This is a genomic window from Escherichia sp. E2562 (genome assembly GCF_005781075.1).
In the GTDB taxonomy this organism is placed as follows: domain Bacteria; phylum Pseudomonadota; class Gammaproteobacteria; order Enterobacterales; family Enterobacteriaceae; genus Escherichia.
Map to the genome: position 1 here is coordinate 115,344 of NZ_VATM01000001.1, position 115,343 is coordinate 230,686.

The window sequence follows — 115,343 nt, forward strand, 5'->3', positions numbered from 1 at the left end:
TTGCGCGACACGCTCATCCGCCTGCTTCTTGGCAGAAGCGGCATCCTTCGCCGTCACGTTAACTTCAATAGCAAGAATAGCGATATCTGGCACCGCATCAACGCTTGCCGTTCCTGAAGTGACAATGTGCGGACCATCCGGTAGTTCATTGGCCTGCACAGCCATCCCGCTGAAACCCATCAATGCCGCCAGGGCGATAACTTTGAACTTCACGTTAGTCTCTCCGTGTTAATTGACTTGCCCAAAACTCAGGACCTCTGGAGGCAAGCTTAGCGTCTCTGTTTAATTTTTCCATCAGATAGCGCCTAACTGAACAAGGCTTGTGCATGAGCAACACCCTCTTTCGCCAGTTGTAGGGCGATAATCCACATAACGCAGCCCACCACGAGATTGATAATGCGCTGCGCTTTGGCGGTACGCAAACGCGGCGCCAGCCAGGCGGCTAATAACGCCAGACCAAAAAACCACAGGAAAGAGGCACTGATCGTCCCGAGCGCAAACCAGCGTTTTGGTTCGACATCAAGCTGTCCGCCCAGGCTGCCTAATACCACAAAGGTATCCAGGTAAACATGTGGATTCAGCCAGGTTACTGCCAGCATAGTGGCAATAATTTTCCAACGTCCCTGCTTCATCACTTCAGCACTAACCAGCTCAATATTGCTGCTCATCGCCGTTTTAAAAGCACCAAAGCCATACCACAGCAAGAAGGCCACACCGCCCCAGGTCACCAGCGCCAGCAACCACGGTGACTGCATCAATAACGCGCTACCACCAAAAATCCCGGCGCAAATCAGGACCAAATCGCTTATCGCGCAGAGCAAAGCAATCATAATGTGGTACTGACGACGAATGCCCTGATTCATCACAAAAGCATTTTGCGGACCAAGCGGCAGAATCATAGCAGCACCAAGAGCAAGCCCTTGAAAATAATAAGAAAACACGTTGAACATTCCGAACTAATTATCTGATAAAGAGACTATAGCGCGGGATTGTTATTAGATAAAATTTATAATGCTAATAGCATATAAATAATTTTAATAAAAAAATAAATAATTCTATTCGGTAACTGATTTTAGGATAAAGATCTCATCATTCCCCATAACATAAACGGCGTTATGGCTCTCTTTCCTGCTAGCGTTGTAAAGGACTAACACTATGCAAGCCTATGATCTCACTCTTCTCCCCTACCCTATCCACGAAAATATACCGCGCCAACAAGGTTGGTGCTTTGGCCTACCGCCAGGCATAACGCCCGAACAGTGGCCGCTGGATCCAAATAATGGTTTCCCATTGAATCATGGATTTACCCTGCTGTTGCCGGAAGATTATCGGATTTATGGGCCAGAGATTGTCGCGTTATCTTTCTTTGCTGTTGCGCCCGAGCACAACGATGGCGGAACACCATGTACAGAAGAAATATTGGATGTGTTTGAGAATTTTGAATCCTGCCCCCCACCTGAAGATCCAGATCTTTATGTTTTCTGGCAGGCAGAAAAGCAACGACATCCACGGCTATTTCGGATGGAAGATATATTAGGCTGTTCTTATGCGGTGATTTTACTCACCCAGCACGAGTTCAACGGCCCATTTTGTGAGCCGCCTGAACTTATACCTAACCACTATCGCGACCAGCAAGATACGCCAGAATGGCTGACTATTGGCAGTGCGTTTAGTTATTTTCAGGCTAACGTCAGGCCAAAAGATACGCCTGAAAGCAATTTTGTATACCGTAAAATGGGCACCATTCCTGAGCAGTCGCTGGCTTTCAATCTGGCGATTTCATGCGAGCCGCGCGCTTTTGATCCTAATGCGGGAATTAGCCCCACAGAAAGAAATAATACGGAATATCAGTCCATTCGATATTTTTCTAAAGATGCAGAGGGAAAAAGTAAATGTGAAACTCACCAGTGGCATAGTGCACATCTGCCCAATCATCTCGGTGGTTCAATGGCGCTCGTGCAGTCTATACCAAACGGAATGTCGCCTTATTATATTGAGTTTGAAGAGTATTTCGGTGGGTATAATTTCGGTGCAGGTAATGCCTGGCTGGACTTTAAAAATATGAAATTTGATTTTAGTTGTTAAAAAACGAGGGCTTATCACCTTGATAAGCCCTCATTACATAATTAACTATTGCTCTCTTTCACCCGCTTGAAGTTCACATCCATTTGCGGATACGGGAAGCTGATGCCAGCAGCATCAAATTCACGTTTAATACGTTCCAGCACATCCCAGTACACGTTTTGCAGATCGCCACTGTTGCTCCAGGCGCGAACGATGAAATTAATCGACGATGCGCCCAGTTCGTTCAGGCGTACTGTAATTTCACGATCTTTTAAAATACGATCTTCGGACTGAATAATATCGGTCAGGATCTGCTTAACCTGATCGATATCAGAATCATACGCTACGCCAATAATAAATTCGTTACGGCGCGCCGGCTCACGAGAGAAGTTAATAATATTACCGGCAATAATTTTACCGTTCGGAATAACAATCATTTTACCGTCTGCGGTACGCATGGTGGTGGAGAAAATCTGCACACTCTGAACAGTACCGGCAACGCCGCCGAGGTCAACATATTCTCCTGCACGGAACGGGCGGAACATAACCAGCAAAACGCCAGCAGCCAGGTTAGATAGTGACCCCTGCAAGGCCAGACCTACAGCTAAACCTGCGGCACCGAGTACGGCAATGACCGATGCGGTTTGTACGCCCACGCGGCCCAGTGCTGCAATTAACGTAAAGGCGATAATTGCGTAACGGATTAATGCAGAAAGAAAATCAGCAACGGTGGCATCGATTTTACGGGAGATCATCAGGCGATTCACCGCGTTGGAAATCATCCGCGCGATAATCAAACCAACGATGATGATCGCGAGTGCCGCCACGATGTTTACAGCATAACTCAGCAACAGCGCCTGGTTGTTTACCAACCAGGATCCTGCGCCGTTTATGCTATCGACAACTTTCAAATCTTCCATTCAATATTCCTTTTCAACTGACTTAAATTGGAGAAACATACTCCGCCGCCTCACGACGGGCAGTCTGACAAGGGTAAACAATAAAGCATAATTTTGCCAAATGGATCACAGATTTCTTAAGTACATCACCTTGCTTTTGGCGAAAAAAAGGTCCGCAGAGCGGGCCTCAGACAGATGACAACGTGCGCTTTGTCATGCCGGATGCGGCGTGAACGCCTTATCCGACCTACAAAAACCTGCAAATTCAATATATTGCAGGACACTTGTAGGCCTGATAAGCGTAGCGCATCAGGCAATTTTGCTTTTGGCGAAAAAAAGACCCGCAGAGCGGGCCTCAGACAGATGACAAAGAGCGCTTTGTCATGCCGGATGCGGCGTGAACGCCTTATCCGACCTACAAAAACCTGCAAATTCAATATATTGCAGGATACGTGTGGGCCTGATAAGCGTAGCGCATCAGGCAATTTTGCTTTTGGCGAAAAAAAGACCCGCAGAGCGGGCCTTGAGATAAGCAGAGAGGAATATCTTACAGAACGTCGATCGCGTTCAGTTCCTGGAATGCTTTTTCCAGACGAGCGATCATCGAAGTCTGACCGGCACGCAGCCATACGCGCGGATCGTAGTATTTCTTGTTCGGCTGATCTTCGCCTTTAGGGTTGCCCAGCTGGCCCTGCAGGTAAGCTTCGTTCGCTTTGTAGTAGTTCAGTACACCTTCCCAGGTCGCCCATTGGGTGTCGGTATCGATGTTCATTTTAACTACACCGTAGCTTACGGAGTCTTTGATTTCCTGAGCAGTAGAACCGGAACCGCCGTGGAATACGAAGTTCAGGCTGTTGTGCGGCAGGTTGTGTTTCTTAGAAACATATTCCTGGGAGTCGCGCAGGATGGTCGGAGTCAGAACAACGTTACCCGGCTTGTAAACACCGTGTACGTTACCGAAGGAAGCTGCGATGGTGAAGCGCGGGCTGATTTTGCTCAGCTCGGTGTATGCGTAATCAACGTCTTCCGGCTGGGTGTACAGTGCAGAAGCGTCCATGTGGCTGTTGTCCACGCCGTCTTCTTCACCACCGGTGCAACCCAGTTCGATTTCCAGAGTCATGCCGATTTTGGACATGCGCTCCAGGTATTTAGAGCAGATTTCGATGTTCTCTTGCAGAGATTCTTCAGACAGGTCGATCATGTGAGAAGAGAACAGCGGCTTACCGGTAGCAGCGAAGTGTTTTTCACCCGCGTCCAGCAGACCGTCGATCCACGGCAGCAGTTTCTTCGCGCAGTGGTCGGTATGCAGGATAACCGGAACACCATAGTGTTCAGCCATCTGATGAACGTGATGCGCACCAGAGATCGCACCCAGGATAGCAGCGCCCTGCGGAACGTCAGATTTCACGCCTTTACCAGCGATAAAGGAAGCACCACCGTTGGAGAACTGAACGATAACCGGCGCTTTAACTTTAGCAGCGGTTTCCAGTACGGCGTTGATGGAGTCAGTACCGACGCAGTTTACTGCTGGCAGTGCGAAGTTGTTTTCTTTTGCTACCTGGAAAACTTTCTGTACGTCATCACCAGTGATTACGCCAGGTTTTACGAAATCAAAAATCTTAGACATGTCTCTTGTCCTGTATCGTCGGGCCTTATACTCGCCATACCTCAAGTTGCTGTGCTGCAACTCGAATTATTTAGAGTATGAAAAAGTGCGTGCTTTAAAAGCGCGCTGCAACAAGGGCAGGTTTCCCTGCCCTGTGATTTTTTACTTCTTAGCGCGCTCTTCGAGCATCGCTACTGCAGGCAGTACTTTACCTTCCACGAATTCGAGGAATGCGCCGCCGCCAGTGGAGATGTAGGAGATTTTGTCAGCAATGCCGAACAGGTCGATTGCTGCCAGAGTGTCGCCGCCGCCAGCGATGGAGAACGCTTCGCTGTCTGCGATAGCGTTAGCCACGATTTCAGTACCTTTGCGGAAGTTCGGGAATTCGAACACGCCAACCGGACCGTTCCACAGAATGGTTTTCGCATTCTTCAGGATTTCAGCCAGTTCCTGAGCGGAAGCATCACCGATATCCAGGATCTGCTCGTCAGCTTTCACATCGTTAACAGATTTCAGAGTAGCCGGAGCGGTTTCAGAGAACTCAGTCGCTACGCGAACATCGGACGGAACCGGGATGTTGCAGGTGGTCAGCAGACGTTTTGCTTCGTCAACCAGGTCAGCTTCGTACAGAGATTTACCCACATCGTGGCCTTGTGCCGCGATAAAGGTGTTAGCGATACCACCACCAACAATCAGCTGGTCAGCGATTTTAGACAGGGAGTCCAGAACGGTCAGTTTGGTAGATACTTTAGAACCACCAACGATAGCCACCATCGGGCGAGCAGGTTCTTTCAGTGCTTTACCCAGCGCGTCCAGTTCAGCTGCCAGCAGCGGGCCTGCGCACGCAACGTCAGCGAATTTACCGATACCGTGAGTAGAAGCCTGCGCGCGGTGAGCAGTACCGAATGCGTCCATTACGAACACGTCACACAGTGCAGCGTATTTTTTGGACAGGGTTTCGTCGTCTTTCTTCTCACCTTTGTTGAAGCGAACGTTTTCCAGAACAACCAGTTCACCTTCAGCAACGTCAACGCCGTCGAGGTAATCTTTAACCAGACGAACCGGGTTAGCCAGTTTGTCTTTCAGGTAGTTAACAACCGGCAGCAGAGAGAATTCTTCGTTGTACTCGCCTTCGGTAGGACGACCCAGGTGGGAAGTTACCATCACTTTCGCGCCTTGTTTCAGGGCCAGTTCGATGGTCGGCAGAGAAGCACGGATACGCGCGTCGCTGGTTACTTTCCCGTCTTTTACTGGTACGTTCAGATCCGCACGGATAAATACACGTTTCCCAGCAAGATCCAGATCGGTCATCTTAATTACAGACATGGTGAATCCTCTCGTTGATTCTAAAAGTTTTGCAGACGCTGCTTGCGTCTTACCTGAAAGCAACAGTAGCCATAGCTAACGTCGTGTCGAGCATTCGGTTAGCAAAGCCCCATTCGTTATCGCACCAGACCAACGTTTTGATCAGGTGTGCGCCACTGACCCGGGTTTGGGTGCCATCGACAATGGCACTGTGCGGATCGTGGTTAAAATCTACAGAGACCAACGGTAATTCCGTATAGTCAACTATACCATGAAATGCACCTTGTGCTGCTTTTTGCAGCAACAGGTTGACTTCATTGGCTTTTACAGGTTTCTTCACCGTCACGCTTAAATCGATTGCCGTCACATTTATGGTTGGCACACGTACCGCAATCGCTTCAAAGCGATCGTTAAATTGCGGAAAAAATCGTGTGATACCGGCGGCCAGTTTGGTATCGACCGGAATGATCGACTGGCTGGCTGCCCGGGTGCGGCGCAGGTCAGGATGGTATGCATCAATAACCTGTTGATCGTGCATGGCGGAGTGAATTGTAGTCACAGTGCCGGACTCAATACCGTACGCATCATCCAACAATTTGATGACAGGAATTATGCAATTCGTGGTACAGGAAGCGTTAGAAACGATGCGGTGTTCCGCACGAAGTTGATCCTGATTGACGCCGTAAACAACGGTCGCGTCGAGATCGTTACTGCCAGGATGTGAAAAGAGCACTTTTTTGGCCCCGGCGGCAATGTGCGCTTCGCCATGCTCGCGGGTGCCATATACGCCGGTGCAGTCGAGAACCACATCAACGCCTAGTTCACGCCAGGGAAGCGATTGCAGTGAACGTTCATGCAATACGCGGATGACATCATCACCAACAAAAAGTTGATCACGTTCCTCACGGACTTCCCATGCAAAACGGCCATGACTGGTGTCATATTTCAACAAATGCGCCATGCCCGCAGCATCCGCCAGTTCGTTGATTGCCACCACGGTAATTTCCGCCCGGCGTCCTGATTCATACAAAGCACGAACCACATTACGCCCGATGCGACCGAAGCCATTTATCGCTACGCGTACGGTCATAGATCTCCTGCAAGGCTTTCCCTGAGCAAATTTGCCAGACAGAGTAATCCAGCAAATCGTTCGGGGAAACCTTACCTGTCGCAAACTGCGACTGATTGGTTAATTGTCGAACATTTAATCGACTGAAACGCTTCAGCTAGGATAAGCGAAACATGGAATAAAAGGAATGATTGTCCAGTCAAAGAAGACAATTATCTGACTTGCGTCACGTTTTCCGGCCTGATGCGTTGGAATTTATTCCACTTTGCAGAATCACGAATAAGCGTAGCAAAATCTTTTCGTTGTGCCGTCATAAACCCTGACTTATATCAGAATATGACTGATGCAGCGTCGATATTCACCCGTAGCTGTCATCATTAAGGTCAAATTTGCAGGCAGACTCTCTTCAAGCACCCGGCGAACATTCGGACCGTCGGTACGTTCATAAAAGGCTTCTGCATCTGCCAGCGATAACCCCCCCGCCAGCTTGCGCCCCACCAGCCGTTCACGCAATGCAGCTGCGGGCGCGTTGATAAAGATCGAAAAATCACAAAATTGCGCAAGCTGGCGCCACTTCTCATCATCCAGCAACAACCAGTTTCCTTCGACGATGATTATTGGTGCGGTAACGTGCAACGCATCTTCTACCGGATCATGTTTTTGTCGATCGTACTGCGGCCACGTACAATCCCCTTCCACGACCTGGCGCAGATTTTCCGCCAGTTTCGCAACGTCGAATGTCTCTGGTGCACCTTTGAAGGGGCGTAATTGATGCGCATCCAGCCAGCTATTGTAATGGTGAAAACCATCCATCGGCAGCGTCTGAATAGCGGGCAGTTCCGGGTCTTGTTGCGCGAGATATTCCCAGAAGGTAGTTAATGTAGATTTACCCGTCCCCGGCGGAGCGCAAAGAAAAACCACCGTACGTCGCTGCGGATTTACCGCCTGTAAGGCCGCCAGCATACGCAGTAGCGGTTTATGTACATTCTCAATTTCATCATCAGAGTACTGCGCCTGTACCTTTAGTCCATTCACCGTCAGTTCGATTTTCACGGCGTTAATTCCTTTAAAGTTGTCGTTACTGCCAGCGTCAGCGCCGTTTTGACCATCCCGCTAAAACGCGCCTCTGACCAGACGGCGAAATCGGCGAACTTCATCGCTTTTAACGCATCGTAGAGCGTCGCATTGCGGGTTATGCTATTGACGTTGCTGATAAAATCCCAGGTTATATCATCGGTAAATCCGGGCGTTTCATCCTGTTCGTTCAGGTAATGCCAGAACTGGGAAAAGTGCGTGATATCGGCATACAGCCATTTATCCATTTTCCCCAGCGCATAAATCAAACGCAGCGCAACATCAATATCGTCAAGCGGGCCGCTTTGGGCGAGTAACGGCTTCACTGCATATTCGACGATCTCTTCATCGTTATCGACAAACAGCGACGGCAGAAACTGGCGTATCCCCAGGAGCAAAATAGAATGCGCAGTTTTCATAAATGACAATAAATTGTCCTGTGCGTCCAGTTGCTCAAGCACATCATCTTCTGTCAGCGTCGCCATTCGTCTTCCGATAGATCACCATCAATGCAGGGAGTCTATTATATTACACGTTTGGTCCGCGCCGCCGATCAGTAATGTCTGCGTCCGCACCCAATTCGCCGTCTGTTGGATACCGTTCACCAGCTCGCCGCTCGTCACGCCCGTAGCGCTAAAGAGGATATCGTTCCCCTCACCAGTTCATCGAGTGAGTACACACGGTTGACTTCAACCCCCATCTCCTTACAACGCTTACGCTCCTGTTCTGCGATTTGCCGATTTTCGGTGTAGTCACCTTTGGCCTGGCAAAAATCGATTAATTCCGCCTGCATATCCCCACCCAACGCTTTAACAGCACAGGCAGAAATAACGCCTTCCGGTGCGCCACCGATGGTGTACATCACATCGTAAGGATTATCCTGCCAGCAGGTCAGCACGCTGGCGGCGACATCGCCATCCGGCAGGGCAAAAACCTTCACGCCCAGCTGTGTTGCTTCCTCAATTGCGGCTCTCAGGCGCGGTTTATCCAGCGTAACCATGCGCAGCTTGTCCAGCGGTTTGCCTAACGCTTTCGCCACGTTGCGCAGGTTGTCCGCCAGGGGCAAAGACAGATCAATCACCCCGGCAGCCAGTCGATTAACAACCAGCTTTTTCATATACATATCGGGCGCATGTAACAGGCTATCTCGAGGGGCGAAAGCCATGACCGCCAGCGCATTGCTCTGCCCCATCGCCACCATCCGCGTGCCTTCAATGGGATCAACCGCGATATCGACTTCTGGCCCATCGCCTTTGCCCACCTCTTCGCCAATCCACAGCATCGGCGCATGGTCAATTTCTCCCTCGTCGATAACCACTCGCCCACGAAAAGCGACGTCGTTCAACGCCTGGCGCATCGCGGTGACCGCCAGGCCATCAATTTTATTTTTGTCGCCACAGCCGGTTTGCGGCCAGGCAGCCAACGCTGCCTGTTCCGTAACGCGAAATAATGGCCACGCCAGGGACATCATTGCGCGGCCTCCCCAATATCAACGCCAAATTGCGCCAGCAGATATTTCTCGGCCTGTTCATTCCAGATGCCGTGCGTTTCCTCAACCAGCCGCGCCAGCTCTTTAAACAGCGGATCGGTTTTGCCTTTTTCGGCAAAATCGGCAATGGCAGTGAGCGGCATGGTCACGCCGTTATAAATGAGTTTTTTACCGCCAGGGATATCCGGCAGATTGAGCACGGTTTCTGGCACCGCATCCAGCCCACCGATATGGGTCACCATAAACGACGGCTGCAACTGCCCCGTGGCGCTAAGGGCAATAGCCTCTTTCATGTCATCCGTTGAACCACCGGATGTACCGACGACGTGCGTGCTGTTGTAATGGACGTTGTAGAAATTAAACGGCACTTTGAAGTTTTTATCCGTCGGACCGGCGAAGAAGTTCAGGCAGCCATCTTCCGCCAGTAATTCATCCGCCATTTCAACAACAGCAGGCACCGCCGCATAAACAAAAATGTCATCGAACCCGGCATCATCCGTCAGCGCCCGTAGCATCTGGACAGGATCGCTCATCCCTTTGGTATTCACATACACCAGCTCAATGCCTTTACTGGCCGCCAGCTCCACTGGCAGCAACTTCTGCACCTGCGCCAGACGTTTGTCGTCGATATCGACCACCACCACCCGCGACGGTTGTATGCCGCCGTTAATGGCATAATCGATAGCGCCAATTCCCATCGGACCTGCACACGCCAGCAGTGCAATATTGCCGCCAGGTTTGACGCCCATGCGATGCTCATAAACATATTGCGTGGTGTGATAATTGGCATGATAAGCGCCAATAATGCAGCACATAGGCTCTGCCAGCGACGCCGCAGCAAAATAAGAGCCGTGATACGGTAATACGCAGCCCAAATTAATGGCTACCTCTGGAATAATCATATAGGTGGCGTTACCGCCAAAATATTCGTAGCTGTAGCCCGCTGAATATCCGCTTGGTAACCCCATCGCCGGTTGCAATACAAAACGCTGACCTTTTTTATATTTGTCGGTGAGATTTTTACCCACTTCGACAATAACCCCGGCACATTCATGCCCGGTAATGACCGGATGATTTTCTAAATCGTCGGGTACGCGTTTATGTTCACTACCGAGTAACGCCGCTTTCCAGGTCGATAAACAGACGCTGTCAGAAATTACACTCACTAACAGTTCATTATCGGTAATTTCTGGCAATTCAAATTCGCGCAGACGGACATCCCGCTTGCCATAAATAGCAGCAACTTTGGTTTTCATTTTTACCTCTGCAATCAGTTTTTATGTTCGGCGGTTAATTGATTAAATAAAGTGTCGAGTTTTGGATCGCCAATATAGTTATTAATCAATATCAGCGTTTTATCCGTCACACGTTTCACGCGCCCTTCCAGACTGGCATGAGTAACGACGATATCCGCATCCGCAGGCACGTTTTCTATGGCGTAATGTTTTACTTCAATTGCCAGCCCTGCTTTTTCCAGGCGTTTACGGAAGGTGGTTGCGCCCATCGCGCTGGAGCCCATCCCTGCATCGCAAACAAAGGCAATACGCTTAACACGGCTTAACGAGAATGCGCCTTCCTGCTTCATTGCTTTAACCGCATTGGCTGACTCGGTAAATTCATCTTCGCTCTCAGTCTCCACTGTTTTTTCCATCTTCAGTATCAGGGAAGTGATGACAAAGGACACCAGCGTGCCTACCGTAACTCCGGCAATTGTCGCCAGGAACGAGCCTTTCGGCGTCAGCGCCAGGTAAGCAAAGATAGAACCTGGGCTTGGGCCTGCAACCAGACCACCGTCCAGCAAATTAAACATCCAGGTGCCAGACATACCGCCCGCAATCATGGCGATAATGGTCAACGGCTTCATCAGCACATACGGGAAATACAGTTCGTGGATCCCACCGAGGAAGTGAATAATCATCGCACCAGGTGCAGAGCGCTTACTCATCCCTTTACCAAACAGAGTGAATGCCAGCAGCAGTCCTAAGCCGGGCCCAGGGTTGGATGCCACCATAAAGAAGATGGATTTGCCATTAACTGATGCCTGTTGCATCCCCAGCGGATAATAGACGCCCTGATCTATCGCGTTATTGAGGAAAAGCACTTTCGCCGGTTCATTGATGACTGACAGCAAAGGCAGATAGCCTGCATGTACCAGTGCTTCAATACACTCTTTGACGAAAGTATTGGCAATTAACACCGCCGGGCCGATGACTTCAAAACCCAGCAAACAGAGAATCATCCCAGCGATACCTAATGAGAAGTTATTGATAACCATCTCAAAACCAGCAGGTATGCGTTTTTCCAGTGCTTTATCAATATATTTTATGACCAGCCCACCTAACGGTCCCATGATCATTGAGCCAAGGAACATCGGAATTTCAGCACCGACAATAACGCCAATCGTCCCTATTCCGCCCATGACCGCACCGCGTTTACCACCGACCAGATGACCACCTGTAGAACCAATCATCACGGGCAATAAATAGGTAATCATCGGGCCGACAATTTTGGCGAAATGTTCGTTAGGCAGCCAACCAGTAGGAATAAATAATGCAGTAATAAAACCCCAGGCAATAAAAGCACCAATATTGGGGATGACCATTGCTGTCAAAAAGCCCCCAAAAGCCTGGACCTTTGCACGAGCAGACTTGTTTTCCATAATATTATCCTGTAGAGGAGAGAGTAATTATCCGCGGTTGATTATGTCCGCTAATTGTTTTTCTGATGTTGCTGTTAAGAGTTGTTCGAGTATTTCTTCTTCGCACAGTAATTCACTTAACGCCTGAATAGCGCCAATGTGCGAATCAGCATCGGCAGCCGAAAGCCCGATGAGTAATTTAATCGGTTCGTCATTCCCCGGGAAATACACTGGTCGTTCGAGTAATGTCAGTGACATCCCGGTTTTAAGCGCCCCACATTCCGGTCGCGCATGAGGCATCGCCACGCCTGGTGCGAGAATATAATAAGGACCATTGCTAATGGTGGAATCTTTAATAGCCTGAATGTAATTCTCGCTGATATAGTTTTTATCCAGCAATGATGCCATCGAGAAATCGATAGCTTCCTGCCAGTCTTTTGCTGAATGTATAACTGAGATTGATGACTCTGGAAAATAATCAATAAGCCGCACAAATCATCCTTATTTTATTTTTACGGTACCGTCCGGCGGTAAAAATAAAATACTCGTGCGGTTTAATGAAAGCAATTGGGTACGCGAGAAGAAAACCCCCATAAACCAAAATAATAAAACCTTAAATAACAACAATATGAAATTGATATTTTTAAAGTTAACTTTGTATTTGTTATGTTTGTCACAAAATCAATATTTTGTTTGTTATTGTATTTGTGATGCATATCTCTATTTGTTTATTGAATGTTCGAAAACATACTTTTCTAATGCAATGTTTTTTCGCTATACCCCTTTATAGATTCTGAATTCTCACCTGTCGGCTGTTTTCTCCTCCCCTCATGTGACATATTCCCACACTTTACTCAAGGAAGATTGTCATGAAAGCACCTGTTTCAATAACCTCATTCCGCCCACAAAAATCTATTGCTATCGCCATTGGCGTGCTTGCCGTGGTTGTGCTGCCATTTCTCTCGTATTACACCGTTAATGAAGGTGAACGCGGCATTTTGCTGCGCTACGGAAAAATCGTAAAAGTTGCCGAGCCGGGTCTGGGTTTTAAGATCCCTTTTATGGAAAGCGTGGAGAAAATTTCCACGCGTAATCAGGCTGTGGTCTATCAGGGATTACAGGCCTACAGCCGCGACCAGCAACCGGCACAAATGACAGTATCAGTCAGCTTCCACATAAAACCTTCAGAAGCAGGCGCGGTTTATACCACCTACAACACCATTGAAGCATTAAAAGATCGTCTGATTGTCCGTCAGTTGCCAACTCAACTGGAGAACGTTTTCGGCCAATATACCGCCATCAGCGCCGTACAGGATCGTACAAAACTGGTTCAGGATCTGCAAAATGCCATGCGCAAAGCCGTTGTTGGGCCAGTGGTAATTGACGGGGTCCAGATTGAAAACATCGATTTTTCTGACGCTTATGAAAAGTCGATTGAAGACCGAATGAAAGCAGAAGTCGCCATTGCCACGCGTAAGCAAAATCTGGAAACAGAGAAAATCCAGGCGCAAATTGCGGTAACTCAGGCCCAGGCAGAAGCAGACAGTAAACTGGCGGCAGCCAAAGCAGAAGCAGAGACTATTCGCGTAAGAGGCGCGGCCGAAGCTGAAACTATTCGTTTAAAAAGTGCGGCTGAAGCAGAAGCTATCCGCCTGCGCGGGGAAGCCCTGCGAGATAATCCCGGACTTGTTGCCCTCACCACTGCTGAGCGCTGGGACGGTAAGCTGCCCGATACCATGATTCCAGGTAGCACAGTTCCGTTTATCTCTACTAAGTAAAAAAAGGGCCGCTTTCGCGGCCCTTCTCACAAAGCATCTTACCGATTACAGCAACGCTTTTGCTTTCGCAACAACGTTGTCAACGGTGAAGCCGAACTCTTCAAACAGCAGTTCAGCCGGAGCAGATTCACCGAAGGTGGTCATACCGACGATAGCGCCATTCAGGCCAACATACTTGTACCAGTAGTCAGCAATGCCTGCTTCTACTGCAACACGAGCAGTAACCGCTTTCGGCAGTACAGACTCACGGTAAGCCGCATCCTGCTTGTCGAACGCATCGGTAGACGGCATGGAAACCACGCGCGCTTTCACGCCTTCGGCAGTCAGTTTTTCGTAGGCAGCAACCGCCAGTTCAACTTCAGAACCGGTCGCGATGAAAATCAGTTCCGGCTGACCAGCACAGTCTTTCAGCACATAACCACCGCGCGCGATGTTTGCCAGCTGCTCTTCAGTACGTTCCTGCTGCGCCAGGTTCTGACGGGAGAGGATCAGCGCGGTCGGGCCGTCCTGACGCTCAACGCCGTATTTCCACGCGACCGCGGATTCAACCTGGTCACACGGACGCCATGTAGACATGTTCGGGGTCACGCGCAGAGAGGCGACCTGCTCTACCGGCTGGTGAGTCGGGCCATCTTCGCCCAGACCGATGGAGTCGTGGGTGTAAACCATCACCTGGCGCTGTTTCATCAGCGCAGCCATACGTACGGCATTACGTGCGTATTCCACGAACATCAGGAAGGTGGAGGTGTACGGCAGGAAACCACCGTGCAGGGAGATACCGTTAGCAATCGCGGTCATACCGAACTCGCGAACACCGTAGTGGATGTAGTTACCCGCAGCATCTTCGTTGATTGCTTTAGAACCAGACCACAGGGTCAGGTTAGACGGTGCCAGGTCAGCGGAGCCGCCGAGGAATTCCGGCAACAGCGGACCGAACGCTTCGATAGCATTCTGAGACGCTTTACGGCTGGCGATTTTCGCCGGATTAGCTTGCAGTTTAGCAATGAACTCTTTCGCTTTCGCGTCGAAGTCAGACGGCATTTCGCCTTTCATACGGCGGGTAAATTCAGCGGCTTCCTGCGGATAAGCTTTCGCGTAAGCAGCGAATTTCTCGTTCCATGCGGATTCTTTCGCCTGGCCTGCTTCTTTCGCATCCCACTGAGCATAGATTTCAGACGGGATTTCGAACGGCGCATATTTCCAGCCCAGCTGTTCGCGGGTCAGGGCAATTTCAGCGTCGCCCAGCGGCGCACCGTGGGAGTCGTGCGTACCGGCTTTGTTCGGGGAACCGAAACCGATGATGGTTTTGCACATCAGCAGGGACGGTTTGTCGGTCACTGCGCGCGCTTCTTCTACTGCGCGTTTGATGGATGCTGCGTCATGACCGTCGATGTCGCGAATAACGTGCCAGCCGTAGGCTTCGAAACGCATTGCGGTGTCGTCGGTAAACCAGCCTTCAACGTGACCATCGATAGAAATACCGTTGTCATCGTAGAACGCAATCAGTTTACCCAGCTTCAGCGTACCCGCCAGAGAGCAAACTTCGTGGGAGATGCCTTCCATCATGCAGCCGTCGCCCATGAAGGCGTAGGTGTAGTGGTCGACAATGTCGTGACCCGGACGGTTAAACTGCGCCGCCAGCGTTTTTTCTGCAATCGCCATACCGACTGCGTTGGCAATACCCTGACCCAGCGGACCAGTGGTGGTTTCCACACCAGCGGTGTAACCCACTTCCGGGTGACCCGGAGTTTTGGAGTGCAGCTGACGGAAGTTTTTCAGTTCTTCCATCGGCAGATCGTAACCGGTGAGGTGCAGCAAGCTGTAGATCAGCATGGAGCCGTGGCCGTTGGACAGCACGAAGCGGTCACGGTCAGCCCAGGACGGATTCTGCGGGTTGTGTTTCAGGAAATCACGCCACAGGACTTCGGCAATGTCAGCCATACCCATCGGGGCGCCCGGGTGACCGGATTTGGCTTTCTGTACTGCGTCCATGCTCAGCGCACGAATAGCATTGGCAAGCTCTTTACGTGAGGACATTTTGACTCCAGATCGGATGATGAAGGGCACGCCCTTAACGACTTGACGACAGCGCGTTTTGGGCTACGCCGGAAAATTTGCCAACAATTTACCGCAAGCCGCGCGTCATGTACATGGAACATCCTTTTGCCGTTTCAGAAATCTCTGGATCATGCTCGCATGTTGCGCAATCTGCTCGCCCGTCCGCTGCGCTTTTTCTTATACTTAGGACGAGCGTCGATTCACCTGCAAACGGCGCATTTTTAGAATAATCCTGACCTTGTGCGGAAGAGAAAACATGAAAATTCGCGCCTTATTGGTAGCAATGAGCATGGCAACGGTACTGACCGGTTGCCAGAATATGGACTCCAGTGGACTGCTCTCATCAGGAGCGGAAGCTTTTCAGGCTTACAGTTTGAGCGATGCGCAGGTAAAAGCCCTGAGCGATCAGGCGTGCCAGGAGATGGACAGCAAGGCGACGATTGCGCCAGACGGTAGTGAATACGCTAAACGTCTGACCACTATTGCTAATGCGCTGGGAAATAACATCAACGGCCAGCCGGTAAATTACAAAGTGTATATGGCGAAGGATGTGAATGCCTTTGCGATGGCAAACGGCTGTATCCGCGTCTATAGCGGCCTGATGGATATGATGACCGATAACGAAGTCGAAGCGGTGATCGGTCATGAAATGGGCCATGTGGCGTTAGGCCATGTGAAGAAAGGGATGCAGGTAGCACTTGGTACAAATGCCGTGCGAGTAGCTGCGGCCTCTGCGGGCGGGATTGTCGGCAGTTTATCGCAATCACAACTCGGTGACTTGGGCGAAAAATTAGTCAATTCGCAATTCTCCCAGCGCCAGGAAGCAGAGGCGGATGATTATTCCTACGATATGCTGCGTCAACGCGGCATCAGCCCGGCAGGCCTTGCCACCAGCTTTGAAAAACTGGCGAAACTGGAAGAAGGCCGCCAAAGTTCAATGTTTGACGACCATCCAGCATCCGCCGAACGCGCCCAGCATATTCGCGATCGTATGAGCGCGGATGGGATAAAGTGATTTCATATTTCTCCGACAGGAATGTCGGAGAAATTTTCATTCAGGGCCGGCCACAGTCATTAAACAAGCTCAATCATTTGGGGCATCAATTCGCTTCGTAGATTGCTTTCTCTGGTGTATCCAATCGCACCTCTACTACATCGGCAGTGCTTACGCCACAAGCCCAGGCAAAAGCCGTCTCTGTTCCTTCAGGTAATGGAGTATCCCAGGGTAAAGTACGCCACGGACTCCCCTGCTCTTTTAATAAAGATGTAATGGCTTTCTTAAAAAGAATATGGGTAATCAGGTGCCGTTTATCCGTTGCTTTCCAGTACCAACGGGCCAGCAAAAAATGTCCGGCCAATTCGCGCCAGCTTCTATAATGTTGCTGCACGCGTCTGGCTGCCAGCATCGAAAAATCGACCATTTCACGCTGGGTAATGTATCCCACTTGCGCCCCGCTATTACATAGCATGACAAAACGCACCATATCCCAGGCACAAAAATCTATGTCGCATATTTTACGTCGATTTTTTCTGACCATCTGTAGCTGCCACAAACGCTCTTTCGCTTCGCTACTTGATTTCGCGTTCTGAGCTAATTGCTGAGCGAACGCGCGATACTCAGCATCCGGCATTTCGCTATCGTGTTTGATCTGTTCTTCATAAACTGAACGATGCCCTGCTACAAACAAAGCTAAGAGTTGCTCAAGTAACGAATCCCGATCAAAGACGCCCCACATGTCAGCAAGTGACTCAACTTCACTTTTGCAATCATTCTCTGCTTCCACGGAATCATCATTAACGACTCGTCGCGCCCAGTGATTGTTACCCGCAATGGCATAAGGCGCGCCGACTGCCATCGCCCAACGTTCAGCCGCAGGAATTTTTTGAATTGAGGGATCTTTACAGGATGCTTTGAAAAGGCGATGTCCGGCGAACACCAGGCCATAACCAATCCACAAAACAGCCACAAATGCGAGAATAAGTATTATCGCTACCAGATAAAGGGCATATTTTCCTATTGTCAGTAAGACACCCAGCCAGGAAGAGTCTTGCTCCGTAACTGTTTGCTCCACCGATGTCAAAGGGGACTCACTGACCCGGTCTGGCGCGGTCCTCGTCAACACAGGGGAATCCATATGTTGCTTGAATGAGCGTTTTTTTAGCAAATCTATTTTTTTCTGCATCTCATCAGTAACCCGACCGTTTTTTTCAAACTCGTGTAACGATGCAATATCAATCGCAGCAATCTTCCATTTACCATCCCCTTCCCGGATTAATTCCATTGGAATATCAATATCAGATTGGTGACCAAAAAAAGCACCAATCTGCGCCTTGTCGCCTTCGACGAAGGTCGCTAAAGGATCGCTATAACTGGGGAAACGTCGTTTACACGTTTTGGGTGACTCTTGCCAGTATTTCAGTACAGGCTCCATTAAAGCAGGCGTAAATACTTGCTGCATTTCCGCAAGGCGATCGTGCGAATCTGTGCTGGTGACAAACTCAGGGCCACATAATGCGTGATAACTCTTTTTGACGACAGAGGAAATGGCCTCTTTATCTTGTTGCAGCTGTGCGGCAATTTTCTGTTTTTCTGCTCTATCGCAGCCAGTTGATAAAAGAAATAACAAACAAAGAAGAGGCTTCCAGGGAAGAGTGCGTTTCATCTATTTATTCCATTAAAAACGCGATAATAACAATCCATTAAAAAACAGCAGTCAGGGTAAAGATGACTTAATTAACAGGATAGGTTTTAAATGATAAGTCCCTTGTGCCAGACAAGGGACTGTGCAAAAAATTCAACCTGGCAGATTACTTACTCGCCCTTTTTCGCCGCCTGAATATACAGCATCTCCAGCGCCAGCGTCGCCGCAGCCAGAGCGGTGATTTCAGACTGATCGTATGCCGGAGCCACTTCCACTACGTCCATCCCAACGATGTTGAGATCTTTCAGGCCGCGTACCAGTTTAATGGCGCGATCGGAGGTCAGGCCGCCAATTACCGGCGTACCGGTTCCCGGCGCGAAAGCAGGATCCAGGCAGTCGATATCAAAGGTCAGGTAAACCGGCATATCACCCACAATCTGTTTCACCTGGGCGATAACGTCATCCACGCTGCGATCGTTCACCTGGCAGGCGTCCAGCACGGTAAAGCCGTTGTCTTTATCAAACTCGGTACGAATACCAATCTGCACGGAATGATTCGGGTCGATCAGACCTTCTTTCGGCGCAGTATAGAACATGGTGCCGTGGTCAAATTCACAACCGTTCGCGTAGGTATCGGTGTGGGCGTCAAAGTGTACCAGCGCCATTTTGCCGAAATGCTTCGCATGAGCGCGCAGCAGCGGCAGCGTCACAAAATGGTCACCACCGAAGGAGAGCATACGCTTACCGGCAGCCAGCAGCTTCTCGGCGTGTGCCTGCAGTTTCTCGCTCATCTCACGGGCATCGCCGAAGGCATATACCAGATCACCGCAGTCCACCACGTTCAGACGCTCACGCATGTCGAAATTCCACGGGAAGCGGTTGTGTTCCCAGGCCAGATTTGTCGAAACCTGACGGATAGCTGCCGGACCGTGGCGACCACCCGCACGACCAGAAGTGGCCATATCGAACGGCACGCCAGTAATCACCCAGTCAGCATCGCTGTCATATGGCTGGAAGTTCATCGGCAGGCGTAAAAAACCAAAGGCGTTGGAAACCAGTGAGTTATCGTATTGATGACCTAAGGTGCTCATGGATGGACTCCTATTACAAAGTCGATATAAAAAAACCCTTCCGCGTCGTTAGGCCCGACGAGGAAGGGTTGGATTTGCGAAACACAAGTTTGTGCTAATTATCGCCTTAAATGGGCGAGGCATCAAGCGAGGTTGCTATTTACGGCACGGCGGCGGCGCATAGCCATTGTTGTCTGCCGGAAAGGCTTGTCCAGAGCACGGCGGCAGCGCGTTTTGCGCCGGGCCTTGTAATTCAAAGGCGGCAAAGCCGATTACACCGGTATTACGCACATCGCCTTGCGCCGAATTGGCTGCGTAGGAATCAGCAACGTTGGCGAACTGAAAAGCCGCTTCGGTATGTTTATCTTTGCGGAATCCTTTAATCGCTAACGAATCTCCGGCATTCACAATATAACCGTTGTTATTCAGCGAACCTTGTTTACCGTTCAGAACATCCAGGCCATCAACCGTAGCAACGATCTCGTAGTTGGTGTTACGACTGTAATTGCGGACATATAATTGATAATTCATTCCTACTCTGGCATGGACAATATAGCGTGGTTCATTATTTGATGAATCATAAACCCGCGTAATAGGTAGTGAATTAAAATTAGCATCGCGAATAGCATATTCCAGTTCGTTAATACGAATGCTATAAACGCGGTCGTAGCCGGAAGGAACATTAGCTGAATAACTAATAACGATCATCTCCGCCGGATCGCGCCAGGCTCACTCAGCAGATACGCCCTGAACCGTTGAGTGCACATCCCCACCCCAGGCAGTGCCGACATCGCCAGATGCACTGCTATTATACTGCGCGTTACTGGAACAACCTGCCAACAACACGACTAATGCGACCAGCGCGCCACGTACTTTCCATTTTTTCATAACCGTTCCCTCTGCATTTAATTAATGCAGCGATTGTAGGGAGATTATTTAATAAGAAAAGTAGCTAAATTATTTTTAAGAATATATAAAAAGAAAGCGGGCCAATTTACGTAAATAAATCGACCCGCCAGCGGAATAATCTTAATTATTCATCTTCAAGATAGGTATAACCGTATAAACCTGCCTCGAACTCTTCCAGGAACTGTTGTTGCAGTTCAGCATCAAGATCGGTTTTCTTCACTTGATCACGGAACTGAGTTAACAGCGTTTTCGGATCGAGCTGTACATATTGCAGCATGTCCGCCACGGTATCGCCTTCGTCAGACAGTTCCACTTCTACGCTGCCGTCAGGGAAGACGAACACGTCAACCGCTTCGGTATCACCGAACAGGTTGTGCATGTTGCCGAGGATCTCCTGATATGCGCCGACCATAAAGAAACCGAGCATCGGCGGATTCTCCGGATCGTACTCCGGCATTGGCATTGTCGTGGCAATACCGTCACCATCGATATAGTGGTCGATAGCACCGTCAGAGTCACAGGTAATATCCAGCAGCACAGCGCGGCGTTCCGGCACTTGATCCAGCCCTTCCAGCGGCAGTACCGGGAACAACTGGTCGATCCCCCATGCGTCCGGCATCGACTGGAACAGCGAGAAGTTGACGTACATTTTGTCCGCCATACGTTCCTGCAGCTCGTCGATAATCGGACGATGAGCACGGTTTTGCGGATCCAGTTGCTTTTGCACTTCATGGCACATGCTCAAATAAAGCTGCTCAGCCCATGCGCGTTCTTGCAGGCTAAAGGTGCCAGAAGAGTAGCCGATATGAATATCGTGCAGATCCATCTGGCTGTCGTGCAACCATTCACGCAGAGAACGGCGAGTTCCCGGTTCGTGCATTTCCTGCCAGGTTTCCCACATGCTTTGCAGTGCGCGCGGCGCATCTTCTGCGGGCGCGGTCGGCACCGTGTATTCGTTACGTTCCACGCCGATGATATTCGACACCAGCACGGTGTGATGCGCAGTCACCGCACGACCCGATTCGGTGATTACCGTCGGATGCGGCAGACCATTTTCTTCACACGCATCACCAATCGCCCAGATGATATTGTTGGCGTATTCATTGAGGCCGTAGTTCACCGAGCAGTCAGACTGCGAACGGGTACCTTCATAGTCCACGCCCAGACCGCCGCCGACGTCGAAGCACTGAATATTGACGCCCAGCTTGTGCAGTTCCACATAGAAACGTGCGGATTCACGAACGCCCGTGGCGATATCGCGAATATTCGCCATCTGCGAACCAAGGTGGAAGTGCAGCAATTGCAGGCTGTCGAGACGCCCGGCTTCACGCAGCGTTTCAACCAATTGCAGTACCTGAGTCGCTGCCAGGCCGAACTTCGATTTTTCCCCGCCGGAAGATTGCCATTTACCCGAACCCTGTGAGGCCAGACGTGCACGCACGCCCAGACGAGGAACGACATTCAGACGTTCTGCTTCATCCAGCACAATGGCGATTTCTGACATCTTCTCAATGACCAGATAGACCTTGTGGCCCATCTTCTCGCCAATTAATGCCAAGCGGATATATTCGCGGTCTTTATAACCGTTGCAGACGATGACGCTGCGGGTCATGCCAGCATGCGCCAGAACGGCCATCAACTCTGCTTTCGAGCCTGCTTCCAGTCCCAACGGTTCGCCAGAATGAATCAGGGACTCAATCACGCGGCGATGCTGGTTAACTTTGATCGGATAAACGAGGAAGTAGTCACCGTTATAACCGTAGGATTCACGCGCACGTTTAAACGCGGCGTTTATGGAACGCAAACGGTGCTGCAGGATCTGCGGGAAACAGAACAGTGCAGGCAGACGCTGGCCCTGTGCTTCGCGGGTTTTCACCAACTGCGCGAGATCGACGCGAGCTTCCGGTACGTCCGGGTCCGGGCACACGCTGATGTGGCCCAGCTCGTTAACGTCATAGTAGTTATTGCCCCACCAGGCAATATTGTAAGTACGCAGCATCTTGCTGGCTTCCTGGGAGCTCATTGCAACCTCCTGCATGGAGCGTAGTACACCGTGTTCGCCCGCTGACGAAGGCAAACTCATAGACATGTCGTCAGACATAGCGAACCTCAAATTATTTTATTAAGTGTAAAACAGTTAACCACTATCGCAGCCTGAAACTGCGATAACAACCCATAAGCACATGGATTTTCCAGCAGTGTATGCTGACGCTCCGACTGCGCAACCGGTTTCTTTTTCATAACATTATTAAGCACATAACCGAACGTAAGTGTGACAGTTCGGCGAAACCACGAGAAAACTCTTGTTTTTACAAGAGCGCCCTTGTTCAGTCCTCAGTAACTGTAACCAGCTCTTGAATCCTGAGAAGCGCCGAGATGGGTATAACATCGGCAGGTATGCAAAGCAGAGATGCAGAGTGCGGGGAACGAATCTTCACCAGAACGGTGAGACAGGTTAAGCAGCAGACAACGGTTCATTATTTCGTATCACCTCCACGGTCGCCCGTTAAGACGAACCCACAAGCCAAAACTCTGATTTCAACCCGGCTGGAAGTGGCAACACGAAAGAAACGTCGTGTGCTTTTTATTTAAGCCGCGCGTCGCGTTTTATACCCCACAATGGCAGAAAATTGCAAAAGATAAATACAAAGAATGCCAGCATTGTCAGGAAAAATTTCCAGCCACGTTTTTAACAGAATGAGACACGATTCAAAAAAAAGTGGAAATCGGGTGAAGGATTGACCTAAAATAGCCATCCAGATGTTAATCCATCCATACTGATTAACACTCAGACTGCCAGTGTTTTTAACCTGTCGAGTCGTGGTAGGATCCGCTCCCACAGAAAATCCACACAACAGTTTGAGCTAACCAAATTCTCTTTAGGTGATATTAAATATGGCAAAACACCTTTTTACGTCCGAGTCCGTCTCTGAAGGGCATCCTGACAAAATTGCTGACCAAATCTCTGATGCCGTTTTAGACGCGATCCTCGAACAGGATCCGAAAGCACGCGTTGCTTGCGAAACCTACGTAAAAACCGGCATGGTTTTAGTTGGCGGTGAAATCACCACCAGCGCCTGGGTAGACATCGAAGAGATCACCCGTAACACCGTTCGCGAAATTGGCTATGTACATTCCGACATGGGCTTTGACGCTAACTCCTGTGCGGTCCTGAGCGCCATCGGCAAACAATCTCCTGACATCAACCAGGGCGTTGACCGTGCCGATCCGCTGGAACAGGGCGCGGGCGACCAGGGTCTGATGTTTGGCTACGCAACCAACGAAACCGACGTGCTGATGCCAGCACCTATCACCTATGCACACCGTCTGGTACAGCGTCAGGCTGAAGTGCGTAAAAACGGCACTCTGCCGTGGTTGCGCCCGGACGCGAAAAGCCAGGTGACTTTCCAGTATGACGACGGCAAAATCGTCGGCATCGATGCTGTTGTGCTTTCCACTCAGCACTCTGAAGATATCGACCAGAAATCGCTGCAAGAAGCGGTAATGGAAGAGATCATCAAGCCGATTCTGCCGGCTGAATGGCTGACTTCAGCAACCAAATTCTTCATCAACCCGACCGGACGTTTTGTTATCGGCGGCCCGATGGGTGACTGCGGTCTGACTGGTCGTAAAATTATCGTAGATACCTACGGCGGCATGGCACGTCACGGTGGCGGCGCGTTCTCTGGTAAAGATCCGTCAAAAGTGGACCGTTCTGCAGCGTACGCAGCACGTTATGTCGCGAAAAACATCGTTGCTGCTGGCCTGGCCGATCGTTGTGAAATTCAGGTTTCCTACGCAATTGGCGTGGCTGAACCGACCTCCATCATGGTGGAAACTTTCGGTACCGAGAAAGTGCCTTCTGAACAGCTGACCCTGCTGGTACGTGAGTTCTTCGACCTGCGTCCATACGGTCTGATTCAGATGCTGGATCTGCTGCACCCGATCTACAAAGAAACCGCAGCATACGGTCACTTTGGTCGCGAACATTTCCCGTGGGAAAAAACCGACAAAGCGCAACTGCTGCGTGAAGCTGCCGGTCTGAAGTAATCTTTCTTCACCTGCTTTCAAAGGCCAGCCTCGCGCTGGCCTTTTCTTTTACCTCACCGCGGTGGATAGGCGTTCACGCCGCATCCGGCAAAAAGCCGCCCGCGCAATGACATCATTCTTCCTGAACACGTTTTACCCGCAAATCATCATCACGATTGAAACCGATTACACCAGCAACACAGAGCAAATATTCACAATATTTTCATCGTATGATTCATTTTTTATAATCGTTACATTTCTTTTCAGTTAAGTCTTAAATGCAGATAACTGTGTTTAACCTATGATTATATAACTCAATTATTTTCATACACTTAAATTATAATCATAATGAATGTTAGTGTAAGCGATTACACTGATGTGATTTGCTTCACATCTTTTTACGTCGTACTCACCTATCTTAATTCACAATAAAAAATAACCATATTGGAGGGCATCATGCCTGACGCTAAAAAACAGGGGCGGTCAAACAAGGCAATGACGTTTTTCGTCTGCTTCCTTGCTGCTCTGGCGGGATTACTCTTTGGCCTGGATATCGGTGTAATTGCTGGCGCACTGCCGTTTATTGCAGATGAATTCCAGATTACTTCGCACACGCAAGAATGGGTCGTAAGCTCCATGATGTTTGGTGCCGCAGTCGGTGCGGTGGGTAGCGGCTGGCTCTCCTTTAAACTCGGGCGCAAAAAGAGCCTGATGATCGGCGCAATCCTGTTTGTTGCCGGTTCGCTGTTCTCTGCCGCTGCACCGAACGTTGAAGTGCTGATTCTTTCCCGCGTGCTGCTGGGACTGGCGGTAGGTGTGGCCTCCTATACCGCGCCGCTGTACCTCTCCGAAATTGCGCCAGAGAAAATCCGCGGCAGTATGATCTCGATGTATCAGTTGATGATCACTATCGGGATCCTCGGTGCTTATCTTTCTGATACCGCCTTCAGCTACACCGGTGCATGGCGCTGGATGCTGGGTGTGATTATCATCCCGGCAATTCTGCTACTGATTGGCGTCTTCTTCCTGCCAGACAGCCCACGTTGGTTTGCTGCCAAACGCCGCTTTGTTGATGCCGAACGCGTGCTACTGCGCCTGCGCGACACCAGCGCGGAAGCCAAACGTGAACTGGATGAAATCCGTGAAAGTTTGCAGGTTAAACAAAGCGGTTGGGCGCTGTTTAAAGAGAACAGTAACTTCCGTCGCGCGGTGTTCCTGGGTGTACTGTTGCAGGTGATGCAGCAATTCACCGGGATGAACGTCATCATGTATTACGCGCCAAAAATCTTCGAACTGGCGGGATATACCAACACGACGGAACAAATGTGGGGGACCGTGATTGTCGGCCTGACCAACGTACTTGCCACCTTTATCGCAATCGGTCTTGTTGACCGTTGGGGACGTAAACCAACGTTGACGCTGGGCTTCATGGTGATGGCTGTGGGCATGGGCGTACTGGGTACAATGATGCATATCGGTATTCACTCACCGTCGGCGCAATATTTCGCCATCGCCATGCTGCTGATGTTTATTGTCGGTTTTGCCATGAGCGCGGGTCCGTTGATTTGGGTACTGTGTTCTGAAATCCAGCCGCTGAAAGGCCGCGACTTCGGTATCACCTGCTCCACCGCTACCAACTGGATTGCCAACATGATTGTCGGCGCAACCTTCCTGACCATGCTCAACACGCTGGGCAACGCCAATACCTTCTGGGTTTACGCAGGTCTGAATGTGCTGTTTATCCTGCTGACACTGTGGCTGGTGCCGGAAACCAAACACGTTTCGCTGGAACACATTGAACGTAATCTGATGAAAGGTCGTAAACTGCGCGAAATCGGCGCTCACGATTAATCTCCTCAGGCTTCCTCCCGTCGCGGAGGAAGCCACCTCTTGCAGTCATCTTTTCTTCGCTCTATCCTCTGCCGCTATGAAAACATCCCGTCTCCCTATCGCCATCCAACAGGCTGTTATGCGTCGCCTGCGGGAAAAACTCGCCCAGGCCAACCTGAAGCTGGGGCGTAACTATCCGGAGCCAAAACTCTCTTATACCCAGCGTGGCACATCCGCCGGAACGGCCTGGCTGGAAAGCTATGAAATTCGCCTCAATCCCGTTTTGCTGTTGGAAAACAGTGAAGCCTTTATTGAAGAAGTGGTGCCACACGAACTGGCGCATCTGCTGGTGTGGAAGCACTTCGGTCGCGTAGCGCCACATGGCAAAGAGTGGAAGTGGATGATGGAAAGCGTGCTGGGCGTTCCCGCCCGCCGTACGCATCAGTTTGAACTGCAATCCGTGCGCCGTAACACTTTCCCCTACCGTTGCAAATGCCAGGAGCATCAGCTTACCGTACGTCGTCATAACCGCGTGGTACGAGGCGAAGCCGTCTATCGCTGCGTTCACTGCGGCGAACAACTGGTTGCTCAATAACCAGCAGAACTATCAGGAATTTTACTGATCTGGCTGATTGCATACCAAAACAACTTTCGCTACGTTGCTCGCTCGTTTTAACACGGAGTAAGTGATGTACCGTAATTTGTCTGTGGCTGCGGTGGTACTGAGCGCAGCATTATCCGGCACGGCGTTAGCCGAAGGCATCAATAGTTTTTCCCAGGCGAAAACAGCAGCGGTAAAAGTCTACGCTGATGTGCCGGGAACATTTTACTGCGGATGTAAAATCAACTGGCAGGGTAAAAAAGGCATCGTGGATCTGGAGTCGTGCGGGTATCAGGTGCGCAAAAATGAAAACCGCGCCAGCCGCGTAGAGTGGGAACATGTTGTTCCCGCCTGGCAGTTCGGCCACCAGCGTCAGTGCTGGCAGGAAGGCGGTCGTAAAAACTGCGCTAAAGATCCGGTTTATCGCCAAATGGAAAGCGATATGCATAACCTGCAGCCCGCGATAGGTGAAGTGAACGGCGATCGCGGCAACTTTATGTACAGCCAGTGGAATGGCGGCGAGGGCCAGTATGGGCAGTGCGCCATGAAGATTGATTTCAAAGAAAAAGTTGCTGAACCGCCAGCTCATGCCCGTGGTTCCATTGCGCGGATTTACTTCTACATGCGTGACCAGTACAACCTGACACTCTCACGCCAGCAAACGCAGCTGTTTAACGCCTGGAACAAAATGTATCCGGTCACCGACTGGGAGTGTGAGCGTGACGAACGCATCGCGAAGGTGCAAGGCAATCACAACCCGTATGTGCAACGCGCTTGCCAGGCGCGAAAGAGCTAACCTACACTAGCGAAATTCTTTTTGTTAACCCTGCCCCACGCGCGCAACCGCGTGGGGAGACGACGCGGATATTTAACCATGCGTATCCCCCGCATTTATCATCCTGAACCACTCACCAGCAATTCGCAGATCGCGCTTTGTGAAGATGCCGCTAACCATATCGGGCGCGTCCTGCGTATGGGGCCAGGTCAGGCATTACAGTTATTTGACGGCAGCAACCAGGTCTTTGACGCAGAAATCACCAGCGCCAGCAAAAAAAGCGTGGAAGTTAAAGTGCTGGAAGGCCAGGTAGACGATCGTGAATCTCCCTTGCATATTCACCTCGGTCAGGTGATGTCGCGCGGAGAAAAAATGGAATTCACTATCCAAAAATCGATAGAACTTGGCGTAAGCCTCATTACGCCACTTTTTTCTGAACGCTGCGGCGTTAAACTGGATAGTGAACGTTTGAACAAGAAGCTCCAGCAGTGGCAGAAAATTGCAATTGCCGCCTGCGAGCAGTGTGGTCGTAATCGGGTACCAGAAATCCGTCCGGCGATGGATCTGGAAGCCTGGTGTGCAGAGCAAGATGAAGGCTTGAAACTCAATCTTCACCCGCGCGCCAGTAACAGCATCAACACGCTGCCGTTACCAGTCGAACGCGTCCGCCTGCTGATTGGCCCGGAAGGCGGTTTGTCGGCAGATGAAATTGCCATGACTGCCCGCTATCAATTTACTGATATCCTGTTGGGACCTCGCGTTCTGCGTACTGAGACAACTGCGCTCACCGCCATTACCGCGCTACAAGTGCGTTTTGGCGATCTGGGCTAACGGAGAAGAATAATGATCAAGCTCGGCATCGTGATGGACCCCATCGCAAGCATCAACATCAAGAAAGATTCCAGTTTCGTTATGTTGCTGGAAGCACAGCGTCGTGGTTACGAACTTCACTATATGGAGATGGCCGATCTCTATTTGATCAATGGTGAGGCTCGCGCTCGTACCCGTACTTTGAGCGTCGAACAGAACTACGATAAATGGTACGAGTTCACGGGTGAGCAGGATCTGCAACTGGCCGATCTCGACGTGATTCTGATGCGTAAAGATCCGCCGTTTGATACCGAGTTTATCTACGCGACCTATATTCTGGAACGCGCCGAAGAGAAAGGAACGCTGATTGTTAACAAGCCGCAGAGCCTGCGCGACTGTAACGAGAAACTGTTTACCGCATGGTTCTCTGACTTAACGCCAGAAACGCTGGTCACGCGCAATAAAGCGCAGTTGAAAGCGTTCTGGGAAAAACACAGCGACATCATTCTTAAGCCGCTGGACGGTATGGGTGGCGCGTCGATTTTCCGCGTGAAAGAAGGCGATCCGAACCTTGGTGTGATTGCCGAAACCTTGACTGAGCACGGCACTCGCTACTGCATGGCACAAAATTATCTGCCAGCGATTAAAGATGGTGACAAGCGCGTGCTGGTGGTGGATGGCGAACCAGTACCGTACTGTCTGGCGCGTATTCCACAGGGCGGCGAAACCCGTGGTAATCTGGCTGCCGGTGGTCGTGGCGAACCTCGTCCGCTAACGGAAAGCGACTGGAAAATCGCCCGTCAGGTAGGACCAACGCTGAAAGAAAAAGGGCTGATTTTTGTTGGTCTGGATATTATCGGTGACCGCCTGACTGAAATTAACGTCACCAGCCCAACCTGTATTCGTGAGATTGAAGCAGAGTTTCCGGTGTCTATCACCGGAATGTTAATGGATGCTATTGAAGCACGATTACAGCAGCAGTAACCCTGTTTAGCGAGAGGGATCTCGTTGAGACTATGAGTGACAGCGCCATACTTTCCACGCATACTGGGCGCTGTTGCTTTTTTGAACCAGGAAACAGAACCTCTGACAATGAATTTACAGCATCACTTTCTTATTGCCATGCCTGCTCTCCAGGATCCGATTTTCCGTCGTTCCGTGGTCTACATTTGCGAACATAATACCAATGGAGCAATGGGGATCATCATTAACAAGCCACTGGAAAATCTCAAAATTGAAGGGATTCTGGAAAAGCTGAAGATCACGCCAGAGCCGCGTGATGAATCTGTCCGTCTGGACAAACCGGTTATGCTTGGCGGTCCGCTGGCTGAAGATCGCGGGTTTATTTTGCATACCCCTCCATCCAATTTTGCATCCAGCATTCGCATTTCAGATAACACGGTGATGACCACTTCCCGCGATGTGCTGGAAACACTCGGCACCGATAAACAACCTGCTGACGTGATGGTAGCCCTTGGTTACTCCTCCTGGGATAAAGGCCAACTGGAACAAGAAATTCTCGATAACGCGTGGTTAACCGCCCCGGCAGATCTGAATATTCTGTTCAAAACACCGATAGCCGACCGCTGGCGCGATGCGGCAAGGCTGATTGGTGTTGATATTCTCACCATGCCTGGTGTGGCAGGGCATGCCTGATGAGCGGAACATTACTCGCCTTCGACTTCGGCACCAAAAGCATTGGCGTAGCGGTCGGCCAACGCATTACCGGCACCGCTCGCCCGCTGCCCGCAATTAAAGCACAGGACGGTACGCCGGACTGGAACATCCTCGAGCGTTTACTGAAAGAGTGGCAGCCAGACGAAATCATCGTCGGTTTGCCGCTGAATATGGACGGCACCGAGCAACCATTGACTGCCAGAGCACGTAAATTTGCCAACCGTATTCATGGCCGTTTCGGTGTTGAAGTAAAGCTTCATGACGAGCGTCTTAGCACCGTGGAAGCGCGTTCCGGTCTGTTTGAACAGGGCGGCTATCGGGCGCTCAACAAAGGCAAAGTCGACTCTGCCTCTGCGGTTATTATTCTCGAAAGTTATTTCGAGCAGGGATATTAAGGCGATTTAAAAGCCTGGCGGATAGTCGTTACCGTCATCCCGCCATCTTGCCGGATGCGGCGTGAACGCCTTATCCAGCCCACATGTGGCAGCGGTCGTAGGTCTGATAAGACGCATCAGCGTCGCATCAGACGTTCATTGCCGGATGCGGTGTGAATGACTACGTTTGTAGGCCCGATAAGCTTGCGCATCGGGCATGTTTACAATTCGTATCAGGCACAGCAACGTCACAAACGCCCTTCCCCCACCCGCTGTTGATAACTCCGCTGAAACGTTATCATCCCCACCTGCTGCCCGGTTTGAATAACATGCGGTAACTGGTGGGTTTTCCCTTCGCGAATCAAATTCCCCACCGCAGGTGTGTTAATCAGTAATTCAAACAGCGCCACGCGTCCTTCCTGTTTATCCACTTCCAGCTTTTGTGACAACACCGCCCGTAAACTACCTGCCAGTTGATTACGCACGGGATCTTTTTCCTGCGCCGGAAACGAATCCACCAGTCGCTCAACTGCCTGCGCTGCGCCGCGAGTGTGTAATGTCGCCAGCACCAGGTGCCCGGTTTCTGCCGCCGTTAGCGCCAGACGGATTGTCTCGCTGTCACGCAGCTCTCCGAGCAAAATCACATCAGGATCCTCCCGCAATGCGGCCCGCAATCCCGATGCGAACGTCATACAGTGCAAACCAATTTCCCGCTGCTGGATCAAACATCGCTGGCTGGCATAGAGATATTCCACAGGATCTTCCAGCGTCAGAATATGCGCATCGGCATGTTGATTGAGATAGCCAACCATTGCCGCCAGCGTGGTGGATTTACCACTCCCCGTCGCCCCCGTCACCAGAATCAGTCCATTCTCGCTCTTGAGTAATTCCGGCAATACCGGTGGTGCGCCAAGCTGTTCGAGCTGCGGGCAGTGCGAAGGTAACAGCCGTAACGCCAGAGATATGCCTTGCCGCTGCGCGAACGCACTGCCGCGCAATCGCTGGTTTTCCGCCAGCGACACGGCAAAATCCAGCTGACCATTCTCCAGCAATATTGCCCGCTGATCGTCATCCAGCCACTCCCGCAGTAGCTCTTCGACGTCCGGCGCATCAAACGGCGCAGCTTCCATTCTGCCGCGAATGCGCCATCGTGCGGGCCAGGTGCTGCACAGGTGTAGATCAGAGACGTTATGCTTTACACTAAGGGCCACAATTTCTTCCATATTCATACTAAGATCCTCGGAAAATGAACGATATTGCGCATAACCTGGCACAGGTCCGGGACAAAATCTCAGCGGCTGCAACGCGTTGCGGCCGTTCTCCAGAAGAAATTACGCTGCTTGCAGTCAGTAAAACAAAACCTGCGAGCGCCATCGCAGAAGCCATTGATGCCGGGCAGCGTCAATTTGGTGAAAACTACGTTCAGGAAGGGGTAGATAAAATTCGCCACTTTCAGGAGCTGGGCGTAACAGGATTAGAATGGCATTTTATTGGCCCGTTGCAGTCTAATAAAAGCCGCCTGGTGGCAGAGCATTTCGACTGGTGTCATACCATCGACCGTTTGCGTATCGCCACACGCCTGAACGACCAGCGACCGGCAGAACTTCCCCCTCTTAACGTGCTGATTCAAATTAATATTAGTGATGAAAACAGCAAGTCAGGGATTCAACTGGCGGAACTGGACGAGCTGGCAGCTGCGGTCGCTGAACTACCGCGTTTACGTCTACGCGGGCTGATGGCAATCCCGGCGCCTGAGTCAGAATATGTAAGGCAGTTTGAAGTTGCACGCCAAATGGCTGTAGCATTTGCCGGACTGAAAACGCGCTACCCGCATATCGACACGCTCTCTCTGGGAATGTCGGACGATATGGAAGCCGCCATTGCGGCAGGTAGCACAATGGTTCGTATCGGCACTGCCATCTTTGGTGCACGTGATTACTCTAAAAAATAAGGAATCTTAAGAACGCCATGAATACGTTGACTTTCCTGCTTTCAACGGTCATTGAGCTGTATACCATGGTGCTGTTATTACGCATCTGGATGCAGTGGGCTCATTGTGATTTTTATAACCCTTTCTCACAGTTTGTGGTGAAGGTGACACAACCGATTATCGGGCCACTGCGCCGCGTTATTCCGGCAATGGGGCCAATTGATAGCGCCTCGCTGCTGGTTGCCTATATTCTCAGTTTCATCAAAGCCATCGTGCTGTTTAAAGTGGTGACCTTCCTGCCGATCATCTGGATTGCCGGTTTATTGATTCTGCTGAAAACCATCGGCCTGCTGATTTTCTGGGTCCTGCTGGTGATGGCGATTATGAGCTGGGTAAGCCAGGGTCGTAGCCCAATTGAATACGTGCTGATTCAGCTTGCCGATCCGCTGCTGCGCCCGATTCGACGCCTGCTACCGGCAATGGGTGGGATTGATTTCTCGCCGATGATCCTCGTTCTGCTACTGTATGTCATTAATATGGGTGTCGCAGAAGTGCTGCAGGCGACCGGAAACATGCTGCTGCCGGGGCTGTGGATGGCGTTATGAGTGCCGTAACAGTTAATGATGACGGTCTGGTTTTACGGCTCTATATTCAGCCGAAAGCCAGCCGTGATTCTATTGTCGGTTTACATGGCGACGAGGTAAAAGTCGCCATTACCGCGCCGCCAGTTGACGGTCAGGCCAACAGCCATCTGGTGAAGTTTCTCGGTAAGCAATTCCGGGTTGCCAAAAGCCAGGTGGTGATTGAGAAAGGCGAACTTGGCCGCCACAAACAAATTAAAATCATTAATCCGCAACAAATCCCGCCAGAAATCGCGGCGTTAATTAATTAGGTATCCTATGCAAAAAGTTGTCCTCGCAACCGGCAATGCCGGTAAAGTGCGTGAGCTGGCGTCGCTGCTTAGCGACTTCGGTCTTGATATCGTGGCCCAAACAGACCTCGGCGTAGATTCCGCTGAAGAAACCGGCCTGACATTTATCGAAAACGCGATTCTGAAAGCGCGCCATGCGGCAAAAGTGACCGGTTTACCGGCAATTGCCGACGACTCCGGTCTGGCGGTAGATGCGCTGGGTGGCGCGCCGGGTATTTACTCCGCGCGTTATTCCGGTGAAGACGCGACCGATCAAAAGAATCTGCAAAAACTGCTGGAAACACTGAAAGACGTACCGGACGACCAACGTCAGGCGCGTTTCCACTGCGTGCTGGTATATCTGCGTCACGCGGAAGATCCCACTCCGCTGGTGTGCCACGGCAGCTGGCCGGGCGTGATTACTCGTGAACCAGCGGGTACTGGCGGCTTTGGTTATGATCCAATCTTCTTCGTGCCTTCCGAAGGGAAAACCGCTGCCGAACTGACCCGCGAAGAAAAGAGCGCCATTTCTCACCGTGGTCGGGCATTGAAACTGCTGCTGGACGCTTTACGTAATGGTTAAATTACCGCCGCTGAGTCTCTACATTCACATCCCGTGGTGCGTGCAGAAATGCCCGTACTGCGATTTCAACTCTCACGCGTTGAAAGGGGAAGTGCCGCACGACGATTACGTTCAGCATCTGCTTTGCGATCTGGACAATGATGTGGCTTACGCACAGGACCGTGAAGTAAAGACAATCTTTATTGGCGGCGGTACGCCGAGCCTGCTTTCCGGCCCGGCGATGCAAACGCTGCTGGACGGCGTGCGTGCGCGTTTGCCGCTGGCAGCGGATGCAGAAATTACTATGGAAGCGAACCCTGGTACGGTTGAAGCCGATCGCTTTGTTGATTATCAGCGTGCTGGTGTGAACCGCATCTCTATTGGCGTACAGAGTTTTAGCGAAGAAAAGCTGAAACGACTTGGGCGCATTCATGGCCCGCAAGAAGCGAAACGTGCAGCAAAACTGGCAAGCGGACTGGGGCTGCGTAGCTTTAATCTCGATTTGATGCACGGGCTGCCGGATCAATCACTGGAAGAGGCGCTAGGCGATCTGCGCCAGGCCATTGAACTGAATCCGCCGCATCTTTCCTGGTATCAACTGACCATCGAACCCAATACGCTGTTTGGCTCGCGCCCTCCCGTACTGCCGGACGAGGATGCGTTATGGGATATTTTCGAACAGGGGCATCAGTTGTTAACCGCGGCAGGTTATCAGCAATATGAAACTTCCGCTTACGCCAAGCCCGGTTATCAGTGCCAGCACAATCTCAACTACTGGCGATTTGGCGACTACATCGGTATTGGCTGCGGCGCGCACGGCAAAGTGACCTTCCCGGATGGGCGCATTCTGCGTACCACCAAAACGCGGCATCCGCGCGGTTTTATGCAGGGGCGGTATCTGGAAAGCCAGCGTGATGTCGAAGCCGCAGATAAGCCGTTTGAGTTCTTTATGAATCGCTTCCGTCTGCTGGAGGCCGCGCCGCGCGTGGAGTTTAGCCAGTATACTGGCCTTTCTGAAGAAGTTATTCGCCCTCAGTTAGACGAGGCTATCGCTCAGGGCTATCTCACAGAATGTGCGGATTACTGGCAGATAACGGAACATGGGAAGTTGTTTTTAAATTCGCTGCTGGAGCTTTTTCTGGCTGAGTAAATTTGTATTGCCGGATGCGGCGAGCGTGTACGCAGCATCCGGCTACAACTCATGCGTCATCGCAACAATTACTTAATCACCCCATTGCGCCGCAATTGTTCGGTATCTTTTTTCCAGCGTTCATTAGCCTGGTTGATATCGTCAATTTTCATCAAAATCGCGACTTTTTTACTGTTTATTTCTGAAACCTTCATCGTTAATGGATATTGCCCTTTCTCGAGCGTTATCCAGTCATCCTGCAATTTACGGCTAAGTTTTTGTGATTGCAGAAAAGTCTGTCGCCGTTGTTCGTTGATATCAAAATCTCGCTTCTGCTGAATCGGCACTTCATAACACTCTTCACTCTGTTTATGACATGCCGCAATCGCCGGTTGATAAACCTCTTTGTCATATTTAACCGCGAACGCCTCGCTATCATTCTGTTTATTAAACTCATCACGCTGTTGGTGAATTTTTTTAAAGGCGTCTTCGCGGGTCATTTGCTTGCCATTTGCATCTTTTCCCCAATATGCATCTGCTGCTTTCTGCGCCGCCACCATTAGCTTATCAAGCTCTTTTACATCCTTTTCCAGCGCAGGAATCGAGTTCTTCTGGGTATTCAACGCTGATTCAAGCTGACTAAAGCGATAATTGAAATCTTCGCTATTTACGATCAGATATTTATTATTCGTTTTAATATCGTCGACCACCCGCCCACTATCGCTGGCTGCCGCCTGAAAAGAGTAAAAATTCACCGTCCAGCCAGACGCGGGTGTTCCTTTACTGGTTAACATCGCCGAGAATTTTACTGGTTTATCTTTCGTCCAGGTCTGTTCCAGCAGTTCATAATCTGTCAACTGACCGACCCAGGTATAGAGATCGTCACTGGAAGAGACATCGCCTTCCGCTGACCAGGTGGCCTGATTACCCTTAGCATCAAGATTTTTTAAGGTGATGGCATCAAGCTTGAGAATGCCGTGATACTGCTTTTTGAATTGATCTTTTAAGATATTTTCAGTTGGCGATTCGCCATCTGCCCAGCTGTAACCTGACGTCAACACGAACAATGCCGTGCCTACAATCCATTGCTTTTTCACCGGAACACCCTCGCGCGGAATAATTTATTTCAGTGATTATCATCAGGGTAATAATAATTGGCAATGGACGTGAGTCTGAAGTGAATAAGCCCCGGCGCGATACCGGGGCGAAGTGATTAGTACTGATTGAAAATCTGCTGGATTTGCAGCGGATCTTTGGTTTGCGTCAGAGCCAGTTGCAGCAGAACGCGTGCTTTTTGCGGGTTCAGCGTGCCGGAGGCAACGAAACCATATTTCGCATCATCCACTTCGGCATCCTGAGTGGTAGCGCCCGTCGGTACGCGGGAAGAACGCACTACCGCAGTACCGTTTTTCGCGGCGGTTGCCAGAGTGTCAAACACGGATTTATACAGGTTGCCGTTACCCACACCAGCGCTCACGATGCCATCATAGCCCGCATCTACCAGGGCTTTAGCCGGAAGATCGGATGCGTTAGCGTAGTTATAAACAATGCCGACTTTCGGCAGTTCATTCAGCTTAGAGACATCGAACGGCGTGTCGCTGGTGTGCTTACGTGCCGGGGTACGCTGATAGTCAATCTTACCGTTATGAATGTATCCCAGCGGACCGTAGTTAACAGACTTAAAGGTCGCTACGTCGGTGGTGTTGGTTTTGGTGACATCGCGACCGTCCAGTACGGTGTCGTTCATCACCACCAGCACGCCACGATTGGCGGAGGCTTTATCAGCGGCGGTCACTACCGCGTTATACAGGTTGAATGGACCGTCTGCGCTCATGGAGGTGGATGGGCGCATTGCGCCGACCATCACCACCGGTTTGTCGCATTTCACCGTCAGATCGAGGAAGTAAGCAGTCTCTTCCATCGTGTCGGTACCGTGGGTAATAACGAAGCCGTCAGTCTTATCGCAGTCAGTGTTAATTTTTTTCGCCAGTGTCAGCCAGACATTATCGTTCATGTCCTGGGAGCCGATATTAACGACCTGCTCGCCTTTAACGTTCGCAATGTCCTTCAGTTGCGGCACCGCATTGACCAGATTTTCTACGCCAACTTTACCCGCTGTGTAGTTAGATTTGGTTGCGGAGTCACCACCACCGGCAATCGTCCCGCCAGTCGCTAAAATGGTGATATTGGGTAATGCCAATGCTGCACCACTAAAACCCATAACCAGTGCGGCAAGTGCCGTCTTTTTGAAAAACTCCATTTCATTCCTCCAGTTACGTGAACGCTACGTATTATCCCTTAGCTTTGTATAGGAAATTTGACGTTAAACAATTTACTTTGTGAATAGATTTTGGAGATCTATAAAGTTAGAGGCAGGTAACAAAATGAAGAATTAAACGGCATAAAAAAGCATTATGCCGTCTTAGACTAGAGGATTATTTCAAATTTCCGACCAGGGCTTTACGGCTGTCTTCCAGAGTCACAACACGGCTACAAACATCTTTGCCAAATTGCTGGAAATCTTTTTCCTGTTTTTTCCACTCGGTCTGGATTGAGGATTGCAGTCCCCCCAGGCTTCCCAGCACATTCTGTAACGGGTTGCCGCCGCTTTTCAGCACCGCTTTCGCGCCCATTTCGTTAATGCTGTCCTGCAAAATTCCGCCCATCGCCTGATTCACTAACTGCTGACCTTCGGCGCGAACCTGATCAATGGCTTTATAGTGAAACGTCAGGCCATCGCTGCGCGTTTCGATAATGCGATTCATCTGCTCTTTCAGCTGCGCATCAAGTTTGGTCAGACGGCTGCGCATTTTGCTGCTTTCGCCCATCTCCTGAACGATAATTTTATCCAGAGCAACGCGTGCTTTCTCTACGCGGCTTTTCGCACCTTCATCAATCCACGGCAGCGTGCTGCGCAGTTCGGCCTGATAATCCTTCGCCTGCTCGCGCTGGGCGGCGTTCAGTGAATATTGCTTGCCGTTGTACATCACATTGCCGTCTGGCGTGATCACCAGATTGCCGTTTTCGCCCTTCACCTGCACGGTTTGCGGGCTGACAATCACATCGTCACGCGGCGTGACGCTGCACTGGTAGTCGGCGTGAGCGGTCATTGCCGTCACTGAAAGTGCTGCCGCCAGCAGCATTTTGCGCATCATAGTCTTCCCTCAAGAACAAATCAGGCCAGCATTTGCTGGCCCCAGATTGATAACAAAGTACACGTTGTCCATGCCGGATGCGGCGTAAATGCTTTATCCGGCCTACTCGATCGTGCATCTTTGTAGGCCTGATAAGCGTAGCGCATCAGGCAGTTTTGCATTTGTCATCGCCCGTATGCTTTATTAGTCCCACCAAACGTCGAAAAGTTCGCTGGTGCGAACCTCATCCAGTTTGCGCTCTTCCAGCCACTTACGCACAATCGCCTGATGTTCTTCGGTGCATTTGCCGATTTCCTGCATGCAGATCAGACCTTCCCAGGCCAGATAACCGCTGCCGTCAAAGGCCAGTTTGTTCGGTTCGATAACCTCGTTAATAAAGTCATCAACGGTTTTATCAATCTGCTCTTCCGATGTACCTTCCGGGAATCGCCATGCCACCGAAAATCCTAATTCCTGGAATTCGTCGATGTGCATTTTTTTACGCAGACGACGGCTACGGTTCTTTGCCATTATTTCACCCTCTCGAACATTAAGTCCCATACTCCGTGACCAAGACGATGACCACGTTGTTCAAATTTCGTCACCGGACGTGATGCCGGACGCGGTACGTAATCATTGCTCTCTGACAGGTTTTTATAACCGTCAATGGAAGACATCACTTCGAGCATATGTTCCGCATAAGGTTCCCAGTCGGTCGCCATATGGAATACGCCACCCAGCTGCAGTTTGCTTTTTACCAGTTCGGCAAACGGCACCTGAACGATACGGCGTTTATTATGGCGCGCTTTGTGCCACGGGTCAGGGAAAAAGAGTTGCACCATGCGCAATGAATTGTCAGGAATCATTTTATGCAGCACTTCGACCGCGTCGTGACACATCACGCGCAGGTTGCTTAAGCCCTCTTCATGCGCGGAAGCCAGGCAAGCCCCAACGCCCGGTGAATGCACTTCAATGCCGAGGAAGTCCTGCTCAGGGCGATCTTTAGCCATTGCCACCAGCGACGCGCCCATGCCAAAACCAATCTCAAGCGTCACCGGCGCTTCACGGCCAAACAGCGTCGGGAAATCCAGCATATCTTCGCTGAATTCAACGCCCATCACCGGCCAGTAGTTTTCCAGCGCATGTTCCTGGCCTTTGGTCAGTCGCCCCTGGCGGCGCACAAAACTACGGATACGGCGCAGTGGGCGGCCGTTTTCATCAAATTCCGGTGAGATGACGTCGTTTTTCATAAAGATTTAGTCGCTTGTGAAAGTGTTCTGAAAACGGGCATTATCCAAAGTTAGTTGCCGGATGCAAGCATGATAAGGCCGTGGCTGCGGAAAGTTCCGGTTTACACCCCGCCGCGGCTGTGCTGCAATCTTGCCCCCAACAACAGTGAATTCGGTGACCATGCAAGCGTCGCAATTTTCAGCCCAGGTTCTGGACTGGTACGATAAATACGGGCGGAAAACGCTGCCCTGGCAAATTGACAAGACGCCCTACAAAGTATGGCTCTCAGAAGTGATGTTGCAACAAACTCAGGTTGCGACCGTTATCCCCTATTTTGAACGCTTTATGGCGCGCTTCCCGACGGTGACCGATCTCGCCAACGCGCCGCTCGACGAAGTTCTCCACTTGTGGACCGGGCTTGGCTATTACGCCCGCGCGCGCAATCTGCATAAAGCGGCACAACAAGTTGCCACCTTACACGGCGGTAAATTCCCGGAAACCTTTGAAGAAGTTGCGGCGTTACCGGGCGTCGGGCGTTCCACTGCGGGCGCGATTCTCTCACTTTCTCTGGGTAAGCACTTTCCGATTCTCGACGGTAACGTCAAACGCGTGCTGGCGCGCTGCTATGCTGTAAGCGGCTGGCCTGGGAAAAAAGAGGTCGAGAATAAATTATGGAGTTTGAGCGAGCAGGTGACGCCCGCGGTTGGCGTGGAGCGGTTTAATCAGGCGATGATGGATTTAGGTGCGATGATTTGTACGCGTTCGAAGCCGAAATGCTCGCTCTGCCCGCTGCAAAACGGTTGTATTGCCGCCGCCAATAATAGCTGGTCGCTTTATCCGGGCAAAAAGCCGAAACAGACGCTGCCGGAGCGCACCGGCTACTTTCTGCTGTTACAGCACAAAGATGAAGTATTGCTGGCGCAGCGTCCGCCGAGCGGATTGTGGGGCGGTTTATACTGTTTCCCACAGTTTGCCGACGAAGAAAGTTTGCGAGAATGGCTGGCGCAACGGCAGATTGCTGCCGATAACCTGACGCAACTGACCGCGTTTCGGCATACCTTCAGCCATTTCCACTTAGATATTGTGCCTATGTGGCTTCCCGTGTCGTCATTCACCGGCTGCATGGATGAAGGCAATGCGCTCTGGTATAACTTAGCGCAACCGCCGTCAGTTGGCCTGGCGGCTCCCGTGGAGCGTTTGTTACAGCAGTTACGCACTGGCGCGCCGGTTTAGCGCGTGAATCGATAAAGAGGATGATTTATGAGCAGAACGATTTTTTGTACTTTCCTGCAGCGTGAAGCAGAAGGTCAGGATTTTCAGCTGTACCCCGGCGAACTGGGAAAACGCATCTATAACGAGATCTCCAAAGAAGCCTGGGCGCAGTGGCAGCACAAACAAACCATGCTGATTAATGAAAAGAAACTCAACATGATGAATGCCGAGCACCGCAAGCTGCTGGAGCAGGAGATGGTTAACTTCCTGTTCGAAGGTAAAGAGGTGCATATCGAGGGCTATACGCCGGAAGATAAAAAATAAAAACAGTGCCGGAGCACGCCTCCGGCAACTTGCATAAAAACAAACACAACACGCACCCGGAATGATGAAAAAATATCTCGCGCTGGCTTTGATTGCGCCGTTGCTCATCTCCTGTTCGACGACCAAAAAAGGCGATACCTATAATGAAGCCTGGGTCAAAGATACCAACGGTTTTGATATTCTGATGGGGCAATTTGCCCACAATATTGAGAACATTTGGGGATTCAAAGAGGTGGTGATCGCCGGTCCTAAGGACTACGTGAAATACACCGATCAATATCAGACCCGCAGCCACATCAACTTCGATGACGGTACGATCACTATCGAAACCATCGCCGGGACAGAACCTGCTGCGCATTTGCGCCGGGCAATTATCAAAACATTATTGATGGGCGACGATCCGAGTTCGGTCGATCTCTATTCCGACGTTGATGATATTACGATTTCGAAAGAACCTTTCCTTTACGGTCAGGTGGTGGATAACACCGGGCAGCCGATTCGCTGGGAAGGCCGTGCGAGTAACTTCGCGGATTATCTGCTGAAAAACCGCCTCAAAAGCCGCAGCAACGGGCTGCGTATCATCTACAGCGTGACCATTAACATGGTGCCGAACCACCTTGATAAACGTGCGCACAAATATCTCGGCATGGTCCGCCAGGCATCACGGAAATATGGCGTTGATGAGTCGCTGATTCTGGCGATTATGCAGACCGAATCTTCCTTTAACCCGTATGCGGTCAGCCGTTCCGATGCGCTGGGATTAATGCAGGTGGTACAACATACTGCCGGGAAAGATGTGTTCCGCTCACAGGGGAAATCCGGCACGCCGAGCCGCAGTTTCTTGTTTGATCCTGCCAGCAATATTGATACCGGCACCGCGTATCTGGCGATGCTGAATAATGTTTATCTCGGCGGAATTGATAACCCAACGTCGCGGCGTTATGCCGTCATCACCGCCTATAACGGTGGTGCAGGCAGCGTATTACGCGTCTTCTCGAACGATAAAATTCAGGCTGCCGCTATTATAAATACTATGACGCCGGGCGATGTTTATCAGACGCTGACAACCCGCCATCCGTCTGCGGAATCTCGTCGCTATCTTTATAAAGTGAACATGGCGCAGAAATCTTACCGCCGCCGATAATTTCATCTTTGCCTCTGACAATACTCCGAGACAAAGTGTTATACGCATCACAATTTTGCCTTGCAAATTGAGTTTATTTGCAATTATTTGCTACGGATAACAAAAAAACAGTCAGTGAAGTTGATAGAATCGCATCATCTTGCACGGTCAAATGTGCTTTTTAAAACACTCATCCGCATCACGATGTGAGGAAATTAACATGAATCTTAAGCTGCAGCTGAAAATCCTCTCTTTTCTGCAGTTCTGTCTGTGGGGAAGTTGGCTGACGACCCTCGGCTCATATATGTTCGTTACCCTGAAGTTCGACGGTGCTTCCATTGGCGCTGTTTATAGCTCGCTGGGTATCGCTGCGGTCTTTATGCCTGCTTTGCTGGGGATTGTGGCCGACAAATGGTTAAGTGCGAAATGGGTGTATGCTATTTGTCACACCATCGGCGCAATCACCCTCTTCATGGCGGCACAAGTTACCACTCCGGAGGCGATGTTCCTCGTGATATTGATTAACTCGTTTGCTTATATGCCAACGCTTGGGTTAATCAACACCATCTCCTACTATCGCCTGCAAAATGCAGGAATGGATATCGTGACTGATTTCCCGCCAATCCGTATCTGGGGTACTATCGGCTTTATCATGGCGATGTGGGTTGTGAGCCTGTCTGGCTTTGAATTGAGCCACATGCAGCTATATATTGGCGCAGCACTCTCCGCCGTTCTGGTGCTGTTCACCTTTACGCTGCCGTATATTCCGGTTGCTAAACAGCAAGCTAATCAGAGCTGGACGACGCTGCTCGGCCTCGATGCATTCGCGCTGTTTAAAAACAAGCGTATGGCGATTTTCTTCATCTTCTCGATGCTGCTGGGCGCGGAACTGCAGATTACCAACATGTTCGGTAATACCTTCCTGCACAGCTTCGACAAAGATCCGATGTTTGCCAGCAGCTTCATCGTGCAGCATGCGTCAATCATCATGTCGATTTCGCAAATCTCTGAAACCCTGTTCATTCTGACCATCCCGTTCTTCTTAAGCCGCTACGGCATTAAGAACGTAATGATGATCAGTATCGTGGCGTGGATCCTGCGTTTTGCGCTGTTTGCTTACGGCGACCCGACTCCGTTCGGTACTGTACTGCTGGTTCTGTCGATGATTGTTTACGGCTGTGCGTTCGACTTCTTCAACATCTCTGGTTCGGTGTTTGTCGAAAAAGAAGTTAGCCCGGCGATTCGCGCCAGTGCGCAAGGGATGTTCCTGATGATGACCAACGGCTTCGGCTGTATCCTCGGTGGCATCGTGAGCGGTAAAGTGGTTGAGATGTACACCCAAAACGGCATTACCGACTGGCAGACCGTATGGCTGATTTTCGCAGGTTACTCCGTGATTCTGGCCTTCGCATTCATGGCGATGTTTAAATACAAACACGTTCGTGTCCCTGCCGGTACACAAACTGTTAACCACTAATTACGCAAAGAAAAACGGGGCGCCAGAAGGTGCCCCGTTTTTTATTCTTACTTCAACACATAACCGTATAACCGTTTCATTCCATCCGCATCGGTTTCGCTATAGACACCTTGTAGCTCCGGCGAAAATCCCGGCAGCAAATTCACGCCTTCTTCCAGTGCAAGGAAATAACGCTGGACCGCTCCGCCCCACATTTCTCCTGGCACCACGCAAAGCACGCCAGGTGGATACGGCAGCGCGCCTTCCGCCGCAATTCGCCCTTCGGCATCACGAATGCGCACCAACTCCACTTCACCACGAATATAAGCGCTATGCGCGTCCTGGGGATTCATCACCACTGGCGGGAAGCTCTGCTGGCGGAACATCGCTTTTTGCAGGTCTTTGACGTCGAAACTGACATACAGATCGTGCATCTCCTGACACAACTGGCGCAGGGTATAGTCGCGATAGCGCACCGGGTATTTGTTATAAACGCTCGGCAAGACTTCAGACAGCGGCGAGTCATCTTCAATATGCTGTTCAAACTGCACCAGCATCGCCACCAGCTGTGCCAGCTTCTCGTGGCTTTCCGCCGGAGTTAATAAGAACAGAATGGAGTTGAGATCGCACTTCTCCGGCACAATGCCGTTCTCACGCAGATAGTGCGCCAGAATCGTCGCTGGAACGCCAAAATCGCTATATTCGCCGGTTTCAGCATCGATACCCGGCGTAGTGAGTAACAGCTTGCAGGGATCAACAAAATACTGATCCGCGGCATATCCTTCAAAGCCGTGCCACTTCGCCCCCGGCTCAAAACTGAAAAAACGGCGGTCGCTGGCTAACACTGACGTCGGATAATCCTGCCACAATTTGCCATCAATAACAGGTGGAATAAACGGGCGGAACAGCTTACAGCGCGCAAGAATCGCTTTCCGGGCTTCAATCCCTATCTCAACACACTCAGCCCACAGCCGACGCCCACTCTCCCCTTCATGAATTTTGGCGTTAACGTCCAGCGCAGCAAACAGCGGGTAAAACGGGCTGGTTGAAGCATGGAGCATAAAAGCATTATTCAGCCGTTTATGCGGGCAAAACCGCGCCTGCCCGCGAATATGGTTATCTTTTTTATGAATCTGCGATGTCTGCGAGAATCCCGCCTGCTGTTTGTGCACCGACTGGGTAACAAAGATCCCAGGATCGCTTTCGTTAAGCTCTAACAGCAACGGCGAGCTATCTGCCATCATCGGGATAAACTGTTCGTACCCGACCCACGCGGAATCAAACAGAATGTAATCACACAGACGCCCAATGGTATCGATCACCTGACGGGCGTTGTAGATAGTGCCGTCATAGGTTCCCAGCTGAATAATCGCCAGGCGGAACGGGCGCGGCAGTTCGGCTTTTTCTGGCGCAACGTCGCGAATTTGCTGGCGCAGATACTCTTCATTAAAACAGTGCGCATCAATCCCGCCGATAAACCCGAATGGGTTGCGTGAGGCTTCCAGATACACCGGCGTCGCCCCCGCCTGAATCAGCGCACCGTGATGATTCGACTTATGGTTGTTACGGTCGAAGAGCACCAGATCACCACGCGTTAACAGTGCATTCGTCACAACCTTATTCGCCGCCGATGTGCCGTTCAGCACAAAATAGGTTTTATCGGCATGAAAGACTTTGGCAGCGAATTTCTGCGCATCCTTTGCGGAACCTTCATGAATAAGCAAATCGCCCAGTTTTACATCAGCGTTACACATATCGGCACGAAAGACGTTCTCGCCAAAGAAATCGTAAAAATGGCGTCCGGCAGGATGCTTTTTAAAGAACGCACCATGTTGATGCCCAGGACAAGCAAAGGTGCTATTGCCCATCTCAACGTACTGGGTCAGCGTGTCATAAAATGGCGGCAGCAAATTCTCTTCATACTGACAGGCTGCGGATTCCAGCTCCAGCCACTGCTGCTCATTGCCGTTGATGATAGCCGTAACGCCCGCGGGCAATTCAACCGCATCTTCAGAATACAAAAACACCGGCAGATGAAAACCGGTGCGCTTAAGTAACGCAAGGATGCCGCTACGACTATCCGCAGCGGTAATGACGACTGCCGCGACGTCCGTAAAATCAGTATCTTCCAGCGCCACCACGCGGCGATGGGTAGAAAGTCGGGAAACCAGTTCACCACTGGCGGCAATACTCATTGATTTCATAAGCGCAAAACCCGTTTCGGGGAAGTAAAAATACCGGGCAAGGTGGAACCCCCTGCCCCATGAGATGTGGGTCAAACTGGTCACCAGCTCCGACCGCCAGACATCAGTAAAAGCAGAAACGCTCTAATTTTACTGTTGCCCTGCAGTGAGCATACGTTAACGTCACCGCATAAAAAGCAGCGTCACAGAACAGGAGACATTTCGCGCGAAACGGCGATAAGCGAAAGAATGTAAGGAGGCGGCGTGCATCAAGCAAGCTCCGTACAGGAAGGAGAAAATTCGCGCAATCATGGCACTTTTCGCTAACGCGTGCAAGCCAGGACTTTGCGACCAGACAAGCAATCGACGGGGCAAAAAGTTCATAATAAAAACATCAAACAACACAATTAACAGGAACTCTTGTGGTCATCGGCCCTTTTATCAACGCAAGTGCAGTATTACTGGGTGGCGCCCTCGGCGCACTGCTTAGCCAACGCTTACCGGAACACATCCGCGTCTCTATGACGTCCATTTTTGGCCTGGCGTCGCTGGGAATTGGTATTTTACTGGTCGTGAAATGTGCCAACCTTCCGGCGATGGTTTTAGCTACGCTACTCGGGGCATTAATCGGCGAAATTTGTCTGCTGGAAAAAGGCGTCAACACTGCGGTCGCTAAAGCGCAGAATCTGTTTCGTCACTCGAGCAAGAAATCTGCGCATGAATCTTTTATTCAGAATTTTGTCGCGATTATTGTCCTGTTTTGTGCCAGCGGCACCGGGATCTTCGGCGCGATGAATGAAGGGATGACAGGCGATCCGAGTATTTTAATCGCCAAGTCATTTCTTGATTTCTTTACAGCGATGATCTTCGCCTGTTCACTTGGCATTGCGGTATCGGTGATTAGTATTCCATTGCTCATCATCCAGTTAACGCTGGCGTGGGCTGCTGCGCTGATATTACCGCTGACCACACCGTCGATGATGGCGGACTTCAGCGCCGTAGGTGGTTTATTGCTGCTGGCAACCGGCTTACGCATCTGCGGCATAAAAATGTTCCCGGTGGTCAACATGCTTCCTGCCCTCCTTCTGGCAATGCCGCTTTCCGCCGCCTGGACCACCTGGTTTGCCTGACATTACGAGCGATAACGGCAAACTGATGATAGATTGTGCAGTCTGCCGTAAATTGAAGAAATTTGATTGACGAGACGAGGCGAATCAGGTTTAATGCGCCCCGTTGCCCGGATAGCTCAGTCGGTAGAGCAGGGGATTGAAAATCCCCGTGTCCTTGGTTCGATTCCGAGTCCGGGCACCAAATTTATAAGGCCTCGCTGCAAAGCGGGGCTTTTTCTTTTTCTGGCTACGGTAAATTTCAGATCGTTGCTACAGGTCATTCGTAATCGTTAACGCCTTTTAATTTCAAAGCATTCTGTCTAATGTCGGCATATCTGGCGATGAGCTGTTTCAGATGCATCTCTGCCTCAGCCCCTGCGGCAGGAGGAAGTGGTTGTCCTGCCGACGACTGTTCCAGTATCCGCAGTTGCTCTTCAGCCGGTATGGATTGATTAAAAGACTGTATCGTTGAAAACACCACTGACTTCAGCTCACTGACCGTCATGTATTTCCCCTTATGCTCATCCAGTCCGTTCAGTCGTTCACTCAGTTTCTGTAGCGTAACCATTCCCTGATGCCAGCCATTCAAATTTTCTGTCGGCAACGCAGCGACATTAAATTGTTGCTGCCACTGCTGTATCAGGGGCTTTGCGCGCTCCGGCCATATCACCTGGGCCTGTTCGACAAGCTGCCTTTCCCTAGTTATGAGCCAGTCCGGCGGTAGCTTGTCCAGAAGCGTAAGCTGCTGTTGTGTTAGCGTAATTAAAGCTTGTGGCAACGGAGATTGCTGACGCAATAAATCCAATTGTTCAGGCGTGAGTACTGCGGGTAACGGTGCCAGAGAGGCAGTAAACTGGGTTTGTAACGGGTCCGGACGATGCAAAAACTGCCACGTCCATAGCGTTGCTGCACCTATCACCAGCATGGTACACATCCCCCCGACAAAAGATTTCCATTTTTTTACTGGCTCAGGTATTGCCGGCAGTACCTCCACGTTCGGCTGTGTAACGTACACCCATTGCACTGCACTGTCTGGCGCCCGGATATCTTCAAACGAACGACCAGTATGGGAACCTGTTGTTATACCCACGTCATTCATGACCGGAGCATGCGAAACGATACCCGACTGAATTGTCGCCCCTGTACAGATTGTGTCATCGCTGTTCTCCAGCCTGACAGCGTTGTTATGTATCAGGGTACGCAATGTATCCAGCTGACTGAGATGTCTGAGTTCCAGGCGCTGTAAAACTGCCCCCAAACGGGTAAGCAGTTGCTCTGCCCGATACAGTTGGCTAAGGTCGCTGTATTTCAGCGGAAGTGAGCGCATCCGTTGTTGCAAACGCTGGCTCAGATTACTGAGGATCTCAATCCGAACATGGACAGGCTGTGGCCAAAGCACACCCCACTGATGGCTTATCAGAGCCTCCAGTATTGCCAACCCTTCATTCAGACCAAACAATCCGGCCAGCTGCGTACGGGCCAGCGTATACCAGGCCGCAGTCTGCAGCTCAACACCATTTTGCTCAAACAGTGAGAGACACAGTTTTTCAGCATAACGCCAGTTCACATCAGGACGTGCCGGATGCGTTAGCTTATTGAGTTCATCACACAAAGCGGCATAATCCGGTAGCCTTCGCGGGTCACCGCCGGTTTTAATTCTACGTGGGGTAATGTCATTCATGACCAGTTATCCATCTGACGTACTTGCGGTTATAGAAGATGATTGTTTATGCAGCTTGGTGTTCTGCATATTCAGGGCGTAGCAGATACTGACGGGGTTAGGGAGAAACGCTAAAACCAGGCCTTAAATACGAGCTGCCGTGTCGAGATACTGCTGTTTCAGGTGTCTCAACAGGACTCGCCCTTCAGGCATAAATTCAGTGCCATAACGCACCAGACCAACATCTTTGAGTTCAGCGTCAATGGCATAGCACAGCTCGCCAGGAACTTCCTGTTCCAGCAGAATAACGGTTATTTTTTTCAGACGCGGCTCATATTTGAGCAGTACGGTAGATAACGTCCCCATCATTTCATGCGCCGTCCCCGGCATTCCCTGGAGAATTTTGGTCATATCCGGTAGACCATAGTCCGGCAGATGTGCCAGCGTGCCGGCACGACTGTTAAGAATGCGCTGCATATTGTCCAGTACTGAGAGGATTATCTGGTTCTGCTCGCTAACCTGATTCAGATCCAGACCTCCGGTAAAATTCCCAAACAGGGTTTCATATAGCGACGGACGCGGAGTGTCATTCATCTTTCAACGCCTTCAGAGTCAACCGTTCACTCCCTGCTTCAATGATTCTGGCTGAATCCGGGTCAAGGTCGTCACGACTCAACACGATCCGCCAGGTGTTATTCACCTGATCCGGAGTGCCGACCTTATCCAGGTCTAACATCGCTGCCCGGTCCGGATGATTGTGTGCAAACTCTTTCGCGGCTTCACGCAGGTAGCGCATTTCTGCGTCGTAATAACGCGGGGTTAAATTTTCCATAAAATAGTTACTCAAAATATAGGAAACAATGTTTTCTTCCCCAAAAGTGGAAGTTATCTCACCACTTCGCGAGTAGTCAGAGACATAGGTTTTATCTCCTCATTTAAAATCTCAAATTCAGTAGTTATTTTTCTGAATGACTGACCAGATAAAAAATGTGAGAAAGTACCTTGCTATAAATTATGAGCCACACTTATTCATCCTCCTTTTATCCAGCCAATAACTTTCTCTAACCACATAACACCGCGGCCCGCGCCGGATCGAGCTGAATCAGCCCGCCTAGCAATTTTTCCATAGCAGGCCCGAGGCGAATCTTGTCAGCCTCACTGCGACTGGCTTTCAGTCTGAGGAGTTTCAGATGACGGGCCTGTACCTCAAACAGCAGCTCGGGTTCCCAGTCGCTAAGGGCCACTTCTGTGGCACGCTCACCCAGCTCTGCAAACAGGTGCACCGCGAGCTCATTTTTTCCGTACTGTTCTGCAATACGCCCCATTAGCAGGCGCAGCAGCCACTGCTGCCGCGCAGTGGCGATGCCTGGTCGATGCTGTAACCAGCTCAGTGCCGCATCCGGGCTTTCGCTGTCCGCCAGCGCCACGGCTTCCGACTCCAGCGCCAGAATGTCGTCGTTCACTTCGGCCATACGGGCGGAAGGCGTTTCATTGCCCCACCCAGCAGTAGTATCCAGTACGCTCTGCTGGATCCAGTTAAGCGTCACTTCATCAGCAAACGGCGTACCGTCACTGAATGCCAGCGTCTCCAGCCCGGATAGTCGAGTCAGTAGCCCCTTCAGATCAGCGGCAATAATGTCAGCCACTATCTCCTTACCGGACTTCGTCAGCGCCTGGTGGATATACCATTGCAGATCCAGCCACAGGTGGTTAGCACCGCGGGAAAAGGTACTGTCTGCCGTTTCCAGAATTTCAGCCCAGTTTTGCTGCAGGTACAGACGTTTGAGCAGCGCTCGCTGGTCTGCTCTTGGGGGTTCGATGCGAGTTCGCCCCTGTGCGTCTGGAGCCGGAATAGCCTGCAGGGTATCGTGACGCAGACTTTTCATCAGATGGTGCGCCGACAACCAACCGTCGGGCTGTTCGCGCAGGTATTCGCTGAGTGTGCGCGCCTGCGCCAGCAAATCCTGACCGGAAGTGATTCTCCCGATAGCTGGAGCATCGCTGTGACTCGCAGTGGAAAGTGTCTCAGTAGTGCTGGCGTTCTGCGGTACAACTGCATCCACACCGCCCGCTTTCTGCAGGCGGTTTTCCAGCGCACCATACAGCGCGTTAAGTTCTGGGCGGGTTTCATCCGGCTCATTTTCGGTGAGCTGCGCTATCAGCAGCAGCGCACCGATGGTGCGCAGCGCATCTTCCCTGACCACTTCCGGATACAGTGAAAGAGAATCCGTCATGCGTGAACCTGCCAGCCACTCCAGTGCTGCCTTACGGCTGCGGTTGCGCTGTGGATGCAGTTGCGCACCGAAACGGTCTATCAGACCCGCCAGCAGTTCGAGTCCCTCTGCCAGCCCCTGCTCGCCTTCACGATGCAACCTGGCCCAGCAGTAATACGTCGCCACACGAATGTCTTTAGCGGTGGTGGTGAGCACTTTCTCCGCCAACTGGCAGATAAGCTCAGTATCCGCCCCGGAAAGTTTGTTGACCTCCTCGCGCATTTGCTGGAAGCCATCGTCATAACCTGGGTCATCCCCCACTGATGACTCTCCGGGTAACGGCTGCAGCCAATTGCTCCACTGCACCACTCGCTCACGGGTAGCGTCAAGGAGTGTCGTCGGCTCTGTCTGACAGGCGCTAACCAGGGCATTTAACGTGCTCATCAATTGACCTCCACCGCATCACGGTTCGTGCTGGCGACCGGGTCTGTCACTACCACTTTCGCCGTGCTGAAGATGGTATCTGTCAGACTCATAAGGTTCCTTCAGTCATATTTAAACTCCAGCACAACCCCTTCTTCATCATTCCACCCCAGCGTCAACGACGCTGGCTTTTGTTTCGCCGCCATATGAGTCAGCAATTGCTGACTCAGCACCGGCAGAATTTGTTGGTTGAGTAAGCTGTCGACATTGCGCGCCCCGGTGTCCGGTAACAGGCAGGCTGCGGTCAGCGCGTCGTACAGACTTTCGTCAATCAGCGTGGTCAGGCCGTAGTGGCGCTGTAAGCGCTGGCTGACCTGGGAGAGTTTCATCTCCACAATCGTGTGCATGGCTGCTTCTGCCAGCGGACGGTAAATCACGGTCTGGAAACGGGCGAGCAGCGCGGGCTGGAAGTGGTCGCGCAGTATCGGGCGCAGCAGTTCGTGCAGGTCTGCCTCGGTGGCTTCCGGTTGTTCGTCCAGCAACTGCATCAGGTGGTCGCTACCAAGGTTGGAGGTCATCAAAATAACGGTATTGCGGAAGTCAATTTCTCGCCCTTCGCCGTCGCGCATAAAACCACGATCGAATACCTGATAGAAGAGATTCATCACGTCACGGTGCGCTTTTTCGACTTCATCGAGCAGCACCACACTGTACGGACGCTTACGTACGGCTTCGGTAAGGATGCCGCCCTGGCCGTAGCCGATGTAACCAGGTGGAGAACCTTTCAGCTGGGAAACTGTGTGTGGCTCCTGGTATTCCGACAGGTTAATGGTAATCAGCGATTTTTCGCCACCGTACAGCACATCCGCCAGCGCCAGCGCGGTTTCAGTTTTTCCTACACCGCTTGGACCAACCAGCAGGAATACACCCTGTGGACCGTTCTCAGAGGTGAGGCCAGTTTTAGCGGCGCGCAGGCGCCGGGCGATGGCTTCAAGCGCAATATTCTGACCGACTACACGTTTACCGATTTCATTTTCCAGGGTAAGCAGTTCAGTCTGTTCGTCTTTCATCAGCGAAGAAAGCGGCACGCCGGTCCAGTCGGCAATCACTGTTGCAACAGTGCGTACATCCACATCCACCGACAACAACGGATTGCCCTGCTGTAAACCGTTCAGCTCCTGTTGCAGGGCATGCGTTTCGCTCTGACGGGAAATGTCCTGGCGGCTTTCCCGTAGTTGTTCAGTAAGTTTCAGTTCCTGGCCGTACTGGGTTTCAAGTTCGTGGAGTTCAACGATGACGTTTTTCTCTTCCTGTTCGATTGCCGTCAAGCGTTCACCGTGGTTTTGATTACCGACGGTAATGTCTTCCTGTAGCGCTTGTCTCTCCATTTCAAGAGAGGTAATCCGGGAACGGATACGGGTCAACTGTTCGGGTACGGTGTCGAGACTCATACGCACGCGAGCGCTTGCAGTGTCGAGCAGGTCAACGGCTTTGTCCGGGAGTTGACGGCCTGTCAGATAACGTCGGGATAACGTAACGGCAGCGCACACCGCATCATCAGTGATGTGCACATTATGATGTTCGGCATAACGGGATTTCAGGCCACGCAACATCAGACAAGCCGCGTCGTCGTCCGGCTCGTCAACTTTCACCATCTGGAAGCGGCGTTCGAGTGCGGCATCGCGCTCAAAGTATTGTTTATACTCAGACCAGGTCGTCGCGGCGATGGTACGTAACTCACCGCGCGCCAGGGCTGGTTTCAGCAGATTGGCAGCATCAGCACCACCAGCCTGGTTACCTGCGCCGATGATGGTATGGGCCTCATCGATAAACAGCAAGATAGGTACCGGAGACTGCTGTACAGCATTAATCACGTTTTTCAGGCGCTGCTCAAATTCCCCCTTCACTCCCGCCCCCGCCTGCAGCAGCCCGAGGTCAAGAGTGCGTAGCACCACCGGTTTGAGGGATTCAGGGACATTACCGTCAGAGATTCTGAGCGCCAGACCTTCTACCAGTGCGGTTTTCCCGACACCTGGCTCACCGACCAGGATTGGGTTATTTTTTCGGCGACGAGAAAGAATGTCCACCATCTGGCGGATTTCACTATCGCGGCCAAATACCGGATCAATTTTACCTTCACGCGCCTGGGCGGTGACGTCATGGGTGAATTTATCCAGCGCATTCTGCAGCGCCGGACTCAGTTCCCCATCTTTCATCTCACTCCCTACTGGACGCCCGATAAACTCCACGTCCCCACCATGGCTCCCCGTAATTTCGGCTTCCTGCTGTACTTGCGCACGCTCGTCTGACTGAGCATCCAGTAGCGGGCGCAGGCACTCTAACTGGCTCTGTCCCAGAGTCAGCAATGGCCACAGACCATCGCAGCGCACCAGCTTCTGTTTAGCCACCAGCGCCATCAGCAGGTGGTGACTTCGAATCTGTTCTTCTCCCGCCAGTGAGGCAATCAGCCAGGCTTGTTGCATCAATACCTGGATATTTTCTGAAAGCTGCGGGCGATGGCGCACCGAGTGCGGTTGTTTGTCGAGCCAGGCAAGCAAATCTTGCCAGAGAGTGTCCATGTCCCACTCGTAGCGGCGTGCCAGCACTGTGAGATCCCCCTCGCCCTGCTCAAGAAGTTTCAGCAGCCAGTGCTCTGGCAAAATTTCCGCATGCGCGCGAATCTGACAGAGTGAAGCCGCGCCTTCCATCGCACGGGCGCAATAAGGATTCAGACGTCGCAGCAAAATGGCTGGATTTTCCATGAATATCTCTCTTTGTCGGTTTCTGAACACACTACCGCCCCTCGCTGTTTTCCGTGAGGAAGACCAAAGCGCATACGGTCGTGCTGACAGATTGTGGAGTTTTTGCTGAAAGCCCGTTGGCTTCAGACGTTCAGCAAAAACAAAAAACGGACAGAGAAACTCTGTCCGCTCGAGGCTTAGGCGGTGGCGCGTTCGTTCCAGGAATCGGAATGAATGATGTTGCCGTCTTTGTAGGTCCAGGTGATTTTTTCGTAACGCAGTTCAATGCGCTCAAGGTGGTTGTGCTTCTCTTTAGAAGGATCCTTGATGTCATACATTTCAGGATTCACCTTCACCACTTTCACGTTCTCAAGTTTGGTGTTGAAGTACTCCACTTCCTGGCCTGCGTCGTTGATTTTGTACCACTTGAATTCGGCAGACTTGAGGGTCTGACCGGTGGTCACTGCCTTGTACAAGTACGGGCTGGAGGAGTCGATTTCCTTGGTGAACAGGAACGGGGTATGGATACGGGTGCCGGTCAGTTTGCCTGTGTTGTTATCAGTCGGGATGTACAGGTTGTGTTCCTGAGCCACGACTTCGATGCTGCCTTCACGATCCTGAACGTCAACAGACCCTTTGATGTCCGCGCCGCCATCGTCCTTCAGCCAAAGATAAACAGGTATTGCCATGGAATTACTCTCCATTATGTTGTGATGCGCCATCATCCTGCGATGACGCCAGGGTGTGTCCAGGTATCTGACAGGCATTAGCCTGCGGTACCAGACTGATTTCGACACGCCGGTTGAGCGCACGGCCCTCCGGGGTGTCATTGGTTGCGACCGGACGGCTTTCGCCATAGCCCTGTACCGCAAAACAGCTTTCCGGTACGTCACCGGTTTCATGCATCCAGACGCGCACCGCTTCGGCACGTTTCTGAGAAAGCGTCTGGTTTAGTTGTGCGTTCCCGGTGTTATCCGTGTGGCCAGCGACCACAATCAACCAGCCCGGTTTTGCTCTGACTCCCACCAGTGAATTAACCAACATTTTGGTGGCCCCGGCCTTCAGCACCGATTTGCCGGAATCAAATAGCAACATACTGTCGAGGCGGATAATCTTCTGCCCCGGGACGATTTTTTGGATAACAGGTGAAGAGAACGACGGTGGTGCCAGGTCATCCATGACGGCTTCAATAACAGGTACAAGACGCAGTCCCTGATACAGTCCGAGGCGATAACGCACAGGCTCACCGCGACGATGCCAGTCATCCAGCAGTGCACCATCAGCGCGCAGACGCTGTTGGGCCTGGAGTTTAGGTTCTGCCGGTGTGTCAGTAAGATGGTGGTATAAGGCAAGGTGGTCGCCGACATTGCGACGGATAAATCACAAACCGGAGGAAGATTATCCGCCAGGTCGGTATCAACAATCGTGCCATCCTGGAAACGTACCACCAGACGGGTAGCATTTAGCCGTGACAGCGCCAGGGCGGCGGTGTCAAATTCAGCATTCACCACGCCCCAGGGATGGGAAATCCCCATCCTTGCAACGGTATCGGCAACGTGCGCATTCCAGCGGGCCTGCTGCTGGAACTGTTGCGGGGCCAGCGCAGCCCCGTCCTCCCAAAGTGGGCGAAAAATTTTCATCCTTGATTTCCCCTCGCCTTACGACTTGGCTTTTGGCATCTGGGAAACCAGTGATAGGTTGATGTCCATCCCTTCCACCTGGAAGTGGGGGATAGCAAAGAGTTTCACGCGGAAGAAGCCTGGGTTATCCCCGATATCTTCCACCAGCACTTTCGCGTCACGCAGCGGGTGAGAAGCCTGCAAGTCATCGCCCGGATCGGTCATTTCTGTCACAAGACCACGAACCCAGGTATTAAGCTCCAGTTCCAGCAGACGACGATCCTTGGTTGTACCAATGTTTTCCCGTTGAATCAGCTTCAGGTAATGAGCGATTCGCGACAGCAGGAAGATGTACGGCAAACGCGCATTGATGCGGCTATTTGCAGTGGCATCAGCAGTGTCGTAGAGCGCAGGTTTTTGCGTGGAGTTCGCCGAGAAGAAACAGGCATAATCGCGGTTTTTGTAGTACGACAGGGGAATAAATCCAAGATTTGCGAATTCAAATTCGCGGGTTTCCGGGATCATCACCTCTGACGGAATTTTGACCTGATTACCCGTACCGAGATCATACAGATGAATGGGCAAGTCCTGCACTGCACCACCGGCCTGTGGGCCACGGATTTGCACGCACCAGCCGTTGTTGATGAAGCTTTTCACCATGTTGGCCGCAAAAGCGAAGGAGGCATTGGTCCACAGGTATTTATCGTGATCCGGGCCTTTCACTTCTTCAACATAGTTAAAACTACGAACCGGTACTGTGTCCGGGCCATACGGCAAACGGCCCAGCACGCGAGGCATGACCAGCCCCATGTATCGGGAGTCGTCCGTATCCCTGAAACTTTTCCATTTAATGTACTCGGCGCGGTCAAAGTAGTTACCAATATCTTTGATGGCCGCGACCTCTTCCATTGACTCTTTCAGGAAAAATTTCGGCCCCGCAGAACCGATAAAGGGCATATGTGCCGCAGCAGACACTTTTGACAAATTACGCATCAGCGCCACGTCCTGCGCAGAAGCATCAAACTCGTAAGAGGAAATCAGCGCGGCAATCGGCTCGCCGCCCGGAGTGTCATACTCATCGATGTATGTGTGTTTGTACAAACCACTCTGGATAATTTCCGGGCTATCTTCAAAATCCTGGCGCAGGTCTTCTTTAGAGATATCCAGCAGTTCAACTTTCACGTTCTGGCGGAAATCGGTTTTATCAACCAACGATTTCACGCCCCGCCACAGACTTTCTACCGCCTGAAAGGCCTCATGATGCATAACTGCATCAAGTTGACGACTTATCTGGTAATCCAGTTCAGCGATATGGTGGTCAATCAAATTTTTGTCGAGCTTTTCAACTTTAGAGCCGGATTTAGTCAGACATTCCAGGAACACTTGCATCCCGGCCGTTAAACGTTCATCCGCGGTCGCATCCGACATCGCCTGTGCATCCTGCCAAATATCCAGTGCACTCAACTCTGAGACTGGGCTCAAATTAATTTTTTCAAACAGGGACGCATAAACTCCACTTGCCACAGGACGTTCAAGGACCACACTCTCGCCAGCAGTGGCATTCTCATTATTTACAGACATCAACATATTCCTTATTAATCCGTTAAATCGTCATGATCGTTATGGCTGTTTTGGGGCCAGGGCTGAGAGTTCGGCTCTGAGTTCTGCGCTTAATGCCGGGTCCAGCAGAATATTTTCCAGTTCTTTGCGGAAAGCCTGGTTATCCAGAAGATTTGCTTTTAAATCACGAAGTAAATTACGCATGGAAAGCATGGCCTTCAGCTGCGGTATTTGTCGGGAGACTTGTTCCGGGGAAAAATCCTTTATACTGCGGAATGTCAGTTTGATGCTGTCTTCGCTATCGTCATCAGCAAGCGTATTTTTAACGATAAGATTTACTTTTGGGGAATAATCAAAAAGGACTGCATCAAAGTTATTTTTGTTAAGATTAACTTTTTTACGTTCTGATAATGGCGCTGATTCCTGACCATTACTAAAATCACCCGCAATAAGTAACTTAAGGGGTAATTCCATTTTTTTGCTTGCGCCACCTGTATGCAGTTCTAATTTTAGATTAATACGGGCCTTCGGGATCTCCCGCTGGAAGCTGTCACTCATAGTTCCCTCACGTAATTCAGTTAAAGTCAAATTAATAACAATATTTCCTTAACCAGATACTAGGGCAATATCAATTTCAAAAAAACAATATAGATCAATAAATTGAGTATAAAAAACAATAAGAAATCTGCCAAAAAACAAAAATAACTTCAGACATATCAAGCAATTAAAAACGACTCTATACATGTTCTGAATTATATTTTCATTACGTAACTACATTATTTTTTATACCCTAACCCAGATTGTACAAAGTGCGAAATGTTGACTTATTATATAACAACATTCTTCATGGTCCTCAGGCGGCAGCCCTGAGTGTTTTTGCGATGTAATATCGAAGTAATTCGTTTGTATATAAAACCTATCACTAAAGTAAACCGTGAATATTCACCGTGCACTGGCATTTTCTCTTTGCACGCTCCAGCTTAAAGTCAAACCAGTTTCTATTAGGTTAAATACCGTAGAAAGAAGGTTTACTTATTAATATTTTTATTTAAGACAATCGGAATTTTGCATTTTTGCATCCAAAAGCCTCTTCAGGAATACTCTGATTAAGCATAAACATTGATGCAGCGCAGCAAATTATTTATTTTCACCACTTATATTCACATAGACATTGTAATTGCACAGTAAAAGTAGGTACTTATGCGTAATGGAGTATTTCGGATTAGTAAGTATTTGGTTGTTATTACTGCGATATCCTGTATGTATACCGGATTTGCATTTGCAACGAACGTCACATTGAACTCTGTCCAGGTAAAACATCTGAATAGTGTTATCAATCGTGAGGTAAAAGGGACGAATGACCGTAATTTTGTTAATAACAACTGGACTGAAGCTCAGCGCGTAGCCGAATTTATTTGCCGACCGCTCGCACTAAAAGAGCTGCAGAAGCAGTACCCCGACGTAGATAAGGTTATTTTCGATCAGGGAAAACATAATATGCAGCGACTGCTCTCACCTGCACTACTGACAGGCAATGGCCAGTACCGTAGGGGGATTAGCTGGACGCCGTTTCACTTCGAATGTCAACTGTCAGTAAAAACCGGGGAAGCAACAGGATTCAGGCTGACGAGAAACAGAGCCCTGACCATGGCTCCAGGGCCAGTTATTCTTTCTGAAGGAGCCAACCAGTGAAAAATATACTTACGGCATTTCTCATCATTATGTTGCCTGCTTTCTCTGTCACGGCAGCCAGTTTTGACTGTCGACTGGCCCGCAGTGCGGATGAAAAAGCGATTTGTGCATCGCGTACCCTCAATGACATGGATGTGGAGATGAGCGTTAAATACAAATTTCTCCATGGGCTTTACGCAATGGGTGCCGCCGGGGAACTAAAAGAATCACAGGCACAGTGGCTGACAGAACGACGCCGTTGTGGCAGTGACAAACCCTGCCTGAGAGAAATATACAGAAAGCGCTTAACAACGTTGAACCATCTTTATGACGCGATTAACAAACCACTCTGAATCCAGAGTGGGCTCGTTGGTTGTTGGAAGTGCCTTCATGCGAGGCACTTCCTTATCAGTGTGCACAGTTATTGGTTAGCGAATGATAATCCCCATCATTATTTTTTAATTTAACAATAGTTTCCACAGAAAATATATACGGTGATAAATGCGCCCCTGTTTGATTTAAAAACATATTTATCGCCATAAATAATCAATCGCAAAACTATCATGCTGGTCAATATTCACCGCAAAAAATTTGTTATTCTCTTCTGCTTTACAGGGGGGATTGTCAACCTGTTTATTATACTCAGTTTAAATAGTTAACCACAAAACATCATCGCCATTACTGACGTGTTTTATTTATTGATAACAGTGACATACGTTCTTTTTTTATAAGCAAACAATCAATCGCTAAATTGTGTTTCGCCTTAATAGTTAATCGCGAAACATTTTAATGATTGATAAAAATCCTAAATTCCTTGTTCATAATGTAGGGGTGTGTTAAATAGGTGGGCAAAATTTGGTTCCCCCTTCTCGCCTGTAATATTGCAGCATCTTCGCACTTCCACGAGACATTGCGACTTAATAAGAAGGTGATAAGCCCTACATAAGCACATGGGCTGACCATAGTTTTATATTCATTAAAACACTTTGTTATAACCAATTGATTTAATATCAATAATTTATTGTTGGTTCGGGTTTGTTGTGACTATGGCATTATTTCCGAGCAAAGGAGTTGATATGTCTGAAAGACATTTACCTGATGACCAGAGCAGTACTATCGATCCATATTTAATTACCTCGGTTTGCCAGACTCTGGCAGAACAAGGTGCTGCATTACAAAACTTGTCCAAACAGTTGGATTCCACTCAGTACCAGCGTGCTCTTGAATTGATAATTAATTGTAAAGGACACGTTATTCTTTCGGGAATGGGTAAATCAGGGCATGTTGGTCGAAAAATGTCTGCGACTCTGGCCTCTACGGGTACGCCGAGTTTCTTTATTCATCCCGCAGAAGCTTTCCATGGCGATCTGGGCATGATTACGCCTTACGATCTTCTGATCCTTATTTCTGCCAGCGGTGAAACAGACGAAATCCTGAAGCTCGTCCCGTCACTGAAGAATTTCGGCAACCGAATTATCGCCATTACCAATAATGGAAATTCCACGCTGGCGAAAAATGCCGATGCCGTGCTGGAACTCCACATGGCGAATGAAACCTGCCCGAATAATCTTGCACCAACAACGTCTACCACGCTGACCATGGCGATCGGCGATGCGTTGGCGATTGCCATGATCCACCAACGCAAATTTATGCCGAATGATTTTGCACGCTATCACCCGGGCGGTTCATTAGGCCGTCGCCTGCTGACCCGCGTTGCGGATGTCATGCAGCATGATGTCCCTTCGGTTCATCTGGATGCGCCCTTTAAAACGGTGATTCAACGTATCACCAGCGGTTGCCAGGGAATGGTGATGGTAGAAGACGCAGAAGGCGAGCTGGCGGGCATTATCACCGACGGTGACCTGCGTCGCTTTATGGAAAAAGAAGATTCTCTGACATCCGCCACGGCGGCGCAGATGATGACGCGTGAACCGCTGACGTTGCCAGAAGAAACCATGATCATCGAAGCGGAAGAAAAGATGCAAAAACACCGCGTCTCGACGTTATTGGTGACCAACAAGGCGAACAAAGTCACTGGTCTTGTGCGCATTTTCGACTAATTAAGCAACAGGGCGCGAGAGTTAAGTCTCTCATTGAATTTGCGCCCCACTGAAACTCTGATAATCGTTACATGTTGATAAAAGTGAAGTCTGCCGTATCCTGGATGCGTGCTCGTTTGTCTGCCATCTCACTGGCAGATATCCAAAAACACCTGGCGAAAATCATCATTCTGGCACCGATGGCAGTGCTGCTGATCTATCTGGCTATCTTCAGCCAGCCTCGCTATATGAGCGAATCGAAAGTTGCCATTAAACGCTCAGATGATTTAAACAGTGGCAGCTTAAATTTTGGTCTGCTATTGGGTGCCTCTAACCCGAGTTCCGCAGAGGATGCGTTATATCTGAAAGAGTACATCAACTCTCCAGATATGCTGGCAGCGTTAGATAAGCAACTGAATTTTCGCGAAGCGTTTAGCCACAGCGGGCTCGATTTTCTTAATCATCTTAGCAAGGATGAAACCGCAGAAGGCTTCCTGAAGTACTACAAGGACCGTATCAACGTCTCGTATGACGATAAAACCGGATTGCTCAATATTCAGACGCAGGGCTTTAGCCCGGAGTTTGCGCTTAAGTTTAACCAGACCGTGCTGAAAGAGTCAGAGCGCTTTATCAATGAGATGTCACATCGCATTGCGCGTGACCAGCTTGCCTTTGCGGAAACGGAAATGGAAAAGGCACGCCAGCGTCTGGACGCCAGCAAAGCGGAACTGCTCTCTTATCAGGACAACAACAACGTTCTGGATCCACAGGCACAAGCACAGGCTGCGAGCACGTTAGTGAATACGCTGATGGGCCAGAAGATCCAGATGGAAGCGGACCTGCGTAACTTGCTGACGTATCTGCGTGAGGACGCCCCGCAAGTTGTGAGTGCGCGTAATGCGATTCAGTCATTGCAGGCACAAATCGATGAAGAAAAAAGCAAAATCACAGCACCACAGGGTGACAAGCTAAACCGTATGGCGGTGGATTTTGAGGAAATCAAATCAAAAGTAGAGTTCAACACTGAGCTCTACAAACTGACGCTGACCTCCATTGAAAAGACCCGTGTAGAAGCGGCTCGTAAGCTCAAGGTGCTGTCTGTGATCAGTTCGCCACAGTTGCCGCAGGAATCCTCTTTTCCAAACATCCCTTATTTGATCGCCTGTTGGTTACTGGTGTGCTGCCTGCTGTTCGGCACCCTGAAACTGTTGCTGGCTGTTATTGAAGATCACCGAGATTAACGCTGTCGCTGAATGAGTTTGTGATGAAATTATTTAAATCAATTTTACTGATTGCCGCCTGTCACGCGGCGCAGGCCAGCGCGGCCATTGATATTAACGCTGACCCAAACCTGACAGGAGCCGCACCACTGCCCGGTATTCTGAGCGGACAAAAGTCGGATACGCAAAACATGAGCGGCTTCGACAATACCCCGCCGCCCGCACCGCCGGTGGTAATGAGCCGTATGTTTGGCGCTCAACTTTTCAACGGCACCAGCGCGGATAGCGGTGCGACGGTAGGATTCAACCCTGACTATATTCTTAATCCGGGCGATAGCATTCAGGTTCGCTTGTGGGGTGCGTTCACCTTTGATGGTGCGTTACAGGTTGATCCCAAAGGTAATATTTTCCTGCCGAACGTTGGTCCGGTGAAAGTTGCTGGCGTCAGTAATAGCCAGTTAAATACCCTGGTCACATCCAAAGTGAAGGAAGTGTACCAGTCCAACGTCAACGTCTACGCCTCCTTATTACAGGCGCAGCCAGTAAAAGTGTACGTGACTGGATTTGTGCGTAATCCTGGTCTGTATGGCGGTGTGACGTCTGATTCGTTACTCAATTATCTGATCAAGGCTGGCGGCGTTGATCCAGAGCGCGGAAGTTACGTTGATATTGTGGTCAAGCGCGGTAACCGCGTGCGCTCCAACGTCAACCTGTACGACTTCCTGCTGAACGGCAAACTGGGGCTTTCGCAGTTCGCCGATGGTGACACCATCATCGTCGGGCCGCGTCAGCATACTTTCAGCGTTCAGGGCGATGTCTTTAACAGCTACGACTTTGAGTTCCGCGAAAGCAGCATTCCCGTAACGGAAGCGTTGAGCTGGGCGCGCCCTAAGCCTGGCGCGACTCACATTACGATTATGCGTAAACAGGGACTGCAAAAACGTAGCGAATACTATCCGATAAGCTCAGCACCAGGCCGTATGTTGCAAAATGGCGATACCTTAATCGTCAGCACTGACCGCTATGCCGGCACCATTCAGGTGCGGGTTGAAGGCGCGCACTCTGGCGAACATGCCATGGTGCTGCCTTATGGTTCCACCATGCGTGCGGTTCTGGAAAAAGTCCGTCCGAACAGTATGTCGCAGATGAACGCGGTTCAGCTTTATCGCCCATCAGTGGCCCAGCGTCAGAAAGAGATGCTGAATCTCTCGCTGCAAAAGCTGGAGGAAGCATCACTTTCCGCCCAGTCCTCCACCAAAGAAGAAGCCAGCCTGCGAATGCAGGAAGCGCAACTGATCAGCCGCTTTGTGGCGAAAGCGCGCACCGTGGTTCCGAAAGGTGAAGTGATCCTCAACGAGTCCAATATTGATTCTGTTCTGCTTGAAGATGGCGACGTCATCAATATTCCGGAGAAAACATCGCTGGTTATGGTTCATGGCGAGGTGCTGTTCCCGAACGCGGTGAGCTGGCAGAAGGGAATGACCACCGAGGATTACATCGAGAAATGTGGCGGCCTGACGCAAAAATCGGGTAACGCCAGAATTATCGTCATTCGTCAGAACGGTGCGGCAGTGAACGCTGAAGATGTGGATTCACTCAAGCCTGGCGATGAAATTATGGTTCTGCCGAAATATGAATCGAAAAACATTGAAGTTACCCGTGGTATTTCCACCATCCTCTATCAGCTGGCGGTGGGTGCAAAAGTGATTCTGTCTTTGTAAGGAATTGAGATGAGCAAAGCAGTTATTGTCATTCCGGCCCGCTACGGCTCCTCGCGCCTGCCGGGTAAGCCACTGCTCGATATTGTTGGCAAACCGATGATCCAGCACGTTTACGAGCGTGCGTTACAGGTGGCGGGCGTCGCAGAAGTTTGGGTGGCAACAGACGACCCGCGCGTTGAACAGGCCGTGCAGGCGTTTGGCGGGAAAGCCATCATGACGCGCAACGATCATGAATCCGGCACCGATCGGCTGGTCGAGGTAATGCATACGGTGGAAGCAGATATCTACATTAACCTGCAGGGCGATGAACCAATGATTCGTCCGCGGGATGTAGAAACGCTGTTACAAGGAATGCGTGATGACCCCGCGTTGCCAGTGGCAACGCTATGCCACGCGATTTCTGCCGAAGAAGCAACCGAGCCAAGCACGGTAAAAGTGGTGGTAAATACCCGCCAGGATGCACTTTATTTCAGCCGTTCGCCGATTCCGTATCCGCGTAATGCTGAAAAAGCGCGCTACCTGAAACACGTCGGTATTTACGCTTATCGTCGCGATGTGCTGCAAAACTACAGCCAGTTACCTGAGTCCATGCCGGAACAGGCGGAATCACTGGAGCAGCTACGGTTGATGAACGCGGGGATCAACATTCGCACATTTGAGGTTGCCGCAACCGGTCCGGGCGTCGACACCCCGGCATGCCTTGAAAAGGTGCGCGCTCTGATGGCGCAGGAACTGGCCGAAAACACATGATTGGCATTTACTCGCCTGGCATCTGGCGTATTCCGCATCTGGAGAAATTTCTGGCGCAACCGTGCCAGAAACTTTCTTTGCTGCGTCCTGTTCCGCAAAACGTCGATGCTATCGCCGTGTGGGGGCATCGCCCCAGCGCGGCGAAACCAGTCGCCATCGCCAAAGCCGCGGGAAAACCGGTCATCCGTCTGGAAGATGGATTTGTACGTTCGCTGGATCTTGGCGTCAATGGCGCACCGCCGCTTTCTCTGGTGGTGGATGATTGCGGCATTTACTACGATGCCAGCAAGCCTTCGGCACTGGAGAAACTGGTACAGGATAAAGCCGGAAATGCAGTTCTGATAAGCCAGGCCAGAGAAGCGATGCACACCATCGTGACCGGGGATTTGTCGAAATATAACCTGGCGCCTGCATTTGTGGCTGATGAGTCAGAACGTGCAGACATCGTTCTGGTTGTCGATCAGACATTTAATGATATGTCCGTGACGTATGGCAATGCTGGCCCGCATGAGTTTGCCGCCATGCTGGAAGCCGCGATGGCGGAAAATCCTCAAGCCGAAATTTGGGTGAAGGTGCATCCGGATGTCCTGGAAGGAAAAAAAACAGGTTATTTCGCTGATCTGCGCGCCACGCAACGAGTACGTTTGATTGCCGAGAATGTCAGCCCGCAGTCGCTGTTGCGACACGTTTCCCGGGTTTACGTCGTGACATCCCAATACGGCTTTGAAGCCTTACTGGCAGGAAAACCAGTAACATGTTTCGGCCAGCCCTGGTATGCAGGCTGGGGCTTAACCGACGATCGCCATCCGCAGTCCGCTTTGTTATCCGCCCGACGCGGTTCTGCCACGCTGGAAGAACTTTTTGCCGCAGCATACCTGCGTTACTGTCGCTATATCGACCCGCTCACGGGGGCCGCAAGCGATCTGTTTACCGTACTGCAATGGCTGCAATTACAGCGCAGCCATCAGCAGCAGCGTAATGGCTATTTATGGGCGCCAGGCTTAACGCTGTGGAAGTCGGCGATCCTGAAACCTTTCTTGCGTACCGCGACAAACCGACTGAGTTATTCACGTCGCTGTACTGCGGCCACCGCTTGCGTGGTATGGGGTGTAAAGGGAGAACAGCAATGGCAAGCCGAAGCGCAGCGAAAATCACTGCCGTTATGGCGAATGGAAGATGGTTTTCTGCGTTCATCCGGGCTTGGCTCTGACCTGTTGCCGCCGCTATCGCTGGTGCTGGATAAACGCGGGATCTACTATGACGCCACACGCCCCAGCGACCTGGAGGAGCTGCTTAATCACAGCCAGTTAACGCTGGCGCAGCAGATGCGAGCTGAGAAGTTGCAGCAACGCCTGGTTGAAAGCAAACTGAGCAAGTACAACCTGGGGGCCGATTTCTCTCTGCCTGCCGAGTCCAAAGGTAAAAAAATCATCCTGGTACCGGGTCAGGTAGAGGACGATGCATCTATTAAAACAGGCACTGTCTCGATTAAGAGCAACCTTGAGTTATTGCGCACAGTACGCGAGCGTAATCCGCACGCCTACATTATTTATAAACCGCACCCGGATGTACTGGTGGGAAATCGCAAGGGTGATATTCCGGCTAAATTGATCTCTGAACTTGCCAATTATCAGGCACTGGATGCAGATATTATTCAATGCATTCAGCGCGCAGATGAAGTGCACACCATGACATCATTGTCCGGGTTTGAAGCGTTATTACATGGCAAACAAGTTCATTGTTACGGCCTGCCCTTCTATGCCGGTTGGGGGTTAACCGTTGATGAACATCATTGCCCGCGCCGCGAGCACAGATTAACGCTAGCAGACTTGATCTATCAGGCGTTGATTGTTTATCCAACCTATATCCACCCAACACGACTACAACCTATTACGGTTGAAGAAGCTGCGGAATATTTAATCCAGACGCCGCGCAAGCCGATGTTTATTACCCGAAAAAAAGCGGGGCGGGTAATACGCTATTACCGCAAATTAATTATGTTCTGCAAGGTCAGATTTGGCTAAACAATTTCATAGTTGACTATTACTCAAATTATTTATGCAAGGCAACGCACTAACCATTTTATTATCGGGTAAAAAATATCTGCTTTTGCAGGGACCGATGGGACCTTTTTTCAATGACGTCGCCGAATGGTTAGAGTCATTAGGCCGTAACGCTGTAAATGTTGTCTTCAATGGCGGGGATCGTTTTTACTGCCGCAATCGACAATACCTGGCTTACTACCAGACGCCGAAAGAGTTTCCCGGTTGGTTGCGAGATCTCAACCGACAATATGACTTTGACACCATCCTCTGCTTTGGTGACTGCCGCCCATTGCACAAAGAAGCAAAACGGTGGGCAACGTCGAAAGGGATCCGCTTTCTGGCATTTGAGGAAGGATATTTACGCCCGCAATTTATAACCGTTGAAGAAGGCGGAGTGAACGCATATTCATCGCTACCGCGCGATCCAGATTTTTATCGTAAGTTGCCAGATATGCCTGCGCCGCACGTTGAGAATTTAAAACCTTCAACGATGAAACGTATAGGCCATGCGATGTGGTATTACCTGATGGGCTGGCATTACCGTCATGAGTTCCCTCGCTACCGCCACCACAAATCGTTTTCCCCCTGGTATGAGGCACGTTGCTGGGTTCGTGCGTACTGGCGCAAGCAACTTTACAAGGTAACACAGCGTAAGGTATTGCCGAGGTTAATGAATGAGCTGGACCAACGTTATTATCTTGCCGTTTTGCAAGTGTATAACGATAGCCAGATTCGTAACCACAGCAATTATAACGATGTGCGTGACTATATTAATGAAGTCATGTACTCATTTTCGCGTAAAGCGCCGAAAGAAAGTTATTTGGTGATCAAACATCATCCGATGGATCGTGGTCACAGACTCTATCGACCATTAATTAAGCGGTTGAGTAAGGAATATGGCTTAGGTGAGCGAGTCATATACGTGCACGATCTCCCGATGCCGGAACTATTACGCCACGCAAAAGCGGTGGTGACGATTAACAGTACGGCGGGGATCTCTGCACTGATTCATAACAAACCACTCAAGGTGATGGGCAATGCCCTGTACGACATCAAAGGCTTGACGTATCAAGGGCATTTGCACCAGTTCTGGCAGGCTGATTTTAAACCAGATATGAAACTGTTTAAGAAGTTTCGTGGGTATTTATTGGTTAAGACGCAGGTTAATGCGGTTTATTATGGGGGGAACACAACAAACCACCAACATAATATATATTAAATTTCAAGTCAATATTTTTTGAATTTTAAGTAGCCAAAAAATCATTTGCATCCTCTTCAAAGAAAAGTAACATAAAGGTAATAAAACATACTACTTTAAGATTTAATTTTACGGCTGGTACTGTAATAGAATATAAAATGTAGCTTTTATTACTCCCCCAAGAAAATCCTTTTATCGTGCAAAGAGGGAGATGTTATATCATCCGATAATATTTTAACATTATCAAAATTCTTTAAAATATCGAAATGGAGACGCAGCGTATTAATCCCTTTTTGGGATTTATCATTATTACACAACTTTATCATAAGAGGCGCTATTGAATAAGACTGACATCTTTTAGAAACTAAAGGTGCATATACCAAAGAAGATGATGTTAATCCAATTAAGTGTTTTATTTTTGCTTTTTTTATTACCGGTTCTATTAAAAAGTCTGGCTCTGTTATAAGAACTATGTCACGACAATTTGCCTTTTTTATTGCCTTTTGAATTGCATTAATATTTTTTTTAGGCTCTTTAGGGTGAGGTTTTATAAATATTCTTGCATTATCAGGCTTATCTATTCTAAGTAAGATAGAAATTAACGAATCCGCAAACAATGTATGTTCAATCAAATACTTTTGATTTGCATATATTATATCATCTCTAGTTATAGAATATTTATGGATAACATTATCTATTCTAGTTGATGATTTAACTGATGGAGCACCTTTAAACTCAACAAATTTTTGCGCATTAAATTTTTTCTTAAGCAAAATTGGATATGTACCGTATACATTTTCAAATTTCAAATCTGGATAATGGAACAAGATAATTGAATTAATAATCTCTGAATAAAAATCAATATTTACTACTGGGTTTTCTTTTTCGGTTTTATAAGTCCCTGTCCCCTCTTCAATTAATGAACATCTTATATTATTTTTTTTGAACAAATATACGAAGATTGCATAATGTTGCGCATAGCTCATAAAATAAGCATCTTTAGCTTTTGAATTTAAAACTAAATAATTATATACGTTATAAAACCATATAACCTTTTTAAGTGAAAAAACATTTGGGAAAGTTGGAATAAATAGTACCTTGTATGAAGGAAATAATTTATTATTTATTTGTTCAACAATAATTCTTGGCATCTCAGTATTTTTTTCAGTTGCCAAAATAATAAGATAGTTACTTCTCTTGCTAAATTTTTGTACAAATGACTCAGCTTTTTTTAATTGCCCCAGATTACTAATTATAAAAATATTTTTACTTTTTATTTTTAACGGTGATAGTAGCTCTTCAGCCTTGTTTTTAGAATTAAAAAACCATGAGTCACGGAAAAACCCAATTGGATTTACAAATAATTTCCTCAACTTCTTTAAACTAGCATCAAATATCATCTTTCTTATACCTTAATAAAACCTTATGGATTTTTTTCAATGTTTTTATTTTTTTTGGCCCTAATGAGAAAAAGAAATTTAAAAAGATCAAAAACAATATAATCAATGTAGATCTTTTAATTCCAAAGGTCCTAACATTAACATTTGGAGGCATTTTTAAAATATCATTCAAAATCTTATTTTGAATATCCCTAGAGTAATAAAGGTTCTCCTCCATCCATTTTTTTTTAATACGTGGAATGTGTTTAAAATTAAACTTATTATAGTCAACAATAAGTCCAGATCTTGAAAAATAACATTGCCCATTGCAGGTATGATTAAATCCACTTATTAAATAAACCTTAATTTTATTAGCCAGACAATATATTGCGACCGAAGAAGATATTGTAATACAATATTCAACTTTAGAAACTAAAGAATCAATATTACCATCGCTAAATGTTATATTTTTCAAATCGAAGCGTTCAATGTATTCCTTAATATCAAAAACAATTGAGTCTGGTGATATAAGAGGATTTCGAGTTTTAAAAATAAAATTCATATGCGGATGTTTCTGAATTACTCTAATCAAAAAACGTGCATATTCTATCCTCTTTATTAGCGTCAAGGGCTCATTAACTTGATCAACGATAAGACAAGAATTCTCACTTTTTGCATTGATATTGACATTTTTAATCCATGGTGGACCAAAAAGAATTCCATTAAAAGGAACCCCTATTATTTTACAAATTTTTTTATACGTTTTAATATCTTTAGGGGAGTTAATAAGTAAATAGTGACTATTAGATTTTGAAATAAAAGCTTCTATCTGAGAAGTAAGGACAATGCCAGGAAAACAAGATATAATTATTGTATTTTTCGTTCTTACAGTATTAACAATTTCATGAAGGTCCTTCCCTCCTGTTGAACAAAAAATAAACTCAATATTAATAAAAGTGAAAAAATAAACAAAGTCATCAGGATAGAATACAACTATCTTTTCATCTAAATTTTTTTTTACAAACTCTTGTAGCGAATTATCTAGGCAGCAAAAAAATAAATCATATGAATCAACATCTATCTGCTCAAAAATATTTTTCAAAGCTAAAAAATGAGAATCATAACGAAAGACAAAACAAAGCACTTTTTTTCTAGTCATAACTGGTGGTACATTCCGGGATGTCATAAAAATCTTTGTAATCTTTATTTTCTGATTTAATAAAATCCTTAATAATTCTAACAGCATTAATTAAAGCATTTTCTTTAAAATAAGGATTACTAGATGACTGTACAAGACTAATAAATTTTTCATCTTGAGATATATTTATCCCTCTGACGATTGCATTTTTTTCAACGGGTACATCTATTACACTGGCTCCACGAACACGGCCTTTCTGCCTATCACCAATGTTAATCGTTGCAACTTTTAAAGATGGAACCTCAATTAAACCAGAGGAGGAGTTCCCAATTAGCCCACAAGAGTATTTAATCATTGCCAAATAATCTTCTGAACGAATAGAAATCAAATATCTGAACTTATACTCTTTGCAAAAATCTTTTACTTTCCTCTGAATTATATCAGAACCAGTGTCAGCGTTACTGCCAATAAAAATAAAGTCGTGAGTATTATTAAAAAAAGAAATCGCTGACAATAACTCATCTATTTGATCATTAACCGACTGCGTGGAAAGTGTTTCAGGATGGAATACTACAACAAAGTACCGTTTTAACAGTGAACCATATTTTAGTTCCAACTCCTGCTTATTTGGTAAATGCAATGAAAGAGCATTTTCTGCACCAAGAGAACCAATATTAAACACACTACCAGGCTTTTCACCTAGCTGAATTACTCGTTTTTTATACTCTTCTGTAGAAGTAAGATGGAGTTTACTCATTTTAGTAATTGAATGCCTAATAAACTCATCATAATTAGCTAATGTCTTTTCACCACCATGAATATGAATTAATGGAATATTATGCATTGATGCTGCGATAGCGACTGAAAATATTTCATATCTATCGCCTAAAACCATAACCGCATCATATGTGTTATTTGAAAAAAAATCACCAAACGAATTGAGGCAAACACTCATTGAATGGAGAATGTGAGTATGTGAAGTTGTATTGATATTTATATCCACAACCTTGATAATATTAAAATTATCTTGTTCTATAATATGTATTGTATTTCCATACGCATTATCACAATGCATTCCTGTAACTGCCAAATCAAGCTGTATTTCTGGAGTTTCTCTTAGCATTGTCAAAAGTCTCCGAACTATTCCATATTCAGCTCTAGATCCAGTTACGTATAATATTTTTTTCATTTAACAATCTCCGCTATTTCGTTTTCTAATACCGTATACCCATTACTATTAAAATGTAAGCCATCATAAGTATACATTTTATTTAGATTGCCATAAGAGTCTTTTAAAGCGTGATCCAAGCTAATAAACTTCGCAAAATCTACATTCTCTCGAAGATAAGAATTTAAATCATTAATTATTCTATTATCTCGATCAATACGCCCAAAAACAGGAGGAACCGACAATAAATAAATTTTTGATGCAGCATTTTTCTTCTTTATATACTGGCATGTTTTCTTCAAATACCACAATGTGTCTTCTTTTTTCCAATCACTAACAACTATATCATTAGTTCCAAAAAAGATGAAAACAAACTCTCCGAAATTAACAATCAGCTCTTTCTCAATAATATATTCATAGTACTCCTTCGAGTTTATACCAGCGATACCTAAGTTATTAACTTCTATATCATTTATTTTTTTTACGTCCCAATAATCAAACAGCGAGTGTCCAATTAAAGTTATATCACTTACACTATCAAATTCATTTCGTTTCTCATTGATTCTATTATGTATGTTTTGATGAAGTATTTTTTGTCTATTTTTTTTTTGCTGAATGGTAATTGCAAGTTCGAAATCCATTCTATCATCTATATCTAAAGAGCTTTCCTTATCCATAATATAAGCTAGTGAATAGCGACCAAAAAAATGCTTTGTATGAAGATAATGCTGCTTATTAGCTATAAATATAGCTCCATTCGGATGATATTCTACTATTGAGTTTCGATTATATTTACTATAATCAAGGTCAAAAAAAGACAGTGTCGAGTAATCATCTAATGGTCTAATTATTTGTGATGGCTTATTGCTTCTAGTAACAGAAACAACACATTGGTATTTTTCTAAAGTTTGATATAACTTTACAGCCTCAATAATATGGGTAGAATCTCTAAAGGGTGAAGTTGGTTGTAATAAAGCAAAGTTCTCATAATCAGTATATATACTTAACGCATGTTTTATAAATTCAAATGATGATGCTTTATCAGTTGCTAGTTCTTCCGGTCTCAGCAAAAAATCAGCACCATATGACTCTGCTATTGCTCCATACTGTTCGGAGTCAGTTGTCACAATTACTTTATCAAACATTTCTGACTGCAAGGCAGCTTCAATTGTATAAGCAAGAAGAGGTTTATCTATCAGCATCAAAGCATTTTTATTTCTCAACCCTTTAGATCCACTACGGGCTGGAATTATCGCAATAATTTTTGTTCTCATTATTCCCCCTGATTTTTGAATTCGCTATGAATTATTAATTCATCTGGAATAAAGTCTTGCTCTGCTATTTTACCCAATAAATTATACCACTCCATCGGACTGATACCATTACCAGGTCTTTTTGTTGTTATATTTTTTTCTGAAAAAACCTCACCTTTTTTTATCTCTGTTTTAGCTATAATAGACTTTCTTGCTACGATTTTATTCTTCCTTTCTGAAGCTGTAACCACTTTACTATTTGAACCTAAAGATTTTTCAACACACCTGACCCCAATACATAGATGTTTCAGTTCATCAGGTTCTATTGAGGCCAAATGATCTGGGCCAGACATAGATTTATCTAAAGTGAAATGTTTTTCAATAAAAGTTATTCCATAAGGCACCGCCGCAATAGCTGCATAAAACCCGCTAGAATGATCAGAGAAGCCTATGTTATTCTTAGGGAAGTGTTTTTTCAAATCATTAATAGCATTAAGATTTACATCCTCAAAGGGCGTTGGATATTCAGTATTGCAATGTAATATTGTAATATTATCAACCGGAACTTTATTACTTATAAAAATAGAAACAGACTGTTTTATCTCATTAATAGTTGCCATTCCTGTTGATATGATTATTTTCTTATCAGGGATCGGAAGCTTGGCTATTTTTTCAAGATACGGTAAATTCAATAACTCACCTGAAGGGATTTTCCATATTTTTTGTTTCAAAGATGCCAAAAAATCAATAGAGTCTTCATCAAAAGGGGTAGAAAAAACATCTAAATTTAAACTGACTGCATATTCCATTAGATGGAGATAATCGTCATACTTCATTTCAAGCTTTTTTGTCATTTCTAACTGAGATTCTAATTCTCCTGTGTTTTTTATTTGATACTCTGCCTTAGGTGCAATAGCTGAAATTAATTTATCAGCTTTAAATGTTTGGAATTTTACTGCATTAACACCGGCCTCTTTGGCTTTTAATATCATTTCTCTTGCAATATCAACACTACCATTATGGTTGCAACCAATTTCAGCAACGATATATATATTACTCATTCATTCCCCCTAATTAATCTTGTTGGAGTCCCAGCAACTACAACATTACTTGGTATATTTCTAATTACAACCGACCCAGACCCAATAATACTTTTTGACCCTAGCTTCAACTGGCCATTTACAACAGTACAGCTACCAACAAAAGTTTCTTCTCCGACAGAAACATCACCATTAAGTACAACATTAGTAGAGATATTGCTACAGCAGCCTATTTCATTACCATGTTCAATTAAACTCCTAGTATTTATTACAACGGCATCATGTATTCTAGTATCACGGTTAAGTATACACATTTTACCAATAAAAATTCCATCACCTAGTATAATATTTGGTGATAGAATAGCCGTTTTATCTATAATGTTAATTAAGCGTAGATTATGTTTTTTTATGATGTTTAAATAGTGCTTCCTAGTTGATGGTTTGCCTATCCCAATAAAATAATAATAATTATCCTTATTCTCGATATCTGCGATATCATTACCTAATATTGGATATGATTGATGATAACCACTTTTATATTTATCGATAAATCCTATTAACTCGTAATGTTTATGATTTAAGCTGTCAATTATAGATTTTGAAAAACCACCCGCACCAAATATTATTAACTTTTTACTCATGATATGTCTCAGTTAAATATTTCCAAGGCATAATATTGGAATGTAACCACTATAGGTCTTTTTTGTAATCAGCAATGGCTTCCGTAACATTTTTATAAAATTTACCTTGCCCCTCTTTGTTAAGATAAATAGCAACATCACAATACTCCTTTAAAGCTCGTTCACTATGTGACACCATTATTAAATGAGATTTTTCTCTTATTTTATCGAATATATCTGAACATTTCTTTTTAAACTTTGCGTCTCCAACAGCAGTGATTTCATCAATAAGATAATAGTCGAATTTAAAAGCCATGCTTAATCCAAAAGCTAACCTTGACCTCATGCCAGAAGAATAAGTTTTTATGGGCATATCGAAATATTTTCCGAGTTCGGAAAACTCTTCAACAAAATCAACCCTTTCATTTAACTCATCGCGTTTTGCATATAGTCGGGCAACAAATTTAACATTTTCACGCCCGGTTAAACTTCCTTGAAATCCACCAGCCAATCCAACGGGCCATGAAATTTTATGTTCTGTAATAATGTTCCCACTATCAGGACGATCTATACCACCAATTATCCGAAGTAAAGTTGATTTACCGGCTCCATTTTGACCAATCAGGGCAATGTTATAGCCTTTAGGAAAAATAATATTCAAATTTTTAAAAACATAATGCCGCCCAGTGGGCGTGCGATAAGACTTCGTCAAATTCTCAATCTTAATCATGATGTCAGCATTGCCTCTTCACGCGTTCGGTATAATGCCAGGCCGATGAACAGGGTGACCAGAGTAAACATTGCCACGTAGTTCAGACTCACACCTTCGCTGATATAGCCAGGCATAACTGCCTCGCGGCTTAACTCCACAACATGCACTAATGGGTTCCAGAGTAGATATGACCAGTATTGCTTTGGAATCGAGTGTAGAGGGAACATGATGCAGGAGATGAAATACAGCGGCTTAAGCAGTATCGGCAGGACCTTTTGCATTTCAGGAAAGGTTTTACCAACGACCATAAATATTAAGCCGACGCCACATGAAAGAATGATTAACAAACTCCAGGTGAGCACAAGTTGTAAAAAGTTTGTAATTTCGAAATATTCGCCTGTCATCCAGACGATAAGCATGAGCAAAATATAAACAGCAACGTAAATCAGTGTCTCAAGCAGTGCACGTGCAATGATCGTATCGATGGGTTTTACTGGTCGATAATTAAACAGCCCCTGGTTCGCTTCAATAGCACCAATAGAACGTTTGCTAATACTGCTAAAGATAAAAAAGGGAATCAGGCCATTAAGTAAAAACACCGGGAACGAGATGTCTGGCATAGTGCGGTGCATAACGTAACCCAACATTCCCAACAGTATCAGCAAATGCGCGGAGGGTTCAAGAATCGCCCACAAATACCCCAGACGAAACTTACCAAAGCGTGTTCGTATTTCTCGTAGAAATAATGCCTCTACGGTGACTTTCTGGACCTCAAATCCACTTCTTGCCATTTGATGATGTGATCCTAATCTCTTCAGGTACGCTACCGCCCTTGGCTTAACAGCTACCAATACACTGGAGGTAATACTTGTTTGTAATTGAATAAATTTAGTTCAGAAGGTTGGGCTATTTTTAATAGCTGCAAATAATTTCAGCAGAAATTATTTACACAGGGATAAATTGTTCTATTTCCATCTCATTTCTTCTAATCCATTCTTCAGGCATGAATGTATTCTGTCTTCTGATAACTTCAGAAAACTGGCCGTTTTAGAATGCAGAGTTAATTTCACGAGAAATTATTCTTACCTTTACTGTTAATTAGTAAACTATAATATCACCTATAAATTTTATACATAGCAGCACCTGTAATCTGCTTTACACCAGAACGCACGCGATTGATTACCAATAAATTGTTTGGCGAGAAACTATTTCCCTATTTAAAATTCACTCATGTACTTCTTATTTATATCTACAGCACCCTCTTCACAGCCATATTTGTGATTTATATCACATTTAAATGGTGTTATTTAAGTCGCATCAATAATCCCGGAAGTAATTATTTTCGTCGATTAAAATATACATCTTGATTATTTTGTGTGTTGATTTTAACCAATGTTACAACCAGTATCATCCCTCAGTAGATATACCTGAGCAGACTTTTCTTAAAATCGACGAATAGTTTCCGCGGAAATTATTTTGCTTTCCCAAAATTCCCTTTCTGATTATCTCCAGGAATTTTACTAATTTCCAGGCTACACAAAATACAGATCACACAAGAATTATCCTATATGTTTTGGCCTATCAATTGTTACTCAATGATTTATTACAACTATTAATAATCATAATGTGTCAAAACACTTAAGCAACTTTACAGTCTGAGAAAGGTGTCGATTCACAAGGACTACATAGTGAAAAACGAATTCCTACAGTATTGTCGAACATTCCGTGGCGGCCTGGAGGGAGATAATTCTTGCTACATCGGAACTCAGCCCGGTGAGCGGGTTTGACAGTTCCGCACTCACCATTGGGCTAAGGGTTATCAGGTGGGGTTAAGGAAATGGCAATACCTACCCCCGCCCAAACTCCAGTCGCTGCACGTTCACCATCCCAGGCTTCTCACCCGCACTGACATCAATTTGTGTCACCCGCAGCGCATATTTTTCGTTCAGCGTATTGAGCCAGTTCAGCAGGTCATTAAACACCACCGGTTCTATCCAGACCTGAATATTCTCCCCGCGCTCGGCTATCCGCTTGATGACCACGGAGTGCACGGAAGCACTGTCACTGATGACCCGCGATACCTGTGCAGGCGTTGTCGTGGCGGATTTTCGCGCCACAATAATATCCGGCGCGGCGCTCTTCATCCGGGAGTTCATCGCCACCAGCTGTTGCAACATCATCTCCTGTTGCTCAATCCGTTCGCTCAAAGGCTGCCAGATGAGGACGTAATATCCGGCGCTAAACAGGAACACTGCCGCTGCCAGTAACATGCCTTTTTCACGCGGCGAACGCCCTGCCAGGTGTTGTGCCAGCCAGTGTTCGCCACGGCTTAACTGGCGTTCACGCCATTGCTGAAAATAGTGAATAAATTTATCGCGTAACATGTTATTTCCTCCGCAACGTTACGCCGCCGGAAACCGCATCACCCTCTTTCTGTAACGCGTCCTGTTGCACAACATAATCTGCCGCCAGTGCGCTACGCAGTTTGTCGAAACTGGCAAAGTTCGCAGCCCGCAGCTGGAGGTGAAGCGTCTGCCGTTTTTGATCAAAGGTGAAACCACGCATCTCGATGTCGGAAAGTGACGCCGTTTTCAGGGTGCTGGCTATCGCTGACAACTCTGCGAGCAGATCGGTATCATCAGTCTGTGGGCGATATTTTTTCAGCGCCATCGTCACCTGAGAGCGTAAATTCACAATCCGCTTCTGCTCCGGGAACAGCGTTAAGAAATGCTTCTCCGCCTGGGCGCGGCTTTGCGCCACCTGCTCGCTGACGCTCCATAATGTCACGCCCCGTTCCACTGCCAGCGCAACCAGAATCAGCAATATCGGCAGAATCATCACCCGCCAGCGCGCCCACTGTTTTCGGTAGCTGACACGAGGCTGCCATGGCCCTGTTAGCAGGTTCCCTTCCGGTTCGCCATAAGTGGTAATGGCTGGCAGAGCCGTAACGGTCAGGCGTTCGGCGTCCGCGCCAGCCCATGCAGATAGCTCTTCCGGTGCAATACCGACCACGGTTAGCGAAAGCGGTAAATCCTGCTCATTGAGCTGGGCGCGGAACATGACCGGAGCCAGCGCCCGCCCGGCGCTCCATCCCCGGCATTCATCGATGCGGCAGATAACCCGTTGCGTATCGCCAGCCATAAACCCACAAGGAATAGACATCCAGTCCGGCGCGACGGTAGCGCGGGTGATGCCGTTTGCCTGCAACCACTGCGCAATGTTGCGCATATGCTGTTGGTGAATCACTGCCACGGTTGCCAGTTGCTGGTCGATTTTCAACGGGGCGAAATGCAGTTCGTCAATATCCTGGTTCAGCTCTTCTTCCAGTAAGGCGGGCAGAATAGTCGGTATCTGCTTGCGGGCAACATCAGGCAGTTCAACCTGCCAGACGCTGATCCATTCGCCGGGGATGTAGAGTCGAATCGCATCGGTTTGCAGCCATTGCTGAAGACGTTCGTCGGCAGCGTCAGGCCAGGTGCCGTGCTCCACGTCGGGTGTATGGCGCTGCCAACGGATGGGGTCGGAGGCGCAAAGCGGGAAAAAAATCTCAAGCATGGAACTCACTCACTTTCTCCTGTCTGATGCCAGAGAACAGAAAAGTGTTGTGGGCCCATGCGGACAATTAACGAATTCATCGTCAGTTCAATCTCATTCACGGTGATATCTGAACGCAGCCAGAAGTAATTGCTGTCCACGCTCAGGACGGTTTTTAGCTGTTTTTTAGTACGCTCATCGACGTCAGCAAGTAGCGGCTGTGCAAGAAACTGATCGACATCTTCCCAGCCCTTCGCCGGACGTTGTTGTAATAACGCCCGCGCCTGAACAGGACTTAACCACGGGTCAAACAGCGCCTCAAGAATCACACTTTGCGTGACGTCTAAGGTATTGATGTTGATTTGCTGGCGGGTCATCGGCAGCGCACAGACCAGCGGTTTCAGTTTTTGATAAAGCCCGGCGTCCATTCCCTGTACCACGCGCATTTCGCTGATATCGGCCAGCGGTTGATTCGCGGCGTAGAACGGCACCGAACGGGCGAGATACTCGCTGTCTTCACGGCCCAGACGCGTCTGCACGCTGCGGTCCTCGTCAATAAACTCCCACAGGCTTTCGGCTATCAGTTCGGCCCGATAAGCAGGCACATCGAGGCGCGAGATCAGGGCAATCAGTTGTTGTACCGCGATAGGACGCGACGCTGTCGTCGGCTGAGCGAGGGCATTCTGGTTAAAGCACGCCTGTGCGTCACGCAGAGTGACGGCGATTTGCCCCTGCGGCAGTGGGAAAAAACGAGGGCCAGAAGCCCACGGCTGTGCCAGATGCACGCGCTTTTCATTTTTCAGGCTCAGACTGAGTGCACTCAGCGCCAGGCTTTCTGCACTGGCGCTGTACCACAGCGCCTGCTGGTACTCCTGCTGGCTGCGCGTTCGCCCAAGTTGTTGCTGCATCCGCCCGGAAAGCGTGATGGTTACCAGCATCATAACCGCCAGCAATACCAGCACCACAACCAGTGCCATTCCGCGTTTTGGTGGTGAGGTGATCATGATAATTGCGGCCCGCGTAACAACCAGATGCGTTCAATCTCGCCCCATTGCGGCGAGTGCAGGGTCATGCGCACCGCCACTGGGATCGCCTGTACTGACGACCAGCTCTCCTGCCAGCGCGTGCCGTCGTAGAACTGCAAGCGGAGCGAATCCGCCGGAATCAACTTTTGCATTGTCGGCTTCACGCTGCCTGCGGCATCGGTCAGCGGCCAGGCTAACCGTTCGAGATAACCGTCATGAATGCGGTAACCGACGGTGAGCAGATTACTGCGTGGCAGACGCATCAACGGGTTAACCACACCGCCGCGCACAAAACGCATTCCTTCACTCTCAGACGCCAGCACGCCAGCGCCAGCCAGTAACGCTGGTTCACGCTGGCCCTGCTCGCCTCTTACCGGACGCGGCATCATTTGTGTCAGATCGTGGTTTAAAAAACTCATCGTTTGCTGCATGAGGTTTAGTTTTTGATCGTGTCCGCCGACGGCGCTATTCACGCGCGTGACGCCGTTTGTCACCTGCTGCGCCATCAGTGCCAGTGAGGCAAAAATGGCGATTGCCACCAGCATTTCCAGTAACGTGAAACCAGCGCGAGTCCCTCTCACTGTTGGCCTCCCACGGCGCTAAACCAGGCGCGTCGTGACTGAATCACCGGCGAAAAGTCTTCGTGACGGCTGACTTCAATATCCACCGCCTGAAGTAGCGCATTACCTGTATTCAGCGGGATCGTTCGCCAGTACCAGCGGCTTCCTGCCATATCGCTCTCGCCCTGATGTCTGACCGCCCGCTGCTCGCGGGTCATCAGGTAGAGCAGCGCGGTCTGGTTTTCAGCTACCCAGCCCGCTACCGTTTTTTCCTCAAGCACCTGCTGATTGTTCAGCGCGCCGCTGGCAATCTGTAACACTGCCGTGGCAGCCAGCGCAAAAATCGCCAGCGCGAGCATCACTTCCAGCAAGGTAAATCCGCGCTTCATGGCATCCTCTCATCACATTGATTGAGAGATAACGCACCATCGTGCGCCAGTTTCACCGCCCAGCAATCGTTTTGCGCCTTCTGGTAAAAGCGCAGCGTAAACGGCGCGGCGGGTTCAAAAGGCGAAAAACGGATCTGCGGCGTCTTCTTTTTCGCCTCTTTTTGCAGCTCCAGTTCAATATCGTGCAGTGTCAGGCGGCGACGTTGCAGCTCCAGCGCATACTCCTTCTGCCAGATATCACTTCCGGGTTGTAACAGCATCTGCACCTGTTTTGGCACCGTAACCTGTGCCGATAACCGGGTCGCAGAAACGGGCAGCCACTGCCCCTGACGACGCCGCATAAACTGGTAGCCAGGCGGGTCGATTAACACACCGAGTGTTTGCCCTTCGATCACTGCCCTGTCCTTAAACTGCGCAAAGCGAGTCAGAAAATCCTGCGCCGCTTTTTTCGCAGGCGGTTCAGAATCGGTCGCAAACGTCTGTACCACGCCCGCACTGGCAAGGCCGATAAGGAAAATCACCAGCATGATTTCCAGAAGTGTGAATCCGCGTTCAGGCACTGATTACTGAAACTCCTGCAAATTCCAGTTACCGATATCTGCGCCAGCGCCTTCCCCGTTTTCCTGACCATCCGCCCCCAGGGTGTAAACATCAAACAGTCCTTTTTCACCCGGGCTGAGATACTGATAATCATTGCCCCACGGATCCTTTGGCAGTCGTTTAATGTATCCACCGGTACGGTAGTTGCGGGCGTCAGCCATATTGGCTGGTTGCTGGATCAGTGCCTCAAGCCCCTGCTCGGTAGTCGGATAACGCCCGTTATCCAGTCGGTACATATCCAGCGCGTTTTCCAGCGCCACGATATCGCTGATGGCTTTTTGCCGATCTGCTTTCTCTTTGTTGCCCAACAGGTTAGGCACCACCAGACTTGCCAGGACGCCAAGAATAACAATCACCACCATCACTTCCAGCAGGGTAAAACCTGCCCGTGGTTTTTGCGTGCGGGATAACGAATTCATGTGATAACTCCGTAAATTACATTCCAACCATATTGTTCAGTTGCAGCATCGGTTCGAGGATGGCGATGACGATAAACAGCACCACGCCCGCCATCATCACCACCAGCGCAGGTTCAAACAGTCCTAACGCCAGCCCCACCTGGGTATCAAATTCCCGTTCCTGGTTGACCGCGGCCTGTTCAAGCATGGTTTCCAGTTCGCCACTCTGTTCACCGGAGGCGATCATGTACAGCATCATCGGCGGGAACAGGCGCAACTCCGCCAGCGCAGCGCGCAGACTGCTTCCTTCGCGGACGCGATCTGCCGCCAGCAGCAGTTGTTGTTCGACATAGCGATTTGCCGACACGGCGGCAGCGGTCTGAATGCCTTCCAGTAGCGGTACACTGCTGGCGGTGAGGATGCTTAAGGTGCGGGAAAAACGCGCCGTATTCAGCCCGCGAGCGACACGCCCCGTCACGGGCAGGCGCAGCAAGGTTTTATCCCAGCGCAGGCGCATAGCGGGATTTTTAAGTAGCCGTTGCCCCAGCACCAGAAGCCCCAGCAAACCTACCAGCCAGTAAACGCCGCTGGCCTGTAACGCGTCGCTCATAGCGATGAGCATTCGGGTGGAGGCGGGCAGCGCGTGTCCGAGATGATCAAACTGTTCGATAATTTTCGGCACCACTGCCGTCAGCAAAATAGTGACCACGCCCGTTGCCACCACCAGCAGTACCAACGGATAGAGCATGGCCTGCAGCAGGCGTGATTTCAGGCGCTGCCGCTGTTCGGTGTAATCCGCAAGGCGATTGAGCACCACGTCGAGATGCCCGGATTTTTCTCCGGCGGCTACCATCGAACAAAACAGGGAGTCAAAGACGCGGGGATGTTCGCGCAGGCTGTCCGACAGGGTATAACCCTCCTGAATCCGGCTGCGCAGCGCCATTCCGAGGCTTTTCACATGCAGTTTTTCACTTTGCTCACTGACCGCCTGTAAGCAGGTTTCCAGCGGCATTGCTGCCTGCACCAGCGTTGCCAGTTGGCGCGTGAACAGCGCCAAATCTGCCGCCGCCACACGACGATGTGCGTGTCGCCGACGCTGCAACATACCCCCTGACGAAGCATTCATCCGTGCTTCAATGTGCACGGGAATAAGCTCTTTAGCGCGCAACAACTGGCGGGCATGACGCGCGGAATCCGCCTCAATCATGCCTTTGGTTTTGCGACCATTACGCTCCAGCGCCTGATAGTAAAACAGTGCCATTACGCCTCCATCGTGACCCGCAGAACTTCATCGAGAGAGGTTTCTCCGGCGAGCACTTTCTCAATGCCATTGCTGCGGATACCCGCAGAGTGTTGCCGGACATAACGTTCCAGCTCCAGTTCCCCGGCCTGACGGTGGATCAAATCACGCAATGTGGCGTCTACCACGATCAGCTCATGGATGGCGGTACGTCCGCGAAAACCTTTGTGATTACAGGCGGGGCAGCCCTGCGGATGGTACAGAGTGACAGTACGCGCGTCGGTAATCCCCAGCAGGCGTTTTTCTTCGTCAGTGGCAGGCGCAGCCTGGCGGCAGTCGGGACACAGAGTGCGGACCAGTCGCTGCGCCATCACGCCCGTCAGACTGGAAGAGAGCAGGAAAGGCTCCACGCCCATATCCTGCAAACGCGTAATCGCCCCCACCGCCGTGTTGGTATGCAGCGTGGAAAGTACCAGGTGCCCGGTCAATGACGCCTGAACGGCGATTTCTGCGGTTTCGGTATCGCGGATCTCACCGACCATCACCACATCCGGGTCCTGACGCAAAATCGCGCGCAGGCCACGGGCGAAGGTCATACCGACGCGGGTGTTGACCTGCGTCTGACCGATCCCTTCAATCATGTATTCGATGGGGTCTTCAACCGTGAGAATGTTGCGCGAGTGGTTGTTCAGCTCCTGCAATCCGGCGTACAGCGTGGTGCTTTTGCCGGAACCCGTCGGCCCCGTCACCAGAAAGATGCCGTGCGGTTTGTGTAACAGCTGGCGCAACTGCACTGTCAGTTGCTGACTTAAACCCAGACGCTCCAGCGTCAGGCGGGCCTGGTTTTTGTCCAGCAGTCGCAGCACCACGCGCTCGCCCCAAGCGGAAGGCATGGTGGAGACACGCACGTCAATCGCCCGACCGCCCAGCAGCAGTGCAATACGTCCATCCTGCGGTACGCGCTTTTCGGCGATATCCAGCCGCGCCATTACCTTAATACGCGATACCAGCAGCGAGGCCAGTTTGCGCCCCGGGCGCAGCATTTCATGTAATGTGCCGTCAACACGAAAACGGATCACCAGACTCTTTTCAAACGTCTCGATGTGGATATCCGAAGCGCCTTCTTTAATCGCCTCTGCCAGCATGGCGTTGATCAGTTTGATGATCGGCGCATCGTCGTCACTTTCCAGCAGATCTTCCGTTTCTGGCAGTTCTTCAGCGAGGGTAAAGAAGTCTTCGGCGGAACCGAGATCTTCCATCAGCTGGCGGGCCTCGGAAGAGTCCCGCTGCCAGACCGCATTCAGCCGCTGTTCAAATTCGGCCTCGTCGATTTGCCGCAGCGTAAAGGGCGCGTTCAGCCCCCGCTGCAGCTCCTGCAAAACAGAGAGCGACAGCGGATGGACGTGGAGGATCTCCAGCGACGCTTCGCACCATGCCACCAGGCTAAACCGACGGCTGAAACTGTAGGGCAGACGCACGGTGTTAGCGGTGGTTTCCTGTGCTACAGGCACCATTAACGCGTTCTCCCGGCGTTGAGGAACGCGCGAACTTCCGGCGGTAGAGCCTGGTTTTGCGCTGGCAGCACCGGCTGCGCGGTGTGCGGCATCAGGCTTAAGCCTTGCTCATCGCGATAGATCTGCTCGGCGCGCATATAGTTATATTTGCGCTGCGACACGCCGTCTGCCGCCATACCGTCACGCAGAATGGTCGGGCGGATAAACACCATCAGGTTACGTTTTTCTTTTTTATCCGCCGTCGATTTAAACAGGTTACCAATCAACGGGATATCGCCAAGCAGCGGCACCTTCGCCACGCTTTCTCCCGCCTGGTCGTCCATCAGGCCGCCAAGCACGATCAGCTCGCCATCATTAGCCAGCACGGTAGTTTTCAGTTTGCGCTCGCCAAACACGACGTCGAGGCTGGTCTGTCCTTCCACCTTCGAGACTTCCTGCTCAATCACCATCTGTACCGCGTTACCTTCGTTAATCTGCGGCGTGACTTTCAGCATGATGCCGACTTTTTTCCTCTCTACCGTGTTGAAAGGATTGCTGTTATTGGAGCCAACGGTAGAGCCGGTTAATACCGGAACGTCCTGGCCCACCATGAAGAAGGCTTCCTGGTTGTCCAGCGTGGTGATGCTCGGCGTGGAGAGGACGTTCGAGCTGGAGTCGTTTTTAACCGCCTGTACCAGCGCCATCCAGTCGCCTTTCACCACGCCAACCGCCGTACCGCTAAAGCCGGAAAGTAGCTGGGCGAGCGTGGAGAGATCGCCGTTGGTATCCGGGTTAATGGTGGTGGCACCGTTTTCGCTGATCACCGTCGAGCCTTTCTGCGGTTTCGCCTGAGAAATCGCTGCCCCCAGCGTGCCGATAGGGATCTGCGTACCGTTGGCAAACTGCATTAATCCGGCATCTTTCGACGCCCACTGCACGCCGAAGTTGATATTGCTGCCTTCGGCAACTTCCACGATCAACGCCTCGACATGCACCTGAGCACGGCGAATATCCAGTTGTTCAATCACGCTTTGCAGCGACTGCATGATGTCCTGCGGCGCGGTAACAATCAGGGCATTACTGTGTTTGCTGGCGGCGATGGAGACAACCTCACGCCCGCTACCGACCGTGCCTTCCGCCTCTTCTTTAGCCGCCGTGAGCGTGCCGCTGACCTGCTTCAGCACATCGACCAGATCTTCCGCTTTGCTGTATTTGAGATAGAACACCTGGCTGTTGCCGCTACGCTCCATTTCTGAATCCAGCCGACGGATCAGGCGGCGCATTTTGTCTCGCGTGGCGGGGTCACCGCTGACAATCACACTGTTGGTGCGTTCGTCGGCGACAATTTGAGATTTCAGCGTCACAGGCTGGTTCTCGCCGCTATTTTTGGTCAGGCTTTCCAGCACGCGGGCGATTTCCGAAGCCGAGGCGTTATCCAGCGGAATCACCTCTTCAGTGCGATTACCCGCATGATCCACACGCTGGATCACTTCCGTCAGGCGCTCCACGACGGAGGCACGTCCGGTGAGCATAATTACGTTGGAGGGATCGTAATTGACGACGTTGCCGGACCCCGCACTGTCGATCATCTGGCGCAAAATCGGCGCCAGCTCGCGGACCGAAACATTGCGTACCGGCACTACTTTGGTGACCATTTCATCGCCCGCGTAGTTGTCGCTGCCTTCACCGACCAGCGGCAGCGGCTCGACTTTCGCGGCACTGGATTTCACCACCTTCAGCACGTCGTTTTCCATCGGTACGACGGCATACCCCTGTGCTTCCAGCAGGTTAAGGAATAGCTGGTAATACTGACGTTCATTGAGCGGGGTCATGGTGCGAATACTCACTTTCCCCTGTACGCCCGGCCCCATAATGATGGTCTTATTAAGGTTAGCGCCGACGGTTTCGATGAACGATTTCAGGTCGGTATCTTTAAAATTAGCGGTGAAAGTGGCTTCTTCCGCCCAGACCGGTGAACTACATAATGCCGCTGCCAGCACCAGCGGCAGTAAACGCTTTTTTGTTTTGAGGCCAGTTGTCTTCTTACGCCAGACCGACAACGTAATATCACGCCAAAACACGATGAATGATTCTCCTGGATTAAATGCGGTTAGCGCAGCGCGATGGAAATGTCGTAGCGCGCACCCTTGCGTAAAACCGTAAGTTGAATGGAATCCATTGAAGGTAACTGCCGCATCAGAGCAATCATTGCTCGTGGATCAGTGAAATCCTGCTGATTTAGCGCAATGGCGATATCGCCTTCCTTGAAGCCGCTGGCATCGAACAGAGAACGATCTGCCCCCGGTTTCACTGCATAACCGACAATCCCCTCCTTACGCACAGGCGTAAGCTGGATATAGTTAAAAATTTTCTGCGGATCTTTCGCCAGCGCCTGACGCACGGCAGCCGGGATCTCAGCGGGCGCACTGACAGCAGGCTCAGCAACAGCTTGCTTTGCTTCGTCACTGGCGGCTTTTTTGTTGGTCACGGCTACGGTGGAACGCTCCTCTTCAGCCAGACTCAGGCGCTCTATTTTTCCCTGATAGCGCAGCATCACATGGTCGCGGTTGATTTCCTCAATCACCGCGTTGTGAGAACCAAGCCGTTCGCCCTGCAAATAAACCTGTTGTTTGCCGCCTTCTTCAATAACCGCGCCGGGTCTGGCACCAAAGGCGATCCCACGCAGCACCACATTAAGACGCGTTTCTGCCACAGGCGCAGGTTCGGGTTGTTTTACCGGTGCGGCGACGGGCTGATATTTGCCAAACCAGTTTTGTTGGCTGATTAATTGCACGTCATTTTTATCGAACGGTTTTGCATCCGCACGTGCCGGTTTATTCGCCGATGAAGAAGCCGATGTATATTCCGCAGAAAAGGAGATATAGCGCCAGAGTGAATGCGCCATTTTTGCAGAAATAATAAGCAGCATCAGCCAGAACATCCCGCGTGCAATTTTGCGCAGGTGCTCTTTGTCTGTATTAAGAGATTGTCTCTGGCTAAGTGTGTGACGAATTTTTGTCAGCCATTGAATGAGATAAATTCGTGCGTCACGAAAAACAACCCGCGCCAATTTATATACCCGACGTTATGCTTTGACTATTCCACAGGTGGTACGATCCAGTTTCCGCTGATACTGGTTACCTGTGCGTGTATCATTAATCGTTATGCTGTAATTAATTCCCTCGGTGATCATTAATTTCACCGTCGGATCAGCGCACATTTGTCGTTGGTAGCTGGTTAAAAAGGCGTCAGGCGTCTGCGTGGTCTGAGTACCCGCTTCGCTGATAATGGTCATTTTTACCGTCGTGCCGCTACTTTGCGCCAGCACTAGGGTATATCCCGCAGATTTAATCGGCAGGTTTTGGCTGATATTTTGCGCCTGTTTTTTCGCCAGTAAACTGGCATTTTCATTATGGCTGGCGCAGCCACTTAATAATCCTGTAACGCTCAACAATAGCGATATTAATACCCTCCCTGGCATTTGTTTTATCGACATGGTAAATAATCTCTAAGGTTATTAATAAGAGTTAAAATGTCACTTCGATAATGACATGGTTATCATTAAAACAATGCCTGTAGATAAAGTGTTGCTATACCGCCCAGACTTAAACACGGTCCAAAAGGCAGTGTGGTTGATCCTCTTTTTGTAATAACGGCATATATCAGGCCGCAGCATGAGGCGATTAAAGCAACATTGGGCAGCGACAACGGCCCCACCCAACTACCTAACGCAGCGAACAATAATACATCGCCCATGCCTAATGCTTCTTTACGCAGAACTATTCCGGCTATCCAGCGCAGGGAGTAAAAAGTGATAAACCCCACCAGTACGCCGGTGACTGCGTCTTGTAGCGTTAACGGACTCTGTTGCGCCCATGCCGCAATCAGCCCGGTCCACAATACGCCCTGAGTAAAAACATCGGGCAGCCATTGGTGATCGAGGTCGATGATGCTCGCGGCAATCAGCCAGGCGGATAATATCATCACCGCCAGCCCCCATCCACTTTCCGGCCACACCTGACTCGCAAGCAAAAAAGCGAGTGCCGTCAATAACTCGACCAGCGGATAACGCTTGCTGATTTTCGCCTGACAGTCGCGGCAGCGCCCTTTGAGCATCAGCCAGGAGAGCAGCGGAATGTTGTCACGTATCCGGATGGTCTGCTGGCAATGCGGACAGTGCGAACGCGGCAGCGCAAGGCTTATTTTTGACTGCGCACTCGGCATTTCACCGTGAAACTCCGCCATTTGTTGGCGCAGCATGATAGGGTAACGCCAAATCACCACATTCAAAAAACTGCCGATGATCAATCCTCCGACGGTTGCCAGGACGGGCATCGCCGCGGGGTATTGCTGAAAAACATCAAAAAGCATGGTTAAAGGTTATTTGTTGTAACTTGCCGGATGCGGCGTGAACTCCTTATCCGACCTACAGGTGTCTGCCAACGTAAATAATCGCGGCTTTCCCTCCAGGCCCGATAAGCTGGCGCATCGGGCAAATGTGTTAACCCGGTGCGCCTTATTTCATGCCGGATGCGGCGTGAACGCCTTATCCGGCATACAGGCTTACTCGGCAGACATCTTATGCTCGGTAACCTTGTTAATGGTTTCCGGCCCTTGCTGCGGTTTCGGCAGATCAAGCGACGCCAGCGTCTTGTAAGCCGACTGGCTCACACCGCCCTCGAAGTTCATCTCGCTCGCTCCCGGCAACTGGTAAGCATTCGCGCCCGGATTCCATTTCTTAAAGAACTCCGAAAGATCCGTCTGAGCGACCCAGGATGCACACAGCATCAGCTTGTCGGCAGCGTTACCGTTGGATTCGGCACAGTAATTTCTTTCGCCAAACTTGGTTTTGCCAACATCATCGCCGCGTGCTTTACGGTGCATCAACTGGAACAGGTTCCAGCCTTTCATCCCTTCACGATCGCTGTAGAACTTAGGCAGGTCACCTTCTGGATACCACTGTTTGATATCAAAGTTTTTCTCTGCCCACTCTTTCAGCTGCGCGTACATCAGCAGACGGTCACCCGCACCGCCGCGCGCCCATGCCTGACCGTTGCTCTCGTCCAGATATTCCGGCGCGACGGTAATATCGTCAGCGACACGGTTCATCTTGCCGAGATAGCGATCCTGCATGTACAGCGCCAGCACGTTGTTCGCTACTTCAGTTGCGCCCGGTACAGTCAGTGGTGTTTCTGCAGCGTTGTGCCCTACTTCGTGCCAGATCAGCCAGTCGTTCAGCGGCGTCGTCGGCAGCGTGGTGCTGTTCGTCGAGAAGCTGCTGTTCATTACCGGATAACCAGAGTGCGCATCACCAATGGAGATCTGCACATCGTTGGCGAAACGATGTTTGTGGCCCGTCAAGTTTTTATAGGTAAACATCCGGTGCTTACCGCTTTCGCCATCACGTCCGTAGAAGTCATTCATTGAGCTGGCAAAGGTATCCAGTTCCTTAGCGAATTGTTTTACGCCACCCGTGAAATTGCTGGCATTCAGGTTCTTCTTCGGCGTGGTATAGACGAACGACGCAGACTCCAGTTCGCCCAGCGGCGCAGGGGAGTTCAGATCGTTTTTCCATTCGCCGTCTTTATAGAACGGCGCTTTTACCACACCGGTAAAGGTGAAGTTGGCTGACTCATTCTTTGAGCTGTTGCCCTTGATATAAATCAGACCACCGTAAGGCACCGTAAACTTCACCGTACCATTAGCATTCAGAGTATACGTTTTAGTCACTCTTGGCGGACGATTCAGCGCGACTTCATGCTTCTCACGTCCGGTCAGGTCGTCAGCCAGCGCCACGGTGACAGTCACAGGAACGTCCGCCGTAGACTCAATGGTGACCTCTTTCTGAGCCGGAGCCCACAGACCAGTAGACTGCATATTCCCCGCAAACCATTTGGTCGGATTCGAGTACAGGCTGATGGTTTCAGTAACATTCTCACCCTCTGCCGATACCGCCCCCGGATACTTCTCGACATCAACCTTAATGTTCAGATCCCACCAGGAACGGCCCAGCATCAGGCGCGTCAGCGGTTTTTCCATATAGTTGAGCGGATAGCTCGGGTTCATCATGCCCGCTTTGCCGCTACTTTCACCGTAGATCATCTTGTTATCGACAAGCGATTGTTTCAGCTCTGCGGAGCACTGCGTGCCTTTGGTGTAAGCATTGTTGGCGTAGCAGTTCAGGAACTCGGTGAACGTTTTAAAGCCCAGCTCGTCATCCTTGTCGTTTTCATAGCGGTATTCTGTATCGTTCCACAGCCAGACCGACATGTTCTGGTACAGACGTTCCAGATCGACGCTGTTCAGACGCTCACCTTTGCGACCATTGGTCCGGAAGTAGAGCTCATGCTGATACAGGCGCTGAATGTTGGTGCCTAAATCCGCAGCCTGCACCATCGCTTTCGCGGTGTCGGCGTCAAGATTCAGTTGCGTATAGCGCGGAACAAACATGCCAGTATTATTCTCTGGCGTTACAGGAACTCCCGTGCCCGGGCGGTATTCCAGACAGTTGACCTCATAGTGATATGCCGGGTCCTTACATTCCTTTAATCCAGGAAACGCCTCAAAGATTTTTGCCTTTGCCGCCTCCAGAGACTCTTTTGTTTTAAACTCCGCCTCATCGATAAAGGCATAGCGTTTGACCTGTTTGCCATCGACATCTTCCTGCCAGCTGGCAACTTCCAGTTTCGGTTTCTTATCAGGTTTGTTATCAATCTGATATTTCCAGGTAACTTTTCCTGTTTGGGAATCAATGGTGTACGGCAGTTCACCTTCCACAACCGGATAACGTTCATAAACCCAAATGCCAGTCGCTCGACGCTGGCGCACGCGGTCTGGATAACCCTGCGGATCGGTATTCACCACCGATTTGTTAAGCGCCATCGACAGACCTGCGGCATCAAGCAGACGTACAAAGCCTGATGCGCTCTCTTCCTTAAGATTGCTCATCACATTTTCCATGATCAGCACCGATCCGCCTTTGTTCAGATAGGCGATCAGATCCGTCACATCCTGCTGGGTCAGCTTCGGTTTGCTGGTATCTGCACGCAGAGGCACTGCATAGGGATCGCCAGACCACTGAGTCACATACTCAAAGCCATTGAGGATCAGCAGAGGAACTTCATCTGGATTCAGATTGCCATAACTGGTCAACGGTTTAACCGTGATACCTGCGAAATCCTTATGGAAAGCAAACGGAGCACTATTTCCTAATACCTGACCCGCTTTTTTGAAATAAACCGTATCCAGGTTAGTGCCCACGGTCATACTGCTCTTCGCATCCGGCAGCCAGCGTTCATTTGACAGATAGCGCAGTACGTTCTCCATGAAGTTCTTCATGTCGTCCGGATCGCTGTCGAGCGTACACTGTCCGTCTTTATTAACGCTCCCGTTCCAGCTGTAACCGTTCGGGCAACGTAAAATGCTGTTGTAGTGCGGGTTACCGATAACCATCAGTTTGCCCTCACCGACTTGCCCCAGCGAAATAAACGGCAGGTTGAAGGTCGCGGTATCGCGCGTGACGTTTTCTGGCACCACAAGAGAAGGCGCTTCCGTAATGTACGCCAGCTCGTTTTTATCCCAGGCGCGTTTTTCGCCAAACGCCAGCCAGTAGTTTTTATCATTACGCGCCATCAGAATCGGGAACGCCGCGTTGGAGATATTCACCACTGCCTGACCGCGCGCATTACCGGTGCTGCCATAGAAGTTGGTGGAGTCATGGAAAACATGGAACTTGCTGACAGATTTGTAGCTCTGATCCACGCCCCACAGCTTGTTGATAACGCCCTGAATCTGACCTTCATTAATGCTGCGCGTCGTCAGCGAGAACCAGCGAGCCTCGTTACAGCCGTCGGTTTTCGCACAAATCGCGGTATCGATCTCTTTGGCCTGACCCGTCTTAAACTGCTCGATAAATTCGTTTGGCAGCACAACGTTTTGATCGCCTTCATCCAGCGTCGCGCCATTGGACAACGAGAGATTGATAATCTCGTTGATCACGTTGGGATATTCGGCAAAGACCTTGCGTACATCGTCCGGAACAACACGGGTATTATTTTGCCCGGTCGTCGAATAACGATGAATAAGCTGATCAATATTCGCGCCGCGAACTTCGTCACCCAGCTCAGTCAACGCAATGGTCGACTTATTGCCGCGTACTGAGCCCAGTTCAAAGGTGTCGATACCAAAGGAGATGGTTTCGCCCCAGCTGAAGTTGAATTTGCCGTTTTCGCCAGTCACGCCACGGCCTGAGCTGGTGTAGTAATTTACGCCAACCACACCATTGCCCATGCTATCTACCAGTCGGCCTTCGGAGAGAATGATTTCCGTAGGTTGATACTGATAAAACTGTTCCGCGTTAGCCGACACGAAGGAAGCGTTCAGATCCGGTTTTGTTCCCGGTGTGGTGACTGGCACAACCGGTGAAGTATGAGTGGATGGAGCTTTATCAGTCGCGGCATTGTTTTCCACCTCTTCATTGACCAGCTTTTTGAACTCTTCCGGTGCCAGATCGATTTGCTTATACAGCGAGTCGAAGCGTTTACTCTCGATCACCGAGGAGAACGTCAGGCAAACCTGTTCTGTATCCGCCGGACAACTGTTCATGGAGGTTACCAGCGAGAGCGCATTGCTTTTCTTGTCATCAGACCCCGCCAGTTCTTGCGCATCCTCAAGGCTAAACGACACTTTTTCAACCGCACGCAAGCTACGCGCAGATTCTGACTGAGTGTTGAAGGTGGCAATTGTCGTGTTACCCGCCACGCAAGTAACGTTCTCGCCAGGTGTAAAAGTAAAGCCGTCGCTGGATTCACCATTACATTTAGCACCGATTACCCGCTGGCTTCCGCCCAGGGTCAGATAACCTGTTTTCGTAGGAACAGGTTCTGGCTCCGGTTCTGGCGTTGGCTCTGGCTCAGGTGTCGGGTCCGGAGTAGGTTCAGGCTCCGGCGTCGGCTCCGGGGTTGGCGTTGGATCGGGTTTCACTTCCGGCAAAGACCCGGTTCCAGAATCTACAGGCGGGTTATCGGAGGAAGAACCTGAACCGCCGCCATCACAACCGGTTAATAAGGTTGCGCTTAAAATAGCCGCTAAAAGCGATTTTTTATATTTAAATTTCTTATTCATTAATAACGCAAGTGACAAAATATAGTTAAAAAATTCGTAACTGGGGAAATAGTTTTATGTTTTACCTTCTCTAGTAACTTCCTCCATTCTTAAGAAAACTGCATTATTGATAACGAAACAGGTGAAATTTATAAGAATATCCCCTATTCGATGTCAGACGGGGTATTTATAAAATGATTCAACAAACAAAAAAGTAACAATTATTCACAATGTAACTATCCCAAGTTGTTGATAGTTTTAACGATTGCGATTGCAAAAGCAACAGATAGCACGGTGTTTGCTCATCAAGCGAACACAATTAATACAGACTTGTTTTGCGTGACAAAAAAATAGATATTCTCACTCCCTTAATTATTTAGCGAGTTATCTGAACACGAAATATTATTTATGCATGGATAATAAACAACGAAATGATTTTACAATTATTTAGTCAGGATAATGAAACGTGAGTAGAAAGAAGCCGGATGATATTGACGATCATCCGGCATTATTGACTTACGAAACTAACATTCCGGTAAACACATATGCCTGCAGCAGGGTGATAATGCCGATAACGCTGGCAAAAATCAGACTGTGCTTCACGGTGTAGCGGAACAGTTCAGATTCTCGGCCCACCATGCCCGTCGCGGCGCAGGCCACGGCGATAGATTGCGGGGAGATCATCTTGCCAGTTACGCCGCCGCTGGTATTTGCTGCCACCAGCAGAGTGTCAGAGACGTTGATTTGCTGCGCCGTGGTTGATTGTAGTGAACCAAACAGAGCGTTCGAGGAGGTGTCCGAGCCGGTAAGGAATACCCCCAGCCAGCCGAGGAATGGCGAAAAGAACGGGAACATCACACCAGTACCCGCCAGTACCAGCGCCAGTGTGGTAGACATACCGGAATAGTTGGTCACGAAGGCAAATGCCAGCACCATGCCAATCGACAGTATCGGCCACTTCAGGCTAATTAGCGTTTCGGCAAAGACACTAATACCTTTCTTGATCCCCACGCCGAGGATGAAGATAGAGATAATCGCTGCAATGAAAATAGCGGTGCCGCCAGCAGAGAGCGGGTCGAATTTAAACACCGCGTCCATTGGCGTCGGCTGGGCGACAATGGGGGCCGCTTTCAAGACTTGTTGATGCAAATGAGGGATCTGGAAATTAATCACCAGCGAATAAAACGCACCGCCCGGAGCAAATAACGCTTTAAACGGCTTCATGGTCCAGATGGTGACCAGCACCGTTAAGATTAAAAACGGTGACCACGCACGAATGATTTGCCCCAGACTATATTCTGAAGGCACGGGACCGCCAGAAGACGGTTTATTCACCACCATCGCACCTGCGGATTGCCCCATGCTGATTGCCGTTTCGGTATTTTTCGGTCGCCAGACTTTAAGGAATAAAGACAGTGAGACGATACTCACCAGCGCCGAAGTAATATCCGGCAGCTCAGGACCAATGTAGTTAGAAGTAAAGAACTGGGTAACCGCAAAGCTACCACCCGCAACCAGCGCCGCTGGCCACGTCTCTTTCACCCCTTTCCAGCCATCCATCATCGCCACCAGCCAGAACGGCACCAGCACCGACAGGAACGGCAACTGACGTCCCGCCATTGCACCAATGTGGAACGGATCGATTCCGGTCACCTGACCGGCGACCAGTATCGGCACGCCCAACGCACCAAACGCCACCGGCGCAGTGTTAGCAATCAGACACAGCCCCGCCGCGTATAACGGTTTGAAGCCCAGGCCCACCAGCAATGCCCCTGTAATTGCCACCGGTGCGCCAAAGCCTGCCGCCCCTTCCAGCAACGCGCCAAAGGAGAAACCAATCAGTAACACCTGCAAACGCTGATCGTCGGTGATGGAGATAACCGAGCTGCGGATAATATCGAACTGACCGCTGGCAACGGTTAATTTATACAGGAAAACCGCCGCGACAATAATCCAGGCAATTGGCCATAATCCATAAATAAAGCCATAGCCCGCAGCAGCAAATGCCATATCAATCGGCATTTTAAAGGCGAATATCGCAATCAGGATAGATAATATAAGGGTTATTGCTCCAGCGACATGCCCTTTCAGACGTAATACCGCAAGTGCAACGAAGAAGAATATTATTGGGATCAGGGCAACCAGAGCGGATAGCCCCAGTCCTCCCATCGGCATATACATTTGGGTCCAGGTAACCATATTGTTCAGTCTCTTATTATCTTTATATGCTTGATATGATTAAGGTTGTAATAAGCAAAAGAGGACTGAACTGTAAAATATAGGCGTTATACTTTACAGCAACAGTACGCTGCTAACGCAATTGCTACCTCTGGCATAACAAGTATATCGGGTAAGGGTTTCTGTTCCGCACACGCAGGTGCAGAGTATCGTTAAGATGTCCATATTGTTGTTTTAGGCCCGCTAGTAATGCGCTGCGGGTATTTAATTTTGTTAAACCCTGATAATCGCTCCGGTTATTTCCGGGATAAATGTACTACCGCAGTTACTATAATAGCCCCGACAATAAAACTTGCCGGGGCTTTTTTTGACGCTATTAATGACTTTCTTTTTCGCGTAAACGCCAGGCGTGTAATAACGGTTCGGTATAACCGTTTGGCTGTTTCACGCCGAGGAAGATCAAATCGCTGGCAGCTTTAAAGGCACACGAGTTAGCGAAATTCCCCGCCATCGGACGATAAGCCAGATCGCCAGCGTTTTGCTGATCAACCACTTTCGCCATATTCTCCAGCGACGCCTGCACCTGCTCTTTGGTCAGAATGCCGTGGCGTAACCAGTTGGCAATATGCTGGCTGGAGATGCGCAGCGTTGCACGGTCTTCCATCAGCGCCACGTTGTGAATATCCGGCACTTTTGAACAACCAATCCCCTGCTCCACCCAACGCACCACGTAGCCCAGAATTCCCTGCACGTTGTTATCCAGCTCTTGTTGGATCTCTTGCGCCGACCAGTTAGCATTTTCAGCAACCGGAATGGTCAGCAGATCGTCCAGCAGCGGTTCAAATTCAGCATTGAACTCGGTCTGAGCAATGTTGGCTTGCACGCTCTGCACGTTGGTTTGGTGGTAGTGCAGCGCATGGAGCGTAGCGGCAGTTGGCGACGGAACCCAGGCCGTGTTTGCCCCGGCACGTAACTGGTCGCCCTTCTGGCTGTACATGTCTGCCATCAGGTCCGGCATTGCCCACATGCCTTTGCCGATTTGCGCTTTACCGCGCAGCCCGCAGAACAGACCGGAAAGCACGTTATTGCGCTCGTAGGCTTTGATCCACGGCGTCGATTTCATCTGGTTTTTACGCAGCATCGGGCCAGCTTCCATCACCGAATGCATCTCATCGCCAGTACGGTCGAGGAAACCGGTATTGATGAACGCCACGCGGTTGCGCGCCTGAGCGATACAGCTACGCAAGTTCAGCGAGGTCCGGCGTTCTTCATCCATAATGCCCATTTTCAGGGTATTCGGTGCCATACCGAGCATTGCCTCAACGCGGGTAAACAGTTTGTTGGCGAACGCCACTTCCTGCGGACCGTGCATTTTCGGTTTCACAATATAGACGCTGCCAGTGCGCGAGTTTTTCTGCACTTTTAAATCATAGAGGGCAATCGCGCCAGTCATGACGCCATCAAGAATGCCTTCCGGAATTTCATTGCCTTCGCTGTCCCAAATCACAGGAATGGTCATTAAATGACCCACGTTGCGGATAAACAGCAGCGAGCGCCCGTGCAGAGAAATTTCAGAGCCATCGGCGGCGGTGTACTGACGATCGTCATTCAGTTTACGCACGATTTGCCGACCGTTTTTCTCCATTTTCTCTTGCAGAGTCCCCTGCATCAGGCCCAGCAGGTTGCGGTACAGCAGGATTTTATCTTCCGCATCAACCGCAGCGACCGAATCTTCACAGTCGAGAATGGTACTGATGGCGGCTTCAACGATAACGTCGTTGATGTGCGCCGGATCGTCTTTGCCAATTCGCCCGTTGGCATCGATTTGCAGCTCAATATGCAGGCCGTTATTTTTCAGCAAAATGCAGGTCGGCGCAGCGGCATTGCCACGGTAACCGACAAACTGTGCCGGAGTACGTAACGTGGTTTCTTTACCATTTTTCAACTGGATACGTAATTGTTTGTCGACCACCTTAAACGCCACGACATCCTGATAGCTGCCGTTTTCCAGCGGTAGTGATTCATCGAGGAAATGCCGAACCCAGGCGATAACCTGCTCACCGCGCTGCGGATCGTAGCCGCTGACCATCGCCCCTTCCTGCGGGATGATGTCGCTGCCGTATAACGCGTCATACAGTGAGCCCCAGCGAGCGTTTGCCGCGTTCAGCGCGTAGCGGGCGTTCATCGCCGGAACCACCAGCTGTGGCCCCGCCTGACTGGTGATTTCGCTATCGATGCCCGTGGTTTCCACCGTAACGTGGTCAGGCTGCGGCACGAGATAGCCCAGTTCACGCAGGAAAGATTTATAAGCCGCTTTGTCTTTTACCGGCCCCGGATTGCTGCGATGCCATTCGTCCAGCGCCGCCTGAATGCGATCGCGCTCTGCCAGTAATTGACGATTTTCTGGCGCCAGATCGTGAACGATCTCATCAAAATTGCGCCAGAACGCCGCAGCGTCCAGCCCTGTTCCCGGTAAAACTTCTTCATCCACAAAACGTTTAAAATTGGCGTCAATGCGTAAACGGCCCTGGGTTATGGTTTGACTCATTGTTTATCTCCTCGTTTTCGCTTATTTCGCCAACACCGCTGCTGCCGCTTTCGCGACCTGCGCATCCTGTGCTCCGGTTAAACCAGAAACGCCCACGGCACCAATAATTTGTCCATCAACAACAACCGGTACGCCACCTTCCAGCGACGTCAGTAACGGCGCAGTCACGAACGCGGTACGTCCGTTGTTCACCATCTCTTCATAGCCCTTAGTTTCGCGACGCCCCAGCGCGGCAGTACGCGCTTTCTCCTGAGAGATGTAGGCCGCTATCGGCGCGCAATCGTCCATGCGACTTAACGCCAGCAGATGACCGCCGTCATCGGCAACAGCAATGGAAACAGACCAGTTATTTTTCTGCGCTTCTTCCTGACCTGTGGCAATAATTGCACTCGCCATTTGCTGGCTAAGAATGACTTTATTTTTCATTTTGTTATTCCTTTTCAAGGGCTTGTTCTACAATTTCAATCCAGTGACGCACAGAGGTACGACCGGCGCTCGCCAGATGCGTCTGGCAACCAATGTTGGCGGTGACGATCATTTCCGGTTTGCCGCTTTCCAGCGCATTCATTTTGTTATCCCGCAGCTGGCGCGCCAGATCGGGATGCGTTAACGCATATGTTCCCGCCGACCCGCAGCACAGATGGCTGTCGGGAACATCGGTTAAGGTAAATCCAAGACGAAGCAACACTTTTTCCACTTCGCCGTTCAGCTTTTGCGCATGTTGTAGGGTACACGGGCAGTGGAAGGCCAGTTTTTTATCGCCGCGAATTGCCAGTTTTTCCAGCGGTTCCTCGCGCAGAAGTTCGACTAAATCGACCGCCAGCTCACTGACCTGACGCGCTTTATCGGCATACAACGCATCGTTTTTCAGCATCTGCCCATACTCTTTAACGAACGCGCCGCAGCCGCTGGCGGTTTGCAAAATTGCCTCGGCACCTGCTTCAAGCGCGGGCCACCAGGCATCAATGTTATTTCGCGCCCGCGCTAACCCTTTCTCTTGCGCATTAAGATGATAGTCCACCGCGCCACAACAGCCTGCTTCGTTAGCTGGCATGACGCTGATCCCCAGACGATCCAGCACCCGCGCGGTTGCCGCGTTAGTGTTGGGCGAAAGTGTAGGCTGGGCGCAACCTTCCAGCATTAAAACCCGGCGCTTATGGCGCAGCGGTGGACGCGGTTTGGCTTTCACCGTTTCAGCGGGTAATTTTGCTCTTATCTGTTCTGGCAAAAACGGTCGCAGCACCAGCCCTACCTGCGTCAATGCGCGAAAGACCGCCGGACGCGGCACTACCTGGCGCAATCCTTCGCGCAGCATTCGCTCCGGCAGTGGGCGTTTCACTTTCTGCTCGACAATATCACGCCCGATATCCAGCAAATTGTGATAGCGCACACCAGAAGGACAGGTGGTTTCACAATTACGGCAAGTGAGACAGCGATCGAGATGCTCCTGTGTTTTAAGCGTGACTTCGTTGCCTTCCAGCACCTGTTTAATCAGATAGATGCGCCCGCGCGGCCCGTCCAGTTCATCGCCCAGAAGCTGATAGGTTGGGCAGGTTGCGGTACAAAATCCGCAGTGAACACAGGCGCGCAGGATGCTGTCGGCTTCCTGCGCTCGCGCGTTCTGCCGCATCTCTTCGGTTAACCGGGTTTGCATAGCCTGCTCCTTAAAGTTCCGCGTACATGCGACCGGGGTTAAACACGCCGCAAGGATCGAGCTGCTGTTTAAGCTGCTGGTGATAGCGGAATAAAGGAGCCGGTAGCGGGGCAAAGCCGCCATCTCCGGCACTAAAGCGGGTTGCATGACCGCCAGCGTTGCGGGCGATGCGATGGATTTGATTGTCATCGGCTGTCGATTTCAGCCAGCGTAACGCGCCGCCCCAGTCGATCAGTTGTTCGCCGGGTAAATCCATCATCGGCGCATCGCTGGGTAATGAAATGCGCCATAAGGTACCTGGTAACGAGAAGAACGGCAGTTGTTGTTCACGCAATTGCTGCCAGAACTGACCCGCAACCTCTTCGCCCCCCAGCAGTTCACGTGCCGCTTTCACCGATCCTTCACCGCCTTCAAGGCGGATCCACAACGCGTTGTCGAAGTAACATAAGCCACTAATGGGTAGCGGCTGAAGTTGCCACTGGGCGATTTCACTCATGGCTTCTTGCAGGCTGATTTCCCGACGCAGGCTCAGGGTGGCGCCCGGTCGCGGTAACACTTTCATTGAGATTTCAGTGAGCACGCCAAGACAACCGTAGCTTCCGGCCATTAATCGCGAGAGATCGTATCCGGCAACGTTTTTCATCACTTCGCCGCCAAAACGCAGATGTTTTCCTGTGCCGGTAATGATGCGCGTGCCGAGGACAAAATCGCGGACCGAACCGCTCCACGGGCGACGCGGCCCCGCCAGCCCGCAGGCGACCATCCCGCCCCAGGTGGCTTCTTCACCATAATGCGGCGGCTCGCAGGGGAGCATTTGCCCCGCGCTTTCCAGCGCCGCTTCAATCGCCACCAGCGGCGTTCCGGCACGCGCGGTTATCACCAACTCGGTCGGGTCGTAATTAACAATGCCGCGATGGCAACGCACATCCAGCGTTTGCCCGGTGACAGGGCGGCCTAAAAAGGCTTTGCTATTGCTTCCCTGAATCACCAGCGGCGTTTTATCGCTAATCGCCTGATTCACCTGTTCCAGCAGTACCTGGCTGTAATCACACTCGCGTAGCATCAGAAACGCTCCAGTTCAGGGAAAGGTAAATGGCCGTGATGCACGTGCATGGCACCAAATTCAGCACAGCGGTGTAGCGTGGGGATGTTTTTTCCTGGGTTCAGCAAACCATCGGGATCAAACGCCGCCTTGACTGCATGGAAGGTCGTGATTTCATCGCTGTTGAACTGGGCGCACATTTGATTGATTTTTTCGCGCCCGATGCCATGTTCCCCACTGATGCTGCCGCCCACTTCAACGCAGAGTTCGAGGATCTTCCCGCCCAGCTCTTCCGCGCGGGCAAATTCACCGGGTTCGTTGGCATCGAAAAGGATTAACGGGTGCATGTTGCCGTCTCCGGCATGAAAGACGTTGGCGACGCGTAAATCATATTGCTGCGATAAACGGGCAATGCCTTCCAGTACGCCGGGTAGCGCGCGGCGTGGGATGGTGCCGTCCATGCAGTAGTAATCGGGAGAGATGCGCCCCACCGCCGGAAAGGCGTTCTTGCGGCCAGCCCAGAAACGTACGCGCTCTGCTTCATCCTGTGCCAGACGGACGTCAGTCGCGCCCGCTTTCAGTAAGATGTCGTTAACTCGCTCGCAGTCTTCCTGTACATCAGACTCCACGCCGTCCAGCTCGCATAACAAAATCGCTTCGGCGTCGACGGGATAACCGGCATGAATAAAATCTTCCGCCGCGCGGATCGACAGGTTATCCATCATCTCCAGCCCGCCGGGGATAATGCCATTGGCGATGATGTCACCAACCGCAAGTCCGGCTTTTTCTACCGAGTCAAAGCTTGCTAACAGAACCCGTGCCACGGGCGGCTTCGGCAGCAGTTTTACCGTCACTTCGGTGGTCACGCCGAGCATACCTTCCGATCCGGTGAACAGCGCCAGCAGGTCAAAACCAGGCGAATCCAGCGCGTCCGATCCCAGCGTCAGCGCCTCGCCGTCCAGCGTTTGCACTTCAATTTTCAGCAGGTTATGTACAGTAAGCCCATATTTCAGGCAGTGGACGCCCCCCGCGTTTTCCGCCACATTGCCGCCAATGGAACAGGCAATTTGTGAGGAGGGGTCCGGTGCATAATAGAGATTATGCGGCGCTACGGCCTGGGAGATCGCCAGGTTACGCACGCCCGGCTGCACGCGCGCACGGCGCCCGACGGGGTTAATGTCGAGGATCTCTTTAAAGCGCGCCATCACCAACAACACACCTTTTTCCAGCGGCTGCGCGCCGCCAGAAAGCCCGGTGCCTGCGCCACGGGTCACCACCGGCACACGCAGGCGGTGGCAAACGGCCAGAATCGCCGTCACCTGTTCCATCTGCTTAGGCAGAACAACCAGTAATGGACGCGTGCGATACGCGCTCAACCCGTCACATTCGTAAGGAGTGATCTCCTCATCGGTATGCAGGATCTCCAGTCCAGGGACATGCTCACGCAGTGCCATCAGTACCGATGTGCGGTCGACATCGGGTAAAGCGCCATCAAGACGCTCTTCGTACAAGATGCTCATGAGTAGGGTTCGCTTTGTTGTGTTGTGTGGCAGCTGATTTTTGCGCGCTGCTTCTGTGAACAGTTATTAAGCGGGGTTTTCGTTTTCGTCTATCTCTTTAGCTACCGGTCAGACCATTTTTTTTCCATCTCTGTGACTTCGCGTTGGTTAACTCAATGTTAAATTGATGTAACATAATCACTTGCGTGATGTACGTGTTTCGCGAGTTAAGAACAGAAAAATTGGTCCTACCTGTGCACGAGGTCCGGGAATGAAAGATGAACGTCGCCCTATTTGCGAAGTAGTTGCTGAGAGTATCGAACGGTTAATTATCGACGGCGTACTGAAGGTCGGTCAGCCGCTTCCCTCGGAGCGTCGGCTGTGCGAAAAGCTCGGCTTCTCGCGTTCCGCACTGCGTGAAGGACTGACCGTGCTGCGCGGGCGCGGGATTATTGAAACAGCGCAGGGTCGCGATTCTCGGGTCGCGCGGCTTAATCGGGTCCAGGACACCAGCCCGCTAATTCATCTGTTCAGCACGCAGCCGCGAACGCTGTACGATCTGCTTGACGTTCGCGCATTGCTGGAGGGCGAATCGGCAAGGTTGGCGGCTAAGCTGGGAACCCAGGCTGATTTTGTTTTGATAACCCGCTGTTATGAAAAAATGCTCGCTGCCAGTGAGCACAACAAAGAGCTTTCGCTGATCGAACATGCACAGCTGGATCACGCTTTCCATCTCGCCATTTGTCAGGCTTCCCACAATCAGGTGCTGGTGTTTACGCTGCAATCATTGACCGATCTAATGTTTAATTCGGTGTTTGCCAGCGTGAATAATCTCTACCATCGACCACAGCAAAAAAAGCAGATCGATCGCCAGCATGCGCGGATCTATAACGCGGTGTTGCAGCGACTCCCGCATGTCGCCCAGCGCGCCGCCCGCGATCATGTGATGACCGTGAAAAAGAATCTCCACGATATCGAACTGGAAGGCCACCATTTGATTCGTTCGGCGGTGCCGCTGGAAATGAACCAGAGTTAGCTGGAGTCAAATCTGCTTTTCATACAAGCGGTAACGCTTGTACGGCTCCGCCCCAATGCGTTCCAGCATGTTATTCATGCCTGTATTGGTTTCGAGGATCCATGACATTTCCAGCGCATCGATCTTCCGGCGAGCAAACGGATCATGTAAGGCTTCAATCAATAACAGAGCAATCACCGGGCCGATGCGGCTGAACTGATACTCGTCGCGAACCCCCATTAGCGGCACTCGCGCGGTCCGCACACCGCTGACTTTCAAGCGCCACAGCAATTTTGCCCAGCCGAAGGGAAAGAGCGATCCGTTCAGATCGGCAATCGCCTCGTTGATGTTCGGTAAGCCGACAATAAACGCGCAGGGTGCAGAATCAATCTCGGCGATGTAGATCATATCGTCCGGCACCAGATACTTAAGTTGATCGCCCATGGTCGCAAATTCATGTTCGGTAAACGGCACAAATCCCCAGTTGTGCTGCCAGCCGGAGTTGAAAATCTCGCGCAGGATCTGCATCTCTTCGGCAAACCGCTGACGATTAATACAGCGAATGGTCACCTTTTTGCGCACCTGATCCATCAGTTTTTTTAGCGCCGGAGAGAAAGTGAGATCGGTTCGCTGCATCCACCACGCCAGTAAATCAATACCTTTGTGATAACCCAGTTGTTCAATATGCGCGGCATACCACGGTTTACCGTGCGGCATCATCGCACAGGGTGGTGTGTCAAAACCTTCGATCAGTAATCCGCTTTCCTGATTGATATTCAGGCTGAAAGGCCCGGTGATGTTGCGTGCGCCTTGTGACTTCAACCACGCTTCCGCTACGTCAAATAAAGCTTTAAAAACCTGCGAATCATCAATGGCGTCAATCATGCCGAAATGACCGGTATCCTCGCCGTAACGCTCGCGGTGCAAGGTATCGATTTGCGCGGTAATGCGCCCTACTACCTGCCCCTCTTTTTTCGCCACCCATGCCTGCCAGATGATATGGTCCGTTCCCGGATTCTTTTGTGACAGATGCTCACTGCGTTCAATGCATAAAGGAGGGATCCAGTTTGGATCATCGAGATAAAGTGACGACGGAAAAGCGATAAATGCTTTTAAGTCGTTTTTATTTATTACTTTTTCAATTTTAATCATCAGCAGATCGCATTCCATATTTACGTGGATAACAAATAATTAACGGTGAAAAACAGGCAGTAACCACAACGAACGGCACCTTAATAATCCACCCAATGAATACAAACGAAGACAAAACAATATTTATTAATGATGTTGATAAAACCAGTGACTGCGTTAAACAGTCAATAATGTCTCTTATAGACTTAAGCGACCCGACAAGGCACCACCTTAATACATTCATAAATTAAATATTATTCACAATAAAAAATAACAGAGCAGAACTTATTATCTTAATCAATGTTCAATATCACAACGATGAAAATACTATCTCATTTATCTTTTATGCATATATAATCCACCGTATTATTGTCATTTTATTTTTGATATCCAATTTTCTTGTGGTGTATATGTCCAATAAAATCTTTACGCATTCTTTGCCTATGCGCTATGCCGATTTTCCAACGCTGGTTGATGCTTTGGACTATGCCGCTCTGAGTAACGCCGGAATGAATTTTTATGACAGGCGTAGCCAGCTTGAAGATGAACTGGAATATCACACTTTAAAAGTGCGCGCGGAAACAGGAGCCAGGCGGCTGCTATCGCTGAACCTGAAAAAAGGCGATCGCGTGGCGCTGATTGCCGAAACCAGTAGCGGGTTTGTCGAGGCATTTTTTGCCTGCCAGTATGCTGGATTAGTTGCCGTACCATTGGCGATTCCAATGGGCGTCGGTCAGAGGGATTCCTGGAGCACCAAACTGCAAGGTTTACTGGCAAGCTGCCAACCAGCCGCGATAATCACTGGCGATGAATGGTTGCCGCTGGTCAATGCCGCGACGCATGATAACCCCGAATTACATGTTTTAAGCCACGCCTGGTTTAAGGCATTACCGGAAGCCGATGTTGCGCTCCAGCGTCCAATTCCGGACGATATCGCCTATTTGCAGTACACCTCCGGCAGCACCCGTTTTCCCCGTGGCGTTATCATCACTCACCGCGAAGTGATGGCTAATCTACGGGCCATCAGCCACGATGGCATTAAATTACGCCCTGGCGACCGCTGTGTCTCCTGGCTGCCTTTCTACCATGATATGGGGCTGGTCGGTTTTCTCCTGACGCCTGTTGCCACGCAGCTTTCGGTGGATTATTTGCGCACCCAGGATTTCGCCATGCGCCCACTGCAATGGCTTAAATTGATCAGTAAAAATCGTGGCACTGTTTCCGTTGCGCCGCCGTTTGGCTATGAATTGTGCCAGCGCCGCGTGAATGAAAAAGATCTCGCTGAACTGGATCTCTCCTGCTGGCGCGTCGCGGGTATTGGCGCTGAACCCATCTCCGCAGAACAACTCCATCAATTTGCTGAATGTTTCCGTCAGGTTAACTTTGACGATAAAACGTTTATGCCCTGCTACGGACTGGCAGAAAACGCGCTGGCTGTCAGTTTCTCAGATGAAGCCTCCGGAGTTGTGGTCAACGAAGTGGATCGCGATATCCTCGAATACCAGGGTAAAGCCGTGACGCCAGGTGTTGAAACACGTGCCGTATCAACTTTCGTCAACTGTGGTAAGGCGTTGCCGGAACATGGCATTGAAATCCGTAATGAAGCAGGTATACCAGTAGCGGAACGTGTGGTGGGCCATATTTGCATCTCCGGCCCCAGCCTGATGAGCGGTTACTTTGGCGATCAGGCTTCACAAGACGAAATTACCGCGACGGGCTGGTTAGATACCGGCGATCTCGGCTATCTGCTGGACGGTTATCTGTATGTCACCGGGCGCATTAAAGACCTGATTATTATTCGTGGGCGTAATATCTGGCCGCAGGATATTGAATACATTGCGGAACAGGAGCCAGAAATTCACTCTGGCGATGCCATTGCGTTTGTTACCGCCCAGGAAAAAATCATTTTGCAGATCCAGTGTCGGATCAGCGACGCAGAGCGCCGCACGCAGCTTATCCACTCGCTGGCGGCGCGGATACAAAGCGAATTTGGCGTAACCGCGGCTATCGACCTGTTACCGCCCCACAGCATTCCTCGCACATCTTCCGGCAAGCCCGCCCGCGCAGAAGCCAAAAAACGTTATCAGAAGGCCGTTGCCGCCAGTTTCCATGTGCAGGAATCTCTCGCATGAATCAAACTGTCGCGGTAACGGGCGCTACCGGGTTTATCGGTAAATATATTGTCGATAACCTGCTCGCCCGCGGCTTTCACGTCCGCGCATTGACGCGTACTTCCCGCGCTCACGTCAATGACAATCTCATCTGGGTGCGCGGTTCGCTGGAAGATACGCATTCACTTAGCGAGTTGGTTGCTGGTGCCGGTGCTGTGGTCCATTGCGCCGGGCAAGTACGCGGACACAAAGAGGATGTCTTTACTCGCTGTAACGTTGACGGCAGTCTGCGCCTGATGCAGGCGGCAAAAGAGAGTGGCTTTTGCCAACGTTTTCTTTTTATCTCTTCGCTGCCGGCGCGCCATCCCGAACTCTCCTGGTACGCGAAATCCAAACACGTCGCCGAACAACGACTAGCAGCAATGGCGGACGAAATTACGCTGGGCATTTTTCGCCCAACAGCAGTCTATGGCCCCGGCGATAAAGAGTTAAAACCACTGTTTGACTGGATGCTGCGCGGCCTGCTGCCACGGCTGGGCGCACCAGAGACGCAGCTCTCTTTCCTGCACGTCACCGATTTTGCGCAAGCCGTGGGTCAGTGGTTAAGCGCCGATTCCGTACAGATGCAAACCTATGAATTATGTGACGGCGTCGCCGGTGGCTATGACTGGCAGCGCGTGCAACAACTGGCCGCCGCCGCCCGTCAAGGAGCTGTACGGATGGTCGGCATTCCTCTGCCGTTGCTCACCTGCCTTGCAGATGTCAGTACCGCGTTGAGTCGCCTGGCCGGTAAAGAACCTATGCTGACCCGCTCGAAAATTCGTGAATTAACCCACGCCGACTGGTCGGCAAGTAATAACCGTATTTCTGAAGATATTAATTGGTTTCCCGGGATTAGCCTGGAACACGCATTACGCAACGGGCTATTTTGATTGTCTTGTTTAAAGGTGTGTTAACGTTTCTATGGTAAATCGTGAAATAGTAATGGATTACATCCTTTCCTGTTTACAGGATTTGGTCGAAAACGGTGTGGAAATTAAGCCTGACAGCGATCTCGTCAACGATCTCGGCCTGGAGTCGATTAAAGTGATGGATCTCTTAATGATGCTGGAAGACAGATTTGATATTTCCATTCCTATTAATATTCTGCTGGATGTCAAAACCCCTGTGCAATTAATGGAAACACTACTTCCATGGCTGGAGAATAAATAATGGGGCTATACGATAAATATGCGCGTCTTGCGGGCGAGCGACTACAATTTAGCGATAACGGGTTAACGCCGTTTGGCACCTGTATTGATGAAGTGTACTCCGCCACCGAAGGGCGCATTGGCGATAAAAAAGTGATTCTGGCCGGGACCAATAATTATCTCGGTTTAACCTTCAATCATAATGCCATCGCCGATGGTCAGGCAGCGTTAGCAACGCAAGGCACCGGCACCACCGGTTCACGTATGGCTAATGGTAGTTATGCGCCGCATCTGGCGTTAGAGAAAGAGATCGCCGAGTTTTTCAATCGCCCTACCGCTATCGTTTTTTCAACCGGTTATACCGCTAATTTAGGTGTCATCAGCGCACTTGCCGACCATAACGCCGTGGTGTTGTTGGATGCCGACAGCCACGCCAGTATTTATGACGCCTGTTCTCTCGGCGGCGCGGAGATCATTCGTTTCCGCCATAACGATGCTAAAGATCTGGAACGTCGCATGGTGCGCCTCGGTGAACGAGCAAAAGAGGCGATTATCATCGTTGAGGGCATCTACAGTATGCTCGGTGACGTCGCACCGCTGGCGGAAATCGTTGATATCAAACGTCGTCTCGGCGGTTATTTGATTGTCGATGAAGCGCATTCATTTGGCGTGTTAGGCGCAACGGGGCGCGGACTGGTTGAAGCCGTTGGCGTTGAAGATGATGTGGATATTATCGTTGGCACCTTCAGTAAAAGCCTGGCTTCTATTGGTGGTTTTGCCGTGGGTTCGGAAGCGATGGAAGTGCTGCGCTACGGCAGCCGTCCGTATATTTTTACCGCCTCCCCTTCTCCTTCCTGCATTGCAACCGTGCGCTCGTCGTTAAGAACCATTGCCACTCAACCAGAGCTGCGGCAAAAACTGATGGATAATGCCAACCATCTGTATGACGGGCTGCAAAAACTGGGTTACGAGTTAAGCTCACATATTAGTCCGGTAGTGCCGGTAATAATCGGTTCGAAAGAGGAAGGTTTACGCATCTGGCGTGAGCTTATTTCGCTGGGCGTGTATGTGAATCTTATCCTGCCACCTGCCGCGCCTGCGGGTATTACGCTGTTGCGCTGTAGCGTAAACGCTGCCCACAGTTGTGAACAAATCGATGCCATCATTCAGGCATTTGCGACCCTGAAGCAGTAATATTGGCCGCCGTGGTGTTACCCCACGGCGGGATTATTAATGTTGCCTGTCGTACCAATACACCAGCATTAACGCCACCAGCACAAACGCTACTGGTAAACCGAGTGCGGTAGCGGGCGCACTCAACGCAAATAGCAATCCCAGATTGACCATGATTTGATAGCTAATCCAGGTAAGCAAGCCAACGATGACGCCTACAGCGAGACGGCTACCCATCCCTGGTGAGCGCGGGGCGCTAAAGGTAAAGGGCACAGCAAGTAAAATCATCGCCAGAGTTAAAATGGGTTGCCCCAGCTTCTCCCACAGTGCAAGGCGGTATTCGCTGCTGGGTTGTCCGGTTTCCTGCAAATAATGGATGTAATGATTGAGCTGACGGACAGAAAAAGTATTCCCCGGCATCGATAACTCTTCAAGATTCATACTGGTGAAGGCCGATTGCCAGCCAAGATTATCTGATGTTTCCAGCGTTTCTTTGCCATTCAGCCATTTTTTATGATTCACGCCGTGCAGGATCCACGTTTTGTCGTCTTCAATGGTGGCACTGCGTGCATAAATGTAGGATTCGAGCGAGAGATCGTCGCGATAGTGAAATATCTCTATGCCTACCGGCTGGCCCTGTTCATTCAGCGATTTCACCGTTACAAATTCATTGCCGCGCCTGGCCCATAGCATATTGCCGGTAATGTCATCGTCATCCCCCAACGCTATCGCGGTAGATTTGATTTGCAGCGCCTGTTGCTGCAATGGCGACGCCACCCACTCATCAATCGCGCCTAACGAAACAGTCCACAGTATCCCGGCGACCAGCGCCACCAGTGCAATACGGAAGATAGAAAACCCCGTGCTGCGAATGGCGGTAAGTTCACTATTTTTCGATAACTGCCCGAGACCAACAATCCCACCCAATAACGCGATAAACGGCGAAAGTTCGACCAGTGTGCGCGGTAAGGTCATCAGTACCACCAGCACCGCCTGAGTCCAGAGATAACCACCCGGACTGACATCATCCAGTTCGTTAATCAAGTTGAAGGTGGTAAAAAGCGGCAGCAGTAGCCCGGCAGCGGCAGCAAAACCGAGGAAGAGATGGCGGATTAAATAGCGACTGAAAACATTCATCGGGAAAATTTCTGCAGCAAGGAGAAGTCGCGTGCGACCAGCATCAACAGGCCCATTAGCATGAGTCCGGGCACTAACCACAAACCAGGAATGAGGGGAATCGTGCCGTTAGCCACCAGCGTACGGCAGACGTCACCGCCATAAAAAATGGCAACAAACAGCAACGTCAGTGGCAGTAACGTTGAAAATCGCCCTTGCCGCGGTTTTACCCGACTTAAAGAGATGGCCAGCAGAGCCATCAACAACGCTGTCAGGCCACGGCTTTGTCGCCATTGCAGTTCGGCATGATCGGCAGGAAATACAGAGCGCGCCAGTTCCGCGACCGATTTTGCTTTACGTTTGACGTTGGCACTTTGATCCAGTGGATTAAGATGTAATTGCAGATTACGGTAGATCTGTTCGTTGTCGTCACGACCCTGATGATCAAGAAGATAGGCGGTCCCGTTGTGCAACATAACGGTCGGTTTCTCGGGTGATGGGTCAACCACATCAACCGAACGGGCGCGGAAAACACGGGTTCGATTGGCAGTAGAAGTATAAATCAGCGCGTCAGTCAGGCGATTATTATCCTGATCAACCGTCTGCGAAATGATCATTCGTCCGTTATCGTTAGTGTTAAATTTCTTTGCCCGCAACTGGCGAACATCCAGCTCCGACTGCGACTGTTGTTCCAGTTGATAAATCTGCGCATAAGCCCAGGGCCGACCATACATCGACAACAGCGTGACAAAAATACTTAATGGAATTGCCAGATACAGAACGGCTTTATACAAACGTGCGGGACTGGCGCCCGCCGCAGAGATAGCGGTAATTTCTGAGTCGGTATACATCTGCCCAAGTGTCACACCAACCGACACATACAGGCCCACTGGAAGTAACATTTCAAGCGCTATCAGCACTTTGTAGAAAACAATATTAAGTACTACATCAAGCGCTAAAGTCCCATTGGCTGCTTCGGTCAGGTAACGCTGTGCAGAGTAACTGGCGAAGATAAAGATCAAAAAACCAACGATAATCAGCACCAGACGGCGCGTACCACGCATGATGTAGTGTTCAACCAGCTTCATCTCACTAACGCCCTCAATCCTTTGAGTTTTTTATTCATTGATCAGCTTCTGCGCCAACGCAATGACCTGATCAACCTCTTCTGGCGTCAGGCTGCCGTCCTTCGCCCACTGAATTTGCCCGTATTTATTCAGCACCAGAATGGTTGAACTCTGTTCCGGCAGTTGCCAGGCAACGCGCCCCAGACCGCTGCCGTCGATTACGAATTGCGCCCACGGATAACGACGTTTATTTTTTTCAATTTTACCTGTCACAAAATAGCCGGTGCCGAAGATGGCATCATCGGTGTTCACAATGGTGGTGGGCTGAAAACGATCCTGAGGAAAGTTTGCTGTTTCTACTGCTTTGATTAACAGAGAGTTCTTCTTCTTCGCTGACTTTCGTCCGGCGATATACTGAATAATGCGGACTTTTCCCTTCAGCTGCGTGCTGTTCCACTTTTGATAGTAAATTTCGTCATTTTTGAGCAGTAATTCGCCACCGTCCTGAATATAAACAGGTGTGACCGGTTTTCCGATGACGAAATTGTGCGCAGTAGCGCCGAACGAGAAGAGTGAAAATATCAGCGCAGTAATCAGACGAGAGGACATCATTACTCCGGTTATAGCGGAAAACGCGAAATCAGCAGTTCTAAGCGCTGACGAATATCGCTGTCGAGTGCCACTGGCGCATCATACGATTGGCGATTGTCCAAATCATCCGCCACCATGTCGTCGTGCTTATCCCCCATCAGGCCATTAATGGCCGCCAGGAAGCGGGAAATCTGCAACGCCTCTGTATTTTCGGGATCAAGCGATCTTAGAGTGTCGTAATAAGAAACCTGCTGACTGATGATTTTTCGCACATCATGAAATTCCCTGCCGGTTAGCTGCGGCCTGGCAATAATTTCTTTCAGGATGCGCATTTGCTTCTGCCGATAAGCGATAAAACCATTAACGCTTTCTAGCTGGCTATGGCGTAATGAATAGTTCACCAGCCACCAGACAGGAGAGCTTAAATAAATACGTAACAGGTTGCCGTAATACGACACAATATTTTTCTTACCGTTACGAAAACCATCCTGAAAACGCCCCAGAAAAACGGTCGTTTTGCCAAATAAAAAACCAGCCTGATGCTTCTTTAAATACAGCCGTTGCGCAAAACGCAGATGCTTGTAGCGCGCTCGCATGTATTTATACTGTTTGCGTTCTTCGTCGGTAAGAGGGTCACCTTTAGCCTGCTTCAGGGTCAGGTGGAGTAACGCCTTGCGATTGACTCCGTCCAACCAGAATCTCAGGCATAATGCATAATTATCATGAATAATTTCCGATGAACAACGCAGTGCGATCGTTGGTGGTAAGCTAACTTGAGCGTCAACAACATCATCTTCTTCGACCGCGATAAATAAACGCTCACTGACCTCAAGTGGAAAATATTTTTTCATCATTGGGATTTTTCTCCCACTGCGTTATAGGCCAATAAATGGCGTTGAAAGAACGCCTTTAATGTCGGAATTAACGAGAGCACCACATCAAGACATTGCCCACCGAAGTAAGCAAATGCTGCCCCCAGCACGCCAAACAGATGGCAGAACATGAACAGCAACACGATGTAGCCGATAGAGGCGATGGTTTGCGCCACGAGAAAAGCACGCTGTTTCCCTGCCATTAGCAATAATGACTCCTGTGGGAAGCCCAGCATCGAAATAACAATGGCTCCGAGCATCACCTGGATCAGGTCATACGCTTCGAGATACTTAACACCAAACACCAGTGAAATAAGTGGCTTGCCAACGATTAACACGGCCAGCGCCACCAGAATGCCAATCCCACCAGCCAGTAATCCAGACTTCACACCCAGGAGCCACGGTCTGGTAGTTCGTGGATCTAAGCGCATGACTTCAGGGTAAAAACTCTTACCCAACAAACTGGCGGGCGTCCCGGCAGCATCGAAGAATGTCATGGCGATTTTAAATAACCCGGCAGCAGCTGGCCCTAATACGATCCCCACCAGTACCGTGCTACATGAATTACGCGCCGACCAAATGGAATGGGCAATGTTGGTTGACCAGACAAAACTCCATGCGCCTTTGATGTGTCGGGCAGACTCAAACAGATTCAATTTGAACGCGTTATGGATATTTCTGCGGCGTAATTCGCGCGCGGCAAACCACCAGTACATAGTGCCGCCAACCAGATTCGATGCGTACCAGGCGATAACAAATCCGGCAAAGCCAAAGTTAAAATACCAGGCGATTACGCTGCCCGCCGCACGCAGAAAAGGTTTCGTCGCCTGCTGTACAGCAATTAAGTCGAAGCGATCAACCGCACGCAAAATGCCGGTCGGCGTGGAGGAAGCCATTGAAGGAATAAGTGTGCAATAGAGCGCCGCCAGCCAAAAGCTTTGGTCATCCAGACCTAATGAATGGGAAAGGAATGGCAGTAAGGCAATGCCGCCGACAATCGCCACCGCACCACTGACGATATCCAGCGAGAAGGAAAATGAGACGACATTGCGGAATTGCTGGGGATTATTGTTGGTTAATGCTGGCGTTCCGTACTGCACCACCAACTGCCATGTCTGAAACTTAATAAAATCACTAATCGACTTGGCATAAGACTGTATGACGACAAGTACGCCAAACATCGCTGGAGTCATTCCTTTACCGGCGCACGAAAGCGCCAGTAAGCCCAGCAAGGCACTCACGACATTGCTGGAACCTAACCAGGCGCTGTTACGAATAATGGTGCGAAAGGCTCCATCTGCAAACCAATGTTTGATGTTAAAACCTGCCAATTCAGCCAGACCTTATCGTTGAAAAATGAAAAATATCCCGTCTGCCTTAAGTCAAGCTTCGGCGGTCAGAAACGATGGCAACCAGAGAAACCGCTTTCTGTGCCTGTTCCAGCACTTCGCTGTAGGGCGCTCTGGAATCAATCTCTAAAATTTTTGTGCCGTTATAGCCAATCTTCGACATGACGCCGATTTTGTCCTGCAACTCGGCATAGTCATGGTCAGGCTTGCGGGAGATGGCAGTATCAATATCAATCCCCAAACGAATGATTAATTCAGGACGGTACTGCGCCATTTGTTGGTATAACTGTCGCTCGCGTTGCGCCAGAAATTGGTTGATTTTCCCGGTCGCGCGCTCGACGCCAATCCCCGGCCCGTCATAATAAAAACCGGAAATTTCCGCCTGCGGAAAGCGATCGCTTACCACCAGAACGCCGCTTTGCGCCAGTCGCTGAACCTTACGAAGGTTCGCCATTCTTCGCAGCGAGAAGCAGTACATAATCACCGCCGCCCAGAGCGCCGGAGAGCGAGTTTTCATGCTTTGGGTTTTCGAGGATTTTGCCGCCAGTCGCCGCTCCAGCCAGACACCAACCAACGGTAATCGTTTGATTTTGTCGCCGTCTTCACCGGACAGTAGCCCCAGATAGCGCCGCTCGGTTTGCCAGTGCTGTTGCAATGATTTCACCAGATCGGTGGTCAGCGTGGATTTGCCGGTGCCATCGCACCCGACCACCGCAATTAGCCCCGGAATGTAGCTGGGCTGCGGCGCGGTAGTGCTGTTAACAGCTTGCGTTTGTAGTGCATCCATTCTTTAAATCATCCCCTATCCATTTTGGTGATCAGGAAAGTGCGGCGTGAATTGCACGTAGTGACGCTTGCAGGATTTCATCGGCTGGTTGCCGACCATCCAGTTCAAGGATCCTGGCGCCGTTGAAAGTCAGTTGCGGCGTAATGGCGATTTTTTCCTGTAACGCCGCCAGTTGATGGTCAGGTTTACGCGAAAACGCGGTTTGTTCATCAATGCCAAGACGAATCAACAATACGGGCAAATAAGACGCCATCCATTGGTACAGCTTCAGCTCGCGCTGCCTTAACATTTTTACCCAGCCATTACCGCCTTTAGTTTTAGCCAGTTGTGGACCATCAAAACGAAAGCCAGGGACTTCAACCTGCGGGTAGCGGTCGGTAATCAACAAAAAGCCTTGCTGGCTTTTTCTCAACATTTTGCGAAACTTGTACGCCCGCCAGCAGGAAAGCAAATAGATAACCAGCGCGGTAATATTGCCAGGCGGTGTTGAGGGCTTTTCATGTACATGAG

Annotated in this window: 103 protein-coding genes, 1 tRNA gene and 4 pseudogenes (2 of these 108 cut by a window edge); 35 read left to right on the plus strand and 73 right to left on the minus strand. The window is 49.8% G+C overall.

Translation table 11 applies throughout. The features are described 5' to 3' along the window. Both FEK43_RS00490 and argO read right to left on the minus strand, forming a co-directional pair. A protein-coding gene (locus FEK43_RS00490) for an oxidative stress defense protein (RefSeq protein WP_064529765.1) crosses the window boundary here: on the minus strand, positions 1-213 show its 5' portion. 528 nt of this gene lie to the left of the window's left edge; only the first 213 of its 741 coding nucleotides appear in the window; the start codon lies at positions 211-213; its stop codon lies off the left edge, out of view. A gap of 92 nt (positions 214-305) precedes the next feature. Continuing rightward, positions 306-941: an arginine exporter ArgO gene (argO, locus tag FEK43_RS00495; protein WP_130207865.1), complete on the minus strand. Its 636-nt coding sequence runs from the start codon at positions 939-941 to the stop codon at positions 306-308. 214 nt (positions 942-1,155) lie between these two features. On the opposite strand from argO, the gene FEK43_RS00500 reads away from it, so the two are divergent. Then, positions 1,156-2,085, plus strand: coding sequence for a hypothetical protein (locus tag FEK43_RS00500; protein WP_135407777.1), 930 nt, complete (start codon positions 1,156-1,158; stop codon positions 2,083-2,085). Positions 2,086-2,126: 41 nt separating this feature from the next. Here the strand turns inward: FEK43_RS00500 and mscS are convergent, their stop codons facing one another. The 10 genes and pseudogenes from mscS to cmtB all read right to left on the minus strand — a co-directional run bounded on the left by mscS (position 2,127) and on the right by cmtB (position 12,636). Continuing rightward, positions 2,127-2,984: a small-conductance mechanosensitive channel MscS gene (gene mscS, locus FEK43_RS00505; RefSeq protein ID WP_135559240.1), complete on the minus strand. Its 858-nt coding sequence runs from the start codon at positions 2,982-2,984 to the stop codon at positions 2,127-2,129. Between the two features lie 526 nt (positions 2,985-3,510). Further along, entirely contained in the window at positions 3,511-4,590 is a 1,080-nt protein-coding gene (gene fbaA, locus FEK43_RS00510; RefSeq protein WP_000034372.1) for a class II fructose-bisphosphate aldolase, read from the minus strand. 141 nt (positions 4,591-4,731) lie between these two features. Further along, the gene (gene pgk, locus FEK43_RS00515; protein WP_135407780.1) at positions 4,732-5,895 is read right to left on the minus strand and encodes a phosphoglycerate kinase; all 1,164 of its coding nucleotides are present in this window, start codon (positions 5,893-5,895) and stop codon (positions 4,732-4,734) included. Positions 5,896-5,944: 49 nt separating this feature from the next. Continuing rightward, on the minus strand, positions 5,945-6,964 hold the full coding sequence (gene epd, locus FEK43_RS00520; protein ID WP_135407782.1) for an erythrose-4-phosphate dehydrogenase: 1,020 nt from the start codon (positions 6,962-6,964) through the stop codon (positions 5,945-5,947). A 303-nt stretch (positions 6,965-7,267) separates the two neighbouring features. After that, complete coding sequence (locus FEK43_RS00525; protein ID WP_135407784.1) at positions 7,268-7,996, minus strand: nucleoside/nucleotide kinase family protein; 729 nt, start codon at positions 7,994-7,996, stop codon at positions 7,268-7,270. Further along, the gene (gene fumE, locus FEK43_RS00530; protein WP_130207875.1) at positions 7,993-8,502 is read right to left on the minus strand and encodes a fumarase E; all 510 of its coding nucleotides are present in this window, start codon (positions 8,500-8,502) and stop codon (positions 7,993-7,995) included. The genes FEK43_RS00525 and fumE overlap by 4 nt, the downstream gene beginning before the upstream one ends. Positions 8,503-8,523: 21 nt before the next feature. Next, positions 8,524-9,488: pseudogene (gene glpX / locus FEK43_RS00535) on the minus strand (class II fructose-bisphosphatase). Next, on the minus strand, positions 9,485-10,762 hold the full coding sequence (locus FEK43_RS00540) for a zinc-binding dehydrogenase (RefSeq protein WP_130207879.1): 1,278 nt from the start codon (positions 10,760-10,762) through the stop codon (positions 9,485-9,487). The pseudogene glpX and the gene FEK43_RS00540 overlap by 4 nt, the downstream one beginning before the upstream one ends. 14 nt (positions 10,763-10,776) lie before the next feature. After that, a complete protein-coding gene (gene cmtA / locus FEK43_RS00545; protein WP_135407786.1) occupies positions 10,777-12,165 on the minus strand; it encodes a PTS mannitol transporter subunit IICB in 1,389 nt (462 codons plus the stop codon). A 27-nt stretch (positions 12,166-12,192) separates the two neighbouring features. Continuing rightward, the gene (cmtB, locus tag FEK43_RS00550) at positions 12,193-12,636 is read right to left on the minus strand and encodes a PTS mannitol transporter subunit IIA (RefSeq protein WP_135407789.1); all 444 of its coding nucleotides are present in this window, start codon (positions 12,634-12,636) and stop codon (positions 12,193-12,195) included. Between the two features lie 377 nt (positions 12,637-13,013). Between cmtB and FEK43_RS00560 the strand changes: the two genes are divergently transcribed. Next, on the plus strand, positions 13,014-13,922 hold the full coding sequence (locus tag FEK43_RS00560) for a prohibitin family protein (RefSeq protein ID WP_000646923.1): 909 nt from the start codon (positions 13,014-13,016) through the stop codon (positions 13,920-13,922). Between the two features lie 45 nt (positions 13,923-13,967). Here the strand turns inward: FEK43_RS00560 and tkt are convergent, their stop codons facing one another. Beyond that, entirely contained in the window at positions 13,968-15,959 is a 1,992-nt protein-coding gene (tkt, locus tag FEK43_RS00565; RefSeq protein ID WP_000098613.1) for a transketolase, read from the minus strand. Positions 15,960-16,236: 277 nt separating this feature from the next. Between tkt and loiP the strand changes: the two genes are divergently transcribed. Continuing rightward, on the plus strand, positions 16,237-16,995 hold the full coding sequence (gene loiP / locus FEK43_RS00575; protein WP_135407791.1) for a metalloprotease LoiP: 759 nt from the start codon (positions 16,237-16,239) through the stop codon (positions 16,993-16,995). A gap of 85 nt (positions 16,996-17,080) precedes the next feature. On the opposite strand, the gene FEK43_RS00580 is transcribed toward loiP, so the two are convergent. The 7 genes and pseudogenes from FEK43_RS00580 to FEK43_RS23295 form a co-directional block, all read right to left on the minus strand. Continuing rightward, positions 17,081-18,643 carry a DUF1266 domain-containing protein gene (locus FEK43_RS00580; RefSeq protein ID WP_138158395.1) on the minus strand — a complete coding sequence of 521 codons (1,563 nt, stop codon included), beginning with the start codon at positions 18,641-18,643 and terminating at the stop codon, positions 17,081-17,083. 149 nt (positions 18,644-18,792) lie between these two features. Then, positions 18,793-19,713, minus strand: a complete 921-nt coding sequence (gene speB, locus FEK43_RS00585) for an agmatinase (RefSeq protein WP_000105566.1) — start codon at positions 19,711-19,713, stop codon at positions 18,793-18,795. A 135-nt stretch (positions 19,714-19,848) separates the two neighbouring features. Beyond that, positions 19,849-20,580, minus strand: a pseudogene (locus FEK43_RS00590) (hypothetical protein). A 145-nt stretch (positions 20,581-20,725) separates the two neighbouring features. After that, complete coding sequence (gene speA, locus FEK43_RS00595) at positions 20,726-22,702, minus strand: biosynthetic arginine decarboxylase (RefSeq protein WP_010347927.1); 1,977 nt, start codon at positions 22,700-22,702, stop codon at positions 20,726-20,728. 8 nt (positions 22,703-22,710) lie between these two features. Further along, positions 22,711-22,842 carry an acid stress response protein YqgB gene (gene yqgB / locus FEK43_RS00600; RefSeq protein ID WP_001338822.1) on the minus strand — a complete coding sequence of 44 codons (132 nt, stop codon included), beginning with the start codon at positions 22,840-22,842 and terminating at the stop codon, positions 22,711-22,713. Between the two features lie 93 nt (positions 22,843-22,935). Then, positions 22,936-23,079, minus strand: a complete 144-nt coding sequence (yqgG, locus tag FEK43_RS23290; RefSeq protein WP_001297404.1) for a protein YqgG — start codon at positions 23,077-23,079, stop codon at positions 22,936-22,938. Positions 23,080-23,189: 110 nt separating this feature from the next. After that, a complete protein-coding gene (locus tag FEK43_RS23295; RefSeq protein ID WP_135407793.1) occupies positions 23,190-23,441 on the minus strand; it encodes a hypothetical protein in 252 nt (83 codons plus the stop codon). A 55-nt stretch (positions 23,442-23,496) separates the two neighbouring features. Here FEK43_RS23295 and metK point away from each other — a divergent pair, with 55 nt between their 5' ends. From metK to ruvX, 8 genes are all read left to right on the plus strand, one after another. Then, the gene (metK, locus tag FEK43_RS00605; RefSeq protein WP_130207895.1) at positions 23,497-24,651 is read left to right on the plus strand and encodes a methionine adenosyltransferase; all 1,155 of its coding nucleotides are present in this window, start codon (positions 23,497-23,499) and stop codon (positions 24,649-24,651) included. A 435-nt stretch (positions 24,652-25,086) separates the two neighbouring features. Further along, positions 25,087-26,481 carry a galactose/proton symporter gene (galP, locus tag FEK43_RS00610; protein WP_130207899.1) on the plus strand — a complete coding sequence of 465 codons (1,395 nt, stop codon included), beginning with the start codon at positions 25,087-25,089 and terminating at the stop codon, positions 26,479-26,481. A 76-nt stretch (positions 26,482-26,557) separates the two neighbouring features. Continuing rightward, positions 26,558-27,055: a SprT family zinc-dependent metalloprotease gene (locus tag FEK43_RS00615; protein ID WP_130259425.1), complete on the plus strand. Its 498-nt coding sequence runs from the start codon at positions 26,558-26,560 to the stop codon at positions 27,053-27,055. Positions 27,056-27,149: 94 nt separating this feature from the next. Next, on the plus strand, positions 27,150-27,857 hold the full coding sequence (endA, locus tag FEK43_RS00620) for a deoxyribonuclease I (RefSeq protein WP_130207903.1): 708 nt from the start codon (positions 27,150-27,152) through the stop codon (positions 27,855-27,857). A gap of 78 nt (positions 27,858-27,935) precedes the next feature. Continuing rightward, the gene (gene rsmE / locus FEK43_RS00625; RefSeq protein ID WP_130207905.1) at positions 27,936-28,667 is read left to right on the plus strand and encodes a 16S rRNA (uracil(1498)-N(3))-methyltransferase; all 732 of its coding nucleotides are present in this window, start codon (positions 27,936-27,938) and stop codon (positions 28,665-28,667) included. A gap of 12 nt (positions 28,668-28,679) precedes the next feature. Further along, entirely contained in the window at positions 28,680-29,630 is a 951-nt protein-coding gene (gene gshB / locus FEK43_RS00630; RefSeq protein ID WP_135407795.1) for a glutathione synthase, read from the plus strand. A 108-nt stretch (positions 29,631-29,738) separates the two neighbouring features. Continuing rightward, positions 29,739-30,302, plus strand: a complete 564-nt coding sequence (locus FEK43_RS00635; RefSeq protein ID WP_130207909.1) for a YqgE/AlgH family protein — start codon at positions 29,739-29,741, stop codon at positions 30,300-30,302. Further along, the gene (ruvX, locus tag FEK43_RS00640; protein WP_130221432.1) at positions 30,302-30,718 is read left to right on the plus strand and encodes a Holliday junction resolvase RuvX; all 417 of its coding nucleotides are present in this window, start codon (positions 30,302-30,304) and stop codon (positions 30,716-30,718) included. Before FEK43_RS00635 ends, ruvX begins: the two co-directional genes overlap by 1 nt. A gap of 227 nt (positions 30,719-30,945) precedes the next feature. Here the strand turns inward: ruvX and FEK43_RS00645 are convergent, their stop codons facing one another. After that, on the minus strand, positions 30,946-31,926 hold the full coding sequence (locus FEK43_RS00645; protein ID WP_131161967.1) for a type IV pilus twitching motility protein PilT: 981 nt from the start codon (positions 31,924-31,926) through the stop codon (positions 30,946-30,948). A gap of 17 nt (positions 31,927-31,943) precedes the next feature. On the opposite strand from FEK43_RS00645, the gene yggS reads away from it, so the two are divergent. The 5 genes from yggS to hemW are packed head-to-tail and all read left to right on the plus strand — an operon-like array spanning position 31,944 to position 35,249. Further along, positions 31,944-32,648 (plus strand): pyridoxal phosphate homeostasis protein, encoded by a 705-nt coding sequence (gene yggS / locus FEK43_RS00650; protein WP_000997795.1) that lies wholly within the window; start codon positions 31,944-31,946, stop codon positions 32,646-32,648. A 17-nt stretch (positions 32,649-32,665) separates the two neighbouring features. Further along, a complete protein-coding gene (gene yggT, locus FEK43_RS00655) occupies positions 32,666-33,232 on the plus strand; it encodes an osmotic shock tolerance protein YggT (RefSeq protein WP_001094831.1) in 567 nt (188 codons plus the stop codon). Next, the gene (gene yggU / locus FEK43_RS00660) at positions 33,229-33,519 is read left to right on the plus strand and encodes a DUF167 family protein YggU (RefSeq protein ID WP_001277222.1); all 291 of its coding nucleotides are present in this window, start codon (positions 33,229-33,231) and stop codon (positions 33,517-33,519) included. The genes yggT and yggU overlap by 4 nt, the downstream gene beginning before the upstream one ends. A 7-nt stretch (positions 33,520-33,526) precedes the next feature. Further along, a complete protein-coding gene (locus FEK43_RS00665) occupies positions 33,527-34,120 on the plus strand; it encodes an XTP/dITP diphosphatase (RefSeq protein ID WP_130207915.1) in 594 nt (197 codons plus the stop codon). Further along, positions 34,113-35,249: a radical SAM family heme chaperone HemW gene (gene hemW / locus FEK43_RS00670; protein WP_131161966.1), complete on the plus strand. Its 1,137-nt coding sequence runs from the start codon at positions 34,113-34,115 to the stop codon at positions 35,247-35,249. The genes FEK43_RS00665 and hemW overlap by 8 nt, the downstream gene beginning before the upstream one ends. A 68-nt stretch (positions 35,250-35,317) precedes the next feature. Here the strand turns inward: hemW and FEK43_RS00675 are convergent, their stop codons facing one another. From FEK43_RS00675 to trmB, 5 genes are all read right to left on the minus strand, one after another. After that, positions 35,318-36,325 carry a DUF1202 family protein gene (locus FEK43_RS00675; protein WP_131161965.1) on the minus strand — a complete coding sequence of 336 codons (1,008 nt, stop codon included), beginning with the start codon at positions 36,323-36,325 and terminating at the stop codon, positions 35,318-35,320. A gap of 116 nt (positions 36,326-36,441) precedes the next feature. Beyond that, the gene (gene ansB, locus FEK43_RS00680; RefSeq protein WP_135407797.1) at positions 36,442-37,488 is read right to left on the minus strand and encodes an L-asparaginase 2; all 1,047 of its coding nucleotides are present in this window, start codon (positions 37,486-37,488) and stop codon (positions 36,442-36,444) included. Positions 37,489-37,663: 175 nt separating this feature from the next. Further along, the gene (locus tag FEK43_RS00685) at positions 37,664-38,383 is read right to left on the minus strand and encodes a DUF2884 family protein (RefSeq protein ID WP_000984799.1); all 720 of its coding nucleotides are present in this window, start codon (positions 38,381-38,383) and stop codon (positions 37,664-37,666) included. Positions 38,384-38,566: 183 nt separating this feature from the next. Further along, on the minus strand, positions 38,567-38,893 hold the full coding sequence (locus FEK43_RS00690) for a YggL family protein (RefSeq protein WP_001107564.1): 327 nt from the start codon (positions 38,891-38,893) through the stop codon (positions 38,567-38,569). Beyond that, complete coding sequence (gene trmB / locus FEK43_RS00695) at positions 38,893-39,612, minus strand: tRNA (guanosine(46)-N7)-methyltransferase TrmB (RefSeq protein WP_021542238.1); 720 nt, start codon at positions 39,610-39,612, stop codon at positions 38,893-38,895. The genes FEK43_RS00690 and trmB overlap by 1 nt, the downstream gene beginning before the upstream one ends. Before the next feature lie 160 nt (positions 39,613-39,772). Between trmB and mutY the strand changes: the two genes are divergently transcribed. From mutY to nupG, 4 genes are all read left to right on the plus strand, one after another. Beyond that, entirely contained in the window at positions 39,773-40,825 is a 1,053-nt protein-coding gene (gene mutY, locus FEK43_RS00700) for an A/G-specific adenine glycosylase (protein WP_135407799.1), read from the plus strand. Between the two features lie 27 nt (positions 40,826-40,852). Continuing rightward, on the plus strand, positions 40,853-41,128 hold the full coding sequence (locus FEK43_RS00705; RefSeq protein WP_000091700.1) for an oxidative damage protection protein: 276 nt from the start codon (positions 40,853-40,855) through the stop codon (positions 41,126-41,128). A gap of 64 nt (positions 41,129-41,192) precedes the next feature. Further along, entirely contained in the window at positions 41,193-42,272 is a 1,080-nt protein-coding gene (gene mltC / locus FEK43_RS00710; protein WP_130208053.1) for a membrane-bound lytic murein transglycosylase MltC, read from the plus strand. A 199-nt stretch (positions 42,273-42,471) separates the two neighbouring features. Further along, positions 42,472-43,728: a nucleoside permease NupG gene (gene nupG / locus FEK43_RS00715; protein WP_130207923.1), complete on the plus strand. Its 1,257-nt coding sequence runs from the start codon at positions 42,472-42,474 to the stop codon at positions 43,726-43,728. Positions 43,729-43,775: 47 nt separating this feature from the next. Here the strand turns inward: nupG and speC are convergent, their stop codons facing one another. Continuing rightward, positions 43,776-45,911 (minus strand): ornithine decarboxylase, encoded by a 2,136-nt coding sequence (speC, locus tag FEK43_RS00720; protein WP_135407801.1) that lies wholly within the window; start codon positions 45,909-45,911, stop codon positions 43,776-43,778. Between the two features lie 401 nt (positions 45,912-46,312). Between speC and FEK43_RS00725 the strand changes: the two genes are divergently transcribed. Next, positions 46,313-47,020 (plus strand): DUF554 domain-containing protein, encoded by a 708-nt coding sequence (locus FEK43_RS00725; RefSeq protein WP_130207927.1) that lies wholly within the window; start codon positions 46,313-46,315, stop codon positions 47,018-47,020. 105 nt (positions 47,021-47,125) lie between these two features. After that, positions 47,126-47,201 (plus strand) — tRNA-Phe (locus FEK43_RS00730). Positions 47,202-47,276: 75 nt separating this feature from the next. Here the strand turns inward: FEK43_RS00730 and FEK43_RS00735 are convergent. From FEK43_RS00735 to tssB, 10 genes and pseudogenes are all read right to left on the minus strand, one after another. Then, positions 47,277-48,680 carry a VasL domain-containing protein gene (locus FEK43_RS00735; RefSeq protein ID WP_135407803.1) on the minus strand — a complete coding sequence of 468 codons (1,404 nt, stop codon included), beginning with the start codon at positions 48,678-48,680 and terminating at the stop codon, positions 47,277-47,279. 123 nt (positions 48,681-48,803) lie between these two features. Beyond that, a complete protein-coding gene (gene tssE / locus FEK43_RS00740) occupies positions 48,804-49,253 on the minus strand; it encodes a type VI secretion system baseplate subunit TssE (protein WP_135407805.1) in 450 nt (149 codons plus the stop codon). Next, positions 49,246-49,491, minus strand: a complete 246-nt coding sequence (locus FEK43_RS23300) for a type VI secretion system baseplate subunit TssF (RefSeq protein ID WP_135407807.1) — start codon at positions 49,489-49,491, stop codon at positions 49,246-49,248. Before FEK43_RS23300 ends, tssE begins: the two co-directional genes overlap by 8 nt. Positions 49,492-49,720: 229 nt before the next feature. Beyond that, the gene (gene tssA, locus FEK43_RS00750) at positions 49,721-51,316 is read right to left on the minus strand and encodes a type VI secretion system protein TssA (protein WP_130207935.1); all 1,596 of its coding nucleotides are present in this window, start codon (positions 51,314-51,316) and stop codon (positions 49,721-49,723) included. A 101-nt stretch (positions 51,317-51,417) separates the two neighbouring features. Then, positions 51,418-54,057, minus strand: coding sequence for a type VI secretion system ATPase TssH (gene tssH, locus FEK43_RS00755; protein ID WP_135407809.1), 2,640 nt, complete (start codon positions 54,055-54,057; stop codon positions 51,418-51,420). 176 nt (positions 54,058-54,233) lie between these two features. Continuing rightward, a complete protein-coding gene (gene hcp / locus FEK43_RS00760; protein ID WP_024558534.1) occupies positions 54,234-54,725 on the minus strand; it encodes a type VI secretion system effector Hcp in 492 nt (163 codons plus the stop codon). A gap of 4 nt (positions 54,726-54,729) precedes the next feature. Next, positions 54,730-55,407: pseudogene (locus FEK43_RS00765) on the minus strand (OmpA family protein); the annotation flags it as partial. Between the two features lie 2 nt (positions 55,408-55,409). Further along, positions 55,410-55,676, minus strand: a pseudogene (tssK, locus tag FEK43_RS00770) (type VI secretion system baseplate subunit TssK); the annotation flags it as partial. A gap of 18 nt (positions 55,677-55,694) precedes the next feature. Further along, complete coding sequence (gene tssC / locus FEK43_RS00775; protein WP_130207939.1) at positions 55,695-57,242, minus strand: type VI secretion system contractile sheath large subunit; 1,548 nt, start codon at positions 57,240-57,242, stop codon at positions 55,695-55,697. A 33-nt stretch (positions 57,243-57,275) separates the two neighbouring features. Then, positions 57,276-57,773, minus strand: a complete 498-nt coding sequence (gene tssB / locus FEK43_RS00780) for a type VI secretion system contractile sheath small subunit (RefSeq protein ID WP_130207941.1) — start codon at positions 57,771-57,773, stop codon at positions 57,276-57,278. Positions 57,774-58,415: 642 nt separating this feature from the next. On the opposite strand from tssB, the gene FEK43_RS00785 reads away from it, so the two are divergent. From FEK43_RS00785 to FEK43_RS00820, 8 genes are all read left to right on the plus strand, one after another. Then, positions 58,416-58,907 carry a hypothetical protein gene (locus FEK43_RS00785; RefSeq protein ID WP_131162482.1) on the plus strand — a complete coding sequence of 164 codons (492 nt, stop codon included), beginning with the start codon at positions 58,416-58,418 and terminating at the stop codon, positions 58,905-58,907. A gap of 29 nt (positions 58,908-58,936) precedes the next feature. Continuing rightward, a complete protein-coding gene (locus tag FEK43_RS00790; protein ID WP_240782951.1) occupies positions 58,937-59,239 on the plus strand; it encodes a lysozyme inhibitor LprI family protein in 303 nt (100 codons plus the stop codon). 723 nt (positions 59,240-59,962) lie between these two features. Beyond that, positions 59,963-60,946, plus strand: a complete 984-nt coding sequence (locus tag FEK43_RS00795) for a KpsF/GutQ family sugar-phosphate isomerase (RefSeq protein ID WP_130258027.1) — start codon at positions 59,963-59,965, stop codon at positions 60,944-60,946. A 71-nt stretch (positions 60,947-61,017) separates the two neighbouring features. Continuing rightward, entirely contained in the window at positions 61,018-62,166 is a 1,149-nt protein-coding gene (locus FEK43_RS00800; protein WP_000905920.1) for a capsule polysaccharide export inner-membrane protein KpsE, read from the plus strand. A gap of 23 nt (positions 62,167-62,189) precedes the next feature. Next, a complete protein-coding gene (locus FEK43_RS00805; RefSeq protein WP_032226219.1) occupies positions 62,190-63,866 on the plus strand; it encodes a polysaccharide biosynthesis/export family protein in 1,677 nt (558 codons plus the stop codon). Positions 63,867-63,875: 9 nt separating this feature from the next. Beyond that, the gene (gene kdsB / locus FEK43_RS00810) at positions 63,876-64,616 is read left to right on the plus strand and encodes a 3-deoxy-manno-octulosonate cytidylyltransferase (protein WP_135407814.1); all 741 of its coding nucleotides are present in this window, start codon (positions 63,876-63,878) and stop codon (positions 64,614-64,616) included. Next, positions 64,613-66,640: a capsular polysaccharide biosynthesis protein gene (locus tag FEK43_RS00815; RefSeq protein WP_135407816.1), complete on the plus strand. Its 2,028-nt coding sequence runs from the start codon at positions 64,613-64,615 to the stop codon at positions 66,638-66,640. Before kdsB ends, FEK43_RS00815 begins: the two co-directional genes overlap by 4 nt. Before the next feature lie 34 nt (positions 66,641-66,674). Next, positions 66,675-67,880, plus strand: coding sequence for a capsular biosynthesis protein (locus FEK43_RS00820; protein ID WP_135407819.1), 1,206 nt, complete (start codon positions 66,675-66,677; stop codon positions 67,878-67,880). A 149-nt stretch (positions 67,881-68,029) separates the two neighbouring features. Here the strand turns inward: FEK43_RS00820 and FEK43_RS00825 are convergent, their stop codons facing one another. The 28 genes from FEK43_RS00825 to glcD all read right to left on the minus strand — a co-directional run bounded on the left by FEK43_RS00825 (position 68,030) and on the right by glcD (position 102,452). Beyond that, complete coding sequence (locus tag FEK43_RS00825) at positions 68,030-69,259, minus strand: alpha-2,8-polysialyltransferase family protein (protein ID WP_138158397.1); 1,230 nt, start codon at positions 69,257-69,259, stop codon at positions 68,030-68,032. Beyond that, the gene (locus FEK43_RS00830; protein ID WP_138158399.1) at positions 69,249-70,397 is read right to left on the minus strand and encodes a DUF6716 putative glycosyltransferase; all 1,149 of its coding nucleotides are present in this window, start codon (positions 70,395-70,397) and stop codon (positions 69,249-69,251) included. The genes FEK43_RS00825 and FEK43_RS00830 overlap by 11 nt, the downstream gene beginning before the upstream one ends. Continuing rightward, complete coding sequence (gene neuC / locus FEK43_RS00835; RefSeq protein WP_138158401.1) at positions 70,390-71,565, minus strand: UDP-N-acetylglucosamine 2-epimerase; 1,176 nt, start codon at positions 71,563-71,565, stop codon at positions 70,390-70,392. The genes FEK43_RS00830 and neuC overlap by 8 nt, the downstream gene beginning before the upstream one ends. Then, positions 71,562-72,818, minus strand: coding sequence for a GDSL-type esterase/lipase family protein (locus tag FEK43_RS00840; protein ID WP_138158403.1), 1,257 nt, complete (start codon positions 72,816-72,818; stop codon positions 71,562-71,564). The genes neuC and FEK43_RS00840 overlap by 4 nt, the downstream gene beginning before the upstream one ends. Next, positions 72,818-73,858, minus strand: coding sequence for an N-acetylneuraminate synthase (gene neuB / locus FEK43_RS00845; protein ID WP_138158405.1), 1,041 nt, complete (start codon positions 73,856-73,858; stop codon positions 72,818-72,820). The genes FEK43_RS00840 and neuB overlap by 1 nt, the downstream gene beginning before the upstream one ends. Beyond that, entirely contained in the window at positions 73,855-74,478 is a 624-nt protein-coding gene (locus FEK43_RS00850; RefSeq protein ID WP_130218079.1) for an acetyltransferase, read from the minus strand. The genes neuB and FEK43_RS00850 overlap by 4 nt, the downstream gene beginning before the upstream one ends. Before the next feature lie 49 nt (positions 74,479-74,527). After that, entirely contained in the window at positions 74,528-75,187 is a 660-nt protein-coding gene (locus FEK43_RS00855; RefSeq protein WP_000590258.1) for an ABC transporter ATP-binding protein, read from the minus strand. After that, positions 75,184-75,960: an ABC transporter permease gene (locus FEK43_RS00860; protein WP_135407821.1), complete on the minus strand. Its 777-nt coding sequence runs from the start codon at positions 75,958-75,960 to the stop codon at positions 75,184-75,186. The genes FEK43_RS00855 and FEK43_RS00860 overlap by 4 nt, the downstream gene beginning before the upstream one ends. Before the next feature lie 1,056 nt (positions 75,961-77,016). Beyond that, positions 77,017-77,553, minus strand: coding sequence for a GspM family type II secretion system protein YghD (gene yghD, locus FEK43_RS00865; protein ID WP_135407823.1), 537 nt, complete (start codon positions 77,551-77,553; stop codon positions 77,017-77,019). A 1-nt stretch (position 77,554) separates the two neighbouring features. Next, positions 77,555-78,733, minus strand: a complete 1,179-nt coding sequence (gspL, locus tag FEK43_RS00870; RefSeq protein WP_135407825.1) for a type II secretion system protein GspL — start codon at positions 78,731-78,733, stop codon at positions 77,555-77,557. Further along, a complete protein-coding gene (gspK, locus tag FEK43_RS00875) occupies positions 78,730-79,707 on the minus strand; it encodes a type II secretion system minor pseudopilin GspK (protein ID WP_135407827.1) in 978 nt (325 codons plus the stop codon). Before gspK ends, gspL begins: the two co-directional genes overlap by 4 nt. Beyond that, positions 79,704-80,309, minus strand: a complete 606-nt coding sequence (gene gspJ / locus FEK43_RS00880) for a type II secretion system minor pseudopilin GspJ (RefSeq protein WP_135407829.1) — start codon at positions 80,307-80,309, stop codon at positions 79,704-79,706. Before gspJ ends, gspK begins: the two co-directional genes overlap by 4 nt. After that, the gene (gene gspI, locus FEK43_RS00885) at positions 80,306-80,677 is read right to left on the minus strand and encodes a type II secretion system minor pseudopilin GspI (RefSeq protein ID WP_135407832.1); all 372 of its coding nucleotides are present in this window, start codon (positions 80,675-80,677) and stop codon (positions 80,306-80,308) included. The genes gspJ and gspI overlap by 4 nt, the downstream gene beginning before the upstream one ends. After that, positions 80,674-81,237, minus strand: coding sequence for a type II secretion system minor pseudopilin GspH (gspH, locus tag FEK43_RS00890; protein ID WP_135407834.1), 564 nt, complete (start codon positions 81,235-81,237; stop codon positions 80,674-80,676). Before gspH ends, gspI begins: the two co-directional genes overlap by 4 nt. Before the next feature lie 3 nt (positions 81,238-81,240). Continuing rightward, positions 81,241-81,696: a type II secretion system major pseudopilin GspG gene (gene gspG / locus FEK43_RS00895; protein ID WP_001087289.1), complete on the minus strand. Its 456-nt coding sequence runs from the start codon at positions 81,694-81,696 to the stop codon at positions 81,241-81,243. A gap of 16 nt (positions 81,697-81,712) precedes the next feature. Then, entirely contained in the window at positions 81,713-82,936 is a 1,224-nt protein-coding gene (gene gspF / locus FEK43_RS00900; RefSeq protein WP_135407837.1) for a type II secretion system inner membrane protein GspF, read from the minus strand. Then, a complete protein-coding gene (gene gspE / locus FEK43_RS00905) occupies positions 82,936-84,429 on the minus strand; it encodes a type II secretion system ATPase GspE (protein WP_000249355.1) in 1,494 nt (497 codons plus the stop codon). Before gspE ends, gspF begins: the two co-directional genes overlap by 1 nt. Further along, positions 84,429-86,489: a type II secretion system secretin GspD gene (gene gspD, locus FEK43_RS00910; protein ID WP_135407840.1), complete on the minus strand. Its 2,061-nt coding sequence runs from the start codon at positions 86,487-86,489 to the stop codon at positions 84,429-84,431. Before gspD ends, gspE begins: the two co-directional genes overlap by 1 nt. A 29-nt stretch (positions 86,490-86,518) precedes the next feature. After that, complete coding sequence (gene gspC, locus FEK43_RS00915; RefSeq protein WP_135407842.1) at positions 86,519-87,478, minus strand: type II secretion system protein GspC; 960 nt, start codon at positions 87,476-87,478, stop codon at positions 86,519-86,521. Positions 87,479-87,493: 15 nt separating this feature from the next. After that, the gene (gspS2, locus tag FEK43_RS00920) at positions 87,494-87,904 is read right to left on the minus strand and encodes a type II secretion system pilot lipoprotein GspS-beta (RefSeq protein ID WP_001324279.1); all 411 of its coding nucleotides are present in this window, start codon (positions 87,902-87,904) and stop codon (positions 87,494-87,496) included. Positions 87,905-87,969: 65 nt separating this feature from the next. Beyond that, a complete protein-coding gene (gene pppA, locus FEK43_RS00925; RefSeq protein ID WP_135407845.1) occupies positions 87,970-88,779 on the minus strand; it encodes a prepilin peptidase PppA in 810 nt (269 codons plus the stop codon). Between the two features lie 192 nt (positions 88,780-88,971). Continuing rightward, entirely contained in the window at positions 88,972-93,531 is a 4,560-nt protein-coding gene (gene sslE, locus FEK43_RS00935; protein WP_135407847.1) for a lipoprotein metalloprotease SslE, read from the minus strand. Between the two features lie 495 nt (positions 93,532-94,026). Further along, positions 94,027-95,709: a glycolate permease GlcA gene (gene glcA, locus FEK43_RS00940; RefSeq protein WP_130207997.1), complete on the minus strand. Its 1,683-nt coding sequence runs from the start codon at positions 95,707-95,709 to the stop codon at positions 94,027-94,029. Positions 95,710-96,064: 355 nt separating this feature from the next. Next, on the minus strand, positions 96,065-98,236 hold the full coding sequence (glcB, locus tag FEK43_RS00945) for a malate synthase G (RefSeq protein ID WP_135407849.1): 2,172 nt from the start codon (positions 98,234-98,236) through the stop codon (positions 96,065-96,067). A 21-nt stretch (positions 98,237-98,257) separates the two neighbouring features. Further along, positions 98,258-98,662 carry a heme-binding protein gene (locus FEK43_RS00950; protein WP_135407852.1) on the minus strand — a complete coding sequence of 135 codons (405 nt, stop codon included), beginning with the start codon at positions 98,660-98,662 and terminating at the stop codon, positions 98,258-98,260. A 4-nt stretch (positions 98,663-98,666) separates the two neighbouring features. Continuing rightward, complete coding sequence (glcF, locus tag FEK43_RS00955) at positions 98,667-99,890, minus strand: glycolate oxidase subunit GlcF (protein ID WP_130208001.1); 1,224 nt, start codon at positions 99,888-99,890, stop codon at positions 98,667-98,669. A 10-nt stretch (positions 99,891-99,900) separates the two neighbouring features. Continuing rightward, positions 99,901-100,953 carry a glycolate oxidase subunit GlcE gene (gene glcE / locus FEK43_RS00960; protein WP_135407854.1) on the minus strand — a complete coding sequence of 351 codons (1,053 nt, stop codon included), beginning with the start codon at positions 100,951-100,953 and terminating at the stop codon, positions 99,901-99,903. Beyond that, on the minus strand, positions 100,953-102,452 hold the full coding sequence (glcD, locus tag FEK43_RS00965; RefSeq protein ID WP_135407857.1) for a glycolate oxidase subunit GlcD: 1,500 nt from the start codon (positions 102,450-102,452) through the stop codon (positions 100,953-100,955). The genes glcE and glcD overlap by 1 nt, the downstream gene beginning before the upstream one ends. Before the next feature lie 250 nt (positions 102,453-102,702). Here glcD and glcC point away from each other — a divergent pair, with 250 nt between their 5' ends. Continuing rightward, entirely contained in the window at positions 102,703-103,467 is a 765-nt protein-coding gene (gene glcC / locus FEK43_RS00970) for a transcriptional regulator GlcC (RefSeq protein WP_135407859.1), read from the plus strand. A gap of 6 nt (positions 103,468-103,473) precedes the next feature. Here glcC and yghO read toward each other — a convergent pair whose 3' ends face one another. Next, a complete protein-coding gene (gene yghO / locus FEK43_RS00975; protein ID WP_171020812.1) occupies positions 103,474-104,616 on the minus strand; it encodes a protein YghO in 1,143 nt (380 codons plus the stop codon). Positions 104,617-104,987: 371 nt separating this feature from the next. Here yghO and FEK43_RS00980 point away from each other — a divergent pair, with 371 nt between their 5' ends. From FEK43_RS00980 to FEK43_RS00995, 4 genes are read left to right on the plus strand one after another with little or no spacing between them, the layout of a single operon-like run. Continuing rightward, the gene (locus tag FEK43_RS00980) at positions 104,988-106,709 is read left to right on the plus strand and encodes a fatty acyl-AMP ligase (protein ID WP_240725744.1); all 1,722 of its coding nucleotides are present in this window, start codon (positions 104,988-104,990) and stop codon (positions 106,707-106,709) included. After that, positions 106,706-107,620 (plus strand): NAD-dependent epimerase/dehydratase family protein, encoded by a 915-nt coding sequence (locus FEK43_RS00985; RefSeq protein WP_135407861.1) that lies wholly within the window; start codon positions 106,706-106,708, stop codon positions 107,618-107,620. The genes FEK43_RS00980 and FEK43_RS00985 overlap by 4 nt, the downstream gene beginning before the upstream one ends. A gap of 31 nt (positions 107,621-107,651) precedes the next feature. Beyond that, the gene (locus FEK43_RS00990; protein ID WP_001697422.1) at positions 107,652-107,900 is read left to right on the plus strand and encodes an acyl carrier protein; all 249 of its coding nucleotides are present in this window, start codon (positions 107,652-107,654) and stop codon (positions 107,898-107,900) included. Continuing rightward, positions 107,900-109,072 carry an aminotransferase class I/II-fold pyridoxal phosphate-dependent enzyme gene (locus FEK43_RS00995; RefSeq protein ID WP_135407864.1) on the plus strand — a complete coding sequence of 391 codons (1,173 nt, stop codon included), beginning with the start codon at positions 107,900-107,902 and terminating at the stop codon, positions 109,070-109,072. The genes FEK43_RS00990 and FEK43_RS00995 overlap by 1 nt, the downstream gene beginning before the upstream one ends. Positions 109,073-109,108: 36 nt before the next feature. Here the strand turns inward: FEK43_RS00995 and lptG are convergent, their stop codons facing one another. The 7 genes in view from lptG to FEK43_RS01030 are tightly spaced (at most 46 nt apart) and all read right to left on the minus strand, a layout consistent with a single transcriptional unit that may run on beyond the window. Next, a complete protein-coding gene (gene lptG / locus FEK43_RS01000; protein ID WP_130208011.1) occupies positions 109,109-110,188 on the minus strand; it encodes an LPS export ABC transporter permease LptG in 1,080 nt (359 codons plus the stop codon). Next, a complete protein-coding gene (lptF, locus tag FEK43_RS01005) occupies positions 110,185-111,255 on the minus strand; it encodes an LPS export ABC transporter permease LptF (protein ID WP_135407866.1) in 1,071 nt (356 codons plus the stop codon). Before lptF ends, lptG begins: the two co-directional genes overlap by 4 nt. A 30-nt stretch (positions 111,256-111,285) precedes the next feature. After that, positions 111,286-111,843: a YtfJ family protein gene (locus FEK43_RS01010; protein ID WP_130259458.1), complete on the minus strand. Its 558-nt coding sequence runs from the start codon at positions 111,841-111,843 to the stop codon at positions 111,286-111,288. 11 nt (positions 111,844-111,854) lie between these two features. Beyond that, positions 111,855-112,679, minus strand: coding sequence for a hypothetical protein (locus FEK43_RS01015; RefSeq protein WP_130218126.1), 825 nt, complete (start codon positions 112,677-112,679; stop codon positions 111,855-111,857). Then, entirely contained in the window at positions 112,676-114,028 is a 1,353-nt protein-coding gene (locus tag FEK43_RS01020) for a lipopolysaccharide biosynthesis protein (RefSeq protein WP_130223985.1), read from the minus strand. The genes FEK43_RS01015 and FEK43_RS01020 overlap by 4 nt, the downstream gene beginning before the upstream one ends. A 46-nt stretch (positions 114,029-114,074) precedes the next feature. Then, the gene (locus FEK43_RS01025; RefSeq protein ID WP_064529665.1) at positions 114,075-114,833 is read right to left on the minus strand and encodes a hypothetical protein; all 759 of its coding nucleotides are present in this window, start codon (positions 114,831-114,833) and stop codon (positions 114,075-114,077) included. Between the two features lie 31 nt (positions 114,834-114,864). Further along, positions 114,865-115,343 carry the 3' portion of a dTMP kinase gene (locus FEK43_RS01030; RefSeq protein ID WP_135407868.1) on the minus strand. Its footprint extends 235 nt past the window's final position, so 479 of the gene's 714 nt are visible here — the last part of the coding sequence; its start codon lies off the right edge, out of view; the stop codon is at positions 114,865-114,867.

Coding starts and splice junctions, on each gene's coding strand:
- gspE (WP_000249355.1), bottom strand. CDS start 84,429: ATGGTGCCTGTAGCACAGGAAACCACCGCTAACACCGTGCGTCTGCCC.
- FEK43_RS00990 (WP_001697422.1), top strand. CDS start 107,652: ATGGTAAATCGTGAAATAGTAATGGATTACATCCTTTCCTGTTTACAG.
- galP (WP_130207899.1), top strand. CDS start 25,087: ATGCCTGACGCTAAAAAACAGGGGCGGTCAAACAAGGCAATGACGTTT.
- lptF (WP_135407866.1), bottom strand. CDS start 111,255: ATGAAGCTGGTTGAACACTACATCATGCGTGGTACGCGCCGTCTGGTG.
- FEK43_RS00995 (WP_135407864.1), top strand. CDS start 107,900: ATGGGGCTATACGATAAATATGCGCGTCTTGCGGGCGAGCGACTACAA.
- FEK43_RS00815 (WP_135407816.1), top strand. CDS start 64,613: ATGATTGGCATTTACTCGCCTGGCATCTGGCGTATTCCGCATCTGGAG.
- tssA (WP_130207935.1), bottom strand. CDS start 51,316: ATGAGCACGTTAAATGCCCTGGTTAGCGCCTGTCAGACAGAGCCGACG.
- FEK43_RS00860 (WP_135407821.1), bottom strand. CDS start 75,960: ATGGCAAGAAGTGGATTTGAGGTCCAGAAAGTCACCGTAGAGGCATTA.
- FEK43_RS00805 (WP_032226219.1), top strand. CDS start 62,190: ATGAAATTATTTAAATCAATTTTACTGATTGCCGCCTGTCACGCGGCG.
- nupG (WP_130207923.1), top strand. CDS start 42,472: ATGAATCTTAAGCTGCAGCTGAAAATCCTCTCTTTTCTGCAGTTCTGT.
- hemW (WP_131161966.1), top strand. CDS start 34,113: ATGGTTAAATTACCGCCGCTGAGTCTCTACATTCACATCCCGTGGTGC.
- FEK43_RS00705 (WP_000091700.1), top strand. CDS start 40,853: ATGAGCAGAACGATTTTTTGTACTTTCCTGCAGCGTGAAGCAGAAGGT.
- mscS (WP_135559240.1), bottom strand. CDS start 2,984: ATGGAAGATTTGAAAGTTGTCGATAGCATAAACGGCGCAGGATCCTGG.
- fbaA (WP_000034372.1), bottom strand. CDS start 4,590: ATGTCTAAGATTTTTGATTTCGTAAAACCTGGCGTAATCACTGGTGAT.
- FEK43_RS00800 (WP_000905920.1), top strand. CDS start 61,018: ATGTTGATAAAAGTGAAGTCTGCCGTATCCTGGATGCGTGCTCGTTTG.
- yghO (WP_171020812.1), bottom strand. CDS start 104,616: ATGGAATGCGATCTGCTGATGATTAAAATTGAAAAAGTAATAAATAAA.
- FEK43_RS00560 (WP_000646923.1), top strand. CDS start 13,014: ATGAAAGCACCTGTTTCAATAACCTCATTCCGCCCACAAAAATCTATT.
- gspK (WP_135407827.1), bottom strand. CDS start 79,707: ATGATCACCTCACCACCAAAACGCGGAATGGCACTGGTTGTGGTGCTG.
- FEK43_RS01015 (WP_130218126.1), bottom strand. CDS start 112,679: ATGATGAAAAAATATTTTCCACTTGAGGTCAGTGAGCGTTTATTTATC.
- hcp (WP_024558534.1), bottom strand. CDS start 54,725: ATGGCAATACCTGTTTATCTTTGGCTGAAGGACGATGGCGGCGCGGAC.
- sslE (WP_135407847.1), bottom strand. CDS start 93,531: ATGAATAAGAAATTTAAATATAAAAAATCGCTTTTAGCGGCTATTTTA.
- ruvX (WP_130221432.1), top strand. CDS start 30,302: ATGAGCGGAACATTACTCGCCTTCGACTTCGGCACCAAAAGCATTGGC.
- yqgB (WP_001338822.1), bottom strand. CDS start 22,842: ATGAAAAAGAAACCGGTTGCGCAGTCGGAGCGTCAGCATACACTGCTG.
- yggU (WP_001277222.1), top strand. CDS start 33,229: ATGAGTGCCGTAACAGTTAATGATGACGGTCTGGTTTTACGGCTCTAT.
- tssC (WP_130207939.1), bottom strand. CDS start 57,242: ATGTTGATGTCTGTAAATAATGAGAATGCCACTGCTGGCGAGAGTGTG.
- FEK43_RS00825 (WP_138158397.1), bottom strand. CDS start 69,259: ATGATATTTGATGCTAGTTTAAAGAAGTTGAGGAAATTATTTGTAAAT.
- gshB (WP_135407795.1), top strand. CDS start 28,680: ATGATCAAGCTCGGCATCGTGATGGACCCCATCGCAAGCATCAACATC.
- tssE (WP_135407805.1), bottom strand. CDS start 49,253: ATGAATGACACTCCGCGTCCGTCGCTATATGAAACCCTGTTTGGGAAT.
- FEK43_RS00615 (WP_130259425.1), top strand. CDS start 26,558: ATGAAAACATCCCGTCTCCCTATCGCCATCCAACAGGCTGTTATGCGT.
- FEK43_RS00540 (WP_130207879.1), bottom strand. CDS start 10,762: ATGAAAACCAAAGTTGCTGCTATTTATGGCAAGCGGGATGTCCGTCTG.
- gspF (WP_135407837.1), bottom strand. CDS start 82,936: ATGGCACTGTTTTACTATCAGGCGCTGGAGCGTAATGGTCGCAAAACC.
- yghD (WP_135407823.1), bottom strand. CDS start 77,553: ATGTTACGCGATAAATTTATTCACTATTTTCAGCAATGGCGTGAACGC.
- yggT (WP_001094831.1), top strand. CDS start 32,666: ATGAATACGTTGACTTTCCTGCTTTCAACGGTCATTGAGCTGTATACC.
- gspI (WP_135407832.1), bottom strand. CDS start 80,677: ATGAAGCGCGGATTTACCTTGCTGGAAGTGATGCTCGCGCTGGCGATT.
- FEK43_RS00795 (WP_130258027.1), top strand. CDS start 59,963: ATGTCTGAAAGACATTTACCTGATGACCAGAGCAGTACTATCGATCCA.
- gspS2 (WP_001324279.1), bottom strand. CDS start 87,904: ATGTCGATAAAACAAATGCCAGGGAGGGTATTAATATCGCTATTGTTG.
- speB (WP_000105566.1), bottom strand. CDS start 19,713: ATGAGCACCTTAGGTCATCAATACGATAACTCACTGGTTTCCAACGCC.
- glcB (WP_135407849.1), bottom strand. CDS start 98,236: ATGAGTCAAACCATAACCCAGGGCCGTTTACGCATTGACGCCAATTTT.
- FEK43_RS00645 (WP_131161967.1), bottom strand. CDS start 31,926: ATGAATATGGAAGAAATTGTGGCCCTTAGTGTAAAGCATAACGTCTCT.
- FEK43_RS00850 (WP_130218079.1), bottom strand. CDS start 74,478: ATGAGTAAAAAGTTAATAATATTTGGTGCGGGTGGTTTTTCAAAATCT.
- speC (WP_135407801.1), bottom strand. CDS start 45,911: ATGAAATCAATGAGTATTGCCGCCAGTGGTGAACTGGTTTCCCGACTT.
- FEK43_RS00685 (WP_000984799.1), bottom strand. CDS start 38,383: ATGATGCGCAAAATGCTGCTGGCGGCAGCACTTTCAGTGACGGCAATG.
- glcF (WP_130208001.1), bottom strand. CDS start 99,890: ATGCAAACCCGGTTAACCGAAGAGATGCGGCAGAACGCGCGAGCGCAG.
- FEK43_RS00735 (WP_135407803.1), bottom strand. CDS start 48,680: ATGAATGACATTACCCCACGTAGAATTAAAACCGGCGGTGACCCGCGA.
- FEK43_RS00500 (WP_135407777.1), top strand. CDS start 1,156: ATGCAAGCCTATGATCTCACTCTTCTCCCCTACCCTATCCACGAAAAT.
- tssH (WP_135407809.1), bottom strand. CDS start 54,057: ATGGAAAATCCAGCCATTTTGCTGCGACGTCTGAATCCTTATTGCGCC.
- glcD (WP_135407857.1), bottom strand. CDS start 102,452: ATGAGCATCTTGTACGAAGAGCGTCTTGATGGCGCTTTACCCGATGTC.
- cmtA (WP_135407786.1), bottom strand. CDS start 12,165: ATGGAAAACAAGTCTGCTCGTGCAAAGGTCCAGGCTTTTGGGGGCTTT.
- FEK43_RS23300 (WP_135407807.1), bottom strand. CDS start 49,491: ATGGAAAATTTAACCCCGCGTTATTACGACGCAGAAATGCGCTACCTG.
- neuB (WP_138158405.1), bottom strand. CDS start 73,858: ATGAGTAATATATATATCGTTGCTGAAATTGGTTGCAACCATAATGGT.
- FEK43_RS00635 (WP_130207909.1), top strand. CDS start 29,739: ATGAATTTACAGCATCACTTTCTTATTGCCATGCCTGCTCTCCAGGAT.
- kdsB (WP_135407814.1), top strand. CDS start 63,876: ATGAGCAAAGCAGTTATTGTCATTCCGGCCCGCTACGGCTCCTCGCGC.
- FEK43_RS00820 (WP_135407819.1), top strand. CDS start 66,675: ATGCAAGGCAACGCACTAACCATTTTATTATCGGGTAAAAAATATCTG.
- epd (WP_135407782.1), bottom strand. CDS start 6,964: ATGACCGTACGCGTAGCGATAAATGGCTTCGGTCGCATCGGGCGTAAT.
- FEK43_RS00785 (WP_131162482.1), top strand. CDS start 58,416: ATGCGTAATGGAGTATTTCGGATTAGTAAGTATTTGGTTGTTATTACT.
- yqgG (WP_001297404.1), bottom strand. CDS start 23,079: ATGAACCGTTGTCTGCTGCTTAACCTGTCTCACCGTTCTGGTGAAGAT.
- FEK43_RS01010 (WP_130259458.1), bottom strand. CDS start 111,843: ATGTCCTCTCGTCTGATTACTGCGCTGATATTTTCACTCTTCTCGTTC.
- glcC (WP_135407859.1), top strand. CDS start 102,703: ATGAAAGATGAACGTCGCCCTATTTGCGAAGTAGTTGCTGAGAGTATC.
- FEK43_RS01025 (WP_064529665.1), bottom strand. CDS start 114,833: ATGGATGCACTACAAACGCAAGCTGTTAACAGCACTACCGCGCCGCAG.
- metK (WP_130207895.1), top strand. CDS start 23,497: ATGGCAAAACACCTTTTTACGTCCGAGTCCGTCTCTGAAGGGCATCCT.
- mutY (WP_135407799.1), top strand. CDS start 39,773: ATGCAAGCGTCGCAATTTTCAGCCCAGGTTCTGGACTGGTACGATAAA.
- lptG (WP_130208011.1), bottom strand. CDS start 110,188: ATGAATGTTTTCAGTCGCTATTTAATCCGCCATCTCTTCCTCGGTTTT.
- tkt (WP_000098613.1), bottom strand. CDS start 15,959: ATGTCCTCACGTAAAGAGCTTGCCAATGCTATTCGTGCGCTGAGCATG.
- FEK43_RS00840 (WP_138158403.1), bottom strand. CDS start 72,818: ATGAGAACAAAAATTATTGCGATAATTCCAGCCCGTAGTGGATCTAAA.
- speA (WP_010347927.1), bottom strand. CDS start 22,702: ATGTCTGACGACATGTCTATGAGTTTGCCTTCGTCAGCGGGCGAACAC.
- ansB (WP_135407797.1), bottom strand. CDS start 37,488: ATGGAGTTTTTCAAAAAGACGGCACTTGCCGCACTGGTTATGGGTTTT.
- mltC (WP_130208053.1), top strand. CDS start 41,193: ATGAAAAAATATCTCGCGCTGGCTTTGATTGCGCCGTTGCTCATCTCC.
- tssB (WP_130207941.1), bottom strand. CDS start 57,773: ATGAGTGACAGCTTCCAGCGGGAGATCCCGAAGGCCCGTATTAATCTA.
- yggS (WP_000997795.1), top strand. CDS start 31,944: ATGAACGATATTGCGCATAACCTGGCACAGGTCCGGGACAAAATCTCA.
- glcE (WP_135407854.1), bottom strand. CDS start 100,953: ATGCTACGCGAGTGTGATTACAGCCAGGTACTGCTGGAACAGGTGAAT.
- FEK43_RS00980 (WP_240725744.1), top strand. CDS start 104,988: ATGTCCAATAAAATCTTTACGCATTCTTTGCCTATGCGCTATGCCGAT.
- endA (WP_130207903.1), top strand. CDS start 27,150: ATGTACCGTAATTTGTCTGTGGCTGCGGTGGTACTGAGCGCAGCATTA.
- FEK43_RS00985 (WP_135407861.1), top strand. CDS start 106,706: ATGAATCAAACTGTCGCGGTAACGGGCGCTACCGGGTTTATCGGTAAA.
- rsmE (WP_130207905.1), top strand. CDS start 27,936: ATGCGTATCCCCCGCATTTATCATCCTGAACCACTCACCAGCAATTCG.
- FEK43_RS00855 (WP_000590258.1), bottom strand. CDS start 75,187: ATGATTAAGATTGAGAATTTGACGAAGTCTTATCGCACGCCCACTGGG.
- FEK43_RS00580 (WP_138158395.1), bottom strand. CDS start 18,643: ATGAAACGCACTCTTCCCTGGAAGCCTCTTCTTTGTTTGTTATTTCTT.
- fumE (WP_130207875.1), bottom strand. CDS start 8,502: ATGGCGACGCTGACAGAAGATGATGTGCTTGAGCAACTGGACGCACAG.
- FEK43_RS00790 (WP_240782951.1), top strand. CDS start 58,937: ATGTTGCCTGCTTTCTCTGTCACGGCAGCCAGTTTTGACTGTCGACTG.
- glcA (WP_130207997.1), bottom strand. CDS start 95,709: ATGGTTACCTGGACCCAAATGTATATGCCGATGGGAGGACTGGGGCTA.
- neuC (WP_138158401.1), bottom strand. CDS start 71,565: ATGAAAAAAATATTATACGTAACTGGATCTAGAGCTGAATATGGAATA.
- trmB (WP_021542238.1), bottom strand. CDS start 39,612: ATGAAAAACGACGTCATCTCACCGGAATTTGATGAAAACGGCCGCCCA.
- FEK43_RS00830 (WP_138158399.1), bottom strand. CDS start 70,397: ATGACTAGAAAAAAAGTGCTTTGTTTTGTCTTTCGTTATGATTCTCAT.
- FEK43_RS00665 (WP_130207915.1), top strand. CDS start 33,527: ATGCAAAAAGTTGTCCTCGCAACCGGCAATGCCGGTAAAGTGCGTGAG.
- pgk (WP_135407780.1), bottom strand. CDS start 5,895: ATGTCTGTAATTAAGATGACCGATCTGGATCTTGCTGGGAAACGTGTA.
- gspG (WP_001087289.1), bottom strand. CDS start 81,696: ATGAATTCGTTATCCCGCACGCAAAAACCACGGGCAGGTTTTACCCTG.
- FEK43_RS00690 (WP_001107564.1), bottom strand. CDS start 38,893: ATGGCAAAGAACCGTAGCCGTCGTCTGCGTAAAAAAATGCACATCGAC.
- FEK43_RS00950 (WP_135407852.1), bottom strand. CDS start 98,662: ATGAAAAATAAAGTCATTCTTAGCCAGCAAATGGCGAGTGCAATTATT.
- pppA (WP_135407845.1), bottom strand. CDS start 88,779: ATGCTTTTTGATGTTTTTCAGCAATACCCCGCGGCGATGCCCGTCCTG.
- loiP (WP_135407791.1), top strand. CDS start 16,237: ATGAAAATTCGCGCCTTATTGGTAGCAATGAGCATGGCAACGGTACTG.